The organism is Jeotgalibaca porci (assembly GCF_011299095.1).
In the GTDB taxonomy this organism is placed as follows: Bacteria; Bacillota; Bacilli; order Lactobacillales; family Aerococcaceae; genus Jeotgalibaca; species Jeotgalibaca porci.
This window is the reverse complement of the sequence record NZ_CP049889.1, coordinates 57672-173014: the sequence shown is the minus strand read 5'-3', so window position 1 is coordinate 173014 and position 115343 is coordinate 57672. Positions and strand designations below refer to the sequence as shown.

At 40.4% G+C, this 115343-nt stretch carries 112 protein-coding genes, 6 pseudogenes and 1 riboswitch (2 of these 119 cut by a window edge); of the genes and pseudogenes, 39 read left to right on the top strand and 79 right to left on the bottom strand.

Translation table 11 applies throughout. The features are described from left to right. The 9 genes from pflB to G7058_RS11955 form a co-directional block, all read left to right on the top strand. Window positions 1-317, top strand: the end of a protein-coding gene (gene pflB, locus G7058_RS01015) for a formate C-acetyltransferase (RefSeq protein WP_166061803.1). The gene continues 1912 nt to the left of window position 1, outside the view; the window shows 317 of its 2229 coding nt (coding positions 1913-2229); its start codon lies off the left edge, out of view; its stop codon occupies window positions 315-317. Window positions 318-425: 108 nt separating this feature from the next. Beyond that, entirely contained in the window at window positions 426-1187 is a 762-nt protein-coding gene (gene pflA, locus G7058_RS01010; RefSeq protein ID WP_166061802.1) for a pyruvate formate-lyase-activating protein, read from the top strand. A 95-nt stretch (window positions 1188-1282) separates the two neighbouring features. After that, complete coding sequence (locus tag G7058_RS01005; protein ID WP_166061801.1) at window positions 1283-2212, top strand: manganese-dependent inorganic pyrophosphatase; 930 nt, start codon at window positions 1283-1285, stop codon at window positions 2210-2212. Window positions 2213-2279: 67 nt separating this feature from the next. Beyond that, the gene (gene ybaK, locus G7058_RS01000; protein WP_166061800.1) at window positions 2280-2780 is read left to right on the top strand and encodes a Cys-tRNA(Pro) deacylase; all 501 of its coding nucleotides are present in this window, start codon (window positions 2280-2282) and stop codon (window positions 2778-2780) included. A gap of 79 nt (window positions 2781-2859) precedes the next feature. Then, window positions 2860-3678, top strand: a complete 819-nt coding sequence (locus tag G7058_RS00995) for a metallophosphoesterase (protein WP_166061799.1) — start codon at window positions 2860-2862, stop codon at window positions 3676-3678. A gap of 21 nt (window positions 3679-3699) precedes the next feature. Continuing rightward, complete coding sequence (locus G7058_RS00990; protein WP_166061798.1) at window positions 3700-4545, top strand: VOC family protein; 846 nt, start codon at window positions 3700-3702, stop codon at window positions 4543-4545. A gap of 140 nt (window positions 4546-4685) precedes the next feature. Then, the gene (locus G7058_RS00985) at window positions 4686-5627 is read left to right on the top strand and encodes a magnesium transporter CorA family protein (protein WP_166061797.1); all 942 of its coding nucleotides are present in this window, start codon (window positions 4686-4688) and stop codon (window positions 5625-5627) included. A gap of 187 nt (window positions 5628-5814) precedes the next feature. Further along, window positions 5815-6156: a hypothetical protein gene (locus G7058_RS00980; RefSeq protein ID WP_166061796.1), complete on the top strand. Its 342-nt coding sequence runs from the start codon at window positions 5815-5817 to the stop codon at window positions 6154-6156. 179 nt (window positions 6157-6335) lie between these two features. Continuing rightward, window positions 6336-6458: a hypothetical protein gene (locus G7058_RS11955; protein WP_264372320.1), complete on the top strand. Its 123-nt coding sequence runs from the start codon at window positions 6336-6338 to the stop codon at window positions 6456-6458. A gap of 193 nt (window positions 6459-6651) precedes the next feature. On the opposite strand, the gene G7058_RS00975 is transcribed toward G7058_RS11955, so the two are convergent. Then, window positions 6652-7278 carry a glycosyltransferase family 32 protein gene (locus G7058_RS00975; RefSeq protein WP_264372319.1) on the bottom strand — a complete coding sequence of 209 codons (627 nt, stop codon included), beginning with the start codon at window positions 7276-7278 and terminating at the stop codon, window positions 6652-6654. A 136-nt stretch (window positions 7279-7414) separates the two neighbouring features. Next, window positions 7415-7562: riboswitch (Lysine riboswitch) on the top strand. A 78-nt stretch (window positions 7563-7640) separates the two neighbouring features. Between G7058_RS00975 and G7058_RS12035 the strand changes: the two are divergent. Next, a pseudogene (locus tag G7058_RS12035) lies at window positions 7641-9253 on the top strand (ABC transporter permease subunit). Further along, window positions 9250-9996, top strand: coding sequence for an amino acid ABC transporter ATP-binding protein (locus tag G7058_RS00960; protein ID WP_166061793.1), 747 nt, complete (start codon window positions 9250-9252; stop codon window positions 9994-9996). Before G7058_RS12035 ends, G7058_RS00960 begins: the two are co-directional and overlap by 4 nt. 52 nt (window positions 9997-10048) lie before the next feature. On the opposite strand, the gene nth is transcribed toward G7058_RS00960, so the two are convergent. Continuing rightward, window positions 10049-10654, bottom strand: a complete 606-nt coding sequence (gene nth, locus G7058_RS00955) for an endonuclease III (RefSeq protein WP_166061792.1) — start codon at window positions 10652-10654, stop codon at window positions 10049-10051. 72 nt (window positions 10655-10726) lie between these two features. Here nth and G7058_RS00950 point away from each other — a divergent pair, with 72 nt between their 5' ends. From G7058_RS00950 to G7058_RS00920, 7 genes are all read left to right on the top strand, one after another. Continuing rightward, window positions 10727-11647 (top strand): DMT family transporter, encoded by a 921-nt coding sequence (locus tag G7058_RS00950; protein ID WP_166061791.1) that lies wholly within the window; start codon window positions 10727-10729, stop codon window positions 11645-11647. A 130-nt stretch (window positions 11648-11777) separates the two neighbouring features. Beyond that, window positions 11778-12605: an aldo/keto reductase gene (locus G7058_RS00945; protein WP_166061790.1), complete on the top strand. Its 828-nt coding sequence runs from the start codon at window positions 11778-11780 to the stop codon at window positions 12603-12605. Window positions 12606-12808: 203 nt separating this feature from the next. Beyond that, the gene (locus G7058_RS00940; RefSeq protein WP_166061789.1) at window positions 12809-13813 is read left to right on the top strand and encodes an ornithine cyclodeaminase family protein; all 1005 of its coding nucleotides are present in this window, start codon (window positions 12809-12811) and stop codon (window positions 13811-13813) included. A 54-nt stretch (window positions 13814-13867) separates the two neighbouring features. Then, window positions 13868-14833 (top strand): TIGR01212 family radical SAM protein, encoded by a 966-nt coding sequence (locus G7058_RS00935; protein ID WP_227004460.1) that lies wholly within the window; start codon window positions 13868-13870, stop codon window positions 14831-14833. An 81-nt stretch (window positions 14834-14914) separates the two neighbouring features. After that, window positions 14915-15973, top strand: coding sequence for a M42 family metallopeptidase (locus tag G7058_RS00930; protein ID WP_227004459.1), 1059 nt, complete (start codon window positions 14915-14917; stop codon window positions 15971-15973). Window positions 15974-16109: 136 nt separating this feature from the next. Continuing rightward, entirely contained in the window at window positions 16110-16655 is a 546-nt protein-coding gene (locus tag G7058_RS00925; protein WP_166061787.1) for a DUF2975 domain-containing protein, read from the top strand. Between the two features lie 11 nt (window positions 16656-16666). Next, window positions 16667-16879, top strand: a complete 213-nt coding sequence (locus tag G7058_RS00920; protein ID WP_166061786.1) for a helix-turn-helix domain-containing protein — start codon at window positions 16667-16669, stop codon at window positions 16877-16879. Between the two features lie 244 nt (window positions 16880-17123). On the opposite strand, the gene G7058_RS00915 is transcribed toward G7058_RS00920, so the two are convergent. Then, the gene (locus G7058_RS00915) at window positions 17124-17228 is read right to left on the bottom strand and encodes a putative holin-like toxin (protein WP_227004514.1); all 105 of its coding nucleotides are present in this window, start codon (window positions 17226-17228) and stop codon (window positions 17124-17126) included. Between the two features lie 573 nt (window positions 17229-17801). On the opposite strand from G7058_RS00915, the gene G7058_RS00910 reads away from it, so the two are divergent. From G7058_RS00910 to G7058_RS00890, 5 genes and pseudogenes are all read left to right on the top strand, one after another. Next, complete coding sequence (locus G7058_RS00910) at window positions 17802-18356, top strand: tyrosine-type recombinase/integrase (RefSeq protein ID WP_166061784.1); 555 nt, start codon at window positions 17802-17804, stop codon at window positions 18354-18356. A 137-nt stretch (window positions 18357-18493) separates the two neighbouring features. Beyond that, window positions 18494-20005 carry a glycoside hydrolase family 43 protein gene (locus G7058_RS00905; protein ID WP_166061783.1) on the top strand — a complete coding sequence of 504 codons (1512 nt, stop codon included), beginning with the start codon at window positions 18494-18496 and terminating at the stop codon, window positions 20003-20005. A gap of 122 nt (window positions 20006-20127) precedes the next feature. Further along, the gene (locus G7058_RS00900) at window positions 20128-21897 is read left to right on the top strand and encodes a family 43 glycosylhydrolase (protein WP_166061782.1); all 1770 of its coding nucleotides are present in this window, start codon (window positions 20128-20130) and stop codon (window positions 21895-21897) included. 131 nt (window positions 21898-22028) lie between these two features. Further along, window positions 22029-22430: pseudogene (locus tag G7058_RS00895) on the top strand (IS1595 family transposase); the annotation flags it as partial. Window positions 22431-22498: 68 nt separating this feature from the next. Then, on the top strand, window positions 22499-22984 hold the full coding sequence (locus G7058_RS00890) for a putative periplasmic lipoprotein (RefSeq protein ID WP_166061781.1): 486 nt from the start codon (window positions 22499-22501) through the stop codon (window positions 22982-22984). A 261-nt stretch (window positions 22985-23245) separates the two neighbouring features. Here the strand turns inward: G7058_RS00890 and coaBC are convergent, their stop codons facing one another. The 7 genes and pseudogenes from coaBC to trpX all read right to left on the bottom strand — a co-directional run bounded on the left by coaBC (window position 23246) and on the right by trpX (window position 28732). Beyond that, entirely contained in the window at window positions 23246-24448 is a 1203-nt protein-coding gene (gene coaBC, locus G7058_RS00885; RefSeq protein WP_166061780.1) for a bifunctional phosphopantothenoylcysteine decarboxylase/phosphopantothenate--cysteine ligase CoaBC, read from the bottom strand. Between the two features lie 31 nt (window positions 24449-24479). Next, window positions 24480-24668, bottom strand: a pseudogene (locus tag G7058_RS00880) (phosphate:AMP phosphotransferase); the annotation flags it as partial. Window positions 24669-24867: 199 nt separating this feature from the next. Further along, window positions 24868-25287, bottom strand: coding sequence for an OsmC family protein (locus G7058_RS00875; RefSeq protein ID WP_166061779.1), 420 nt, complete (start codon window positions 25285-25287; stop codon window positions 24868-24870). Next, entirely contained in the window at window positions 25280-25876 is a 597-nt protein-coding gene (locus G7058_RS00870) for a xanthine phosphoribosyltransferase (RefSeq protein ID WP_166061778.1), read from the bottom strand. The genes G7058_RS00875 and G7058_RS00870 overlap by 8 nt, the downstream gene beginning before the upstream one ends. Before the next feature lie 121 nt (window positions 25877-25997). Then, on the bottom strand, window positions 25998-26789 hold the full coding sequence (locus G7058_RS00865; protein ID WP_166061777.1) for an ABC transporter ATP-binding protein: 792 nt from the start codon (window positions 26787-26789) through the stop codon (window positions 25998-26000). Beyond that, a complete protein-coding gene (locus tag G7058_RS00860) occupies window positions 26789-27703 on the bottom strand; it encodes an ABC transporter permease (protein WP_166061775.1) in 915 nt (304 codons plus the stop codon). Before G7058_RS00860 ends, G7058_RS00865 begins: the two co-directional genes overlap by 1 nt. A 21-nt stretch (window positions 27704-27724) precedes the next feature. Continuing rightward, window positions 27725-28732, bottom strand: a complete 1008-nt coding sequence (trpX, locus tag G7058_RS00855; protein ID WP_166061774.1) for a tryptophan ABC transporter substrate-binding protein — start codon at window positions 28730-28732, stop codon at window positions 27725-27727. Between the two features lie 444 nt (window positions 28733-29176). Here trpX and G7058_RS00850 point away from each other — a divergent pair, with 444 nt between their 5' ends. Next, window positions 29177-30865: an NFACT RNA binding domain-containing protein gene (locus G7058_RS00850; protein WP_166061773.1), complete on the top strand. Its 1689-nt coding sequence runs from the start codon at window positions 29177-29179 to the stop codon at window positions 30863-30865. Window positions 30866-30911: 46 nt separating this feature from the next. Here G7058_RS00850 and pyrE read toward each other — a convergent pair whose 3' ends face one another. The 5 genes from pyrE to lspA all read right to left on the bottom strand — a co-directional run bounded on the left by pyrE (window position 30912) and on the right by lspA (window position 34332). Beyond that, on the bottom strand, window positions 30912-31541 hold the full coding sequence (pyrE, locus tag G7058_RS00845) for an orotate phosphoribosyltransferase (RefSeq protein WP_166061772.1): 630 nt from the start codon (window positions 31539-31541) through the stop codon (window positions 30912-30914). A 1-nt stretch (window position 31542) separates the two neighbouring features. Beyond that, complete coding sequence (gene pyrF / locus G7058_RS00840) at window positions 31543-32259, bottom strand: orotidine-5'-phosphate decarboxylase (protein ID WP_166061771.1); 717 nt, start codon at window positions 32257-32259, stop codon at window positions 31543-31545. A 12-nt stretch (window positions 32260-32271) separates the two neighbouring features. Then, the gene (gene pyrR, locus G7058_RS00835; RefSeq protein ID WP_166061770.1) at window positions 32272-32814 is read right to left on the bottom strand and encodes a bifunctional pyr operon transcriptional regulator/uracil phosphoribosyltransferase PyrR; all 543 of its coding nucleotides are present in this window, start codon (window positions 32812-32814) and stop codon (window positions 32272-32274) included. A gap of 154 nt (window positions 32815-32968) precedes the next feature. Beyond that, window positions 32969-33880 carry an RluA family pseudouridine synthase gene (locus tag G7058_RS00830; protein WP_166061769.1) on the bottom strand — a complete coding sequence of 304 codons (912 nt, stop codon included), beginning with the start codon at window positions 33878-33880 and terminating at the stop codon, window positions 32969-32971. Further along, the gene (lspA, locus tag G7058_RS00825; RefSeq protein WP_166061768.1) at window positions 33880-34332 is read right to left on the bottom strand and encodes a signal peptidase II; all 453 of its coding nucleotides are present in this window, start codon (window positions 34330-34332) and stop codon (window positions 33880-33882) included. Before lspA ends, G7058_RS00830 begins: the two co-directional genes overlap by 1 nt. A gap of 159 nt (window positions 34333-34491) precedes the next feature. Here lspA and G7058_RS00820 point away from each other — a divergent pair, with 159 nt between their 5' ends. The 5 genes from G7058_RS00820 (at window position 34492) to G7058_RS00800 (ending at window position 39262) form a co-directional block, all read left to right on the top strand. Beyond that, window positions 34492-35127 carry a YkyA family protein gene (locus tag G7058_RS00820; protein ID WP_166061767.1) on the top strand — a complete coding sequence of 212 codons (636 nt, stop codon included), beginning with the start codon at window positions 34492-34494 and terminating at the stop codon, window positions 35125-35127. A gap of 13 nt (window positions 35128-35140) precedes the next feature. Continuing rightward, complete coding sequence (locus tag G7058_RS00815; RefSeq protein ID WP_166061766.1) at window positions 35141-35974, top strand: polysaccharide deacetylase family protein; 834 nt, start codon at window positions 35141-35143, stop codon at window positions 35972-35974. A 7-nt stretch (window positions 35975-35981) separates the two neighbouring features. Next, entirely contained in the window at window positions 35982-37175 is a 1194-nt protein-coding gene (locus G7058_RS00810; RefSeq protein WP_166061765.1) for a putative glycoside hydrolase, read from the top strand. 808 nt (window positions 37176-37983) lie between these two features. After that, window positions 37984-38505, top strand: a complete 522-nt coding sequence (locus G7058_RS00805; RefSeq protein WP_166061764.1) for a hypothetical protein — start codon at window positions 37984-37986, stop codon at window positions 38503-38505. Then, entirely contained in the window at window positions 38465-39262 is a 798-nt protein-coding gene (locus tag G7058_RS00800) for a hypothetical protein (RefSeq protein ID WP_166061763.1), read from the top strand. Before G7058_RS00805 ends, G7058_RS00800 begins: the two co-directional genes overlap by 41 nt. A 319-nt stretch (window positions 39263-39581) precedes the next feature. Here G7058_RS00800 and G7058_RS12005 read toward each other — a convergent pair whose 3' ends face one another. The 7 genes from G7058_RS12005 to G7058_RS00765 all read right to left on the bottom strand — a co-directional run bounded on the left by G7058_RS12005 (window position 39582) and on the right by G7058_RS00765 (window position 44655). Continuing rightward, on the bottom strand, window positions 39582-39680 hold the full coding sequence (locus G7058_RS12005; protein ID WP_166061762.1) for a JAB domain-containing protein: 99 nt from the start codon (window positions 39678-39680) through the stop codon (window positions 39582-39584). 222 nt (window positions 39681-39902) lie between these two features. Beyond that, window positions 39903-40394, bottom strand: coding sequence for a trimethoprim-resistant dihydrofolate reductase DfrK (locus tag G7058_RS00790; RefSeq protein ID WP_031775848.1), 492 nt, complete (start codon window positions 40392-40394; stop codon window positions 39903-39905). A gap of 119 nt (window positions 40395-40513) precedes the next feature. Continuing rightward, complete coding sequence (locus G7058_RS00785) at window positions 40514-40891, bottom strand: DUF6262 family protein (protein ID WP_020977319.1); 378 nt, start codon at window positions 40889-40891, stop codon at window positions 40514-40516. 6 nt (window positions 40892-40897) lie between these two features. Further along, window positions 40898-42790 carry a site-specific integrase gene (locus G7058_RS00780; RefSeq protein WP_031775849.1) on the bottom strand — a complete coding sequence of 631 codons (1893 nt, stop codon included), beginning with the start codon at window positions 42788-42790 and terminating at the stop codon, window positions 40898-40900. Next, on the bottom strand, window positions 42787-43872 hold the full coding sequence (locus G7058_RS00775) for a tyrosine-type recombinase/integrase (RefSeq protein WP_031775850.1): 1086 nt from the start codon (window positions 43870-43872) through the stop codon (window positions 42787-42789). The genes G7058_RS00780 and G7058_RS00775 overlap by 4 nt, the downstream gene beginning before the upstream one ends. A gap of 119 nt (window positions 43873-43991) precedes the next feature. Next, complete coding sequence (locus G7058_RS00770) at window positions 43992-44342, bottom strand: JAB domain-containing protein (RefSeq protein ID WP_166061761.1); 351 nt, start codon at window positions 44340-44342, stop codon at window positions 43992-43994. Between the two features lie 106 nt (window positions 44343-44448). Next, the gene (locus tag G7058_RS00765; protein ID WP_166061760.1) at window positions 44449-44655 is read right to left on the bottom strand and encodes a hypothetical protein; all 207 of its coding nucleotides are present in this window, start codon (window positions 44653-44655) and stop codon (window positions 44449-44451) included. A 548-nt stretch (window positions 44656-45203) separates the two neighbouring features. On the opposite strand from G7058_RS00765, the gene G7058_RS00760 reads away from it, so the two are divergent. Further along, window positions 45204-45452 (top strand): hypothetical protein, encoded by a 249-nt coding sequence (locus G7058_RS00760; protein ID WP_166061759.1) that lies wholly within the window; start codon window positions 45204-45206, stop codon window positions 45450-45452. A 65-nt stretch (window positions 45453-45517) separates the two neighbouring features. Here the strand turns inward: G7058_RS00760 and G7058_RS00755 are convergent, their stop codons facing one another. Beyond that, window positions 45518-45772 (bottom strand): hypothetical protein, encoded by a 255-nt coding sequence (locus G7058_RS00755; RefSeq protein WP_166061758.1) that lies wholly within the window; start codon window positions 45770-45772, stop codon window positions 45518-45520. A 494-nt stretch (window positions 45773-46266) separates the two neighbouring features. Here G7058_RS00755 and G7058_RS00750 point away from each other — a divergent pair, with 494 nt between their 5' ends. Genes G7058_RS00750 through G7058_RS00740 form a run of 3 tightly spaced genes read left to right on the top strand, consistent with a single transcriptional unit; the run spans window position 46267 to window position 49903 of the window. Continuing rightward, a complete protein-coding gene (locus G7058_RS00750; protein ID WP_166061757.1) occupies window positions 46267-47781 on the top strand; it encodes a multicopper oxidase family protein in 1515 nt (504 codons plus the stop codon). 32 nt (window positions 47782-47813) lie between these two features. Further along, on the top strand, window positions 47814-48497 hold the full coding sequence (locus G7058_RS00745) for a response regulator transcription factor (protein ID WP_166063675.1): 684 nt from the start codon (window positions 47814-47816) through the stop codon (window positions 48495-48497). Further along, the gene (locus tag G7058_RS00740) at window positions 48494-49903 is read left to right on the top strand and encodes a sensor histidine kinase (protein WP_166061756.1); all 1410 of its coding nucleotides are present in this window, start codon (window positions 48494-48496) and stop codon (window positions 49901-49903) included. Before G7058_RS00745 ends, G7058_RS00740 begins: the two co-directional genes overlap by 4 nt. Before the next feature lie 88 nt (window positions 49904-49991). On the opposite strand, the gene G7058_RS00735 is transcribed toward G7058_RS00740, so the two are convergent. Genes G7058_RS00735 through G7058_RS00720 form a run of 4 tightly spaced genes read right to left on the bottom strand, consistent with a single transcriptional unit; the run spans window position 49992 to window position 52938 of the window. Beyond that, window positions 49992-50408, bottom strand: a complete 417-nt coding sequence (locus G7058_RS00735) for a NusG domain II-containing protein (RefSeq protein ID WP_227004458.1) — start codon at window positions 50406-50408, stop codon at window positions 49992-49994. 40 nt (window positions 50409-50448) lie between these two features. Beyond that, the gene (locus tag G7058_RS00730) at window positions 50449-50682 is read right to left on the bottom strand and encodes an SHOCT domain-containing protein (protein WP_076765105.1); all 234 of its coding nucleotides are present in this window, start codon (window positions 50680-50682) and stop codon (window positions 50449-50451) included. A 53-nt stretch (window positions 50683-50735) separates the two neighbouring features. Then, on the bottom strand, window positions 50736-51554 hold the full coding sequence (lgt, locus tag G7058_RS00725; RefSeq protein WP_405002865.1) for a prolipoprotein diacylglyceryl transferase: 819 nt from the start codon (window positions 51552-51554) through the stop codon (window positions 50736-50738). Window positions 51555-51612: 58 nt separating this feature from the next. After that, a complete protein-coding gene (locus tag G7058_RS00720; RefSeq protein WP_166061754.1) occupies window positions 51613-52938 on the bottom strand; it encodes a murein hydrolase activator EnvC family protein in 1326 nt (441 codons plus the stop codon). Between the two features lie 316 nt (window positions 52939-53254). Between G7058_RS00720 and G7058_RS00715 the strand changes: the two genes are divergently transcribed. Continuing rightward, on the top strand, window positions 53255-53461 hold the full coding sequence (locus G7058_RS00715; protein WP_076765099.1) for an adhesion protein: 207 nt from the start codon (window positions 53255-53257) through the stop codon (window positions 53459-53461). Between the two features lie 49 nt (window positions 53462-53510). Next, window positions 53511-54113: a TIGR01906 family membrane protein gene (locus G7058_RS00710; RefSeq protein WP_166063673.1), complete on the top strand. Its 603-nt coding sequence runs from the start codon at window positions 53511-53513 to the stop codon at window positions 54111-54113. Between the two features lie 174 nt (window positions 54114-54287). Here the strand turns inward: G7058_RS00710 and G7058_RS00705 are convergent, their stop codons facing one another. From G7058_RS00705 to G7058_RS00630, 17 genes and pseudogenes are all read right to left on the bottom strand, one after another. Continuing rightward, a complete protein-coding gene (locus tag G7058_RS00705) occupies window positions 54288-56369 on the bottom strand; it encodes a heavy metal translocating P-type ATPase (protein WP_405002864.1) in 2082 nt (693 codons plus the stop codon). Between the two features lie 166 nt (window positions 56370-56535). Beyond that, entirely contained in the window at window positions 56536-56739 is a 204-nt protein-coding gene (locus G7058_RS00700; protein ID WP_166061752.1) for a heavy-metal-associated domain-containing protein, read from the bottom strand. A gap of 76 nt (window positions 56740-56815) precedes the next feature. After that, the gene (locus tag G7058_RS00695; RefSeq protein WP_227004457.1) at window positions 56816-57079 is read right to left on the bottom strand and encodes a hypothetical protein; all 264 of its coding nucleotides are present in this window, start codon (window positions 57077-57079) and stop codon (window positions 56816-56818) included. Between the two features lie 24 nt (window positions 57080-57103). Further along, window positions 57104-59356, bottom strand: a pseudogene (locus G7058_RS00690) (heavy metal translocating P-type ATPase); the annotation flags it as partial. 15 nt (window positions 59357-59371) lie between these two features. Further along, a complete protein-coding gene (locus G7058_RS00685) occupies window positions 59372-59827 on the bottom strand; it encodes a CopY/TcrY family copper transport repressor (protein WP_166061750.1) in 456 nt (151 codons plus the stop codon). Between the two features lie 370 nt (window positions 59828-60197). Next, window positions 60198-60656, bottom strand: a complete 459-nt coding sequence (locus tag G7058_RS00680; protein WP_166061749.1) for a DUF305 domain-containing protein — start codon at window positions 60654-60656, stop codon at window positions 60198-60200. 726 nt (window positions 60657-61382) lie between these two features. Beyond that, entirely contained in the window at window positions 61383-62006 is a 624-nt protein-coding gene (locus tag G7058_RS00675; protein ID WP_166061748.1) for a reverse transcriptase domain-containing protein, read from the bottom strand. Between the two features lie 231 nt (window positions 62007-62237). After that, complete coding sequence (locus G7058_RS00670) at window positions 62238-63905, bottom strand: FAD-dependent oxidoreductase (protein ID WP_166061747.1); 1668 nt, start codon at window positions 63903-63905, stop codon at window positions 62238-62240. Window positions 63906-63940: 35 nt separating this feature from the next. Then, window positions 63941-65011 (bottom strand): ACR3 family arsenite efflux transporter, encoded by a 1071-nt coding sequence (gene arsB / locus G7058_RS00665; protein ID WP_166061746.1) that lies wholly within the window; start codon window positions 65009-65011, stop codon window positions 63941-63943. Window positions 65012-65044: 33 nt separating this feature from the next. Continuing rightward, window positions 65045-65383, bottom strand: a complete 339-nt coding sequence (locus G7058_RS00660; protein ID WP_071873854.1) for an ArsR/SmtB family transcription factor — start codon at window positions 65381-65383, stop codon at window positions 65045-65047. Window positions 65384-65397: 14 nt separating this feature from the next. Continuing rightward, window positions 65398-65739, bottom strand: coding sequence for an arsenite efflux transporter metallochaperone ArsD (gene arsD / locus G7058_RS00655; RefSeq protein ID WP_076768042.1), 342 nt, complete (start codon window positions 65737-65739; stop codon window positions 65398-65400). Window positions 65740-65764: 25 nt separating this feature from the next. Continuing rightward, window positions 65765-67504 (bottom strand): arsenical pump-driving ATPase, encoded by a 1740-nt coding sequence (gene arsA / locus G7058_RS00650; protein WP_166061745.1) that lies wholly within the window; start codon window positions 67502-67504, stop codon window positions 65765-65767. A 19-nt stretch (window positions 67505-67523) separates the two neighbouring features. After that, window positions 67524-67862, bottom strand: a complete 339-nt coding sequence (gene arsD / locus G7058_RS00645; protein WP_319593435.1) for an arsenite efflux transporter metallochaperone ArsD — start codon at window positions 67860-67862, stop codon at window positions 67524-67526. Window positions 67863-68112: 250 nt separating this feature from the next. Further along, complete coding sequence (locus tag G7058_RS00640) at window positions 68113-70317, bottom strand: heavy metal translocating P-type ATPase (protein WP_227004513.1); 2205 nt, start codon at window positions 70315-70317, stop codon at window positions 68113-68115. Between the two features lie 114 nt (window positions 70318-70431). Then, window positions 70432-70572, bottom strand: a pseudogene (locus tag G7058_RS12080) (cation transporter); the annotation flags it as partial. A gap of 40 nt (window positions 70573-70612) precedes the next feature. After that, a complete protein-coding gene (locus G7058_RS00635) occupies window positions 70613-71224 on the bottom strand; it encodes a CadD family cadmium resistance transporter (protein ID WP_166061742.1) in 612 nt (203 codons plus the stop codon). Between the two features lie 14 nt (window positions 71225-71238). Further along, entirely contained in the window at window positions 71239-71613 is a 375-nt protein-coding gene (locus tag G7058_RS00630) for an ArsR/SmtB family transcription factor (RefSeq protein WP_193567962.1), read from the bottom strand. Between the two features lie 249 nt (window positions 71614-71862). Between G7058_RS00630 and G7058_RS00625 the strand changes: the two genes are divergently transcribed. Then, window positions 71863-72102 carry a hypothetical protein gene (locus G7058_RS00625; RefSeq protein WP_166061741.1) on the top strand — a complete coding sequence of 80 codons (240 nt, stop codon included), beginning with the start codon at window positions 71863-71865 and terminating at the stop codon, window positions 72100-72102. 53 nt (window positions 72103-72155) lie between these two features. On the opposite strand, the gene G7058_RS00620 is transcribed toward G7058_RS00625, so the two are convergent. The 17 genes and pseudogenes from G7058_RS00620 to rpsB all read right to left on the bottom strand — a co-directional run bounded on the left by G7058_RS00620 (window position 72156) and on the right by rpsB (window position 95867). Then, window positions 72156-72389, bottom strand: a complete 234-nt coding sequence (locus G7058_RS00620; RefSeq protein ID WP_227004456.1) for a topoisomerase C-terminal repeat-containing protein — start codon at window positions 72387-72389, stop codon at window positions 72156-72158. 238 nt (window positions 72390-72627) lie between these two features. Then, on the bottom strand, window positions 72628-76407 hold the full coding sequence (addA, locus tag G7058_RS00615; protein WP_166061740.1) for a helicase-exonuclease AddAB subunit AddA: 3780 nt from the start codon (window positions 76405-76407) through the stop codon (window positions 72628-72630). Continuing rightward, window positions 76407-79982, bottom strand: coding sequence for a PD-(D/E)XK nuclease family protein (locus tag G7058_RS00610; protein WP_166061739.1), 3576 nt, complete (start codon window positions 79980-79982; stop codon window positions 76407-76409). The genes addA and G7058_RS00610 overlap by 1 nt, the downstream gene beginning before the upstream one ends. A gap of 117 nt (window positions 79983-80099) precedes the next feature. Further along, window positions 80100-80456: a 30S ribosome-binding factor RbfA gene (gene rbfA, locus G7058_RS00605; protein WP_166061738.1), complete on the bottom strand. Its 357-nt coding sequence runs from the start codon at window positions 80454-80456 to the stop codon at window positions 80100-80102. A gap of 26 nt (window positions 80457-80482) precedes the next feature. Then, window positions 80483-82720: a translation initiation factor IF-2 gene (gene infB / locus G7058_RS00600; RefSeq protein WP_166061737.1), complete on the bottom strand. Its 2238-nt coding sequence runs from the start codon at window positions 82718-82720 to the stop codon at window positions 80483-80485. Between the two features lie 13 nt (window positions 82721-82733). After that, on the bottom strand, window positions 82734-83051 hold the full coding sequence (locus G7058_RS00595; RefSeq protein ID WP_166061736.1) for a L7Ae/L30e/S12e/Gadd45 family ribosomal protein: 318 nt from the start codon (window positions 83049-83051) through the stop codon (window positions 82734-82736). Then, on the bottom strand, window positions 83051-83335 hold the full coding sequence (rnpM, locus tag G7058_RS00590; protein WP_166061735.1) for an RNase P modulator RnpM: 285 nt from the start codon (window positions 83333-83335) through the stop codon (window positions 83051-83053). Before rnpM ends, G7058_RS00595 begins: the two co-directional genes overlap by 1 nt. Window positions 83336-83348: 13 nt before the next feature. Continuing rightward, a complete protein-coding gene (nusA, locus tag G7058_RS00585; RefSeq protein ID WP_166061734.1) occupies window positions 83349-84590 on the bottom strand; it encodes a transcription termination factor NusA in 1242 nt (413 codons plus the stop codon). Between the two features lie 25 nt (window positions 84591-84615). Next, entirely contained in the window at window positions 84616-85089 is a 474-nt protein-coding gene (gene rimP, locus G7058_RS00580) for a ribosome maturation factor RimP (protein ID WP_166061733.1), read from the bottom strand. Between the two features lie 162 nt (window positions 85090-85251). Beyond that, window positions 85252-89543, bottom strand: a pseudogene (locus tag G7058_RS00575) (PolC-type DNA polymerase III). Window positions 89544-89653: 110 nt separating this feature from the next. Further along, window positions 89654-90928 carry an RIP metalloprotease RseP gene (rseP, locus tag G7058_RS00570; protein WP_166061732.1) on the bottom strand — a complete coding sequence of 425 codons (1275 nt, stop codon included), beginning with the start codon at window positions 90926-90928 and terminating at the stop codon, window positions 89654-89656. A gap of 30 nt (window positions 90929-90958) precedes the next feature. Then, window positions 90959-91750 (bottom strand): phosphatidate cytidylyltransferase, encoded by a 792-nt coding sequence (locus G7058_RS00565; RefSeq protein WP_166061731.1) that lies wholly within the window; start codon window positions 91748-91750, stop codon window positions 90959-90961. Between the two features lie 10 nt (window positions 91751-91760). Then, complete coding sequence (locus G7058_RS00560; RefSeq protein WP_166063670.1) at window positions 91761-92513, bottom strand: isoprenyl transferase; 753 nt, start codon at window positions 92511-92513, stop codon at window positions 91761-91763. Window positions 92514-92698: 185 nt separating this feature from the next. Then, a complete protein-coding gene (gene frr / locus G7058_RS00555) occupies window positions 92699-93253 on the bottom strand; it encodes a ribosome recycling factor (protein WP_166061730.1) in 555 nt (184 codons plus the stop codon). Between the two features lie 2 nt (window positions 93254-93255). Beyond that, window positions 93256-93981, bottom strand: a complete 726-nt coding sequence (gene pyrH, locus G7058_RS00550) for a UMP kinase (RefSeq protein WP_166061729.1) — start codon at window positions 93979-93981, stop codon at window positions 93256-93258. Between the two features lie 90 nt (window positions 93982-94071). Beyond that, on the bottom strand, window positions 94072-94950 hold the full coding sequence (gene tsf / locus G7058_RS00545) for a translation elongation factor Ts (RefSeq protein WP_166061728.1): 879 nt from the start codon (window positions 94948-94950) through the stop codon (window positions 94072-94074). Between the two features lie 140 nt (window positions 94951-95090). After that, complete coding sequence (gene rpsB / locus G7058_RS00540) at window positions 95091-95867, bottom strand: 30S ribosomal protein S2 (RefSeq protein WP_166061727.1); 777 nt, start codon at window positions 95865-95867, stop codon at window positions 95091-95093. A 275-nt stretch (window positions 95868-96142) separates the two neighbouring features. On the opposite strand from rpsB, the gene G7058_RS00535 reads away from it, so the two are divergent. Continuing rightward, the gene (locus tag G7058_RS00535) at window positions 96143-96763 is read left to right on the top strand and encodes a lysophospholipid acyltransferase family protein (RefSeq protein ID WP_166061726.1); all 621 of its coding nucleotides are present in this window, start codon (window positions 96143-96145) and stop codon (window positions 96761-96763) included. A 30-nt stretch (window positions 96764-96793) separates the two neighbouring features. Here G7058_RS00535 and adhP read toward each other — a convergent pair whose 3' ends face one another. Continuing rightward, entirely contained in the window at window positions 96794-97807 is a 1014-nt protein-coding gene (gene adhP / locus G7058_RS00530; protein WP_166061725.1) for an alcohol dehydrogenase AdhP, read from the bottom strand. 178 nt (window positions 97808-97985) lie between these two features. Continuing rightward, window positions 97986-98228, bottom strand: a complete 243-nt coding sequence (locus G7058_RS00525; RefSeq protein WP_166061724.1) for a YneF family protein — start codon at window positions 98226-98228, stop codon at window positions 97986-97988. Window positions 98229-98405: 177 nt separating this feature from the next. Here G7058_RS00525 and lexA point away from each other — a divergent pair, with 177 nt between their 5' ends. Then, the gene (gene lexA / locus G7058_RS00520; protein ID WP_166061723.1) at window positions 98406-99029 is read left to right on the top strand and encodes a transcriptional repressor LexA; all 624 of its coding nucleotides are present in this window, start codon (window positions 98406-98408) and stop codon (window positions 99027-99029) included. A 58-nt stretch (window positions 99030-99087) separates the two neighbouring features. Here the strand turns inward: lexA and G7058_RS00515 are convergent, their stop codons facing one another. The 14 genes from G7058_RS00515 to G7058_RS00450 all read right to left on the bottom strand — a co-directional run bounded on the left by G7058_RS00515 (window position 99088) and on the right by G7058_RS00450 (window position 112728). Then, on the bottom strand, window positions 99088-99600 hold the full coding sequence (locus G7058_RS00515) for an adenine phosphoribosyltransferase (protein ID WP_166061722.1): 513 nt from the start codon (window positions 99598-99600) through the stop codon (window positions 99088-99090). A gap of 26 nt (window positions 99601-99626) precedes the next feature. Further along, window positions 99627-101942, bottom strand: coding sequence for a single-stranded-DNA-specific exonuclease RecJ (gene recJ / locus G7058_RS00510; RefSeq protein ID WP_166061721.1), 2316 nt, complete (start codon window positions 101940-101942; stop codon window positions 99627-99629). 96 nt (window positions 101943-102038) lie between these two features. After that, window positions 102039-102440: a LapA family protein gene (locus tag G7058_RS00505; RefSeq protein ID WP_166061720.1), complete on the bottom strand. Its 402-nt coding sequence runs from the start codon at window positions 102438-102440 to the stop codon at window positions 102039-102041. Window positions 102441-102464: 24 nt separating this feature from the next. Beyond that, window positions 102465-103397, bottom strand: a complete 933-nt coding sequence (gene rnz / locus G7058_RS00500) for a ribonuclease Z (RefSeq protein WP_166061719.1) — start codon at window positions 103395-103397, stop codon at window positions 102465-102467. Between the two features lie 15 nt (window positions 103398-103412). Then, window positions 103413-104720 (bottom strand): GTPase ObgE, encoded by a 1308-nt coding sequence (gene obgE, locus G7058_RS00495; protein ID WP_166061718.1) that lies wholly within the window; start codon window positions 104718-104720, stop codon window positions 103413-103415. A gap of 255 nt (window positions 104721-104975) precedes the next feature. Next, the gene (glyS, locus tag G7058_RS00490; protein ID WP_166061717.1) at window positions 104976-107039 is read right to left on the bottom strand and encodes a glycine--tRNA ligase subunit beta; all 2064 of its coding nucleotides are present in this window, start codon (window positions 107037-107039) and stop codon (window positions 104976-104978) included. Then, window positions 107039-107953, bottom strand: a complete 915-nt coding sequence (gene glyQ / locus G7058_RS00485) for a glycine--tRNA ligase subunit alpha (protein WP_166061716.1) — start codon at window positions 107951-107953, stop codon at window positions 107039-107041. Before glyQ ends, glyS begins: the two co-directional genes overlap by 1 nt. A gap of 291 nt (window positions 107954-108244) precedes the next feature. Continuing rightward, window positions 108245-109048: a DNA repair protein RecO gene (gene recO, locus G7058_RS00480; RefSeq protein ID WP_166061715.1), complete on the bottom strand. Its 804-nt coding sequence runs from the start codon at window positions 109046-109048 to the stop codon at window positions 108245-108247. After that, window positions 109041-109952, bottom strand: a complete 912-nt coding sequence (gene era / locus G7058_RS00475; protein ID WP_166061714.1) for a GTPase Era — start codon at window positions 109950-109952, stop codon at window positions 109041-109043. Before era ends, recO begins: the two co-directional genes overlap by 8 nt. 11 nt (window positions 109953-109963) lie before the next feature. Then, the gene (locus G7058_RS00470) at window positions 109964-110380 is read right to left on the bottom strand and encodes a diacylglycerol kinase family protein (RefSeq protein WP_166061712.1); all 417 of its coding nucleotides are present in this window, start codon (window positions 110378-110380) and stop codon (window positions 109964-109966) included. Further along, window positions 110349-110834: an rRNA maturation RNase YbeY gene (gene ybeY / locus G7058_RS00465; protein ID WP_166063669.1), complete on the bottom strand. Its 486-nt coding sequence runs from the start codon at window positions 110832-110834 to the stop codon at window positions 110349-110351. The genes G7058_RS00470 and ybeY overlap by 32 nt, the downstream gene beginning before the upstream one ends. Then, a complete protein-coding gene (locus G7058_RS00460; protein ID WP_166061711.1) occupies window positions 110834-111814 on the bottom strand; it encodes a PhoH family protein in 981 nt (326 codons plus the stop codon). Before G7058_RS00460 ends, ybeY begins: the two co-directional genes overlap by 1 nt. Before the next feature lie 179 nt (window positions 111815-111993). After that, the gene (gene rpsU, locus G7058_RS00455) at window positions 111994-112167 is read right to left on the bottom strand and encodes a 30S ribosomal protein S21 (protein WP_010053707.1); all 174 of its coding nucleotides are present in this window, start codon (window positions 112165-112167) and stop codon (window positions 111994-111996) included. A 129-nt stretch (window positions 112168-112296) separates the two neighbouring features. Continuing rightward, window positions 112297-112728, bottom strand: coding sequence for a Fur family transcriptional regulator (locus G7058_RS00450; protein ID WP_166061710.1), 432 nt, complete (start codon window positions 112726-112728; stop codon window positions 112297-112299). Between the two features lie 84 nt (window positions 112729-112812). Here G7058_RS00450 and G7058_RS00445 point away from each other — a divergent pair, with 84 nt between their 5' ends. Next, a complete protein-coding gene (locus G7058_RS00445; RefSeq protein WP_166061709.1) occupies window positions 112813-113625 on the top strand; it encodes a pyruvate, water dikinase regulatory protein in 813 nt (270 codons plus the stop codon). Here G7058_RS00445 and G7058_RS00440 read toward each other — a convergent pair. Next, window positions 113622-114515 carry a deoxyribonuclease IV gene (locus G7058_RS00440; protein WP_166061708.1) on the bottom strand — a complete coding sequence of 298 codons (894 nt, stop codon included), beginning with the start codon at window positions 114513-114515 and terminating at the stop codon, window positions 113622-113624. The genes G7058_RS00445 and G7058_RS00440 overlap by 4 nt on opposite strands. Window positions 114516-114585: 70 nt before the next feature. Then, window positions 114586-115343: the final stretch of an aspartate--tRNA ligase gene (gene aspS, locus G7058_RS00435; RefSeq protein WP_166061707.1), read on the bottom strand. The gene runs 1009 nt beyond the window's last position; the window shows 758 of its 1767 coding nt (coding positions 1010-1767); the start codon falls outside the window, past its right edge — the gene reads right to left on this strand; it ends in the stop codon at window positions 114586-114588.

Here is a 115343-nt window from a genome sequence, read left to right as displayed (position 1 = left end):
CAGTAGCGAAGATTCCATACCGTTACTCATTAGATGGTATCTCAAACACATTCTCAATCGTACCAAAAGCTTTGGGACGTGAAGATGAAGTGCAAGAAGAAAACCTATCAAACATGTTAGACGGTTATGTACGTAAAGGTGGTCACCACTTGAACGTTAACGTATTCAACCGTGAAACACTTATGGATGCAATGGAGCACCCAGAGAACTACCCACAATTGACAATCCGTGTATCTGGATACGCAGTTAACTTTGTGAAATTGACGCGCGAACAACAAATGGATGTTATCAGCCGTACAATGCACGAAAGCATGTAATACTATTCGAATGCGGAGGCCCTGCCTCCGTTTTCGACCAAAGGGAATGAGACACGCTCTTTCCTTTTGGTCGGAAAATCACAAGAAATCGTGGAGGAGAAATGACTTATGACTAACCCAATGACAGGTTTTGTACACTCAACTGAGAGTTTTGGTTCCGTGGATGGACCTGGTATTCGTTTTATTGTATTTATGCAGGGGTGTCGTATGCGTTGCGAATTCTGTCATAACCCTGATACCTGGAATATTGGTGGCGGAAATGAAATGACAACAGACGAAGTTCTGGACATGGCTCTTCAATATCGCGAGTTCTGGGGAGAAAAGGGTGGGATTACCGTCAGCGGTGGTGAACCCTTACTTCAAATTGATTTTATTATTGAACTATTTACTAAAGCGAAAGCACTCGGTGTGAATACAGCCTTAGATACGTGTGGGCAACCTTTTACACGTGATGAGCCGTTTTTTGGAAGATTCGAAGCGTTAATGGAAGTAACTGATCTTATTCTGATGGATATTAAGCATATTGATGACCTTGGCCATAAGAAATTAACGATGTGGTCCAATAAGAGTATTTTGGAAATGACAGAATACTTATCTGAAATTGGAAAACCAGCTTGGATCCGTCACGTATTAGTACCGGAACGATCTGATTATGATGAATACCTAATCCGCCTGGGCGACTACATTGCAACCTTGAAGAATGTTCAAAAAGTCGAAATTCTGCCGTATCATAAGATGGGTGTCTACAAGTACGAAGCATTGGGAATTCCGTATAAATTAGAAGGTATCGAGTCGCCGACACACGAACGCGTTATGAATGCGCGTAAATTATTGCGCTGCGATGAATACAACGGTTATTTAAACGTTTAATCAGTGATAAAAAAGGAAAAAGGCGAAATTTCGTTGCCCTTTTCCTTTTTTTTTAATATCATACATACATATAGATAGATGAAAGAGGGTCAATTATGGAAAAATTATTAGTTTTTGGTCATCAAAATCCGGACACAGATGCGATTACATCTGCAATATCATTTGCTCACTACTTGAATGAAAGTGGCGTTGAAGCTGAGGCTGTTGCATTCGAAGGACCAAGTGAAGAAACAGCATTTGCTTTGAATCATTTTAACTGGGAAGCACCGCGTGTTGTAAATACGGTGTCGAATGAAGTTTCAGCAGTAGCGTTGGTAGACCATAACGAATTCCAACAAAGTGCAACGGATATTACAAACGTTGAGATTAAATACGTTATTGATCACCACCGTATCTCTAACTTCGAAACTGCGAACCCATTATACTACCGCAGTGAACCGGTTGGTTGTACTAACACGGTTATCTACAAAATGTATCAAGAAAAAGGAATCGAAATTCCAGCACAAATTGCTGGTTTGATGCTTTCTGCTATTATTTCTGATACTTTGTTATTCAAATCTCCTACCTGTACGCCGGAAGATGTTGCTGTAGCTAAAGAATTGGCTGCTATTGCAGATGTTGATGTGGCTGAGTATGGTATGGATATGTTGAAAGCTGGGACGAACCTTGATAGTAAATCAAGCGAAGAATTACTGGATTTGGATGCGAAGTCATTCCCAATGGGTGATAAGTCCGTCCGCATTGGTCAAGTAAATACAGTCGATATTCAAGATGTCCTAAAACGTCAAGAAGAGTTAGTAAGCTTAATGACAGCAGAAAATGCAGCAGAGAATTATGATTTATTTGTTTTGATGATTACGAACATCGTTGAGAGCGACTCAACGCTTCTTGTTGTTGGAAATGGCGCAGACAAAGCTGAGACAGCATTTAATGTTACGTTCGAAAATCAAACAGCATTCCTAGAAGGTGTTGTTTCACGTAAAAAACAAATCGTCCCACAATTAACTGAGGCATACACGAAATAATTAACTGACTAAATAGAGAATAAGGGAAACCTGATTCTCTATTTTTTTAGATTCCGGAGTGATGACAATGGCAAAAAAGAAGATCAACAAAACAAATGCCATGCGGATGGTAGAACAGGCTAAAATTCCGTATAAGATTCATGAATATGCATGGAGTGAAAATCATTTGGATGCAAAGAGCGCGGTCAAAAATGGCGAAGTCCCTCTCGAGAGAGTATTCAAAACCTTGGTAGTAGTAGGAAACGTAACCGGGCCGATTGTCGTATGTATTCCAGCGACCGCTGAAATTAACTTTAAGTTATTAGCAAACGCCAGTGGAAATAAGCGGACTGAATTACTGCCGTTGGAAGAATTAGAGAAAACGACGGGTTACATTCGTGGCGGCACTTCTCCAATTGGAATGAAAAAACAGTATCCAACTTTTCTGGCACAAGAGGCTCAAGCGTTAGAGACGGTTATTGTTTCTGCGGGTAGAAGAGGGCTGCAAGTCGAACTGAAACCAACCGATTTGCAAGCCTTAACTCAAGCTAAATTTATCGCTGTGACAATGAAATCACATTCTTTTTAAGAAGTATGAATAAAAGTATTCCAAATTCGAATTAATGTGATATACTATTATTTAGTAAGTGAAAGGAGAGACGTTTATTTTGAAATTCGGGGTATTATCCGATATCCACATTGACATAAATGAGCGTAAACTTGCTCCGGGCCAATCCTATGATTCGTTGTTGGCAGAATACCTGTATCATAACGAAATCGATGTCTTACTGCTTGCAGGGGACATTAGCTCTGATTACAGAGAGTCACTCGCCTTTCTTGATAAAATGAAGAATCATCGTGTTTCTAAGATTCTCTTTGTACCAGGAAATCATGATTATTGGTCCATTCGAAATAAAGAGACCGATACGAACAAAATCAATCTCTTATTCAATGAACGCGAGGAATCACTCGTCGCAAATCCTTTTATTGTGAATGATACGTATGCTGTCGTAGGTAATCCTGGCTGGTATGATTATGGTTTTGCAAGTAACAAGTATACAGAAGAGGAGTTTGAAGCTAAGAAACTCCGGGTAGGTGGTTGGAATGACCGCTTGTACGTTCATTGGGGAAAGTCTGATCGAGACGTTTCCCGGGAAATGTTGGCTCAGATAGAAAAGGATATGGAAAAAGTGGCCGATAAACGCGTCGTCTTAATGACACATGTCGTGACGCATCCACAATTTATTGTCCCTCTCCCACATCGTGTCTATGATTATTACAACGCATTTTTGGGAAGTCGCAGCTATATGACGCTGTACGACAAATACCCCATAACAAAAAGCGTAATGGGACACGTTCACTTTAGGAAAACACTAGTAGAAGATGCTATCACTTATTATTGTGCCTGTTTAGGAAATGGGCGTCATTGGTATACAGATGATCCGGTATCAGAACTAGCTTATACAATAGAAACATTTACACTATAAATTTTAGAGAGAAGGATTAGTATGACAGAAAAAGATTGGAAATTAGGCAAAGTAGTTCTAAACGTTAAAGATTTAGAAAAAATGAGTGAGTTCTACCAAAAAGTTATTGGTTTAACTGTTCTCGATTCACATTCAGAAAATGTAGTATTAGGAATCGAAGCAACAAAAACACCGTTGGTAGAGTTGGTTAAAGTGGATCCGCAAGGACAGAAAACATTGACAGCGGGTCTGTTCCACTTGGCACTTCTATTACCAACAAGACAAGATTTGGGAGAGTATTTATACTACTTGCTCCTAAATAAATTCCCTCTTGGTGGTGCAAGCGACCACGGTTACAGTGAAGCACTGTACTTTAACGACCCAGAAGGAAATGGAATTGAAATCTATGTCGATAAGCCAAAATCTGTTTGGGACCGTCGTGAAGATGGCCGTATCGAAGGTATTACCATTCAAATGGATGCAGAGGGTGTTCTAGGAACTGTTGAGAAGCCATTTGCGGGTATGCCAGTAGGAACAATCATGGGTCACGTCCACTTGACTGTCCATGATTTACAAGGAACAGAAGACTTCTATACAACGTTAATACCATTAGGATTAAAATCTGATTACTCAGGACAAGCGAAATTCTTTGCTTCAGGAGACTATCACCACCACCTAGGTTCAAATACATGGGCAGGTAAAGAATTACCAGCACCTATAGCGGGTCAGTTGGGTATGGCTTATTACGAATGGATAGTGCCAAGCGAAGCGGAACTGACTGCTTTAGTTGAGCGATTGGATGAAAAGAATTACCCATACACGCAAGAAAACGGCACTGTTATCGTAAAAGACAACAGCGGCATTGAAATGCGCGTAGTAGTTGGTTAGACTCTCACATTATGAAAGAAGCGCGGATATTACAGTCCCGCTTCTTTTTTTTGTTCGTTATCAAGGAAAGCTCTTTTGTCTGAAATCACTTGTATTTATGCTATACTCAATTCAAATGAACAGATGATAGGGTGAGTGTGATGAAGGGGTATACGATAGATGACAATCAGTTGTACCAGGAAACCACGGATTACCACAGAGCAGAGTGGTTACATTTTGAAAGTCCTTCTGAGGAAGAAATTAATTATTTAACCCATGAGTTAGGTATTCCAGTAGACTTTGTCACAGATGCATTTGATTACTATGAAGTCCCGCGCCAAGAGACAGTCGTAACGAAAACAGGTGAGAAGGTTTCCTTATTGTTGGTGTTGTATCCGCATACGAAATATAGGTTTGATGCCTATCGTGAGTACGAGACGCTTCCGCTTTCAATTATTTTTGTCGGTAAAAAAATGATTACGGTTTGCTCCAGTAATGTTCCATTTTTAGAAAAAGTCATTTCGAATGACTCAACCAAGCAGGGAACAAATCATATCTTTTTGGATTTATTATGGGAGTTGACGAATGCGTATCTCGACAAAATCGCTGATATTGATAGAACAATTGACGATATGGAACGGAACATTATTAATACAACCAAGAATGAAGCCTTTTACAAACTCATTGCGATTCACAAAAATTTAGTCTACTTTGAGACAGGTATTTTTGAAAATCATAAACTATTTAAGCGTATGCACGAAAAAGATATATTTGCGGAAGATGAAAGAGGGCGGGAATTTCTGCATGATATTCGCGTCATCTCCAACCAAGCATCGATAATGGTCAAAGAGTCGACCGAGATGATTGATCATTTAAGTGAAGTTTTCTCAAGCGTTATTTCGAATAATCTGAATAACATCATGAAATTTCTAACGTCATTCAGCATTGTCTTGACGATTCCTACCATTATTGGCTCATTCTGGGGAATGAACGTGGATTTGCCGATAGACAAGAGTCCTTGGGCGTTTCTGATTATGCTGGGGATTTCAGCTTTGATTAGTATTATTGTGTTTCTCTGGTTGAAACGGAAAGATTATATGTAAAAAAGAGACGTCAAGAATCGGTGGACATACAGGTAAATAAAAAATAGATTGTGTCATGTATGATAATTGTCATGCATGGCATTTTTTTGTTCGCCCAACATGGGGTTTTATAACTTTCAGAGGCAAGTTCGTGATAATCGGCACCTGGGAAGTAATGGCTAAAACTATAGAAAAAGGCCTCTAGCAAATGAATTGCGCTGTAAACAGTTTTACAATCAGTTGGTCGCCGGATTTCCCAGTTGAACTCGATGTAAATAGTTTTACAATCAGTTGGTCGTCGGATTTCCCAGTTGAACTCGATGTAAATAGTTTTACAATCAGTTGGTCGTCGGATTTCCCAGTTGAACTCGATGTAAATAGTTTTACAATCAGTTGGTCGTCGGATTTCCCAGTTGAACTCGATGTAAATAGTTTTACAATCAGTTGGTCGTCGGATTTCCCAGTTGAACTCGATGTAAATAGCTTTACAATCAGTTGGTCGGTAGTTTTCGCAGTCGAACTCGATGTAAATAGTTTTACAATCAGTTAGTCGCCGGTTTATCTGTCCCAACTGATTATAAATAATAGATTCCTCGGTATTACCCAGTGCTATGAAGTTAGCCGTTCAAACATGGCTGCATCCAAAATATCCTGCGTAACATTCCCCGTTGAAGAATAAGCGATTCCGAAGGCTCTGCAGCGTACAGCCTTAACCTTTGAAAAATAACAATGGCTGACGCCGAGGATTTATTTGCCTATACTTCTGACGAAGCTGTTGCGAAATACGCTACTTGGAATGCACACGAAACGATTCAAGATACAAAGGATTTTATCCAATTTGTTCTAAAGTGAGTAATGATTGGCGATTTTGGTTCTTCTGGGTGATTAGGGTTTGGTGAAGGAAATACCCTGTGCCACCATGAGAGAGTCATCTTTTTCGGTTGTATGTTTTCGATTCGAACGCATAAAAAAGCCCCTAAAGTAGTTTTACTTTTTCAAGTGTCTACTTTAGGGGAAGTATATAAACTGCTCTTGATGTCTCTTTTTATAACCAAGAACCTGAATAATGGTGAATGGCATAGGTCTCGTTGGTGTCATTAATTTCATGTGTCCAATAGCTTTTTGGAGAAAAATAAACCCGGGGATAAATCGTAAGGTTCATGACTTCTTGCAACTCATTATTCAGCTCCAAGCCTTTTTCCTGTAATATATCTGTTATACGGTCGACATTGGTTTCTTCATCCAATGACCCATCCGGATTCTTGAAATGCCGATTTTTATAATCAGAAAATAGTAGTTCAAATGTCGGGTGGTGCGGTTTGGCTGCGATTACGGCTGTTGAAATGGTAGTCTCAATCTCAAAGCCCATGAAGCCGTCTTGTTGCAGAAGTGGATCAAAGGATTTTAGTACTTCGACATCCGTGTCCATATAGATACCACCGTACTCTTTTAAGGCAAATAAACGAGCCACATCAGACACAAAAGCCCATTTCTCTTCCTCGTAAGCTTCTTTTACATAATCGCCCATTTCGTCAATATTAAAGGTTTCTTCATTCCAGACCATTATCTGGTAATCCGGACAATATTTTTTCCAAGTAGCCATCATTTTCTCTTCAGCTTCACCGAGTGGATTGCCACCAAACCAACAATAATGAATGATTTTAGGTATCATATTCATCCCTCCATGTCTCTCATTATAACGAATTCGCTTTATATTAACTAATAATAACAACTTTATGAGAATACCATGAAATAGTGAGTTGACAGTAATATTATTATGCGTTATAGTTACATCCATAACAAAAGTCAATATGAACTAGAGGCCGCGAAAACCATCAGTAGGAAACGAAAGGGGAATTCGCCGAAGTATCTTTTAGATACTGGGGTCATGCTGAATAAGCATGGCACTGTCAGAATATAATGCCCAATTATATTCATCGATGCGCTGTTCATGTTGGGGCAAAAGGACGGTAAACCGTGAGCCTTTTGCTCATGGTTTTTTTGTTTGTATTTTTTCAAGAGGAGCGGATAAAAATGAGAAAGAAATTCAAATTAGCAAGTTTATTATTTAGCGCAGCAGCGGTTTTGGCTGCATGTGGCTCTAAAGAGACAGATACAAATACTGCCGGTTCGGAAGATAATACTTTTGTAGTTGGCTTGGAAGCTGCTTATGCGCCTTTCAACTGGACACAACTGGACGACAGTCACGGTGCTGTTCCAATAGACGAATCGAGCGAGTTTGCAGGTGGTTATGATGTTCAAATCGCGAAAAAGATTGCAGAAGGTTTGGGCAAAGAGTTGGTCATTGTTAAAACGGAGTGGGATGGTTTAGTGCCTTCGCTACAATCTGACAAAATCGATGCGATTATCGCTGGCATGTCCCCCACTGAAGAAAGAAAGCAAACCATTGATTTCAGTATTCCTTACCTAGAATCCCAACTTGTAATGGTCGTCGCATCTGATGGCGATTATGCGGATGCAAAAACCTTGGCTGATTTTAGCGGCGCTAAAGTGACAGCGCAATTAAATACCTTTCACTATAATATGATTGACCAAATAAAAGACGTAAAAAAACAAACGGCAATGGAGAATTTCTCAGCTATCCGTGTTGCATTGCAATCCGGTGTGATTGACGGCTATGTCTCAGAAATGCCAGAAGCGATTAGTGCTTCAAATGCAAATGCAGATTTTACTTATATTGAATTTGAAGATGGCTTCGAAACAAATCCGGAAGACACAACAATCGCAATCGGCGTTCAAAAAGATAGTGATATCCTAGAAGATATTAATGAAATTCTGGAAGGGATATCTGCTGAAGAGCAACAAAAATTGATGGAAGAGGCAATTTTGACTCAGCCGTCAGCGCAATAACCAAGGAGTGAATTCGTTTGAGTAATTTATGGAGTATATTTTCAAATAATGCCCCCCTTTTTCTAAGAGGCGCCTGGGTAACCATTTATATATCAATTATCGGAACAATCATCGGATTGTTCATTGGGATGATTCTTGGGATTGTAAGAACCATCCCCAAACCGGAAAGAAAGTCACGCCGCATTCTATTGCGTTTCGCTCATTTTGTGACAACGTGCTACGTTGAATTGTTCAGAGGAACACCGATGATTGTGCAGGCGATGGTAATCTATTACGGTTCCGCTATTGCATTTGGCTTGGACTTGGATCGCACGGGGGCTGCTATTTTTATCGTATCGATTAATACCGGCGCGTATATGACAGAGATCGTCCGTGGCGGTATTTTGTCCATCGATAAAGGCCAATTTGAGGGGGCTGCTGCAATTGGTATGTCTCATTGGCAGACGATGCGAGTAGTTGTCATTCCGCAAGTGTGGCGCAATATTTTACCGGCAACGGGGAATGAATTCGTCATTAACATTAAAGACACCTCTGTATTGAACGTTATCTCGGTAACCGAGTTGTTTTTCCAAACAAAGACGGTTGCGGGAATCAACTTTGACTACTTCGGTCCTTATACGGTGGCGAGCATTATGTATTTGGTTATGACCTTAACAATCACTCGTGTCCTACGCGTTTTTGAGAAAAAACTGGCTGGTTCGGAGAATTATCAGCTTGTAGGCGGGAATCAAAATCAAGTTCAGACACCAACGCAAGGTAAGGAGGGACACAGATGAGTGAAGTTTTAGAAATACGTAACCTCAGCAAAAAATTTGGTGAACGTGAAGTATTAAAGGATATCAGCTTTAATGTTTCAAAAGGCCAAGTGATTTGTCTGATTGGCTCTTCCGGGTCCGGTAAATCAACCTTACTGCGTTGTTTGAATTTGCTTGAGAAACCAACGACGGGTGAAATTGATTATCGAGGTACAAGTATATTAAATCCGGGGATGAACCTATTTCAATACCGTTCCAAGGTTGGAATGGTTTTCCAGCAATTTAATCTCTTTAATAACTTGGATGTCCTGACAAACTGCACAACCGGTCAAATGAATGTCATGAAAACTGAGAAAGAGGAAGCCAAACAACGTGCTCTTTCTTTCCTAGAAGAAGTAGGTATGGCTGCTTACATCCATGCCCGTCCTTCTCAACTGTCAGGGGGACAAAAACAACGGGTCGCAATTGCGCGTGCCTTGGCAATGGAGCCGGATGTTTTATTATTTGACGAACCGACTTCCGCATTGGATCCAGAGATGGTAGGGGAAGTGCTTCGGGTTATGAAACAACTTGCGGACTCCGGATTAACAATGGTCGTTGTTACCCACGAAATGCAATTCGCCCGTGAAGTTGCCGACCATGTCATTTTTATGGACCAAGGTGTCATCGCTGAAGAAGGTGCACCGGAACAAATCTTTAATAATCCCAAAGAAGATAGGACAAAGGTTTTCTTAAGTCGTATTTTAGAAGATGGTCTCCAATAATAAAAAGTGCCACCCTCATCTACAAAGACGAGGGTGGCACTCTTTTTAAGCATTAATGTAAATATTCATCGCACTTCGGATTACGTGGCGAACATATATTACGACCGAAAAAGATGATGGAGTAATGCGCTTGGTTCCACAGTTCTTCTGGCAAAATACCAGTTACGATTTTCTCGATTTCCAATGGTGTTGCATTTTGCGGAACGATATTGTGATGCTTACAGACACGGCTGACATGTGTATCCACTGGAAAGGCTGGAATATTGAATCCAACGCTTAGCAGTACGTTTGCGGTCTTTCTGCCGACACCTGCCAGAGATTCAAGGTCCTTTCGATTGCTGGGCACTTCACTGTTAAAATCGCGCACAAGTTGGTTTGCACAGATGTACAGATGTTTAGCTTTGTTTCGATATAATCCAATCGACTTGATGTAGGGCTCAATCTCTTCGGGAGAAGACTCAGCAAACGCTAACGGTGTCGGAAAGCGTTCAAAAAGCGCCCCGGTAACTTTGTTGACGGCAATGTCGGTCGTTTGTGCACTCAACATAACAGCCACTAAAAGCTCGAAGGTATTTGAATATTTTAGTATCGTTTTTACATCGGGATAAATAGCAATAATTTGCTCCAATATATCACGAGATTTTTCCTTAGAATTCATCGAATTCCCCCTTGTAAAATTGTATAAATAATTATAACATAGAACAGGATTTTATAATTATGAGGTGAAAAATTGAATAATCGTATTAAAGGTATTTTATTGGCTGCTTTTGGAGGCAGCATGTGGGGCGTATCAGGTATTTTCGCTCAGTCACTATTTACTCATTATACCGTTTCTTCGGAATGGTTAGTTGGTATCCGTCTTTTATTTTCTGGTATATTAATCTTAGGTTACAGCTTTTTTGTTAATAAAGAAAACATTTTACTGCCATTTTATCAGCGGAAAACCGCTTTAAAGTTAGTTATCTTCTCCCTTTTTGGGATGATCGGCGTTCAATATTTCTTCTATAAAGGGATTGAGTTGGGTAATGCATCCACCGCTACCATCCTGCAATTCGCTGCCCCAATCTTTGTCTATGCCTATACGGTCTTAGCAGGAGAAAAGAAAGCAACGCTTAGAGAAATCGTCTTGGTCCTGTTTACTTTCTTCGGAGTGTTGTTAATTGTCACAAACGGCGATCTGAAGAGCATGAGTATTTCTCCGTTGGGATTAATCTTTGGTATTGCTTCTGCATTGGCTGTCGCATTCTATTCCATTCAGCCGCGTTCCTTGCTGGCGGAATTTGGTCCAACCGTTATTGTCGGTTGGGGAATGATACTGGGAAGCATCCCGTTTCAGTTTGTCGCACCAATTACAGAACCAGGCTTCCAATTGACGTGGCATAGTTTGATTCTATTGCTGTTAATTATTGTCTTTGGGACATCATTAAGTTTCATCTCTTACTTTGCAAGCTTGAGCTATATTACACCATCCCTGGCAAGTATTATGACGGCACTTGAACCTTTATTGGCAGCCGTATTGTCGGTGGTTGTTTTCAAACAAATTTTTGGCTTTTTCGAAATACTGGGCATTTTCATCGTCATGATTGCCGTTCTTCTCTTGGCATCTACCAAAGAGGAAGCATACGTGGAAATGGTCAACGAACAAATATAGGAATAACGGGCTGGGACACATTGTCTCAGTCTTTTTTTATTCAAAGATGGTTCGAGTTTCTTGCAGAACAGCCGATAACGTTTATAATAAAGATATAGCGTTTACATTTAAAAAGCGAAAGAGGGATTCTATGTCAATTCTACATGAAACATATCAATTAAATAACGGTGTCTCCATACCGAAGATTGCATTGGGGACTTGGCAAATAGCAACACCTGATGCTGTTCATCCGACTGAATTTGCCTTGAAAAATGGCTATATACATATCGATACAGCACATGGATATGGGAACGCAAAAGGTATCCGTGAAGGAATCAAAGCCAGCGGTGTAAAGCGAGAAGATATTTTCATCACTTCTAAAGTTCGGGGCGAGTCTAAGTCTTACCATGAGGCAATGGGAAATATTCATGATGATCTGGAAGACTTGAATACCGATTATATCGATTTAATGTTGATTCATTGTCCGACACCATGGCGCTTCTTTAATCACAAGCCGACACGTCCACACTTTTATAAAGAAAACGTTGCTGTCTGGCGTGCGATGATTGAGGCGAAAGAACAAGGTTTGCTTCGTGCAATCGGTGTTTCCAACTTTAATGTAGATGATTTGAAACAGTTGATTGAAGCTACTGGTGTTAAACCGGCCGTGAACCAAATTCGCTTTAGTATCGGTCATACACAACCGGAAATCGTCGCATTCTGTCAGGAAAACGATATTCTAATTGAAGCTTATTCTTCATTAGGCACAGGCCGTTTACTGGAGAATGAAGCTATTAAAAAGATTGCTGATAAATACGGCAAAACAGTTGCGCAAATTGCTTACCGCTACCCGATTCAAAAAGGAATGGTTGTTTTACCGAAATCTGTCCATGACAAATATATCTTAGAAAATGCGGACATTGATTTTGAAATCGATGCGGAAGATATGGCCTTTTTAGATAACTTAGAGGTGGAATAGGAAAGAGATTGTAGGAACCTTATCCAAACAATGCGTCGCCTTGCCTAATCAATATCCTGTATTTGGAATGGATGGCCCGATACAAACTTATTGGCATCTTTAAAGAAATTAAATTTCCAGTCAAAAGTAAGTCTTTCCTTTATGCTATTATGAAGGAAAGACTTATTTAAGTACTTATAAATGAATGAAAAAGGATGGATGATATGGCGAAATTACTAAATGAGAAAACAATCAAACAGCTGATTACAATGTCTGAGGCGAATAAAATTATTGACAAAACATTCCAAGGATTTGGTAACGAGACAGTCGTTAATCCACCAAAAGTTACCTTAGACTTAGGTGAAACAGGCGGCTATCCTTACCATGAAGGCTTTGTTAATGCGATGCCGGCGTATATCGGCGATTCAGACATTGCCGGATTGAAATGGGTAAGTGGCACAGCTGGCAAGCGGAAAGAAGCAGGGTTACCTTTTATTTCAGCACTTATTGTATTGATGGATCCTGCAATGGGAGAGTTTATCTCCGTCATGGAAGGCACACATATCAGTAACTTACGTACAGGGGCACAGACAGCCGTTTCTTTGAAATATTTAGGCTTTAAGGACGGTCTAAGTATAGGTTTATACGGCGCAGGGGAGCAGGCTCGTTTCCAGATTGAAGCAATTGCGGATTTGTTTGACATTAAAGAATTAAGAGTTTGGAATCACCGTGCTTCTACGGCTGAGAAGTTTGCGGAAGATATGGCGGAATATGTTAAAGGTGATATTATTGTCTGCCAACCGGATGAAGGCGAAAAAGCTGCGCAGGCCGATATTCTTATTACAGTTACTAATGCACAAGAACCTATTTTACTAAGAAAATGGGTGCAACCAGGCACGGTTGTCTTTCCAATGGGATCATTCCAAGAGATAGACGATGACATGATTCTATCAATGGACAAGCTTGTAGTGGACCACCCGTACCAAGCGCTTAATAGAGGGGCATTGAAACGCTTGAATAGTGAAGGGAAAGTAAGTGAAGACGATGTCTTTACTACTTTAGGCGAACTCGCTGTCGGTAAGAGTACGATGCCAGATTTCTCTGATGAATTGGTTATGTGTATTCCAATTGGGACCGGAGCAATGGATGTCGCTGTGGCGGAAGCAGTTTATCAAAAAGCAATCAGCAACCAAGCGGGCGATGAGTACGCATTTGTAGAGTACGAATAAATAGGCATTACCAACCTCTATTCTCTATGTTATAATTTTCACGAGGTGGGGAAATTGGATAGAGGAAACAAACGTTATCATACATGGAATTCACATTTAAAAGAACAGTTCGGAGAAAAAGTATTCAAGGTTGCCTTGGATGGTGGCTTTGATTGCCCCAATCGGGATGGAACAGTCGCTCACGGTGGCTGCACCTTTTGTACCGTTTCCGGTTCGGGAGACTTTGCACAAAGTCGCTTGGATCCACTGCCGATTCAAATGCGTAAAGGAATCGATAAGATGCATGAAAAATGGCCGCATACAACAAAGTATATCGCCTATTTTCAAAACTTTACCAATACCCATGCACCTGTTGAGATTCTTCGCCATCGGTATGAACAGGTAGTAAACGAAGAGGGCGTCGTTGGTATCATGATTGCGACGCGGCCGGACTGTTTGCCGGATGAAACGATTGAATACTTAGCAGAATTAAATGAACGGTATTATCTGTGGGTGGAATTAGGTCTGCAGACTGTTCATGAAGAGACAAGTCGGATGATTAACCGTGCACACGATTATCAAACGTATGTGGATGCTGTTGCCAAGTTAAGAAAGCATAGCATTCCAGTCTGTACGCATTTAATTAACGGCTTGCCGGGTGAAACGCACGAAATGATGATGGAAAGTGCGAAACGAATGATTTTGGATTCGGATATTCAAGGGGTAAAATTACACCTTCTCCACTTGATGAAGAACACCAAAATGATTCGGGACTATCACTATGGGCGTTTAGAATTCCTGGAAAAAGATGCCTATGTCAATCTTATTTGTGATCAGTTGGAAATTATCCCGAAAGATATTATTATCCACCGTTTAACCGGGGATGCCCCACGTGACACGCTAATTGGTCCGATGTGGAGCCTGAAAAAATGGGAAGTTTTGAATGCGATCGATGATGAGCTGGCACGACGCGACAGTTATCAAGGTATCTATGATATTCGTATAAGTGAAACAATGAAGAAAAAACAGATTTCTAACTGAGGTCTGTTTTTTAGTTTATCCCATTAGCTTCATTAGTGGTATAATTGCGATACTTGGTTTCGCTAATAAAGAAAGGAGTGTATGGGCGATTTGGCTGTCCATACAAAATATAATATGTTCAAAAAAGATGAAACGCTGGCATTTTTAACACAATTACTATCTATAAATAGCCCGACTGGTTATACGCAAAATGCGACTGCTTTTCTCCAAGAAACGCTGGAAGAAATCGGTTATGAGACTGTGAAAACACCAAAAGGAAACATAATGGTGTATGTAGATGGAAAGGACGCAAGCATAACGCGCGGCCTCAGTGCACACATTGATACATTAGGATTAATGGTTCGCTCGATTAACAGCGATGGGACGCTTGCTCTGACTAAGTTAGGTGGTCCTTTGACACCAACGTTGGATGGCGAGTACTGTGACGTCATTACACGTGATGGAAAGGTTTATACGGGAACGATTCTTTCAAATACGCCTTCCATTCACGTTTTTAAGGATGCTTCAACAAAAGAGCGTGATATCGACAATCTAGTCGTTAAGATTGATGAGCGCGTAAAAAATAAAGAAGACGTGAAAAAGCTGGGTATTCAAAACGGTGACATTATTGCCTACGATCCTAAAGTAGTTGTGACGGAATCAGGCTTTATCAAATCACGTTTCTTGGATGATAAAGCCTCCGTTTCTGTCTTAGTGAACATTTTAAGAACGTTAAAAGAAGAAAAGATTGAACCGGCGACAAATTTGGTCTTCATTTTTTCAACATACGAAGAAGTAGGTCATGGGGCAGCTTGGATTCCGGAAGAAATTACGGAATTATTGGCTGTTGATATGGGTTGTATCGGTCTGGATCTGGAGTGTACAGAATTTGATGTGTCGATTTGTGCGAAAGACTCATCAGGTCCGTATGATTATGCAATGACGACTCACTTGATTGAAATGGCAAAAGAACAAGATTTGAACTATGCCGTTGATATTTATCCGATGTACGGAAGCGACGCCTCTGCTGCACTTGGTGGTGGAGCAAATATTCGTGCCGCATTAATTGGGCCGGGTGTCGCAAGTAGCCATGGTATGGAGCGGACGCATATCGATGCCTTAGAAAATACGTATAAATTAATCAAAGCCTACATTCAATAACACTACTGAAAGACCATAGCATTTTATTTGCTTGGTCTTTTAATTCCGCTATAAATTATCGTAATTCGATAATTTATAGTTGATTTAGGATAAAAAAACTCTATAATAGAGTTAATCTATAATTGGAGTGAGGAAAATGAATCTATCGCGGTTTCGAAATTTTTGCAGAATAAACGCTTATGCATTACAGATTTTTTCTATCTTTATTTTCGTTGCGGTTGTCTATAGTGTGTATACGTATGTTTCTGGAACAACTACTCTCTCTTTTACATATAACAGCCCGGACATCACGCTCTTTTCTATGGGAGGCAGCAAGGGGGCGATAGGTATTACTGAAGCGGAACGGCAAATCGCTGCTTTTACGATGATTCCAATCACCCAAGCCGTTACAATTTTTGTTCTGCTCGCAGGCTCAGCTGCTTTCAAGTGGTTGGCAGATGGTAAACGCCCCTTTGATTTTAATTTCGTAAAGATAATCAAACGGATTAGTCTGACTCTGATGATTTCTGATATTATTCTTCCGCTTGTTCATTCTTTCGTATTAGGCGTGATTTCAGTTGATGGATATAATCTTAATTTCGGTTTTGGGTCAGGATTTATCATGGGAGTTATTTTATATGTCGTCTCTGAAATATTTAATTACGGGATTGAATTACAAAACTTGTCCGATGATGTCGTCTAAGGAGGGGTTTTATGCCGATAATTGTTCGATTGGATCGTGTCATGGCTGACCGAAAGATACTACTAAAGGATTTGGCAGATGAGGTTGGCATCACGAATGTGAATTTATCAAAATTAAAAAACGGAAAAGCAGTCGCTGTTCGCTTTTCGACTTTAGAAAATATTTGCCGTGCTTTGGATTGCCAACCAGGAGATATATTAGAATATTTTCCGGATGATAAATAAAAAAAGAGTGGCTTTCAAGAAACTTTTATTTTGAGAAAACTTTCGGCGTTCGATGAACGAGGGAATAAACTCGTTGATGGTATTTCGAAGCTAATGCCGATAAAATTGCGAACAATCTAAATATTTGGTATAATAAATAAGAAAAGAGAGCCCTGCGCTAACAGGACTCTCGGTGCAAGCCGTTTAAGACGGTGGCTTCGTTATAGTTTAAAAAATAACCGTGACTCGGCCAAAGTCTGTGCGGTTATTTTTTTTGGTTATTATTATGCTTGATAAGCGCCAGTATAAATGTCAGCAGTGTGACCACAAAGGTCCCAAAGCCAAGCATCAGCTGGATCGCTTCTTGCACTTCCAAAAAGGCATCTCCTTTCATCAGATTCAGCACCTAATCCCATAGGCACCACCTCCTTTGTTAAGATAGCCACCGCCATCAACTTCTCGCTTATTTATTATACCATTTCAATCCCAAAAACAATTGCTGTTGCATTTCGATTTTAAGCAATAATTATCGTCATTTAATAGAGGAGTTTTATATTGAAAAAGAGAGGGAAGTATTTTTTCATCTTCTAAATGATGCTCGAGAATTTTCTCGGGCTATTTTTTTGTGATTTTTCATGTTTTTTATAGTCAAAACGAAATAACGCATTTTAAGAACGTTTCGCGGGTGAATACTCATGATTAATTTTGAAATCGCCTTAAAACACGTTTTAATGAACAGGATACACAATTACAATTGTGTATCCTATTAAACGTTGCTATACCATAGGGTAAAGTGGTACACTAAAAGCACTGAAATTGTTAATTAGTTAACAAAAGCGTTTTCAACCATCCTTTTTACCTCTTTTAGAGGTATCTCATGCAAGAGGGACAGAAAGCTCATTAATTCACAAGTCAAAACTAAATAATGAAGGGATAGACAAAAGTGAATTTTACATATCCGATTAAACAAAAAAAGCAAATTAAAAAATTAATGGCAGTCTATCCGGCTGAATCCAAAAAACGCCTACTTCTGGAATTCGGTTTACGAACAGGATTACGGATTAGCGATATCCTCGATTTAAAAGTGAAGGATGTTCATAAACAAGATTTCGTTTGGGTTCAGGAAAAAAAGACAAAAAAGAAGAAGATGCTATATTTGCATCCCAAACTTCGGCAGTCAATAAAAGTGTATGTAAAAAGTGAGAATTTGAAACCATCAGACTATCTATTCTTTTCTGAAAAAAATCCCAAGCAGGCGATTCAACGGATGCAAGCGCATCGGATTATTTCCTATGCTGGTGACATGATCGGTGTGACCCCTTTAAGCGCTCACTCGTTACGTAAGACTTTTGGTTACTGGTCATATAAGCAGGGGGTGGATATCAGCCTACTGCAAACAATCTTTCAACACTCATCCCAGGCGGTAACCTTACGGTATATCGGAATTACGCAAGAAAGCATCAACAAAGTTTATGCAACCGTTGATATGGGATTCTAATAATAAAATATAAAACAGCCGTATTCCTTGCTACAATAGGGAATACGGCTGTTTTTATTATGAGAGGCAATTGACATTACTGAGTCACTATCCGATAATAGTTATAGTTCTACACAACGATGGAAAGAGGCAAATGAATGACTAAAGAGACAGTTAAGAATCCGATTATACCGCTTGACTATCCGGATCCCGATGTAATTAGAGTAGGGGATACGTATTACATGGTTTCTACGACAATGTATTTTATCCCAGGATGTGAGATTTTAAGATCTTATGATTTAGTGAATTGGGAGCATGCTTGTTATGTTTACGATCAGCTTGATAGTACGAAAGCGCAAAGATTAGAAGAGGGCGAAAATATTTATGGTAAAGGCATGTGGGCAGCGAGCTTACGTTACCATAAGGGCCAATTTTACGTAGTTTTCGCAGCGAATGACACGCAAAAAACATATCTTTACCGAACGGCATCGCTTGAAGAGAAATGGACAAAGACTGAAATTAAAGGCTTTTATCATGATTCGTCACTGTTTTTTGATGACGATGACAAAGTGTATATTGTATACGGAAATAGACAGATTTGGTTAACCGAACTTGAAGAAGATTTATCCGGACCCAAAGAAGGCGGGTTGCATCGTATCATCGTGTCGGAAGAGGGCAACCAACGCTTGGCGTATGAAGGTGCGCATTTCTATAAAATAAATGGCCATTATTATGTCTTTCTGATTCATTCGTTACCGCACGAATGGAAGCGCACACAAGCTTGTTTTATGTCTCATTCTTTAATGGGAACCTTTACCGGTGGTGATATCGTGAATGACGATATCGACTATCATAATCAAGGAGTTGCTCAAGGCGGGATTGTCGATACGCCGGAAGGGGAATGGTATGCGATTCTTTTTCAGGACCGAGGAGCAGTGGGAAGGGTTCCTGTGTTAGCGCCACTTTCTTGGAAGGATAAATACCCTGTTATCGGAGAGAACAAGAAGATACCGGCTAAATTTAGTGTTACCAGTACTAAGGAAAATTATATGTATACACCGTTATTTGGTAGTGATGACTTTAAGACTAAAACACCGCTCTTACATGGTCTGCAATCATTCTGGCAATTTAACCATGAACCGCATTTAGACGGTTACTCTGTCAATTATGAAGAAGGCTACATTGAAATAACTAACAAATCCGTTCAGCAGGAATTTACACAGGCTCATAATATGTTGACGCAACGCATGTTATTCCCGTCATCTGCCGCAGAAGTCACGGTGGATGCTTCAGCGCTCAAAGAAGGAGACATAGCCGGCATTGCAGCATTACAATACCAATATGCATTCATAGGCGTAACGCTGGAGAATAATGAATATTTTGTTGTTTACCAATCAGCCACCAAACAAGAGAGTGAGCGGGTCCTTTATAAGGAAATAAAAAAGATGCCAGTGATTGATCCGAGCCAGATTACTTTTAAAGTAGAAGCCAACTTTAAAGATCAAATCGACACGATCCGCTTCTTTTATGAGGATATCCAAATTGGCTCACCTCATCATGTAGCGTTTGACATTGAATACTTCACAGGTTGTAGATACGCCTTATTTAACTGGGCCACAAAAGAAATAAATGGTTCAGCTCGTTTTTCTCAATTTGATTATTTGCAATAATTTGATAGAAATCTATTCTCGAACGGAAATTGGTGCAAAGAACCTGCAACAGAATGGGTTTGAAAATTGGTGTGTGGACCACTAATCAAACTACTCGCAATTATTATATTTAGGAGGCTATTATGAGTTATCAATTATTGAATTATCAACGAGAAGCTAAAGAAACAGAGCTTTATGATACTCGGCTGGGATTGGCGATGCATTTAGCATTGGCAGATGAATCAGGAGTGTTTCAGCCATTAAATCAAAACTTTGGGGTCTTGTTTGCCAAAGCACATTCTTTACCAGATGGGTTTTTAGTAGCAAAAGCCCTTAAAAAAACTTGGATTTGTCAGGGAAAAGAGAAATTTTACATCATCGGGATTCGGGTAAATGCCGATGGAACGTTGGATGAAACCAGTGTGGGTAGCATTTTAGTTTTTGAAACGGAAAACTTTATTCAGTATCAAGAACTACCTTTGCTCCACCTAAGTGAAATGCCTCTGATGGATGTTCAATTGGCTTATACGGATGAAGGGTATCAAATCCGGTGGTTAGATAGCTGTGATCAGGCTTATCAAGTGACGACCCCAAGCTTAGATCATGTGGATGAGACTAAAAAGGTTGCCATTCAGTGGCAACCACTTTTGGAAGTAGCAACGGATATTGAAGGGGCAATTCCGAGGAATAGTTTGACCATTAGTGAGGAACAAGGAGACTATTTACAAAAAAAATTGATAACACCCTATAATATCGCTGTGGACTTACCGGATGAAGTCGTTGTTGAAAACATGGAAGAACTTACCACGATGAAAGCAACCTTGCGCTATAGTGATGGCTCGAGTCGCCAAGCCGGAATTGATTGGTTTGATTTACCAGCAAGTGCTACTGAAAAAGCTTTTGTAGCAAAGGGTCAAGTGCATCAGGAACATTTTTCTTTCCCGATTGCGACTTATCGCGCGGATCCTTGTATCGGCAAATGGCAAGGGGAATACTACTTTATTGCCACGAATGATTATGATGATAACCGTAGCCTCTATATCCGTAAAGCCAAGACGATTGCTGAGTTAGTTACTGCCCAAGAGATGAAGATTTTGGATAGCGAGATGTACCCTGAAATTGCCAATCTCTTGTGGGCACCAGAATTTCATATTATTAATGATCGTTTGTATATTTTCCACGGGGCAACACCAGGTCCTTTTGAAGAGGAACAATCCCACGTAATGGCTTTGAAAGAAGGCGGCAATCCCTTGGTGCTAGCTGATTGGCAGCGACCGCAAAAAGTCGTAAAAGCAGATGGATCGCCTTTGATTACAGGAGGCATCACTTTGGATATGACGGTGATTAAAGATAGTGGCCGAATCTATGCCGCTTGGTCGCAACGTCAGTTTTTCCCAGTGGACTTAGGTGCGTGGATTTATTTTGCGGAGCTCAATCCTGATCAACCGTGGCAATTATTGACAGAACCAGTAGTCTTAGCAAAACCAGATTATGGATGGGACAATAATCATACCTTTGTCGATGAAGGTCCCTATGCCTTGTATCGAGGAGAAGACATCTACTTAACCATTTCCGGCGCAGCTGTCGACAGTAGCTATTGTGTGGGGTATCTAAAAGCCAAAGTTGGCAGTGACTTGCTCAATCCAGCGGTCTGGGAAAAATCAAATTACCCATTGTTGACTTCTCTGAATGTTCCAGGAGAATTTGGACCTGGACACAATGCTTATGTAGAAGATGAAGAAGGCAATACCTGGAACACTTATCATGCACGTCCAGGTATCGATGCTCCCCGTTCTTCAGGTATCCGGCGGGTACATTTTGATGTAGATGGACAGCCAATTTTGGGAATGACGGAAGCAATGGATGTCAATCCTGAGTTATCTTTGGTGCAAGTAAAAGTAAAGGTAAAATAAAGCGTAAAAACAGCCTGTGAGACTAAATACTCACGGGCTGTTTTTTTGAATCACGGGTTGCAAAGGATCAATCAAAATCAGATTTTTAAAGGTTTTGTTGTTGAAATTGACGAGGAGTCAGCTCAAATTCCTTATGCACTGGCAGAATAACTCACAATGACCTTGAGAGCCTTTATGATGGTCATATAGATAATAATGCTATCATTTGTACTGATAGTCATAAATCATACATTCAATTCGCTAAAGACCTTAATTTAGACCATAAAATGATAAAGAGAGGTCGTCATAAAAACGGTATCTATCACATCAATCATATAAATAGTTTACATAGTAAGTTAAAGATTTGGATGTATAAATTTAAGGGTGTATCAAGTAAATTCTTGCTGAATTATATGTCTTGGTACAAGTGGCTTGAGACCTTCAATGATGAAAAGGATATTATTCGGACAAAAAATATGCTAATTCATAGTGTGATACCATTTGTGGACACCCAAATCAAGGGATACAAGGAACGAAAAACTGTATTTATATAAATTGTTAAAATTTGTTATATAAATGATTAGAAAAGTGTATAATGTTTTATATAAAAGGAGGTAATTTTATGAAAAAAATTGTAACACTGATAATAATAAGTACAATGATATTTACTTTAGTAGGCTGTCAAAGCAAATCAGAAGGTAAAGAGACTGTATCAAACGAGGTCTCGATAAAAAATAATGAGAATACTTTAAATGTTAAAATAATTGCTAATGGTGATTCTACCACATTTAGTGGAATGCCAATAAATCTAACATCTAAATTAACTGGTGAATACGATAAGGACATACAGTATCATTGGATATTAGAAAATAATGGACACGATAAACAGTTTGAAGGCTTTGTAGCTCCAGAAAGTGGTCCCCTAAAAGAAATTGTTAATTCAGGTGAACCAGTGGAACTTGGATTATTTGCAGAGGTTTCGTGGGTTGAAGGAACAGTGATAGAGTTTAAAGTTAAGTTGCAGGTAGAGGAAAAAGATTCATCTAATATAATTACAACTGATGAGATAACAATTGAAAATCGTGAAGGAATTTATAAGATAAAGTAAGTTAAATAAGGTAGTCTAACTCGACTACCTTATTTTTTAGAATAAAACAACAATTTAGTCTAACAGAGCCTAATTAATAAAACAAAAAAGAAGCTTGTATAATATTTAAAAGCTTTTTTTTTATTGTTTTATTAGTTTACATAATATATATTATACTAAGTTATGTAAAGGAAAGCTAAAGACTATCTCCTGTATAAATATACTAAAAAAACAGCCACTTTCGACGGATTTTCGAAATGGCTGTTTTCCTATATCAATATTTTACAATTTCATACTATATAACGCTTCAAGCAAAATATGCTTCGCAATGTTTTCTTTTGTGTCTGTCTCGATATGAATTGCTTCCTTATTAGGTTGAAAAATAATTACTTCATTTGTATCCTTGTTAAATCCTGCATGTTCCTTAGATACATCATTTGCTACGATCATGTCAGCATTTTTACGCTTCAACTTGTCTGTAGCATACTTTTCAACGTCATTTGTTTCAGCTGCAAATCCAATCAAGAACTGATGTGTTTTTTGTTGACCCATTGTTGCTAATATATCTGGGTTCTCCTCAAGCAAAATTTGGATATCTTGACTGGCTTTCTTCATTTTTTTATCAGCTTGGTTCTTTGGTCGATAATCCGATACAGCTGCTGCCATTATAATAATAGTTGCATCATCAAAGTCGCTCATAATTGCCGCCTGCATTTCACGTGCGCTGCTTACAGGTCTCACTGTAACGCCGAACGGATGTTCTAATTTAGACGCAGTCACTAAAATGACATCTGCCCCTAAGTCACGTGCTTGTTCAGCTAGTCTATGTCCCATCTTACCTGATGAATCATTGGTAATATAACGCACGGGATCAATTCGCTCGATTGTCCCACCTGCTGAAATAATCACTTTCTTGCCTTTAAGCGGTAAATCAGATGCTTTTTCTAGCAATAGCAAATGAGCTTTTTCGACAATCTTATCCGGTTCAGGCAGACGCCCTTTTCCTTCGTAACCTTCAGCAAGGAAGCCCGTATCAGGTTCCATCACTGTGTAACCAAAACTTTCTAGTTTCTCTAGGTTCAACTGTGTGGCAGGATTGGCAAGCATATTTGAGTTCATAGCCGGTACAATTAAACGTGGCGCGGTTGTTGCCATCAGTGTCGTTGAGACCATATCGTCCGCAATTCCATTCGCCATTTTACCGATAATATTGGCTGTTGCTGGTACAATAACTGCCAATTCCGTCCAATCTGCTAAGTGAATATGCGAGACATTCTCAGGTTCTTTCTCGTCAAAGGTATCTGTATAGACCTCATTACGCGATAATATCTGAAAAGTCAGTGGCTGAACGAACTCTGTCGCACTCTTTGTCATTGCTACACGCACAATCGCCCCTGCTTTAATAAATTTACGTACCAAATCAGCTGCTTTGTAAACAGCAATTCCTCCTGTAACAAAAACTGTCACATGTTTGTTCTCTAACACCCTATCTCCCCCATTGATTTTAGTGGGTATATTAATGAGATTCGTGCTTCTTCAGGAAGTTTTCAGTCTCATTAATAAACGTTTCTAGCACTTTAATCCATGCATATTCCTTCTGTGTCCCTTCGACAATTGTCCAAGGTGTCTCAGAAGTATTTGTCTTTATAATCATATCATTCATTGCGGTTTCGTTCTCATTAAATTTTTCATGATTTCGCCAATCTTCATCGGTTAACTTATAGTTTTTTTCAGGATCGTTTTGACGAGCATCAAAGCGTTTCTTTTACTCCTTTTTGTCAATCACAATCAGTAATTTCAACAACAAGTGCCTCTCTGGGAACGTATCAAAGAAACATTACCTCCATTGACCGAATGAAACTCTTTGCCTTATTTTATCACAGAGACGCAAAAAAATAATGCCGTTACGAATTGAACGGCATTACAGATAGTGATACATGTTGATAATCACCAATTATTTTAGATACGGGACATTTTCGGTGTGCGGATTTTAAGTATTTTTCAACTTGGTTTTCTTCGAAACCTTCGATGCCTGCGCGTGCAGCTAACTCGAAGTAAAAACCGCGTCCATCTGCCTCTCTTTTGAAAGAGACGTCAACTTCTACCCGGCTCTTTGCATCCAATCCTCTCCCCTTCAACAGGGCTTGAATGGTTGCGTTCAGGCAGGTTGACCACGCTAATCCAAACAGCTCCTCGGGGTTCGATCCTGGCCCATTTGAGAGCGGATCACTGATTAAGACGCGTAGGCCGTCAACGACGTACGCTTCCCCTTCTAAAGCTGCATCATTAACAACTTTAGTATGAAAGAGCGCATCTTTATTCATTGGCGTCCTCTTTCGTTTCATCGACAAACGTAACCGTCCTATCATCCAAACTGGCAACACGTGCCAACGATAGAATCGGAATACCGGATTCCTCTACAAAGCGACGCCCTTTCTGGAAAGACTTCTCGATAACGATACCCACACCAGCTATGGATGCTCCGGCACTCTTACAAATTGAAAAGAGGCCCGCTACAGCTTGACCATTCGCTAGAAAGTCATCAATAATCAAAACACGGTCATCAGAATTCAAAAAGTCTTTAGAAATTGAGATTTCGTTCGATGTTTGCTTCGTATACGAATAAACGCTCGTCGTATACATATTGTCTTGAAGCGTCAGACTTTTATTTTTACGTCCAAATACAACCGGAACACCTAATTTTAAACCTGCAAAAACAGCTGGTGCAATACCGGAAGTTTCAACTGTCAAAATCTTATTGATTCCATAATCCGCAAAAGCATCTGCGAATTCATCTCCTAGAGCTTTCATTAATTCAGGATCAATTTGGTGGTTTAAGAAACTGTCTACTTTTAAGACGCCGCCTTCCAAAATTGTTCCTTTTTCGCGAATAACATCTTCTAATAACTTCATACAGCAATTCTCCTTCGGGTTTGTTTGTATTATCTTAACATTAATATCAGGAAATAGGAACAACGTTTGCTATTTAAGTCTATAAAAAAGAAGATGGCTACTAAACCACCTTCTTCAAAGCTTATTGTAAGTCATTTATTGCTAAATTTTGAATCTCCGCAAATAATTGTTCGGTCGTCAATGCTTCTTTCTCGGCCGTATTGTAGTCCTTTACAATCTGACCATGGTGTAACACAAGCATCCGATTTCCATATTTAATAGCATCTTGAAGGTTATGGGTAATCATAATACTGGTTAAGCCCATTTCTTGTACCTTTTGATTTGTCAGTTCTAGTACCAACTGGGCAGTCTTTGGATCCAATGCAGCTGTATGCTCATCCAACAACAGAATATCGGGACGCTTTAACGTTGCCATCAGTAAGGCAATGGATTGTCTTTGTCCCCCTGATAAGAGACCAATGTCTGACGTCATCCGATTCTCCAAACCTAAACCTAGAGAAGCAAGCTGTTCTTTAAACACGTCTTTTTCTTCTTTAGTAGACCCGAATTTCAACGTTCTTTTTTGACCACGACGATAAGCCAAGGAAAGGTTCTCTTGTACGGACATTCGGGGAGCTGTTCCCATTTTAGGATCTTGGAATACGCGGCTAATGTATGGCGCACGCTTTTCTTCTTTTAGAAGCGTGATATCTTTGCCGTTAACCGTAATACTCCCTGCATCCGGAAAGAAATAACCCGAAATCGCATTTAGTAGAGTCGACTTACCGGCACCATTCCCACCAACCAAGGTTATGAATTCACCGCGCTTAACAGTCAAATTAATGTCTTTCAAAGCATGGATTTCATTAATGGATCCGGGATAAAATGTTTTGTTTACATTGTGAAGTTCTAAAATCGTTTCATTCACAGTCATTATGGTTTCACCTGCTTACTTACTGTTTTTGCCATTTTCTTACGGTATTTGCTGACATAGTACATATCTTTCATCTTTGGCAGTGCCAAGAATAGTGCCAACATGATTGCGGAAATAAGTTTAAAATCGTTTGGATTCAAATTCGCTTCTAAAACCAACACCATCACGAGACGGTAAATGACAGAACCGACAATCAAACATGCTAGGCGAATTTTTAATGAAACATGGGGGAATAATACTTCACCGATAATGATAGAGGCCAGACCAATAACAATTGCACCAATACCCATCTGGATATCCGCATACCCATTACTTTGCGCAATAACCGCTCCTGACAAAGCAATGACCCCGTTCGCCATCATTAAGCCGATTGTAGTCATCATATTGGTAGAGATACCCAACGAACGTGCCATGGCTTGATTATCTCCTGTGGCAATTAATGCCTGCCCAAATTCAGTCTTAAAGAAGATTGAATAGAGTGCAATGATAACAAGCACGAAAAGCGCACCAATCAAAATCGTATCCATATGTCGGGGTAAGTTCCAAGCCTTTACACCAGAAAAGATAGTGTCCAGCCCCAACAGGTTGACATTTGCCTTACCCATCACACGTAAGTTGATGGAGTAAAGACCTGTCATCGTCAAGATACCTGCCAAGAGACTGGAGATATTTAGCTTTGTAATGAGAAAGCCCGTGACAGCCCCTGCCAATGCTCCTGCGATTAATGCCAAGATAACAGCTAGAAAGGGATTCAGTCCCATTGTAATGGCGGTTACGCCGACTGCACCTCCAAGCGTAAAGGATCCTTCCGTTGACATATCAGCAACGTTTAGAACCCGATAACTGATAAATAAACCAAGTGCGAGTAGACTCCATATCAAGCCTTGGGCAATTGCAGAAATAATCATATTCATAATAGCTTCCTCTTTTCAATTCTATTCGATGATACGGGCGGACTCTAAAACATTTTCAGGAATGATAATGTTTAGTTTTTCTGCCTTATTTTTATTAATAATTAATTCCGTTTTTTCTGGGTATTGGATTGCATACGTGCTAGGGTCTGCACCTTCCAGAATGTCAGCTGTGACTGAACCGGTTTGTACACCGATGGTATATTGGTTCAAGCCAACTGTTGCAAGACCACCTTCTTCGACCATTGTATCAACAGAAGGAAAGACTGGAATCTGATAGGCATCTGTTGCTTCAATAAGCGATAAAGTACTGGTTGCAATAATATTATCAGTTGGAACCCAAATGGCATCCACTTCCTGCGCCAACGATTCGGCTACTTGCGGAATATCATTCGCACTGTTCACTGTTTTCGTCACGACTTTCAATCCCAGTGATGCTGCAATAGCTTCCGCTTCTTTTGCGGAACTTAGTGAGTTATCTTCACTGGATGAATACAAGAAGCCAATTGTTTTTAATTCCGGAACTAATTCCATTATCAAATCGAATTGTTCTGCTACTGGGATTTTGTCACTTACTCCTGTGACATTTCCACCCGGTGCATCCAGCGAAGCAACTAGATTAGCCGCCAATGGATCTGTGATTGCCCCCAAGATAATTGGAATGTCTTTCGTCGCATTCGCTAAAGCTTGGGCAGCAGGCGTTGCAATCCCAACGGTAATGTCTGCATCGTTACTGATAAAGCGTTCAGCGATTTGTTGCATGTTTGATTGGTCACCTTGGGCATTTTGCAAATCAATCGTCGCTGTTTTACCATCGACATAGCCTTCCTCTGCCAACTGATCAATAATGCCTTCTGTGATGGCATCCAAAGCCGGATGAGAGGCAAGCTGCATAATACCAATATAAGGTAAATCTGAATCATTTGAAGTAACGTGACTGCTTGCTTCTTGTTCGTTTGTTCCGCAGGCTCCCAATAGTAGAGCTGCAGCTGTTAGAAAAGTGAATTTAATGTTTGAATGAATGAATGACATGTGAATCCCTCCGAATATTCTTTTTTTGTATATAAATAAAGCTGCCATCTGAATGACATCAGGGGCAGCTTTGTATACAAAACCGCCACATAGACTTGAATTCCTTGGTCTACGTGGCGAATAAATGATATATTCCATAATAATCCACATAGATACATTCAGATGGCTCTGAGGTTGTATCTATGGACAATTAATACGTCGCAAAGAACAACCTACTCCATGTGGCTTTGCCAATAAAAATTCATAAAGTTTGTTGTGGTTGCTACTGACATAGTAATTGCTCCTTTTCTAAGTGAAATTTAATATACTCATACTAACCCTGCCTCATTCTTTTGTCAACAGGAAAATGAAAATAAAATGAGAACCTCTAAATTACTGCTTTTGGTCTTTTGGTACAGCTTATTCTCTATGATATAATAGGGAAGTTAGAGAGGAGGCATTTATATGTCTTATGATGGTATATATGCACACACGATCGTTGAAGAACTGAACAATACGATTTTAGGAGGACGTATTTCTAAAATTTATCAGCCATTTCAACATGAAATAGTTTTAACCATGCGCGCGAATCGCAAAAATCAGAAAATATTATTATCTGCACACCCTTCTTATGCTCGTATTCAAGCTACGGAGGAGCAGCTTTCCAATCCTGATAAGGCACCTAACTTCTGTATGTTCTTAAGAAAGAATATTGAAGGAGCGACAATCGAAGGGATTGAACAATTAGGCAATGACCGGATTGTTACGTTTAAGATTAGAAAATTTGATGACCTGGGAGATTTAAAGCACGTTTCCTTAATTGTCGAAATGATGGGACGCCATAGTAACATTTTTCTTGTTGATAACGAGACAAACAAGATTTTGGACTGCTTGAAGCATGTGCCGGCCTATCAAAATAGTTATCGGACCATCATGCCTGGAGCTGTCTACGTTCTACCCCCTCATCAAGACCGGCTGAATCCTTTCGAAGCAACACCTGCGGAGATGGATGCCATTCAAGCGACTTTTGAAGACGGACTGACGGCAAAGAATATTCAAAGTGCCTTTCAAGGGATTGGACGTGATACTGCTAAAGAAATAGCTAGTTTGTCTGAACCTACATTAGCTCATGGAATAAATCAGTTCCTTAACCAGGTTGCGACAGGTCACCCCACACTCTTTACGGATGAGACTGGGAAAGAGACCTTTGCACCTTATACCTTCGAAACAATGGTGGGCGAAGCAAAAACCTTTGCGAGCCCGAGTCTTTTATTAGATGCCTACTATATCGATAAAGCAACTAAAGACCGCATCAAGCAAGTTGCTTCGGATTTATTGGGTATCATTAAGAATGAACTGCACAAGAACGAACTGAAATTAGAAAAGCTCGAGAATACCTTAGTGAAAAGTGAAGAAGCAGATGCTTATCGGATTAAAGGTGAACTATTAACGGCTTACTTGTATCAAGTACCTAAAGCTGCTACTGAAGTAACCTTAAATAACTTCTATGCGGATGAAGAGCCAACAGTTATTCCACTTGATCCGTCACTTTCTGCGTCTCAAAATGCCCAAAAGTATTTTACTCGCTATCATAAATTGGTTAAATCAGTAAAATTTGTTCATGAGCAGATCGAAAAGACGAAAACTGAAAATGAATACCTGGAGTCGATTGAAACGCAAATCAATCTATCTGATCCGCAAGACTTAGAAGATATCCGGGATGAATTGAAAGATGCCGGTTATTTGAAAGCTAAGAAATCAAATAAAAAGCAGAAGAAAACGATCAGTAAACCCCATCATTTCAAATCAAGTGATGGCACTGATATCCGTGTTGGTAAGAACAACAAACAAAATGATGAGTTGACACTGAAGAAGGCGCGTAATAATCATTACTGGCTTCATGCCAAAGATATTCCTGGTTCTCATGTTATTGTGGAATCCAGTGAACCTTCAATAGAGACGCTCGAAGAAGCAGCAATTTTGGCAGCGTATTATTCGAAGTTTCAACACTCGGCCAATGTTCCGGTTGACTTTGTACCGGTTAAATATGTTAAAAAACCAAATGGTGCGAAACCCGGCTTTGTAATCTATACCGATCAACAAACCCTGTATGTCACACCAACGAAAGAACAAGTGGACGCTTTACGCGTTTAATAACAAAAAATCACCGTCTCGTAAAAGAGAACGGTGATTTTTTTTGTTATGCTTGCCAATTATGTGGATTGTTACTGAATTTAGTTAAAACTGTGCGTTCATCAGCTGTAATAGCATCCATCTCTTCTGCAACTTTTAGCAACGTACTGTAATTTGACAGCGTATGGATTTCGTAGCCACTATCCTTAAAGTTCTCAATGCCCTTTTGAAGTTCGTACGTAAAAATAGCTACACAACCTAAGACATCTGCCCCTTCACTTTCAGCAGCTTTCGCGGCTTCTATGACACTGCCACCTGTCGAAATCAGGTCTTCAATCAGAACAATCTTTTGTCCTGGTGTAATGCGGCCTTCAATCTTTTTCGCTTTTCCATGTTCTTTTGCCTTACTGCGAATATAAATCATTGGTAGATCCATTTTTTGAGCCACAAAAGCAGCATGCGGAATACCGGCTGTTGCCGTTCCGGCGATGACTTCCACATCCGGGTATTTCTCTTTGATTAAAGCTACCAATCCGTCAGTAATTTGTGTTCGAACGGCAGGTACACTAATCGTAATGCGGTTATCACAGTAAATCGGACTCTTGATGCCTGATGCCCATGTATAGGGCTCATTCGGACTTAAACTGACTGCTTCAATTTCAAGTAGGGATTCTGCGATGTTTTCAGCTGTATGCATATTATTCAGACACTCCGTTCCATTGGTTTTTAATTTCATGATAGGCTGCTATAGGGTCCGCTGCCTGTGTAATCGGACGTCCAACTACGATATAAGAAGATCCCAGTTGACGTGCTGATTGGGGCGTTGCCACCCGTTTTTGGTCACCGACTTCTGAGCCGGCTGGGCGAATACCCGGTGTGATACACAGAAAGGCTGAATCAGTGGCTGCTTTAATTTCCTTCGCTTCCAGTGCTGAACAAACGACACCATCCAGACCTGCCTGTTTGGTTAAAGAAGCATAATGCCGGACACTTTCCAATAAAGGAACCTGGATGAGTTGTTCGGTTTGCATCACCGCTTCAGTCGTTGAAGTCAACTGGGTAACAGCAATCAGTTTCGGTACCGTAGAGTGAGTGGGTGTGCCGTCATGGATACCCTCCAAAGCAGCCTGCATCATTTGCTTCCCACCTGCTGCATGTACATTAATCATGTCGATATCCAAAGCCGCTAAACCTTTCATCGCACGGTAGACGGTATTGGGAATATCGTGCAGTTTCAAATCCAAGAAAACCTCATGTCCCAATGATTTTATCCACTTAACTATTTCAGGTCCGTTTTGATAATAAAGCTCCATGCCCAGTTTGACATATAGCTGTTCACTATTGAAGTTTCTCAAAAAACGCAGTGTTTCTTCTGCCTCGGAGAAATCGAGGGCAATCATTGGTTTGTCAGTCATCTTAATCCCCCACTATCCTTTAATTAAGGTTACTTTTTCTTGTTCATCGACTTCTGTAATACGAACAGAAATTTGTTCGCTCGTTGAAGTCGGAATGTTTTTCCCTACATAATCAGCCTTAATCGGTAGTTCGCGATGTCCACGGTCGACCAATACAGCAACTGTAATCCGTTTAGGACGTCCGATATCCATAATGGCATCCATACCAGCACGAATCGTACGAGCGGTAAACAGAACATCATCCACTAATACCACATTCTTTCCTTCAATTGAGAATGGGATGTTGGTATTGTTTAAAACCGGCTCTTGCTCTTTTGTAAAATGTTGATCATCGCGGTAAAGCGTGATATCCAACTCACCAACTGGGACCTCGACATTCTCGAACTTCTTGATGTTTTGTGCAATCCGTTCCGCCAGATAAATCCCACGTGTACGGATTCCTACCAGTATCAAGTTTTCTGTTCCACCATTGCGTTCTAGAATTTCATGGGTCACACGCGTTAATGAACGTTGCATTGTAGCAGCATCCATAATAAGAATTTCTTCTTTTGCCATTATATTTCTCTCCTTTTTTCGAAAAAAATCCCTCATGCCAAAAAAGAGCATGAGGGGATCACCATTATAAACGATTCGTTCGTGATCCTTCGAGCCTCTCTGGACTGCGTTAAAGGTAATTTGTTTTGAATAATAATATGAAACAGGGCTAATGTCAAATGCTCTTGCGTAATTGTTCCAGGCGTTGTTCGAAGTATCCCGGTACTGGTGCCTCAAAGCGTACCCTTTCATCCGTGTCAGGATGGTTAAATCCTAATACACGTGCATGTAGGAACTGACCATTTTTATCGACGTCTTCGCCCGGTCCATACATCGGATCACCAACCAACGGGTGATTAATATAATCCATGTGCACACGAATCTGATGAGTCCGCCCTGTTTCCAGATTTAAGCTGAGAAACGTAAAGCCGTGGAATTGCTCTAAGCGATTAAAATGCGTCACTGCCGATTTGCCATCACGATCTACGGTCCGTTTCAAACGGTTTGAGTGCATGCGGCCGATTGGAGCATCGATGGTTCCTTCTTCGTGTTGGACTTCGCCATGAACGATTGCAACATACTCACGTTCAATCGTGTGGTTGAAGAATTGATCTGCCAAGTGTTGATGAGCTTTGTTTGTTTTAGCGATTACCAACAAACCGGATGTATCTTTGTCAATTCGGTGAACAATCCCTGGTCTGACAACATTCGTTCCGTCTGATAAGCCGTTTACATGGTAGAGCAAGCCGTTAACCAACGTTCCATGTAAATGACCTTTCGATGGATGCACGACCATGCCGGCCGCTTTATTGACAATTAAGATACTATCGTCCTCATAAACTATTTCAATCGCTATGTTTTCTGGTTCGATTGCAAGTGGTTCGACTTCTGGTTCACTGAACGAAATAATATCGCCCGGTTGTACTTTGTAATTGGCTTTCGTTGCCTTGTCATTAATTAAGACAGCATTGCTCTTAATCCAAGCTTGAATTTGTGAACGTGTGTATTCGGGATACGCTTCAGACAGAACCTTGTCTACACGACCACTTTCATTATTAACTTTTAATACGTGTGTTTCTTTTTCCATTATAGTTTTTCCTCTTTTTCAAAAAATAATACATGGATCAGCATCAATACCACACCAACAGTCAGGCAGACATCCGCCACATTGAAGATTGGGAAATTAATGAAGTCCAGGCGGAACATGTCAACGACATACCCATTTAACAAGCGATCGATAAAATTACCAATTGCTCCGGATAAAATTAAAGCAAAGCTGATACCAACTAATTTAGTCTTGTTTTTCTCTTGCTGGAACATATAGATTAAGTATCCGACTACTAAAAGTGTAACCAAGTAGAAGAAAACCATCTTACCTTGGAAAATTCCCCAGGCAGCCCCCTCATTTTGAATATAAAAAAGAGAAAAGAAGCCAGGAACGATTACTTTTTCCTGATAAAGTTCGAAATTTTGAACGATATTCCATTTCGTTATTTGATCAATGATGATTAATAATGCGGCTAATAAATAATAAATCATAGTGACTCCTCTTCAATAATTAATAGCTTGAACTACTGTCTATTGTAAACGATAAGCACCAAAACCTAAAGTAAATCTGTATTTAATCTGATATTTGTTGAAATATATCACAAAGATTGGCTATAATGGTTAAGATAATGCCAAAAAGGAGACGTTAATGTGATTAAAAGAAAGATATGGGTTTTACTAGCAACAAGTATAGTTTTAACGGGTTGCTCTGATGAGGCTGAAAAAGCCCAAACAGCTACGGATGAACTAGCCGTTTCCAAGGAAGCAGTTGTTGTATCGCTAAATGCCATTCAACAAAACGAAAGTGCGATGCAGAAACAATTCGACGAAGCTTTGGTTGCTGACGAGGAATTGGCAAACTTTAAAGATGGGACAGCCCCCCTCTTCGAGAACATTGCTACACGTAAAGAAGAAGTAGCGAAGGTTGAAGAAAACATTGAAGCAATGAAAGGACATATCCAAGATTTAACAGAATTGGATTACGAAGCGATTCCTTCTGAAGAGATTAATAATCTAACGCGTGTTGCGCAGTCCTTTATTTCATCCGTCGAAGCGTTTGTTCCCGCCTATGAGAACCAACTGCAAGAGGAAGAAAAAACTTTCACTTCTTTCGGTGCTGATGATGCGAACTTCAACACACTGTATGACGGTGTAAATGCACTGAACAGTATCAGCAATGATAATCTGAAAGTTCTAGAGCCAATTATTGATTTGTCAGTAGAATTTGAAACGCAAAAAGACGTTCTAACTACGACTTTGACAAAAGACAAAGACAAAGACAACTAGGAGGTCTGTTAAATTGAAAAAGACGCTATTAATTCTAAGCGCAAGTGCTTTTTTAGCTGCTTGCCAAGCGAATGAAACCCCAAAAAATGAAGAATCAAATGTTTCATCTGAGGCTGTATCTTCGAGCGAAGTGATTGAAACAGAATCTTCTTCTGAAACAGCAACGGTTGAAAGCACCATTGAGGCGGAAGTTGCTGCATATGAGTATCAGATTAATCCTGATATTTTTACAGTTGTTCCGCTTGCAGATGCTGACACAGAAGTTGTCTTATTGACGTTTGATGACTCACCACAGCCGCCCGATTCACAAACACTTGAAATTGCCCAAACAGTGAAAGAAAAAGGCGCCAATGCTATTTTCTTCGTAATGGGACAGTTCCTGGAATCTGAAGAATCACGTGCAATTATTAAAGAAGTTTCCGACATGGGCTTTGAGATTGGGAACCACTCCTACTCACATCCTGACTTGGCATCAATCAGTTATGAAGAACAACTAGAAGAAATCATAGCTACGAATGATGCAGTTGAAGAAATTACCGGCAAACGTCCGCGCTTCTTCCGTGCACCATACGGTTCGTATAACACAGATACCGTTGCTATTTCAGAATTAGAAAACATGACATTGATGAACTGGACATACGGCTATGACTGGGTGGACGGGTATATGGAAGAAACGGCTTTAGCGGATATCATGATTAATGCGCCTGAATTAGGCAGTGGTGGGAACTTATTGATGCATGACCGCCCTTGGACCGCCGCAGCAATTGGAACCATTATCGATGGTCTACGTGCTCAAGGCTATGAAATGGTCGATCCAAAATTAATCGAATCACCTGAGGAGGAATAACAGAAACATGAAGAAATTTGGAAATTATATTTTGACAGCTGGCCTTCTTCTTGGAATGCTCGCAGTTCCCGTTCAGGCTGAAGAAGTTTCAGAATCAACGGTATTAAAATTACGGGAACAGCCTTTCTTAACAGCTCCCGATATGGCTGTTATGCCGAAGAAATTCCTGTATGACAGTGGGATTGAAATTGCCTATCCTGAAGACGGTGTGAAAGGTATTTACCTGACTGAGAATACAGCCGCTAACCCAGAGCGCGTGGATGAGTTAATCGGCTATTTGAATAGTAACGACTTGAATGCGATGGTTATTGATATTAAAAACGACCATGGTCATGTTACAACGGACTTTAATTCAGATGATGCACATATCCAAAAGAATACAATGCCAGTCATTTCTGATATTAATGCCCTCATGAAGCGCTTCGAAGAAGAACAAGTTTATCCGATTGCGCGTATTGTAGCGTTCAAGGATAGTTTGTTAGCCCAAGAAGAACCGGGCATGTCTTTCCTTAACCCGGACGGCTCTATTTGGGAATATGGAAATGGCGAACTTTTCATCAACCCTTTTCTAAAAGAAACATGGGATTACGCGGTTAACGTTGGGATTGAAGCTGCGAAAGTGGGCTTCAAGGAAGTTCAATTTGACTATGTGCGCTTCCCAGAAGTTTTCTCTAATGACGATAACAGCCTGGTTTATGATATGGGCGAATTTGCTGATTTAGATTTAACACCGACTGAAAAACGTGTCAAAGCAATCAGTGATTTCGTTGCCTATGCACGTGAAAAGCTAATGCCTTATGGTGTAGAAGTCTCCGTTGATATCTTCGGATACGCGGCAACTGTTGCTGAAGCATCCGGAATTGGCCAAGACTTCTCGGCTATTTCCAATAATGTCGATGTTATTTCATCTATGATCTACCCAAGCCACTGGGGACCAGGAAACTTTGATTTATCCGCTCCGGACTTATATCCGTATGAGGTCGTAGATGAATATATGAAAGTAGAACTCCCACTCTTGGAATCATTAGAAAACATGCCAACAACACGCCCTTGGTTGCAAGATTTTACAGCATCCTACCTAGGCGCAGGCTATTACAAAGAATACGGACAAGCTGAAGTAATGGCTCAAGTCCAAGCATTGAAAGATCACGGCGTAACTGAATTCTTACTTTGGAATGCCGGGAATGTTTATAGCTATTAAGAATTTACGTTTATTCATACACGTTATATAAAGCCGATAAATTGGTACATATTCAAGTAGACATAACGAAGGTATTAAAAAGCTTTGGCACAAAAAACATCTCTTTAGGGGTCAGTCCCAAGAGATGTTTTTTTGTTTGTATCCATTTCCCACCCCGTGCACTCCGTAATCCAATCACATTCAAAATCTGTGAAATTTGCTGGAAGAGGAAATGCAAAATAAAGAAGCGTTCAGTGAAGAAATGCTAGGGAGCTTGTTTTTATCCATAACTAGCTTCCACAAGAGTTTATCTTTCCGTTGCCAAAGAAGCTATCAGGATATGACCGTGTGAATATAGAAGCCATCCTAAAAAAGGAGCTTGAACAGGTTATTCTTCAATCCCTACTAATAAAATATCCGGATGAGAATAAGGAGAAGCTCACAACCGTGGGCACTATTTTTAAGTTGGATGATTTACTGAGCTTCGCTTGATTGGGAACGGAATAGTAGCAAATCGCCCGAAGAATATTTAGAATTTACAAGTTCATCCTTTCAACAACTATTTAAAAATGAATTATCTTAGGATGGGGATCAAATAAATGGGCTGTCTCAAAACTCGATACCTAAATCGGAATTTGAGACAGCCCATTCTATTTCACCCTTCATAGCTATAACTCTTAGATTATTATTATAGAAAATAAAAAACTAAATCACAAATCCGACGTTTGAATTAGTGGTTTAATAAAATCGGATTTCCTTAAAGAATTTACGAACAATTTATGTTAAGATAACTATAATGAGCCAATAAAATCCGAAAGGAGTAGCTAAGATGAAGCATTCTAACAATGACTTTGTAGCAAATCAAGGTTGTGGGATATTCTTCTTTATGGTTCTTTTAATCCTTTTTCTCCTGAGCATTTCTATTTTCAAATTCACGCATGAAATTTTCCTTTACTATACCGAAAAGCAAGTACTTCTAATAAGCGAGTCTCCCGAAGAAACCTATCATATTGAAGTTTCAACAAAAGGTCCATCTACCACAATTATCATTGAAGAAAGGACTACTTCTTCGGAGCTTACTGCTGATATTCTTAAGGATGGTCGTGCAGATGTTCAATCTGATGATATTGAAATCCAATGGTTTAGTGATACTGTGGCTGAAATAAGAGTAGAAGGCAGGAGAGATACCTTTCATTATTTTCTGTTTGAGGCTAATGATGAGGAAATAAAGATAAAAAGATTACCTAACGACATCACGTTGAAAAATTTAAAATTAGATATTATACAATCCCTGAAAGCAGGTGTTAGTAATGAATCGTATTTTTGGAAGAATAACAGTCTTACTTACTAGTATGCTAATTCTTGTCGGATGCTCCCTTTCCGACTCATCTTCAAATAAAATCGAAATCATCGAGAACGCGGCAACAAAAAATACAGAACTCAATAGTGCACGTTTCGAAACGTCACTTTCCAGAGAGCATATGGGAGATCAGTATACAGAAACCTCTGAAGGAACGTTTATAAAACTGGCGGATGGTACGTATAATTGGTATGAAAAGAATTTCTTTAATGACGAACAATCCGTAGAGATGACTCAATTGGATGGCAAAGAATATGTGAAGGTGAATAATGGAGAAAACTCTGAGTCGCCGTGGGGAGAATCTGAGACACTTCAAACGTCTTTATCCGATGTTTTACGTTCGCTCTTTGGGATTAACCTTGTAGAAGCCGATGTTGATGAGGTGTCCGTCCACACAGAAACTGATAAGACTCGTTATACCATTACCACAACAACTAACTATCCCGAAAGAATAAAGAGTGAAACCTTACAAGCGTTACAAAAGAGACTAGAGGCACTTAAGCAGGAAAATACACAAAAAGAATTCATTCAAGGAATGGAAGCACAAATTCAATTGATAGAAGAAACACAGTATCTGGACAACATCTTGACCTATGAAATTGATAAAGAGGGATTTCTGACAGACTTCACTTATAAAGCAACTGTGTCTCAAAAAAATGGCGCGTATTTTAATTTTGTTACTAGTACGTCTATTACGGAATATAATTTGAGTGATACCAGTCACCTCCTTCCATCAATCGATGACTAACATTTTAAGTGTTTCAATTATAATTCGGATTGTGACACATTAAAAAATGGTTCTATGTCAAATCGTGTTGGTGAACCTTATGAGAAAGATATACGGATACTCTCTCAAATGGCGATAGAATGCCGATTCAATCTTTCTGGTTAAAGAAAAAATTCATTGCTGAACTAATAAAAGAATACTTATAGAAATGAATAGTATAATCTCTATTTTAATTCTTTTTTTAAAAGTAAGCATCACGGAAATACGCTTGTTTAGAGCGCATTTCTTCCATGCACTTAGAACAGAAGGACAGCTACTTTGCTGCCCTTCTATTTTTTAATTAGAGTAGACCGATTTCTTTGAAGGATAACCATTTTGTATCGGATACGATGAAATGGTCTAACAATTCGATTCCAAGCACGTTCGCTGCTTCCTTCATGCGTCGAGTAAAGTTAAGATCTGCTTCGGATGGGGTAGGATTTTATCAAGAGTAAATTACAAAAGAATCATTTAAATCAATACTTTCACTTTGAATACATGTATTTGAAGTGAAAGGTAATTATTTCAAAAATAGTAAAACCTGTATCTTAAATTACTTAATAGTAACATAAGATACAGGCTGATTTTTATTCATTGTTATTTAACTAAAGCACCCGTTAGTTCAATAAGCTTTTCGTTCATAAATATGAAAATAGTATGTATAAGGATTTTTTTCATCTGTTATTCCTTGTGTAACAGATACTTCGCTCCACTCTTCATAATTCACTTCTGGAAAGAATGTATCTCCTTCAAATTCGTAATGAATTTTTGTAATGTACATTTTCTCAACATATGGTAGAAACAAATTATAAATTTGTTCTCCCCCGAAAATGAAAATTTCCTCTTCGTTATTACATATCTCAAAAACATCTTCTATTGAATGGACAATTTCACAACCATTAAAGCTGAAACCCTTATCTCTTGTCAGAATAATATTTCTTCTTCCAGGTAATGCTCTTCCGATTGATTCAAGATTCTTCCTTCCTAATATAATTGGATATCCCTTTGTAGTATTTTTAACATACTCCCAATCCTTTGGGATTCTCCAAGGTATGTCATTCTCTTTACCTAATACCCTATTCTTATCCATCGCAGCAATTAAAGAAACTTTCATATATCACACAGCCTTTCTTAACTATTTTACCATTTAATTTCTTATTCCTTGTTAAGCTATCCTGCCCCGTTAGTTTAAGTGCATCCTTTCACAATCTGTCTACAGATTAATAATTAAAACTACTCTTTATTATACAGATCTCCATATAATTTTTGAATTTGGTTCTGTAATTTTTTATTTTCTTTTTCTAATTCCATAACTCTTCTTTTTAAGGTTTTAATAAGGATTTCCTCCGAACGAGAACTTTTCTTGGGTTTTGAGACTACATTTGATGTTATTTGACGCTCACGAAGGGATTCTATTCTTTGCCTAATATCGTGTTCCTTATAAAGCCATGATTTAGAAACATTAGCTTCCTTTGCTATTGAATTAAAATTAATAGCTTTACCTTCAATCGAAAATTTAGAAATCGCTTTGTCTACTTTTTCCCTTGTCTTTTGTGATTTCTGCTTCGCCAAACGTACAATTTCTGTTGTATTTCTAACTTGTTTATCCATTGATAATTACCCCGTCAAGCTTCCAATGATTTGTTCTAAACGCTCTTTAACACGGCTATTAGTCTCTATTTGTCTTTGCCATTGTTTATCCTTTGCTATGGTTAATAACTCTTCTGTACGCTCTAACTGTTCTTCGTGCTGTGGTAAGAATTGCTTACTGGTACAGAAGTGAGTGCAATCTAAGCATGCATTCGCATGTGGACAACCACCTGCTATTACTGGCAATCTACAATAACCATTTGGAAGCACTTGTGCATTTATATTTTTCTTGAACCATTGAAGCTCTACATCATCGACTTCACTATCATCATCTAGATTGAGCACATCTCCATTATTGGTAACCAGTTTTTCTTGAAATTTAGTAAATTCATTTTTTAGAGTTTCATCAAAGATATGAGCGTATCTGCTTGTCATTTCTGGGCTTTCATGTCCCAAAAATTTCTGCACAATATGCTGGGGCACCCCGTTGTTAATCATTCTTGTTCCTACTGTATGGCGAAAGGCATGGGCATGGAATCTATAAATCTCGCCTGATTTATCCACTATATTTTGCTCATAAGCTAATTTATTTAATTCGCCTCTAAATGTTTCTTGTTTTAATGGCGATCCATCTTTTCTTGGAAAGAGGTATTCACTATCTGGAAATTCCTCTGAAACTTTATCTTCCCGAACTTTAATAAGTAAAGCTACCTCTTTAGATATTGGAACTATATGCTCCTTTTTCATTTTCCATTGATAATACTTTAAAAAGTAATCTCCATCTTTGTCCTCTAATAGACAGCCTTTTTTCAAGGTGCACAATTCACTTATCCTCATTCCACATTCTTGAACAATCATAGTCATCGTAGCTATATATTCGGGTAATTTATCAAGATGACTGTTCAATTGCTCTAGAACGAATTCGTCTATAAAGCGAGGTTTTGCTCTTGGTATTTTCGGATAGTCCTCGGGATAAATTAATAATTTGGAAGGAACATCATCCCATTCTAGCCTATGAAGGGTACTAAATAGTCCTTCCAATATAGAGATCCTCCCAGTTATTGTACTAGGTTTTATCCCCATCATGTTTAGTTCACTTAAATATGCTTCAATTTCCACTCTCGTTAATTGGTGTACTCTCTGAACGTGTTTAAACTTTATGTCCAGAAAATTAAAGAACTCTTTAAGTTTTTGGGCAATATCACTTACATAGGAAAAGCTATCCATGTTCAATCTTAACTTACAATATCTTTTTACAAGCTGTTTAAAATATGTATTCCGAAACCCTTTAAAGTTAATTGTATATTCATATTGTGTTGGGTTAACCTTATCATCTGGCAAAGGTAAGTTTCGTCTATCCCAAACGTCTTTATCCCACTCCTCTCCATCAAAATAAAAATCCTCATAAAACTCAATAAATTGTTTTAGATTAGTAACATAGTAAGAATTAGCTTTTACAGGTGTTTTTTCTTGATTAGCAGTAATCTTATAATTAGTGGTGGTAATTCTAACACCCTGTTTTGTCAAATATGTTCTATACTCCGTCATTGCTTTATCAATAGGAACTTCAGTAATTGAAGTAATGCTGGGATACTTTAAATCTAAAAAATCCAACATTTTATTAATTACTGTTCCTTTTCTAATCCAGACAGTTTTTGCATTCCATATTCTATTGTTTAAATGGTAAAAATAAAAATATTTCAATTCTGTTCTTAACCACAGATTTTTAACACGTTCAAAACGAACCCAACGATTTCTTAAAGCAGGATTCTTACTTAATTCTATGGCAGAAGGATGTGGACATTTTCTTATATCCCAACTATTATTAGCCCAAAACCCTTGCATTTCTTCATTCATTACAGCTATTTTTTTGCTGATCTCACTCTGACTGATAATTTTCCTTTTACTAGAAGCATTCATTTCTTATGCTCCTTTCTCTCAAGGTATTTATTAAACTCATTTTTCATATCCTGATCTGAAAGATGAACATAGGTATTTAACGTTGTCTGAACATGTGCGTGACCTAATCTCTTTTGAACGAACGCAACATCCCATCCTTCCCTAATTAGCTGCGTTGCGTGAGTGTGGCGAAGCATATGCGATGTAAATTCTATTCCAGTCCTTTTAACTATTCTTCTAACTAGATCAAGAACACTTTGGTACTTTAGTGGTTTCCCAAAATAGCCTTCTTTTAAGGAAATAAAAACATAGTCATGCTCCAATTCCTCACTATACTCATATACCAAGTAATCTGTATAAAGTGACATCAGTTCTTTACTCACATGTATTGTTCTTTCCTTCCTTAATTTAATATAAGCTTCATTAACATTAACATCTCTAGGTGTTAAATGGATTTGATTGTCCCAAGTGGCAATATCTTCAAGCCTAAGCGATAACACTTCACCGATTCTTAAACCACCCTCATACATAAGCATTAAAATTAACTTATCTCTTTTCGTATGACAAGCGTCAATAATTTGCTTAACTTCCTCTGCTGTCAATGTTCTTATCTGTTTCTTTTTAACCCTTAACTTTAAGACATTCTTTTGGTATCTACCCTTATTAACATGATGTAAAAATCCTTTGAAGTTTCTTCCCTTTGCTTGTTTAAATACATCAATTGATTTAAATTCTCCTAATCTACTTAAATAATCAAGAAAACTCATAACGGCATTTAAAATTGTATTCACTGTCGTTTCTTCTCTTATGGCTTCTTTTGACTGAAGATCAATTACATTATTTGCTGTTGGATATCTCAACCAACCTACGAAGTCTGCTAACAACTCAAAGTTAATATCATTAAGAATAACGCCTCTCTGTTCCATGAACTCATACAGCAACTTTAAATGATAGCAGTATGCTTTAATGGTATTTGGAGACTTACCAGTGTTATCTAAGTATTTAATAAATTTCATTACTGGTTCAATTAGCTGGTATTCTTTATCTAGTAATAAATACAATGGATACGGCTTATTCTCCACTTCTATCCTTTGAACCCTCACACACTCCCCCCCTCTTTAAACACTTTAAGTACTACAAATTATAAACCTTGTTAAATTTTATTTAAAGTAAAATCTCCCTTTAACATCTCCTCCTAAACTACTTTAACTACTATTATTTATTATACTATGGTTAAGAGGTCTGAACTGGGGTGGTTATGATAAAGGATAATACGTGCGCCATTATTGAGAAGGGCACTTCTGAAAATTTCTCTGGGGTGGGCGACGCTCGTATTCAAGCTGCCGGTAAAAACCCGATGAATGGCATTGATTTGGTTTTTGGTATTCAGAATGAGGATAAGCACCACTTCTTGCGCTTCGTCCCCGATTTCATCGATACCTAGTCGTCCGGCCCTCTCTGTTGAGGTAATGCCTTCGGTATAGGCTATGGGTCTTTCCATCACGACCTGTTTCACTCGGACAATTTCCGTGATTGTTTCTTTTCTAGTTACCGTATTTATTTTTTCAGCCATCTTATATCCCTCTTTCTTGGTTTCATCCTTCTATCTATAGATACGCAAAAACTTAGGGGAATCTTTTTTTTATTATCCAAAACGGTCATTCAACTTTTAGTCGGTGTCACAGAACTTTCACAAATTCGTATGCTTCCAATCCTTTTATGTCACTTTGCATCTCATCAAGCGTTTGGGCTTCATAATATAAGGTATGGGGAAAGCGTCTATCGATATGCGTAACCCGGTACAGGTTCGGAATCAGGTAGTCCCCCTCTTCGGTATAAACTTGTATCAAGTCATTTACTGCTACTACTGCTTTTTGCTTATTCATATTTTTCCGCTCCTTTTTTTGTTTTGAGTCGCATAGGCGTGAGCTAAAAGCTGAATTTTTTCCGTTTTGTTGGCTAGCCAGTCATCATGAGGAACAAAAGGGAATCAAGAAAAAAGAGCCCCTTGCTGCTTCAGCAGGTAGGGACTCTTTAGACAAAAAGCTTATTTAGACTGACGTGAAAGACCATGAAAGAAAAGGAGAAAAAAAGTTTTTGCGGTTCTTGATTTTCTTTTCTGTTCTCGGATAAATCCGTGTGGGACCGAAGGGAAGGGCTCCCGCATGGAGATTGCCGCTAAGAACAGCCCGAAATGATAAAGCCCTGATCCGGCCCTTTCGGATCGTCCAGGGCGCTTGGCGACACAAAACGAAAAAATGACTTTCCTATAGATAGGCTTGCAAAGGTATCCGTGCCCTTTTACCCTTTATCTTTGAAATAATATTTTTAATTAAGTTATTATTTTTACTTGTTCGCTACCAAAATAAGAACGTATGTTCTATAATGGTGATAACAAATATTTCGCGCGAAGAAATAGAAAGAAGGGATTCCAATGCTCGCTTTAAGTAAACAAACGAACTTTCAAAAATCCCGCATGCGGACAACTGAAATCTACTATATTCTACATGAAGCCATTCAAACAAATAAAAAAGTTGCCATACAAATAGAAGCCGTCGATGGCAACGGCTCCTATCAGGAAGATATCATCGGATCTATTAAAAAATCCGACTCGCTGGGTATTTATATAAAGAACCAAAAAGTTCATTATGATGAGATACGAAATATCCAGTTTTACACTTAAAAATTGCTGCTTCGCACTGAACAGCTCCTTGAAAAAACGTCATAACGATAGTTGTATATTCTAGATTACCTTCTACGAATTGCAGCATTAGCAACCATCTTAGCGCCTGAAATCGTGCTCCTTCCACTACCGGTTGTGAACCACATGGATTTTGCTACACTTGGGCCTTTGATAATGACAAACCCCATCCCAATCAGACCAGCTATTTTCACCCAATTAAAATCATCAGACATGAGAATCTGCGTAAACAGTAGCATCGATAGGATTTTCAACAACAGGGTCACAATCTGACTCAAGAATTCCCGCCACCAAATGCCCATATAGTTGTGTTCATCATTAATAATCGTAATAGCCGCAAATACGCTGGCGAGTACTGTGTGGACGCTGTATATGTAAATGAGACGACTACAACTCTTAGGTCTTTACTAGACTGATTATGACTCTGTCACTTTTTCTTATTATGGACTTTCTTTAACCTATCTTACCCTTCCTTGTTTACAAAAATGTTTGGTATGAGCCTCATAATCACCCACAGTCCTAATCTTTGTGTTTAATTATACACATCTAGATAAAGAGATGACACCAATTTGAAATCATCCTTATATTAAAGAAAAGCAAAAGAAGCAGCCCTTATAACCCATTGGGAAGGCCCCCTTCCCAATGGGTTGAAAGAAGCTAATGAATGCCTCATCCACTCCATGGTGAAAATGTAAAATTAGGTAGGGACGCGAGGGAGGGTAGCTATTACCTCCATAAAACCTACACAATTGAAGGGTATAATAAACCCAATAAGAAAAAACAAGGAGGAAGCATTATGAGAAAGCAGACCGCAGTCACCCTTTTAGCGATTTCGATACTGTTACTCGCTGTCGTCTCTTTCGTTTTGGTCAGACAAATAGATACTGGTACATCCGGGCTATTTCCCAGCCAAAGTGGTAGAATGCCAGAAATGGGAATGAATCCGAACATGGGCATGGGCGGAGAAGTCACAACCGAGTTGGTCACCTCTACGGAAAAGGAGAAGGAACTCGCTCTTCCCCCTCTCCTGGAAGGAACCCTTTCTCCAGACGGCAGCATTTCCTACACGATCGTGGCGCAGGAAGGAAGCACGCAACTGAAAGAAGGCAACCCTACCCAAACGTATGGCTATAACGGCTCCCTATTAGGCCCCGTTATCCGCATCCGAAGCGGCCAAAAAGTTAATATCCAGACGGAAAACTCAATGGACGTGAGTACCTCCTTCCATTGGCATGGTTTGAAGGTTCCCTCCAACGTGGACGGCGGCCCCCACAATCCCATCGAACCAGGAGAAGCGGCTAATCTTCAGTTCACCGTAAACCAGGGGGCCTCCACGCTCTGGTTCCACCCGCATGCGGAGGGCATAGCGGGAGAACAAGTTTATGAAGGGCTGGCAGGTCTCATCTACATTGAAGACGAGAACTCGGATACTTTGCCCCTTCCCAAAGAGTACGGAATCAATGATTTCCCAGTAGTCATCCAAGACCGCTTCTTCGAGCGGGATAACCAACTGGACTATGCCAGAGCCTACAACCCTGACGGGACATACGGGGATACCTTGGTGGTGAATGGGACCATTAACTCTTATATTGAGGTTAAGAATGAAAAAGTCCGCCTGCGTCTCCTCAATGGCTCCAATGCTCGGAACTATCAATTCCGTTTGTCAGATAACAGTACCTTCTACCAAATCGCTTCGGATGGCGGCTTCCTGAATGAGCCTATCCCTATGGAGAACCTGCAACTGGTTCCGGGAGAACGTGCGGAAATTATTGTTGATTTAAGCAGCTACTCTACTGGAGAGAAAATCAAATTAATGGAAGAAAATGTTCCCGTCCTGGCTCTTACTATCACAGAGGAGACCACAGAAGAACCCACAGAAGAACCCTCTTCCCTGCCAACTACCTTAAATATCATTTCTAAAGGGGATGATACGGGTAACCCGGATAAAGTAATCACCTTCAGTGGTATGGGGCACATGGTGGCAATTGATGGGAAACGATTTGACATGGAGCGAGTGGATTTGCGGGCAAAGGTAGGAACCACAGAAGTGTGGGAAATCGACAATGCCCCCGACATGATGGGCGGCATGATTCATCCCTTCCATCTTCACGGTGTCCAATTCAAGGTACTGAGCCGGAACGGCAATCCCCCTCCTGCGAATGAACAGGGTTGGAAAGACACCATCGCACTTTATCCAGGCGATAGCGTCAGGATTGAAGTCACATTCCCAGAAAAGGGGATTTTTATGTACCATTGCCATATCCTAGAGCACGAAGACAATGGCATGATGGGTCAAGTTTTAGTAGAATGAAGATACCAACGAAATTGGAGGAGAAAGATTACGTGAAGATTTTAATTGTGGACGACGAAGCAAGCATTCTGGATATCGTGGAAGCCTATTTGAGTGCAAAAGGCTATCAAGTGTTTCGCGCTTTGAGCGGAAACGAGGCTTTAACAAAGGTTGATGTTGTCCAACCTGACTTGATTGTGTTGGATCTCATGCTGCCTGTTTTATCTGGCCTCGAAGTCTGTAAAAAAATAAGGGACTCCTCCACTGTACCGATTATCATGTTGACTGCGAAAACAGCCGAAAGAGATATCTTGGAAGGGTTAAGCCTGGGGGCTGATGACTACATCACAAAACCATTCAGCCCGAAAGAGCTGGTTGCTCGGGTCGAAACCGTTTTACGCCGTGTCCAACCAGAATACCGAGAAGAAAAGTGGTCTTTCGAAGAAGGTTTGCTGGTTATCTACCCGGATCGAAAACAAGTGTTCAAACAAGGTGAAGAAATCATTTTGACCCCGACCGAGTATGCTTTATTAGCCCTTCTGGCCTCACATCCAAAGCGCCTATTTTCACGGGAACAGCTGCTGGACGCTGTGAAAGGACTCGATTTTGATGGAACGGATCGGGTGATCGATACCCACATCAAAAATATCCGTCAAAAAATTGAGGACGACACGCGCAACCCCTACTTCATCTTAACCGCATATGGAACGGGGTATCGATTTGGTGGTCAAAAATGAAGCGAACCATTAAATGGCAACTCTTGCTCTCGTTTGTTTCTCTGTCCTTTATCTTAGTGGGGACCTTCAGCTGGATAACACTAAACTTAATGGAAAGCCACTTCGAAGACTATGTGCGCGAAAGGCAAGAATCAGAGTTAACAGCATACCAGACTGAGTTAGAAAACTTCTATCAGAAAACGGGTACTTGGGCAGATGCCCCTCCAACAATCCAAAATATTGGACGCGATGCTCTCCAGAAAGGCATCATCCTAAAAGTATATGACCACGCTGGCAACCAAGTATGGGGCCCCTCTCCCTCAGAGGAAGAAGAGTCAAAAAATAGGATTCAAACCCACCTCCTACATATGGAGCAGATAATGGGCGATATAGAGAGTGGCTACGTGCAGACAATCGTTCCCCTCGGTAGCGAAACAGACCCAATCGGTTCTCTCGAAGTGCAATCCGTTGGACCTTTCGCTTACACGGAACATGATGCGTTATTCCTTGCCGATATGAGGAACAACTTGATTTTTGTAGCGATTGGGTCCCTAATTATCTCCTTATTTTTCGCGTTATTGATTGCCAGAAAATTGAGTTCACCAATCGTCAGAATACAGAATTTTACGACGGAAATTGCGAAGGGGCACTACAGTCACCTGGCGATTGAGGAAACAGGGATTCAGGAAATTGACAGCCTCTTGGATTCCGTGGATGAATTGTCTGGGCAACTCCAACGCCAACAAGAGATTCGTAACCGCCTTTCCTCTGACATCGCACATGAAATCAGGACACCATTGACGACTTTGAAAGGCAATATTGAGGCCATGATTGACGGGGTCTGGGAAGTATCGGAAGAACGCCTCTACCACTGTTACGAGGAAGTTAACCGCATTGCCCGCCTGATTGGACAAATTGATCGGATCAATGAAATTGAAAGCCATGAAAGCCAGCTGCAGAAGTCATCCTTTGATTTGCTAGAACTTACGCAACAAGTTGCCGGCACCTTTCAAGCTTTGTTGATTGAGAAGGGCATTGAATGTGCCATTAACGGAGAAGCGGTTTTAATTTCTGCTGATCGAGATAAGATTCATCAAGTGGTAACTAATCTCTTGTACAATGCAATTAAATTTACCCCTTCCGGTGGCCACATTGATCTTCAGGTTTCCCAAATTAGTGGCGCAGCTTCCTTTAAGATAACCGATACCGGTCAAGGAATCCCTCCAAATGAAATCAATCAAGTTTTTGAAAGGTTCTATATGGCTGAACCCTCTAGGAACAGGAAACTGGGTGGCCAAGGGATTGGTTTATCGATTGTTAAAGGAATTGTGAACGCCCACCATGGGACCATCTCTGTCGAAAGCACATACGGAAAAGGAACGACTTTTGTTGTCAGTCTTCCGCTAGAAAGCCACATAAAAGCATAAAAGAGGCACTCCCATTATGGTGGAGTGCCTCTTTTTTCCCTATTTATTGGCAGTTTGATACATTTTGTTTGGCAAGGTTCTGCTTTTTTCACTGAGCCATCACATCTATGTCTGACTCTTCTGGATTTTCAGTTACAATTTCAATTAATAATCGGTGAGGTAGATTGAGACTCGTCTCCCCAGGAGATTGAATCCAATCTCTTCGCACCGCAATCTGGTACGGACTGTTGTCTTCCTTATTTCGAATCCGTTCGCCGTCTATCTCGACAATATTGTATTTACCGGGTGCAGGATAGTAGGTAATGAGTCTGTGTTCCTCATTTCCTGTCAGCAGGAAACGATCCACCTCTTCGCCATTAATCGAGATAACCGCGTAAACATTGTTATTATCCTTATTCGTCTGTTGGACTGCAAAGATAACCGTCGGTAAAAAAGACAAAACAATAAGGAGGAAGACAATAACAACATCAAAGGGTTTTACCATTTTTATGTACTTCGTTATCATTATTTTTCCTCCTTTTTTCATTTATCTTCTCGTCAGCAGTTTACTCCAAGTGCTTTTTACGCTTCAGGTATTCCTCTTCTGTCAGGTTTCCTTTGGCAAACTCTTTTTGCAGGACCTCCAAAGGCGTTTCTTTTTCAACCGTCCGATTCCCCTTATCGGAAACAAGTTTAATGAAGAGATACACCACAATAATCACTAGGATGATCCAAAATATTCCCATAAACATCATGGACCCCATTCCGCCCCGTGTCAAGCTGTTCCAACATTCCATCATGATAAAAACGCTCCTCTCTATATTTTAGACGTGGCCCATGTGATTTAGTGTTCTTACTTCAGCTTCCATCCTTTTAGATAGTAGGCTTTTGGCGGATAATCCCTTCTACGGTAAATCCAAATGGCGATGGCGCCAACGAACAAGAGGAGGGACAACCCTTGGGACACCCTTAAAAAATCACCCATCCATAAACTGTCGGTGCGCATACCTTCGATAAAGAAGCGCCCCACCGAATACCAAATAACATAGCTGAGGGCCACTTCGCCTCGTCGCAACAAGTTTTTCCGATTCCTCAACATGATAATGATGGCAAAGCCTAAGAGGCTCCACAAGGACTCGTACAGGAATGTCGGATGGTAGTAGGTGCCATTAATTTGCATTTGATCAATAATAAACTTTGGCAGGTAAAGGTTCTCCAAAAAGGTGCGGGTCACTGCTTCCCCATGGGCCTCCTGGTTGATAAAGTTCCCCCATCGGCCAATGGACTGCGCCAACAGAACATAGGGCGCCAGTATATCGAGCATCAATGAAAAAGGGATCCCTTTTTTCTTCGTGAACCAGTACACGGCCAGCCCCCCTGCAATCAAACCGCCATAAATGGCGATGCCGCCTTTCCAGATAGCAATAATATCGGCCGGATTTTGGATATAATATTGCCACTCGAATAGAAGATAATAGATACGGGCTCCCACAAGACCTGTGGGAATGGCCCATATCATCATATCGATAATTGCATCTTCTTCCAGTCCCCGGTTCTTGCCTTCTCTAGAAGCCAAGTTAATGCCCAGCAACATCGCTGCACCGATGATCACCCCATACCAATAAACGGTAAATGGACCAAATGATAGAGCGACACGACTTATTGTTCCCATGAATGTCAGTCCCATTTTTTTCTCCTTGTTTCCACTATTTTTTTTATGAACCTACTTTTTATAATCCCAAATAAGGAGCCGGATCTACACGTGTCCCATTCTCATATACCTCAAAATGAAGGTGGACGCCGGTCGACTCTCCCGTTGTGCCCATTATCCCTAGCTCCTGGCCTTGAAGGATGTCCTGACCAGGTGCGACTTTAAGACTTCCTGCCTCCATGTGAGCATAGAGGGTTTCAATGCCGTTTCCATGATCTAATTTGACATAGTATCCCCATTGACTGTGATAGCCAGCCACTAAAACCGTTCCCTTTTTAGCCGTTACAATGGGTCCGGATCCTGCGAAATCAATCCCGCCATGTAACTTCCATTCCCCGGTTATGGGGTGGAGCCTATAGCCAAAGGAATCTGATATAAATCCATTACTAGGAGCAACAAATCCAGCCCCATTGACGATCGTCTCTTCAGGCGGATTGGAAGGCGTCGGATCGGCCGAGGTATATTCCAGCGGAACACTCTCTTCAAAGAAACTTTCAGGAACCATTTCTCCCGCCATCTTTTCAGCTTTCTCTTGTTCCGCTCTTTGTTTGTTTGCCTCCTCATCCGCAATGCGGCGTTGTTCTTCCTTCATGTCATCGGATAAGTTGCTCACCGAATGAATGATAGCTTGCTGCTGCTGCACGATTTCTTCCTTTTCGGCTTCCGTTAGTTCATACTCTTGTGCAATCTGTTCGATTTGGTTTTCCAACTCTCCCTTCTGGGTCACGAGGTTGGTTCTTGCCACTTCCACATTCGCACTCAGTAATTCCAGCTCTTGCTTCACGTCTTCCGCCTCTGCTTTTTTCTCTTGTAGGATCATTTGATCATTTTTTTGTTCTGTCATGATGTCCCTGTTGTGGCCCATGATACGATTGATGACGCTCACGTTCCCTACCATTTCTGCTAAACTATCGGAATTAAAGACTGCCTTTAGAACGAGATTTGAGTTGCCATTTGTTTGAACGGATCGTGCTTGGATTTGGAGTTTTTCTCTCCTAATCGCAATCCGTTCCTCCAGGGTAGCTATTTCCTTGTCCAGCCCCTTTATTTTTTCCGCAGCATTTTTCAGTTGTATTTGTTGCTCTGCCATTTGTAAGGTGAGCGCATCAATTTTTTCTTGAAGTGCGATGGTCTCTGTTCGCAACTGCTCCTTCCTTGCTTCTAAACCATCCAACTTTACTTGTTGGCTGGTGCTTTCTCCATCTAATTCCTGCAGTTGCTTCTCAAGCTGCTCTTTCTCTTGTGTCAGGTCTTCAATACTTCGTGCATTTACATCCATAGGAAGGATGAGCAAACTCGATAAGAGTGGGATACTTATAAATTTGACAAGCTGCTTTCTGTCCATGTGTCCTCCTAGTTTCAGGCTGGGTGGCGAATGTTAACGAATGTTGCCTGTTATTTCAATCATTATACCGTTACAACTATATGAGATAGGAACCTCCTTTCTTATTTTTATCGACTATACCAATGAATTATGTAGATTTTATGGAGTTGCCCCATCTCCATAAAATCTACATAATTTTTTATTACTCTTATCTAGAGGATGAAAAATAGTCTTTGTTCTCACTCATTTGGTTTGATTTTTGCTTGTTTCAGGGTTTGCCATTCACAATCTATTTCGTTTGTAGCATTGGCATAAAAATAAAAGAGGAGTGTTGAAGATGGAATCAATTATATTTGTGGTACTGATGGTGGTTGGACACATGCTCATGATGTTTCTCATGCCTGGTATGCATGGCGGTCATAACCATAAAGGACATGACCATACCGGCGACGCGGAGGATAAAAAGCGTCTGGAAGATGAAATCCAGCAATTAAGGGAAGAGCTGAGTGACACGAAAGCCCGATTAAACCAAAGCGAATGGTAAGGGGGCTGCTGTTTTGAGGCAAAAAATATTCTCCATAACTGGATTCATCATGATTTCGCTTTTCATCCTTTCCCTTTCCATCGCCGTCACCATCAACTTTACGCCGCTCTATTCGTTTGACATCGATTATTTGGAAATAACGGAAACGCTTAAAATGCCAAAGGAACAGATTTCAACAAATTACCGCATCCTCCTGAATTACCTGAATATGCCTTGGATAGCAGAACTTAACATGCCGGATTTTCCCAGTTCAGCGCGTGGGCTATTCCACTTTGTTGAAGTAAAAAAACTCTTTGCCTTAGATTACCTAATCCTATTGTTTTCCGGCGTAGGCACGTTTGGATTTGTGCGGTATCTGAATAGGAGACAACAATCTTGGCAGCTCCTGCTCTACTTCCGCCGGGGAACCCTTATTCCCCTTGCTATCCTTTTGGCTCTCCTGGTTAGCTTCGACACGCTGTTCGTGCTTTTTCATCAAGTTTTCTTTAACAATGACGCCTGGCTTTTCAATCCTGCTACGGATCCCATCATCTTAGCCTTACCGGCCGAGTTCTTTATGCACAGCTTCCTCTTGGCCTTTGGATTAATCGAGGTCTTCCTAATCCTGGGGTACTTCACTACTAAATATCGAATCTCTGCCCCAAGCCGTTGATTAAAAAGGTTATGGTTCATAAGAAAAACAGGGCTCTCCATCGAAAGCATGGGAGCCCTGTTTTTATCGAAAATTTATCGATCTATGATTTTCCTTATACAGCATACTGGCTGGTCTGACCCGATTCTGGAAGGGGGTCAAACCAGCCAGTGCTTTTTTCGTTCCTGCTTCGTTTTATTTAGGGTCTAATTTCAAAAGCATGGCATTGATCGCAACAATAACGGTCGATAAGGACATGAGGACGGCGCCGAAGGCCGGGCCCAAGGTAATTCCGATCGGAGCGAGGAGCCCAGCAGCGATTGGAATCGCGATAAAATTGTAGCCTGCTCCCCATACCAAGTTTTGTTTCATTTTACGTGTCGTCTTGTTTGCTAACTCGATAAAGGATTCAATGTCTCCTGGATCAGACTGAGTAAGAATAACATCCGCAGAATCCAAAGCTACTTGCGTTCCCGCCCCTATTGCAACCCCTACGTCTGCCAGCGCTAGAGAAGGTGCATCATTAACGCCGTCACCAACCATGATGACTGTTTTACCTTGATTTTTCATTGATTCTACCAAGTTATATTTATCTTCTGGCGATTGATTGGCTTTGTATTGAATACCTAAAATTTCTGCAACTCCTTGTGCAGCTTCCTCGTTATCACCAGTAGCCATGAGTGGTTCAATTCCGTATTTTTTCAGCACCTCGATCAAGTTTCTGCTGGTTTCTTTCAGTTCATCTCCCAATGCGACAGCGCCGATTGCTTCATTATTTTCTACAAGGATACTTAAAGTAGCGCCTTTCGGAATATCCATACGCAATGCTTTTCCGTATGCCTTTTGGCTGATTAATTGATAGTGGTGGCCGTTCGCCTCCCCTTCTATTCCTGCTCCCGAAACGATTTCAATGGAGTCAAAGGAAACTGACTTAATGCCTTTCGCTTCAGCGTGGTTCACAATCGATTGGGCAATCGGGTGACTGGAGCCCGCCTCTATACCCGCCAACAAGCCTGTAATTTCTTCTTCAGAATATTTATCACTCAAAACAGTGACGTCCAACACTTTAAATTCACCAGTTGTTAAAGTACCTGTTTTATCCAATACCATAACATCCGCTTTAGTAGTTAATTCCAAAGCTTCTCTATTTTTAACCAGTAATCCTCGGCTTGCACCCAAACTAGTACTACGTGATACTACCAAGGGAATAGCAAGACCCAAAGCGTGTGGGCAGGCAATAACTAACGTAGTCACCGTAAAGATAACGGCTGTAGGCAGATCCGCAATGATCGTCCAGATTAGTAGGGCGATTAAAGCTACTACAACCGCAATGTAGAACAACCAGCCAGCTACTTTGTGAGCCGCATTCTCTGCTCGAGAAGGTTGGCTTTGTGCTTGGCTAATTAATGATTGTACTTGTGAGATAAAGGACTTATCCCCTGTTTCTGTTACTTCTACATATAGGACACCACTACCATTTGTTGATCCGCCAATGACTTGATCTTTAACATTCTTTTCGATTGGCTTAGATTCACCTGTTAAAAGAGCCTCATTGACACGGGATTCTCCGCGAATAATGATACCATCAGCTGGTACATTTTCCCCTGCTTGAACACGGATAACATCTCCAACTTGAAGGTCAGACACAGGACGAGTTTCAATCGAATCATCTTCTAATACAACATGAGCGTCTTTTGGCAATAATTCTGCTAGAGCTTTTTGCGCATCCCCTGCTTCACCCAATGCCTTCATTTCAATCCAGTGTCCTAATAACATGATTAAAAGTAACGTTGCAAACTCAAAGAAGAAGTCCATGACATGTTCTCCGGTCACATAGCGAGCGGCCACTGCGTAAACACTATAGGCATAAGAAACCGTTATTCCCAAAGTAATCAAGGACATCATGCCTGGAGCTTTTGAATTAAACTCATCTTTCGCACCCATGTAGAATGGTTTTCCGCCATAAATGTATAGAATTGTTGCCAATACAGCTGCTACAACGTCTGCATAAGGAAAGATAATTTGGAAAGGCAACTGAATATCCATCAAAGGAGTAATGAGTAAGATTGCAATTCCTAATGGGAGTGACTTCAAGAAAATCTCTTTAAAGCTACCGTGATGGTGGTGGGCATGCCCTCCCATTGCGCCATGATCCATTTCACTGTGATCCATCTGACTATGATCCATCTTGCTGTGATCCATCTTGCTGTGATCCATCTGACTATGGTCCATCGCACTATGGTCCATCTTGCTGTGATCCATCTTGCTATGGTTCATTTTATTGTCCGCGGTATGTTTATGCGACGAATGATTACTGTGTTTATTTCCCATATACGCTCCTCCTAAATCTCTAAAAAAAACCTCACTTTTTCTTCTTGATATAAAAATGTGAGGTCCGTCTTATGAATATACGTGTGACATTCGCACTAATTATAGTTTGTTTCTATTTCACTAACGAATATTTCGTATCGGCTAGCGCAGCGACTAATCTATTTTCTAAGATTTCGGATTGGCTTTCAATCGTGACTTTTTTATTAGCCAAATCGATTTTTACAGATTCTACTCCCTCAATTTCCGCAAATCTATCTTGCACCGTGTTCGCACAACCTTCACATTTCATACCTTCAATCAATACTTCTTTTTTCATCATTCATTCTCCTTTTTCTTTTAATTTTTTTATCTTCTTCAAATCGAAGAAGGTCAAAAATAAATCCAATAAACAATTAACCGGCCGGAAAGTCAAAGTGGATTTCTCTACAACAGTGACAGTGAGCCGCTTCAATGATTCCCTTTAACAACAGAGGCACGTCCATCAGCGAAGAAAGGAAACTTTTTCGCGTGACATTCTTACTTATATGGACGAAAATCATTTTTTTGTGTATTCCGCTAAATATTTTTTCAACGGTCGATTTGGCCATAAACTTCTCTTCTATTGCTTCGGCGCACTTAACACAACCAATCCCTTCAATAATCAACCCTGGTCTCATCTTTGTCATCCTTTAACATTTGTTTCACTTAACAGCCGAAGGTTTAAATCGTTTCAAGCGTAAGGCGTTTAGTAACACAGACACCGAACTGAAACTCATTGCGACTGCCGCAAACATCGGGCTCATCAGCGGGCCGTCGAAAATATACAAGAGACCCATTGCAACTGGAATACCTACAAGGTTGTAAGCAAAAGCCCAGAACAAGTTTTGTTTAATGTTTCGTAGCGTTGTATGACTTAAATCAATCGCAGTCAATACAGCCGTTAAATCGTTACGCATTAGGACAATATCAGCTGATTCTATCGCCACGTCCGTACCTGACCCAACTGCAATTCCGATATCTGCTTGAGCTAATGCGGGTGCATCGTTAATGCCGTCTCCAACCATCGCTACCTTCTTGCCTGCCTCTTGTAGTTTTTTGACTTCCTCTGCTTTATCTTCAGGTAATACTTCACTTAATACACTGTCTATACCCACTTGCTTAGCAATCGCTTTGGCTGTACGTTTGTTATCTCCAGTAATCATGATTACTTCAACACCGCGTCTTCTAAGTTCTTTAACAGCCTTCATACTATTTTCCTTGAGTGTATCAGCTACTGCGATAATTCCAGCTAGTTCTCCATCAACAGAGAGATACATCGGTGTTTTTCCTTCGTCTGCTAAACGATCGGATTCTTTTTCCATGCTTGATAAATCAATCTTTTGTTCTATCATCAGTTTACGGTTTCCAATGTACATATCTTTGCCCTCAATTTCAACTCGAATCCCGTGTCCAGGAATCGCTTCAAAATGATCTGGTTTAGCTAATGTCATGTTCTCTTCTTTTGATTTCTGTACGATGGCTTCGCCTAATGGGTGTTCAGAACCTGTTTCACCGGAAGCTGCATAATATAAAAGATTTTCTTTAGTAATAAGAGGAGTTACCAAAATATCCGTCACGATAGGTTTACCTTCTGTCAGTGTCCCTGTTTTATCAAATACAATCGTGTCTAAATTATGAGTGGTTTCTAACGCCTCACCACTTTTTATCAAGACACCATGTTCTGCCCCTTTTCCGGTTCCAACCATAATACTTGTTGGAGTCGCCAAACCTAAGGCACATGGACAAGCAATGACAAGGGTTGTTATGATAACGGATAAAGCAAATATTCCAGATTGACCTGCAATTAACCAAGCAATCCCTGCTAAAACGGCTAATGCTATAACAATCGGTACGAAATATCCGGTAATGATATCGGCCATTCGAGCAATGGGTGCTTTAGACCCTTGAGCATCTTCTACTAATTTTATGATTTGAGATAGAGTTGTATCACTTCCCACTCGAGTCGCGCGGTAATCAATGGAACCATTTTTATTGATACTAGCCCCAATAACCTCGTCTCCACTTTTCTTTTCCACGGGGATACTTTCTCCTGTCAGCATTGATTCATCGACTGAAGTGCGTCCCTCAACAACAACACCATCTACAGGCATACTTTCTCCCGGACGAACTCGAATAACATCTCCTAAAGCGACTTCGTCCACAGTAATCTCTTGTTCCACACCATTACGTATTACTCGAGCTGTTTTAGGAGCCATGTTAACTAATTTTTCAATAGCTGAGGACATTTGCCCCTTTGAGCGTTCTTCTAAAAATAGCCCTAATGTATGGAGCGCCAAGATAACTCCAGTTACTTCATAATAAAGTAAATCGGAAAAGTTGCCGTAACCCATGCCTGTCCCAATTGTCGCAGCAAGGCTGTAAACAAATGCAGACGCCGTACCAAGCGCAATCAGGGAATCCATATTTGGGTGACCTTTAAATAAAGTTTTAAATCCCTTCTGGAAATATTCCCAGCTTACTACCATTATCGGCAAAGTCAGAATAAGTTGTAAAAGAGAAAAATTAAATGCATTTATCATTGGGTCAACGATATTTGGTAGAGGCATACCTACCATTGGACCCATGGATATAATTAATACAGGGATTGTAAATATAATGGATATCCCAAAACGATTTAAAAGTTGCTTCATTCTTTTTTCTTTTTTCTCACGCTTCTCTGCTCGTGAATGATCTTGAGTATCCGTAGTCTCTAATACGGCTGCATAACCACTATTGGATACAGCGCCAGTCACATCTGCTACAGAAATTTCTGACGGGTTATAAGAAACTTGCAATTTTTCTGTCGCTAAATTAACGGAAGCTTTTTCTACACCCGACAACTTTCCGACGGCTTTTTCAACTGTCTGTGCACAAGATGCACAGGTCATACCTTCTATGGCAAATGATTTATTCTCCAATTTTTTCGCTCCTTATTCTCCATGATGATGTAAATGGCAATCGCATTGCCCTTCTGCACACTGACAATCAACTTCTTCTACTGCGAAAGCTTTTTTCATCTCTAATATTTCTTCTAGCCGTTGGATATCATCGAAACTTAAAGTATGATCCTTAATGATACTCTCTATTACATTCCCGACATTCTTCTGACAAATACGATCGAAAATATCGTTTGTAAAACTTCTTACCGCTTCTTTCTCTTCGATATTTGCCGAATAAATATATTTTCTACCTTCTTGCTCTGTATTCAGTGCGCCTTTTTCCACGAGTCGACCTAAGAGCGTTTTGGTTGTCGCTTGTTTCCAGTCCATTTTTTCTTTCAATATGGAGATGACTTCTTTACTAGTCACTCGACCATTCGCCCAGACTACACGCATAACTTCCCATTCAGCATCTGTGATATGAGGGTTAACTACTATTGTACTCATTCTCTTTCCCTCCTTATTGTTTACATGAGTAAACGTAAATGTTTGAGACAAGTTTACTATTGTAAACAATTCTTGTCAAGTCTTTTTTAAATAAATGTAACCAGCTATTATTGCCTTTGTTTTCCTATCTTTACCCAATACTAATTATAAGGTTACCATTGATTTACTTTTATTGATTTTAGAATTCCTTATTTTTAAAATTATATTTTCTAAATATGATGAACACTATTGAGTAATTTAATTGTTTATCGTATTTAGGAAATCAAGAATTGAGAAAAAGCGGAAAAATAGAAAAAAACCTATACACACGGAAGTTATCATAGACTTCTTGTGTATAGGGATCTTTTTACTTCTTAAATTGATTGAATGTTTATTCTTCTCCGTTTTCTTCTATATCTTCAATTAATTGTTCCATCTCAGCAATTTCTTCTTCTTGGGCTTGGATAATTTCTTCGCTTAATTTCTGCACCCGTGAATCTGTGAGATTGGCATTTTCACTCGTCATAATAGCGGTAGAATGGTGTGGAATCATAGCTCTCATCCAAGCAGTATCATCTACGCCAACTTGGTTTTGAATAAGCCCAAACGATCCCACCACGAGTAAAACCGAAAGTCCCATTATGACGGTATTTAATTTTTTGTTGTCGTACATTTTCCACATAAAACCCATCATAATTATTGCCATGATAGCCCCCATTAGAATAGCCATATAAACACGGGTTTGACTCAAGTAAATATGTGCAAATTCATTAACATTCACAAACATTAGAAAGTACATCACAACAGTAGAAGTTAAAATCATTAATCCGAAACGTATATATTTATTCACAGTTAAACTTCCTTTCTTAGTAATTTTTTATTATTAAAAAATTTTAAAATCGACAAGTATTTTAATGTACCAATCGTGATTATTGAACTAATTCCTCTTCAACAAACCATTTATGATAAAGAGCGACCCCCTCCCATCTGTTGGCTGATAATCCACCATATAAATATTCGTTGTTGCAGTTTAACTTCAATTGACTCAGCAATTTATCTCCTCCAATAATAAGTTTCATCTACAGATGTAGATATAGATTATGTTCTTAGTTTATGGTTGTCTATCTACATTGTCAAACATTTCGATTTTTTATTAATTACAAGTAAAGACTTATGTCTGTTTACCATTTTTTCAATAGTTGAGAAGCGGTTCTACAATAAAGAAGTAGACCGTCCTAGAAATTAAAAACAGAGTAACTATTCGTTAGATCGTCTTTAAATCGTTTATTAATCTCACTAAGTTTTATTTTAATTGTTTTAGAGGGCTTCTTTTACAAGTTCAGTCAAGCCCATAATCTTGTGAAAAATACTATGGATTTATTCCTCTGGAAACAATGGTGGACTGGTCTAAGAAAGAAGTGAAACTGCATAGAATTGCGCTCAAAAAAATGTGGCACACTTACGGAGAAGGAACCATTAAAAGATAAAAACGTGACATGGAGAGCCTGAATGAGATGGACAATGCCAATCCATCATTCATCAGCTCGACGATGTACTGCCAGAATTATGGGAATCTTTAAGAGAGACGGATAAAGAACAGTTCTTGACCAAGTATGGACGGAAATGGGAAAAATTCAGGAGTCCGGTACCAAAGCAGACCGGACTTCAAAAAGTTCCAGATAATTCTTAATATCACTTTGTCATGAATATAGTATTCGAGATTATTTCTTAAAATCTGATGATTGATAGTGTCGAAATAATTCTTCAAATCACAATCTACCACCACTCGATAGCCTTCTTCATAGTAGCCAATCACGTGCTCGATTGCTTGATGCGCGTTCCGGCCTTTACGGAAGCCATAACTGTATTCCGAGAAATGTGGGTCAATAATCGGGTCAATGACCTGTAAAATCGCTTGTTGGACAACACGATCCCTGACAGTCGGTATTCCTAAACGACGGACACCGCCGTTTGCTTTGGGTATTTCTACCCGTTTAACCGGCTGCGGTTGATAGGTACTGTCCTTCAATTTCCGGACAATCGCTGACCCGTAGGTCTGCATGTGTTCTTCCAATTCATCGACGGTCATACCATCGACACTGGGAACCCCTTTGTTCTTTCGAACCTTTTCAATGGCTCTTTCCATGTTGTATTTATCGACTACTCGGTCGATAAGTGAGATATCATTTTGTCTGTTCATATCTGTGTTACGCCCCTACGCACTCCTACATATGTTTTGCTTCCAAGGTAACTTCTGATCCGATTTCCAACGGTTCTACCTGATCTTTAGCTTCGGTAATTTCTTCTTGAATGACCCATCTATGATTATCTATAACTTCTCCTCCATTTTACGAAGAATATCCAGCAATATTTGGGTCTATTCCAATGAAAACTAATGAAAAAAGAGCTGTGCAATCCAAGTCCATTTGTCCTATTTTATAGCTTCCAACATAGCTACGTAACTCTGGTAGTTCTTGTTTCCGCCAGATAGGTTGTAGACTTCCTTGAAGCCATGATTAATCAAAACGTTTTGGGCCGCATTCCCGGTCACGCCTTTATTACAGTAAGTGACGGTCGGTACTTCCTTGTCTAATTCTTCCGCACGGATTCTTAGTTCCCCTAGCGGGATATGGACGGCACCCTTCACATGAGATTTTTCATAATCTTTTTTCGAACGGGTGTCGATGATTTGGATTGCCTCGCCTTTTTCTTGAGTGGCTAATATCTTAGTCGGCGTCATCAATGGGTTACGCTTGATAGCATTGTCCAATGCCATCCCGGTGTAAAGAACGGGATCTTTGGTGGTTGCGAACGGTGGTGCGTAAGCCAAATCTAAGTGGAAGAGATCTTCCGCTTTGGCGCCGAACGTAATGGCGGTGGCAATCACGTCAACCCGCTTATCGACACCAGCCTTGCCGATGACTTGCGCGCCTAGGACGCGGCCCGTCTTGCGGTCTGCCAAAGCTTTGATGGTCAATTCCTGTCCGCCCAAATATTCAGCGTGATCAGGTTTCAAGTTATACAGTGTTTCGTATTCATAGCCTTCCTGAATCGCCTCTTTTTCGGTCAAACCGGTTTGGCCGACATGCAAGTCAAAGAGACGGAAAATGCCGGTGCCGAGTACGCCCCGATGCTCCAAATTGCCACCGGTGATAACATCCCCAGCGATCCGGCCCATTTTATTGGCCGTCGAGCCCAATGGACGGTAAATCGGTTTGCCGGTAATGACGCTGAAGCTTTCGGCCACATCGCCGACCGCATACACATCCGGCACATTGGTCTGCATTTTTTTATTCACGGCAATAGCGCCTGTAGGGCCAATCTCCACGCCCATTTGTTTGGCCAACTCAGTATTGGGACGAACGCCAACCGAGAGGAAGACGACATCAGCTTCAAGGGTTTCGCCCTTGGTGGTGGTCACACTCTTAACTGAATTTTTACCGTCAATGGTCTTCACGGTATCACTCAAAAGGAGACGAACACCATGAGCACGCAAGTGTTCCTCGACGCGGAATGCCATATCGGCATCCATTGGCGGCATCACTTGGTCCTGCATTTCCACCAAGGTTACGTCCATCCCTTTATGTACCAATTGCTCGGTCATTTCCAAGCCGATAAAACCAGAACCAACTACGACAGCTTTCTTCGGTTGCTTCAGGGAAAGGTAAGCAGTGATGTCGCGGTTATCCTGAATGTTCCGCACCTGGAAGACATTATCGTATTCATTTTGGTTGAAGGGCGGTGGTGTGAATGGGGACGCACCAGTGGCAATCACCAATACATCATAGTGGTCCTCTTTCGTTTCCCCTGTTACGACATTCAACACTTCCAACGTTTTCGTTTCATGATTGGCTTTGGTTACCTTGTGTTCAGTAAAAATATCAACATTATAACGCTTTTTGAACCAAGCAGCATTCCGGGGAGTCAGTTGGTCAATGCTTTCGACTTCTCCACCGATTTGATAAGGAATCCCGCAAACAGAATAAGAAATATCTTTCCCTTGGTCATACACAACAATTTCAGCTTCCTCGGTATTTCTTCTAGCTTTTGCCGCTACGGACGTGCCGGCTGCAACGGAACCAATAATGACTATTTTCATGTTGTCTGCCTCTTTTCCATCGTTTTATTCTTTATTTAGTATTCATACCCGTCAAACCAATGTTTTGTTTTATTTGAAAATTTGACTAACAACAACATCATTGGCACTTCAATTAGAACACCAACAACGGTCACAAGGGTTGCGCCTGAATCTAGTCCGAACATTGAAATCGATACCGCTACCGCTAGTTCAAAGAAATTACTAGTGCCCACCATAGCTGCTGGGGCTGCAATATTGTATGGCAAGCGACAGGCTTTGGAGCCCCCGTACCCTATAACATAAATCAAAATATTTTGAATAATTAAAGGAACTGCAATAAGTAAAATGTGGAGAGGATTCTCAATAATGGGTTGTCCTTGAGTTGTAAAAATAATAATTAATGTTAAAATCAAGCCCAAATTTGTATAACCATCAAATTTTCCAATAAAAGTATTTTCGAAATACTCTTTTCCTTTTTTATTTACTACTACGTTACGTGTAAAAATAGCCGCTACTAATGGCGCAACTATGAATAATACCAATGATAAAACTAACGTTTCCATTGGAACATCAATGTCTGTGACACCTAGTAACAACGAAACGATTGGAACATATAGTAATAGGATTAAAATATCATTTACCGAAACCTGGACCAGGGTATAGGCTGGATCACCATTTGTAAGTTTACTCCAAACAAATACCATTGCTGTACAGGGCGCTGCTCCTAGTAAAACAGCACCCGCTATATATTCTCCAGCTAACTCTGAACTAACCCACTGATTAAATACAACATAGAAAAAAAATGCGGCAATAGCGAACATCGTAAAAGGCTTAATTGCATAATTAATGAAGCTAGTCAACGCAATACCTTTAGGTTTCTTTAAAGCGCCTACTACACTAAAAAAATCTATTTTTAAAAACATTGGAAATATCATAATCCAAAGTAAAATGGAAGTTGGTATGGAGACGTTATAAAATGTCATTCCCTCTAAAGCTATTGGAACACCGGGTAAAAAATAGCCAATCAATATCCCGGCAATCATACTTAATCCTACCCACAACGATAAATATTTCTCCCAAATACCTATAGCTAGTTTATTATGTTTCTTTTCTGAATTCGTCGTCATAATTATCTCCTTTTAAATGAGGTTAGATCGATATTATTGTAGAACGCCAAGGTTTGTCTTATCGGTCTTATTTCCTTCTTTGATACAAATACAATCCGCGGCATGTGTCAGCAAGTGAACCGTTTCCTGAATGTACTGCTTTGCTGTTTCTTCGTTAAGGGAATAATGATGCCAGGTCCCCTTTTTTTCTGAAGTCACCATTCCTGCTTCAGTCAGTACCTTGATATGGTGGGATAGGGTTGGCTGCGTAAAATCAAAGTGTTCTAAAATATCACAGGCACACATTTCCCCACATGAGAGCATGTCTAATATTTTGACACGTTTTGGTTCAGATAGGGCTTTGGCAATCTTTGCATACGATTCGTATGTCATTTTCAGTCTCCTTTCTACTTTACGGTAGAGGCCGTTGTTTTTTCTAAGGATACACCTAACCAATCAGCAATCTCCTGGTTAGTTGGATAATCTCCGACTTTCACTATGGTATCGTTATTCAAAACAGTCACTGGCAAACCGTCTATTCCTTTTTCCTGAAGCACTTGCTGAACGGCTTCATTGCGAATAAAAGAATTTGGATTTGCACTTAGATTGTAACGGACCATTTGCTTTCCTTCTACTTTCCGAACGTGTTGCATGACAGCAGTGATGCGAATCAAGTTTTCATCCACAGAAGGGCCGCATACACCGGTGCTGCAACACAATGCTGGTTCATAAATCGCTAATTTCTCCATTTTTTTTATTTCCTTTCATAAAAGACTATAGTATGGTCGCCAAAGCTTCCCCTTTGAGTTCTACCGAACTCCACTCCACAACCGCAAAGTGGTTGTTTGATACTTCAGCTACTTTTTGGATCCATTTTTGTTCGTTTTGAGCCCGGGCTAGCAGCAATTCATTGGTGGTTCCGGTTGATAACATGCTGTTATTTACCACCCACCACGTATGCGCAATGTTTGCTCGGTCTAAGTCTTCCTTTAATCGAAGCGATTCGTATACTGGCGTATTTTCAGGCAGTGTGACCATCACCACTTCCGTTTGCTGTGGGTCTTGCAACACTGGCAACAACTGGCGTACCGATTCCGGCACCTCTCCTGAAGTCCGTTCCACTTCTTTGGCGTAACTTTGGGATGAATCCAACAGCAATAAGGTATGTCCCGTAGGTGCGGTGTCAATGACGACCACATCGGCGTCAACAGTTGCTACAATGTCAGCGAAACGTCTGAAAACGGCTATTTCCTGAGTACATGGGGAGCGCAAATCTTCTTCCACGTAGGCCAAGTCTTCTGGTGACATCGTTTGGCGGGCCTTCGTCAGCACTTCTTCTTGATAATCGGCTAGTTCTTGCTTTTCGTCAATTCGGCTCATTTTGATCGCGTCCGATTCTTGAATGATATAGCCCAAGTGGGCAGCAGGATCGGTTGTGGCCAAGTGGACTTTCTTGCCTTTTTCCGCCAGTCCAAGGGCGATGGTAGCGGCAATCGTTGTTTTTCCAACCCCGCCTTTGCCCATCGTGAAGACCACACGTTTATTTGTACGCACCAAATCATCGACAACCTGTCTGAGGGCCGGGTAAGTTTCGTTTTGCAGGCTTGTAGGAGCGGTAATGACTTGTTCTTCTTTTAAGAGCGAACGCAGGTTTTCAAGGCCAGTCACGTTAAAGGAACGCAAAGGAATCTGTGTAGCTGGAAGTTGCTTCAAGCTGGCGGGCATATTGCTTAAGGCTTCTTGCTGCTCGTCTGCAAACTTTTGCGAAACGGCATCGGTTGGCTTTTCCAACACGCCATTGACGATGAGTCGTTGGTTAAGAACACCCAATTCTTTTAGCTCATTAGAAGCGCGTTCCGCCTCCATAATCGGCCCTTCTTGTGGCCGAGTGACTAAAAGCAAGGTTGTTTTTGTTTTATCGGCTAGCGTTTTGACCGCCCGTTCGTAGCTCTCCTTCTGATCACCTAAACCGGAAAGTTGTCCCATGCAAGATACACCAGTGGTGTTCTCATCTAGAAAGTTATTCCATGCAGACGGTAACTGCAGCATCCGCAACGTGTGGCCTGTTGGTGCGGTATCAAAGAGAATGAAATCAAATTTCTGTTCGACTTCAGGGTTGGTCAAAAAGCCAGCAAACTCGTTAAAGGAGGCAATTTCCACGGTACAAGAGCCCATGAGTTGCTCCTCCATATTGGCAATGGCAGATTCCGGCAACATTCCCCGATAAGGGCCAACGACGGACTCCATGTATTCCTGAGCTGCTGTAATGGGATCAAAATTGGCCACATGCAACCCTGGTACTTCTTCGATTACCGTTCCTTTATTGGTCAGTTCCCGGCCAAACACATCTTGTAAGTTACTGGCAGGGTCTGTACTGACTAGCATCACGCGCTTGCCACTGTCAGCCAGTGCGACCGCTGTCGCGCAGGCGGTTGAAGTCTTTCCAACCCCGCCCTTCCCCGTAAAGAATAAGTATTTTGTTAAGTCACTTACTATTGGTGAATAATGTTCCATCTATCATCGTTCCTTCCTTTTAACAGCAGTCGGAGTCAGCTCCGCCGCAACAGCTACCGTCAGCTGATCCTGCCATGACGAATTGAATTCCCATGAATGTCGAAATCTCATCTAAAGTAGGATAAGCGCCTTTTTTCTTTACTTCCCCATTCACCAATGTGATCGGCAACGCATCGGCCAATTCTTCTTGCAAAATGGTTGTCACGGTTGCATTATTAACAAATTCTTGCGGGCTGCTCGACAGGTTGTACCGAATTGCCTCGTAGCCTTCAACTGTATTCAGGGCTTGAATAGCGGACGTCATCACCAATAGGTCTTCTTTCACGGAAGGCCCGCACACCCCGGTGTTACAACACATGGCCGGCTCAAATAATTCCAGTTTATTCATCATATTATCTCCTTTTTACTATCTACTTCTATACATAGAAAGTCATCTATGTATAATATAGAAGTTTATCTATCTTGTGTCAATACATTGAATAGTAAAACTATATGAAAGCTTGGAGGAATCTTTTTAAGTACACTTGACCTGGATACCTGCCTAAAAAAAGGCTGGAGAGAATGAAAAGGGAACTTCTCTTATCACAAGAAGTTCCCTTTTACTAATTCTATTTATTGAGGATTCGCATGGCATTGATGACGGCAATCACGGTGACCCCCACATCCGCAAAGACCGCTTCCCACATCGAAGCCACCCCAAAAGCACCCAGAATGAGGAACAAGCCTTTCACCCCAAGGGCGAAGAAGATGTTTTGCCAAACAATGCGACGGGTATCCTTGGCCACCTGCATGGCCGTCCCAATCTTGGAGGGTTTGTCGTCCATGATCACCACGTCAGCGGCCTCAATGGCTGCGTCGGACCCCAGGCCACCCATGGCGAAGCCGATATCAGAGCGGGCCAGGACCGGGGTATCGTTGATTCCATCCCCGACGAAGGCGACTTTCTCCTTCTTCCCTTTTCGCACGAGGATCTCCTCGAATTTCGTCACCTTGTCTTGCGGCAACAGTTCGCTGTAGACCTCTGAGATTCCCAGTTTCTTGGCTACTGCCTCACCTACAGACTGGGCGTCACCAGTGAGCATGATGATGTGTTCGATTCCCAGCTTCTTCATGGTGGCGATAGCGGCTGCGGCGTCTTCCTTGATGGCGTCCGCAATCAGGAGGGAACCGGCGTACTCACCTTCCACAGCCAGGTACACAATGGTTCCGATTTCAGATACTTCTTCGAAGTTCACCGCGAATTTTTCCATCAGACGGGCATTTCCCGCCAACACTTCTTTGCCGTCAATGGTCGCTTGGATTCCGTGTCCGGAGATTTCGTTATAGGCAGTGATTCGTTCTTCCTGGATTGCTTGGCCATATCTTTCCTTGATAGAATCGGCAATCGGGTGGCTGGAATGGGCCTCGGCATGGGCTGCCACTTCAATCAAATCTTCTGGACTGACCCCCAGCTTGGGCTCAATCGCGGTAATCTCGAACTTCCCTTTTGTCAAGGTACCGGTCTTGTCCATCACCACGTACTTCAAGTCGTTCAGGGCTTCCAAGTAGTTGCTGCCCTTCACGAGGATCCCTTTTCTTGAAGAAGCGCCAATTCCGCCGAAAAAACCGACGGGAATGGAGACGACCAGGGCACAGGGGCAGGAAATAACCAAGAAGATCGCTGCCCGGTAGATCCATTCATCGAACGTCGCTCCCGGGAGTACCAAGGGTGGCACAACCGCCAACAGGAGTGCGGCGACCACGACGACGGGCGTATAGTAGCGCGCAAATTTGGTGATAAACTGCTCGGTCGGCGCCTTCCGGCCGCTGGCGTTCTCGACCAAGTCCAAAATCTTCTTAACGGTGGATTCCGCAAAGGGCTTCTCCACCACTACTTTCAGCACCCCATTGCGGTTGATAAAACCACTCAGGACGGAGTCACCCGGGTTCACGCTCCGCGGAACCGATTCCCCGGTCAAAGCGGACGTATCCATCGCGGAGGTTCCCTCCACGATTTTCCCGTCCAACGGTACTTTCTCACCCGGGCGAACCAGAATGATATCACCCACCTGGATGGATTCCGGTGCGACCTTCACAATCCCGTTTCCCGTATCCAGGTTCGCGTAATCGGGACGGATATCCATCAGGTCCGCAATCGAGCGGCGGGACTTCGAAAGGGCGACATCCTGGAACACTTCCCCTACCTGATAGAAGAGCATGACCGCGACGGCCTCCGGATATTCCTGTACATAGAAGGCAGCCAGCGTCGCAATTGTCATCAGGAAGTTCTCGTCAAAGACTTGTCCGCGGAATATGTTCCGGACTGCACGCCAGACGACATCATAGCCGGAAATCAGGTAGGCAATAACGAACAGGATAACGGGAAGAACTCCTGGAAGTGGCAGGAATATTCCGGCCAGCATAAGGGAGAAGCCGAGTACCAAGCGAATGACGGCTGTCCTCAGTTCATTTTCTTCCCCGTCTTCCCTATTATCCCGCTCTACCGCTTCAGCAGCTGCTGATTCCGACTCGGCTGTCTTCGTGCTCATTGCAATCAATGTACCGTCGGCCTTGTTCTTCAGGACCACATCTGGCTCCAACGTGTTCACTTTCTGTTTCACTTGGGAGAGGATTTGGTCTTTCTTCTCATTCGTCACCTCAAAGCTCAAGGTCTGCGTCATGAAGTTCACATTGCTGTTGGCCACACCTGCTACCTGAGCCACGCCTCTTTCGACCTTGCTCGCACAGTTGGCGCAGTCGATCCCGTCGAGGATCCATTCGTAGTGTTTTTCGTCCTCTTTTGGCTGGGTAGCCTTGCTGGCTTCAGTATCCAGCTTGAGTAGGCGGCCGTCGGCCTTGTTTTTCAGGATCACGTCGGGCTCCAGCTTATTCACTTTCTGTTTCACTTGGGAGAGGATTTGGTCTTCCCTTTCCCCAGTCACCTCGAAGCTCAAGGTTTGGGTCATGTAGTTCACGTTGCTGTTGGCCACACCTGCCACCTTCGCAACGCCTCTTTCTACTTTATTAGCACAATTAGCGCAATCGATCCCATCGAGGATCCATTCGTGTTGTTTCTTGTTCTCGTCCATTGCGTCTCTCCTTATTGAATATTAGTTTGAATGGCTTTCTCTATAATCCCAACAGGGTTTGAATGGTGCCATTTTCCATCATAATGTAAATTCCTAATCCAATAAAAACCAGCGAGACTATCACCCGCTGATACTTCTCGATTGTTTCTGATATCAAGGTAATTTTTGATAATCTGTAACTGATATAGCAAAGGATCGCCACAGAGATGGCGAAAACAATTAACGCTACACCAATTTCAATTCCAGTTAGTGATGTAAAGTAAGGGATATAAATACCTAGATTGTCACCACCGGAAGCCACGGTAATCAGGGCTACCGTCCAAAATAATCGGTTTCCCCCTCCTGCTTCCATTTTTTCAAGCACTTCCTCTTCATCTTCATCCTGCTCTCCCTTGAAAGCAATCCGAATTCCTAAGTACAGTGGAATCAATCCCAACAAACCAATAATCCAGTCTTCAGGAATGAGGTTCAAAACATAAGCTGCAAATAAACTGAACGCAACGAGCATTCCCGTTCCCAGGTATTGTCCCCCAATGATTCCATTCATCTTCCCCTTCGTGCTGCTTTGAGAGAAGATAATCATGAGGATCAGGAGATAATCAATACTGGTAGAAACATAAACCGCAAGGGCAGATATAATTGTTTGTAACATAGGTGCGCTCCCATCTAAGATATAAGTTGCAAGTCTTCTCCCACTCTTAAGACCGAGCGAATAAAAGTCACTATTTCTTCGTTGGCCAGCGAATAGTAAACCATCTTCCCTTCTTGATACGATACTGTGACACCGTTTTTCTTCAAGAAGCGCAAGTGGTGAGAAGTTGACGCCATACTGGCATTAATGATTGCGGCTAAATCGCATACGCACATCTCTTTATAAGTAGCGAGTGCATATAAAATCTTTATCCTTGAAGAATCCCCTAGACACTTGCTCAATACTAATAAATCCGCAAAATCTTTATCTTTCAGTTCCGTTTGAACCTGGTCAACTTTTTCTGCATGAATAATCGTCGTTTTACAAACGTCCAAATCTATATTTTTCATCTTTACACCCCTTTCATTCAAATGTTCGTTTGAATTAAGTGTAGCACATTCTCTCTTGTTTTTCTATATTATTGGAGTCGCATTTACGCATTAATTCAGATTTTCTTCTAAAAATTACGACCCTTCTATTGTAAATCTTCTAAAGTTCAAAGTATGAAATCATAGTAGTTATTAATTTTTTGGAAAAAGTTTTTGATATTTATCGGCTAGTATTCCTTACAACCACAGAAAGAAAAACAATTCAGTCAATTGCCACACCGTGGACTTCATCAAAAAAACCGCATGCGGACAACTGAAATCTACTATATTCTGCATGAAGCCATTCAAACACATAGAGAAGTTGCCATACAAATAGAAGCCGTCGATGGCGACGGCTTCTATCAGGAAGATATCATCGGATCGATTAAAAAATCCGACTCGCTGGGTGTTTATATAAAGAACCAAAACGTTCACTATGATGAGATACGAAATATCGAGTTTTATACTTAAAAGCTGCTTCTATTGATTGAATAGCGTTTTATTCAAGCGAATACCAGGAGGGTTTATTTCGGATTGGGAAAATCAAAGGCTAATTTATTATTAACCAACTTCAATTTGGCGTTGAAAGGCGTGCCTTTTTTACTCTTAAATCCTTTTATGAGGCTGGTTTCTTGTTTGAGCAACAAATCCTTTATATTCTTCTTCGTGAAGGTCTTCCCACTCCATTTTTTAGGCAGTGTAAAGGTACACCCCTCACGGTAACCCGTGCAACCATAGAATTTCCCTTTATCTAGCACATTCTTCTGGCATTGCGGACACACACCTATGACTGTGTCTGTCTCGCTTTTTTCAACGTAACAAAAAGAGGCTTTAAATCGGCCTCTTTTTGCATTATTTTGATGGAATTATTCTATGTATTGAAGTAATGATAGAGGAGGTATTATTTAGCTATTCCATCCCTTATAAGTAATATTCCATCTATCAAAAAAATTACATGTTTCGAGAACTAATACCGCTAACCCGATACTAACTTTTTTACTCAATAATGACATTCTCCTGCGTATTTAGCAAACACAGGTAAGTCTCTGTCACTTTTTTATTCTTGATTTGCTCTAATGCTTCGCGGTAGACAATCATTTGGCCGCGGTATTTGTTAATAATTTTATCGACTTGGTTGCCGACATAGTCGGTTTTAAAGTCGAACAGGATAATATGATCCTCAAACTCGATGAAGCCATCGATAATACCGTGGATGAGTAAGTTATCGTCCGAATCCTTGGAAATATATTCAAACAGGTTTCCTGCCTTCATTAGCATCGTAAATGGAACTTCACGTGAGACCAAGTCTGCCTTTTCCTGAATTAATTTACCTAATTCGGTCGCAAAGAAACCACTAATAACTGTAGCGTCAATTCGCTTAACGACGTTCTCCTCAATCGCTCCGTTCGCAACTAACTGAAGAATCATTTCCTCAATCGTTGCATCGGTAATTTCACGTTTTAAGTCCACTTGTTGCATCACATAATGGACCGCTGTCCCTACTTCTGCACTCGTTGGCTGTCTTACTTCTTGTAAGAAGGCGGGCCGGGGGAAATCTGGTTCAACATAACGCCCTGTCCGTGTTTTTCCTTCTAGCGTTAACTGTAGGAGCTGTGCGTTATCAGGGTCTTCGAACAACCGCTTGATTTCTGAAACTGACTGATAGCTCGTTGTGGCGGTCGCTGCTTCATGCGGATATGTTGTTTCCATTAGTTTTTTAGCAAGTTTGTAATCATTCGTAATAGCTTGGCTGGATTCTAAATCAGCCAGTACTTTGATAGTACCATCCACATCCTGCTCTTCTTCGACATCCACCGTGAGAATGTTTCCTAAAATGTCGGCGTCGCTGTGAAAGCTGACTGTAAAGGCTACCGGATCAACAGCTAGTTCCCCTCTATACTCTTTTGACAGCGAATCAGGGTTGATACTGTGATGACGGTAGAGAGCCAAGCCTACCCATTTCATCATGTTATTCGCGTGGAGACGTAAGTGGTTTGGCATAACAATTTCAGAACTATCATCCACCGCTGACCATTCTTGCCACATCTTTTCTTCGGTGTCATAGGTCCCTACTAAATAAAGCTTTTGTTCGGCTCGCGTCAACGCGACATAGAGCTTTCGCATTTCTTCAGCCAACAGATTTCTTTCTTTTTCATTAGCGAGAGCCACACGTGGTAATGACGTGTATTGCAGACGATTCGTAACATCAAAATAATCTGTTCCAATTCCATACTTTTCTGAGAAAACATACTTTCCTTGAATGTCCTTTTTATTAAAGCGTTTGGACATATCCATTACGAACACAATCGGAAATTCCAACCCTTTACTGGCATGAATCGTCATAATGCGAACCGCATCTTCGTCTTCGCTAAACGTCGTGGGTTCCGCTAAATCTTGATCACGGTCTTGGATGCGCTCGATGAAACGAATGAACTGAAATAGTCCTTTGAAGTTTGTCGCTTCAAATTTTTGTGCACGCTCGTAAAAAGCATGTAAGTTAGCTACTCTTTGCTTACCTGAAGACATCCCTCCGACATAATCCAAGAAATGAGTATCATTATAAATTTGCCAAATTAAATTCACGAGGTTCTCCTGCTTCGCAAAATTGCGCCAATGCGTGAGTAAGGAGTTGAAACGTGTGAGCTTCTCTAATGTCTCCTGTTCTTCGTGATTCGGATTTTTCTGTTCAGTCACTAGATAAGACATCACAGCATCATAATACGGCTTATTTGGCTCCTTCAAGCGAATAGATGCAAGCTGGCGTTCGTTCATCCCTACTATCGGCGAACGCAGTACAGCGGCCAATGGGATATCCTGACGCGGGTTATCAATAATCTTCAAAACAGATAAAATCGTCGCAATTTCTGTTCGTTGGAAAAAGCTTTGTGAATCACTCAAGATTACTGGAATACCGTATTCTTTGAACGTTTCTAAAATGAGTAAGTTATTCTTTTTAGTAGGTGTCAATAGAACGATATCTTTGTACGTAATGAGACGTGAGGCTTTTGTCTCTTTATCGTACATTTTGCCTTTTTCATCCATGAGGTTCCGAATCTTTTGAGCAACCATGGTAATTTCCCCTGTTGCTTTGTCATCGATTTCCATGATAGTTTCCGGATCGGCTTGCATCGTTAAGTCAGAGTCGTTCTTGGAATCAGACTCCCCTTCGCCTTTCAAATAAATCATGACTTCAGTCTGACAGCTTGTAGTCGCGGGAAAATTCTTATTCCCTAGTTTTAATTCAGCCAGACTGTCATAAGCCATTTGTCCGACTTGCACGTCCATCAACTGGCGGAAGATAAAGTTGGTAAAATCTATGACATCACTGCGGGAACGAAAATTCTCCGCCAAAATAATACGTTTACCGGCGATATCTTGTCCAAAGTCTTGGTATTTCCGTAAGAATAAACCCGGATCAGCGAGACGGAAAGCATAAATGGATTGCTTCACATCCCCCACCATAAAGAGGTTTTCAGTAGCGGGATGATGACGTGTCACGCCATAGAGAATACTTTCTTGCAGCTGATTCACATCCTGATACTCATCAATCAAGACTTCCTCGAATTTTTCTTGAAAGTAGCGACTTGCCTCGCTAGCTTCACGTTTACCATCAATCAGCGGCATCAGAATTTCTAAGGTTAAATGCTCTAAGTCGTTGAAGTCCAACGTATTGCCAGCTAATTTTTTCTCCCAATATGCTTTAGTAAACAGTTTGGTTACACGTGCCATTTCATCAACATAAGGCTTTGTTTCCGAAATGATTGTTTCGTGTTCCGCTTTTGAACGGACAAATAGATTATCACGCAATTGTAGCGTTGCTTTTTTATATTTGTCACGGATATCTTTCATTCGAATAATCGTTTCTTTGTACTCTTCATTTTTCTTAGTTGCACCACGCCAGGTCTTGAAAGTCAGCGTACTGATTTTTTCAAAAGCAACTTGATAGTCATTTTGTCTGATGGCCTCGTATACAGACTCGATGTTATTCTTTTCAGCTTCAAGTAACTCCCTTTGAACGCTTGTTCCTTCTGCTTCGCCACCTAGATGAATCGCTTGGGAACAATCATATAAAATACCCATTAGCTCTTCTTCAATTTGCGGTTTTAACAATGTCTGGAATAGCTTACTTTGTTCAAGCCCGTCTGCGACATCGTACAACTGTCCCATGTTATCCAGCCATAAAGCCGGATCAGGGTTTGCTCGGGAGAAGTTATAGAGTGAGAATACCAAGTCTTTAATACCATCATCGTTCCGATCACCGGAATAGGCTTTGGCCAATCGGCGGAAGTCGGTTCCAAGATCAGCATATAGTTCCTCTTTTAAATCTTCCCAGACATCCTCTTTTAGCATCTCGACTTCAATCGTATCGGCCATAATGCGAAACACCGGATCTACATCAATTAGATAGAAAAAGCGTTGAATCACTTTCAAACAGAAAGCATGAATGGTACTAATATTTGCTTGTGGCAGTAACGTCGTTTGACGTAGTAAGTGGCGGTATTGATCATCGTCCACTGCTTGATTAATTGCTTTTTGAATCGCAACAGCTATCCGTTCTTTCATTTCAACGGCGGCTGATTCTGTAAAGGTAACAACGAGGAGTTCATCAACGTTGACGCCGTTCTTAATTTTTTCAATAATGCGTTGAACTAATACTGTCGTTTTACCTGAACCTGCAGAAGCAGCAACAAGTAAATTATCGCCGGTTTGGTAAATTGCTTGCCACTGTTCATCAGTAAAGCGGTCATTTGCTGTTTTTGGCGGTATCATGGCCATTATGTCGTCTCCTCCTCTTCATCTTCAGGTAGAATCAGTTCGTCACGCAGACGTTGTAAAACTGTTTCTTTCGTTAACTTTTCAATGCGACGGTATCTATTTTCTTTTAAGGTCCCATCAAATTGTGAAATAGCACGGTACGGTCCTTGAACGGTCGGAATAAATAACTTGTCTTTAACCGGGTTCATTTGGAGTTCACCGGACAGGATATTCTCACCTGCTTCAACAATGCGACGGCGGTTATTAAGAATCAACAAATCCAATTCATCAGGAGCGACTAAATCGGCTATTTTGCCGAATTGTCCATCTCTCTTGTACTTGAATGGTAATACTAAAGAACTTTCTCCGGCTTCTACGTTTGGATCCATTTGTTCTGTGATTTCTTTGTCAGCAACCAGGAGGCCTTTTAGCTTACTATTAGCCAATAAAGCTTCTGTCAGTTCCTCTTCGTTTGGTTTGTTTAGTACTTTTAAGAAAGGATTTTGGACATGTAAATAAAACGCGCCTGCTGGGTTTGCGTCGGCTTGCACTAACTGTGTCGCATTAATCATTGCGACGTCTAGATAGGTAATCATTTGCATGGCCAATCCATAATATGCTTCCGAGAAATCGAAGCTATGCTTACTTGATTTGTAGTCCAGAATCGAGAGAAATTGCTTATCCGCTGTCGCGATGCGATCAATCCGGTCTATTTTACCGCGGATATTGATGGAGCGTCCGCCTTTTAAGGGGAATTGAATCCCTTGGAGCATCTTCTCGCCGCTGGAAACGCCGAAAACCGCTTCAGTCTGAATGTTTTCAATTGTTGTTTGTTTTCTTTGCTTACTGATAACAGTTGACATCCGTTGAATCGTGTCGGATAACTGCTCGCGAACAAATAACATGCGATTCGAACTGGACAAGATTTCATACTTATAAGAACCAAATAATTTCTCTAATATATTTGTTGTCAGTTGCGCGATTTCTTTTTCATTTAGCGCTTCTGCTCCGCGTATTTCTTTGACGACGTATTCGAGTGCTTCATGATAGAATTCACCGGTACCGGCATTATTCAGTTCGTATTTTTGGCGTTCTTTTAATTTCAGTCCATACTTCAGGAAATGACTGTAAGAATCCAAATAGTAGCTTTCTAACTGAGAAACAGACAGGTACAAATTCTTCCCATATAATGCTTCCGCAATTTCAGGTGTCAGTTGTGCCGGAATATTCTTATGCTTCAGACTGCTAAAGACATAAGTCATGTGCGCGTTCACACTTGGATCTTTATACAAATAAGACAAGATATAGCGCCACAATAAAGGCATTTTAGTTTTACTTCCGAACTGCTCTCTTAAGAGTTGCACCAATTGGCCGATATTTTGGCCTTTGGTCCCAACAAAGTTAATCGGGTGGTGTGCCTCCGTCACATTCGCGGCACGATGTTGAATCGGTACCGCCATTTCTGAGGCAATGCGTGCCACATACGGCGATAACTTGGAAATACGCTTGTTACCGTCAATACTTAACGGATAGGTAACGTACAACCGATCTGTTCCTGCCAAGAAAGCTTGATAAGCAATGTAGGGTTCCCGTGAAGTCGATTCTGAAATAGATAAATTCAAGTGCTTGTTTACTTGATCGCCCAAATTAACTTGGATTAATTCGCGTTCTTCTTCAGTCAGTAGCGATTTATTTTCGTACGCACGCGGTAAGTTATCCTGCGTCGCACCGATGATAAAGACAATTTTATTCGGTTGGAACCGCGCCCCTTCGATACTCGAAAAAATCACTTCGTCAAGTGTTGGCGGCACGATACTGTAGGTGGCATTTTCGAACCCGGTCATCAAAATATCATGGAACATTTCCTCGTTAAATGGCAAGTCACCCAGTGTCTCAACATATTCATCTAGAATTGTATTAAACATTTGCCACAGCTGTTCCTGTTGGCGCGCCTTTTCCAGATTATCGGATTCAATAGCTTCATCTCGCCAACGAATAAGTTGCTTGTCTACACCTTGCTCCACTAAAAAGGAATACAGTAATGTCGCTGCTTCCCTTCCCGTCTTGACAGTAGCTACTTTTTTATAGAGGGGTAATAAAGCGCCTTGTAAGAAATACTTAATTTCATTTGCATCTTTAAATGGATCAACTGTATCGACGGTTACTCTTCCTTCGTCCTCTTCAAAAACGTGGGCTTTCCAGTCGTCTTTGCCGAACCAGGCATTCCCTTCAAAACCATACGCCAACAAAATATTTTCTGTTTTATCAACGGTGTCTCTGAATACTGTAACCGATTCTTCTGTGTTCTGGGGCAGAAGCAGCTCAGTCCGTAACAAACGCATGATATCAGAATAGCGCCAATAGTTCATTCGGATACGGAATAACGTATCAATGAAATCGGTAAACGGGTGATGCCGCATCTCTTCAGCTTTGTCGTAGAATACTGGTAACTCGGCACGATTAAATAAAGGCTTTAGAATTGTCTCATAATCTTCTACTCTTCGCGCCAAAATAATAAAGTCTTTGTAACGATAACCTTCGTTTTTAACAAGCTGATTGATTTTATTACCAATATGGAATATCTCTGTCTGCATGTTATCACACGACCACACCTCAATCGTTTTCTCCATCTGGCTCCCGGTTGGTACTTCAAAGCGATTATTTCTCGCTCCAGATGTCGTCGCAACCCAATAGCGGTCTAATTCCACCATATTTGTATGGTAGCCATCATCAGTAGCTGTGACAATTTTATCGATTGCTATTTTCACGTTATTTCTTCGTGCGAATTGATATAACTCATGATATGTTCTACCGGCAATATAAAATAGTTGGTGCATTTCAGGTGGTGCATCGGGATAACCTTTATCTAAATCCATAACAATGCTAACCTTTTCGGCCTTTTCTAAAAAGGCCCCGATCAGTTCTTTCTCACGTGCTGAGAAATGATAATAGCCATCAATGTAAATATACGTATCCGTCAAATCATTCTGGTAGATTTCTTTAATCATTTCTTCTTGGATTGTTTCGGGTCGAATGTAATTATTCTTATCCATCTCTTTAATAAAAATCTGATACAAAAGCGTCAACTCTGAAATTTTGGTCTTTTGATCAAAGAACTTAACCGAGGTATCCTTACTTTCCAGGGTCTGTTGTAAATCTTCGGCACTGATATTGCCTGAAGAAAATTCTTTGAATAATGTAATTAGCTGCTCAATAAATCCTTTTTTATCAACTTCTTTACGAAATAGAATGAGTTCTTCGCGATTGTCTAAAAGTATCTTCCGCAGAAGCATCGCCATTCCCGCATCACTCAGTTGCTTATGCTGATAGATTTGCTTATCTTTCAAGAAGTACCAAGCCAACCGGCTAAAACTGAATACTTGCAGATTAATCGAACCCATGAAAGTCTGATTTGGATTTTTTTCTCGCTGCCATAAGTCGTTTAGTATGGTTGTTTCACCTTCGAATTTGGCATGTTCGGGAACAATAATAAAAAACTTGGCATTTGGCTTTTGTTCCATTGTATTTTTGATATCTGTAATATAAGCGTCTCGTTTATTTGCAGTTTGGGGACCAATTATAAATTGTAGACTCACATATACCAACCTCCTTCATCTCGTTGTCTCTATCTTATATTTTAGCATATCCGGCACGAAAAAAATGGTTCACACAATCCCAGTTGGGACGATGTGAACCATTTGATATTTAGATGTTTAGTCTAGTTCTTCTTCTTTCATTTTCCGGATTAATTCTTCGATACGGTTACCGTAATCGATTGATTCATCACGTTTGAAAATGATTTCAGGTGTGCGGTATACGGATAAGCGTGAGCCCAATTCTTTACGAACAATCCCTGTCGCTTTTTCCAAACCTTGTTGCACTTTTTGACGTTCACTGGCTAAATCACTTAATGTACTGTAGTACAACGTTGCAATTTGTAAATCTCCAGTAACTTCTGCGTCCGTTAATGTAACATCTTGGACACGTGGGTCTTTAACATTTTTATTTAAAATGTCATTCACTTCGCGAAGAATTTCTTGTTTAATTCTTCCAGCTCTGTAGTTAGCCATGTTTATTCACTCCTATACAAAACGGATTATTTTCTAACGATTTCAACCATTTCATATGCTTCAATCACATCGTCAACGCGGATATCATTATAGTTTTCAACCATCAAACCACATTCAAAACCGTTCTTAACTTCACGAACGTCATCTTTGAAGCGTTTCAAGCTTGCCAATTCGCCATCGTAGATAACAATGTTATCACGAATAACGCGGACTTGACTGCTACGTTTGATGACTCCGTCAATAACGAATCCACCACCGATTGTACCAACTTTAGAAACTGTAAATGTTTCACGGATTTGAACTTGTCCTGTGATTTTTTCTTCGTACTCAGGGTCAAGCATCCCTTTCATCGCTGTTTCGATTTCGTCGATTGCGTTATAGATAATACGGTGTAGACGAATATCTACGTTTTCTTGATCTGCTTGTACTTGAGCTTGCGGTGTTGCACGTACGTTGAAACCAATCATGATCGCATTACTTGCTGCTGCAAGTGTAACGTCACTTTCGTTAATCGCACCTACTGCTGAGTGGATGATACGAACGCGTACGCCTTCCACTTCAATTTTTTGTAGACTTCCTGCCAAAGCTTCAACAGAACCTTGTACGTCACCTTTGATGATAACAGCAACTTCTTTCAAGTCGCCCTCGCTCAAGCTTGAGAACAAGTTATCAATTGTAACGCGGTTTTGTTTCGAACGTGACTCTTGTTGTGCACGTGATGCTCTTTCTTCACCAACAGAACGAGCTGTTTTTTCGTCTTCGAATACAGCAAACAAATCACCAGCTTGTGGTGCTTCGTTTAATCCCGTAATTTCAACAGGTGTAGATGGTGTCGCAACTTTAACACGACGTCCTTGATCGTTCAGCATAACCCGAACACGACCGAATGTGTTTCCGACTACGATTGGATCACCGATTTTCAGTGTTCCTTGTTGGACAAGAAGCGTTGAAATAGGACCTTTCGATTTGTCAAGACGTGCTTCAATTACACTACCAACAGCCAAACGATTAGGGTTTGCTTTCAGTTCTTGAACTTCAGAAACCAACACAATCATTTCCAACAATTCTTCGATACCCTCACCAAATTTAGCAGAGATATTAACAAAAATAGTTTCGCCGCCCCAAGCTTCAGGGATTAGCCCGTATTCAGTTAATTCTTGCATAACACGTTCAGGATTCGCAGTTGGTTTGTCAATTTTGTTCACTGCAACAATAATTGGAACATCCGCTGCTTTCGCATGGTTGATTGCTTCAACTGTTTGAGGCATTACCCCGTCATCAGCTGCAACAACAATAATTGTAATATCAGTAATGTCTGCCCCACGTGCACGCATTGTCGTAAACGCCGCGTGACCAGGAGTATCCAAGAATGTAATTGGCTTGCCGTCTACTTGAACTTGGTATGCACCAATATGTTGCGTAATACCGCCCGCTTCACTCAAGCTTACTTTTGTATTGCGTAAGGAATCCAGCAATGTTGTTTTACCATGGTCAACGTGTCCCATGATTGTTACAACTGGTGGACGTGTTACTGATTCTTCTTCATCACTTTCACTCTCAAAATGCACTAACAAGTCTGAGATATCAACTTCTACTTTTTCTTCTGAGTCGATTCCGTAATCGGTTGCGATTAGTTCAAGCGTTTCAGAGTCAAGTGGTTGGTTTTGTGTTGCAACAATTCCCATCATAAACAATTTTTTGATGATTTCTGCTGGCTCACGGTGAAGTTTCTTAGCAACATCCTGAATGTTCATACCTTCTGTATAAACAAATACTTCTGGTAATTCACGGAATTTTCTTTGTGGAACCGGTGCTTTTGGCGTACGGTTCTTATTACGGTTGTTACGGTTACCGCGTTTGTTAAAGCCGCCTTTGTTGTTACCTTTGTATCCGCCACCTTGTGTTCTGTTTTGGCCTTGCCCTTGTGGACCACGGTTAGCAGCTGGCTTACTTGCTGAACGATTTGTGTTCGTCGTTGAAGTCGTTGCTTCTCCAGCAGTCTTCTTAGCTGGCGCTTGAGAAGTCGTTGGACGGTTCGTTTGTTTTGGTTTTGGAGTACCTTGCCCTTGAGCAGGTTTAGTCGTTTTATTCCCTTGCGCTCCATTGTTATTATTCATTGCTTTATTCATCTTATTAATATCCTCATCTCCCATTATTGACATATGGCTTTGAAAGTTAATTCCAACATCTTTCGCTTTTTGCATAAGTTCTTTACTAGAAACATTATGCTCTTTCGCAAATTCGTAGACTTTTTTCGTCCCCACTGTCCTCACCTACCTATTCCATATTATTCGTTCCTTTCAATTTAAGATAACTTTTTGCAAAACCTTTATCAGTAAAGGCACAAATCGAACGGCTTTTTCCGATTGCTGCACTAATATCATCAGCAGTAAATGCAATATCTAGCGGAACATTATAATACTTACACTTGTTGGTTAGCTTTTCTCTTGTATTGTCACTCGCATCGCTCGCAACAACAACAAGTTTTGCTTCATTTCTTTGAATGGCTTTAACTGTTAATTCTTCGCCGGTGATTAATCTTCCGGCTCTAACAGCCATACCTAGCAAATTTAATTGCTTATCTTGTGGCGTCATTATAATAAACTCCTAGCTTTCTGGTGAGCCACATAATCGTAAAGTTCTTTGTAAAAAGATTCTTCTACGACCATATCGAATTGTTTGTCAAACGCACGATTTTTCTGTGCCTTTTCAACCAATTCAGGTTCCATTGAGACATATGCCCCGCGACCATTTTTCTTACCAGTCGGATCAATTGCAAGTTCTCCTTCTGGTGTCTTAACAATGCGCAACATTTCTTTCTTCGGTTTCATTTCGTTGGAAACAATACAACGACGCATAGGTATTTTTTTCTTCTTCACCAGTTGTCACCTCTTATTGTTCAGATTCTTCCAACAATTCACTGTAGTCTTGTTCAGGATCAAGTTCAACTTCAGAAATCAATTCCTCAACTTCATCTGCATCCAAAATGTTTTCTCCGATTTCGTCCATTTCTAGAATTTGTTCAGCTTCTGTCGCTTCTTCAAGTTCCTCGATGAATTCTTCCGTTTCTTCCACAGCCAAGTCAGAAGCGATTAACATACGGTGGTAATCTGTTTCTGATTTAATATCAATCTTGAAACCTGTTAATTTAGCAGCTAAACGTGCATTTTGACCTTTTTTACCAATTGCTAATGACAATTGATAGTCAGGAACAACAACCGTACAGCTATTGTTTTCAGGATGGAAATCAACTTGAATCACTTGTGCAGGGTTCAAAGCATTTCCAATATAAGTTGCAGGATCTTCATTCCACTCAACAATATCCATATTTTCTCCGCGTAGTTCGTTAACAATTGCTTGTACACGTTGACCACGAGGACCAACACACGTTCCAACTGGATCAATGTTTTCGTCGCGTGAGCGTACAGCAACTTTCGAACGGTCGCCTGCTTCTCTGGCAATCGAAACGATTTCGACAACACCATCATAAATTTCAGGTATTTCTTGTTCGAATAAACGTTTCAATAGATCCGGATGGCTTCTACTTACATAGACTTGCGGGCCTTTTGAAGTGTTCTCAACTTTCGTCACATACACTTTGATACGGTCATGTGCTTCGTATACTTCACCAGGAATTTGCTCTTGCTTCGCTAAAACTGCTTCAATCTTTCCAAGGTTTACGTAGATATAACGTGAATCTTGACGTTCAACGACACCGTTTAAGATATCATTTTCGTATGCAATGAACTCATCATAGATGATACTGCGTTCAGCTTCACGGATACGTTGCATAATAACTTGTTTTGCTGTTTGTGCAGCAATACGACCGAAGTCTTTTGGTGTTACTTCAAAACGGATCTTGTCATCTAGTTCATAAGCTTTATTGATTGCTAGAGCTTCTTCAAGGCTTACTTCCAGAGTTGAGTCGAATACCATTTCAACAACTTCTTTTACGGAATAGACATGAATATCGCCTGTTTTTGTATCAAAAAGAACTTCAACGTTTTGCGCTTGACCGTAGTTACGCTTATAAGCAGATACAAGGGCAGCTTCCAAAGCACTTGTAACAATTTCTTTGGAAATACCTTTTTCTTTTTCTAAAATATCAAGAGCAGTCAGCATCTCTTTGTTCATTCTTTTACTCACTCCTTGCTAGTCTTTAAAATTTAATCGCCAAGCGCGCTTTAGCTACTTTATCGCGAGGAATGGCAATTACTTTTTTACGTGTTTTAATCATAAATTCTAATTCGACGGTATCATCCGAAACGGATAGTAACGTACCTTCATGGAATTTTTCGCCTTCAATGGCTTGATAATAAGACAGATGGACGTAACTACCAATCGCCTTCAAATAATCTTCTTCTGTTTTCAAAGGGCGCTCGGCTCCCGGTGAGGATACTTCCAAGAAATAGGCTTGCGGAATTGGATCAGTCTCCAATTCATCCATTTTTTCACTCAACTGTTCACTTACCCAAGCACATTCTTCTATGTCAATTCCGCCTGGTTTGTCAATGTATACACGTAAAAACCAATTTTTGCCTTCTTTCAAAAATTCAATGTCTACTAGTTCGAAATTCTGACTGTCAACGATTGGTGAGACTACTTCTTTTACAATATCAATTACTCGGCTCACAAAAACCCTCCCTTTAATATGTACATATCTACCTAAATTCTGGTCATATGCGTTAAAAAGAGCGAGCGTTGCCGCTCACTCCCTCCAAAGTTTATTTCTTTAATAATCATACACCAAAAACATCAAATTTGCAACAAATCCGCTGTTTATAAGGCTTATTAATTAAAAATCGAAAAGGGACAATTGGTTTTCATCGGGCAGGCCTTCTAAAACACCATTCTCATCCATGTATTCGATAATCGTTTTTGAAACTTTTCCGCGTGTCGCTAAATCTTCTTTAGACAAGAAAGGTTGCTCTTCACGGGCAATCACAATTTGCTTCGCAACGTTTTCGCCGAGTCCATTTATAGCTCTAAACGGTGCGAGCAAGCTATTCTCTTCAATGATGAAGTCTTTTGCATCTGACTTATAAATGTCGACCATTTTAAATTCGTAGCCCCGTTCAACCATTTCATTGGCAATTTCTAGAACCGTTAGTAAGTTCTTTTCTTTAACCGATGCATCCAAGCCTTTATCCATAATTTCTTTCATTTGAACTTTGATTGCTTCTTTCCCTTGTGACATCGCCACCAGATCGAAATCATAGGCACGAACAGAGAAGTAAGCAGCGTAGTAAAGAAGTGGATCATGGACTTTGAAATAAGCAACGCGCAATGCCATTAAGACATAAGCTGCCGCATGGGCTTTCGGGAACATATACTTAATCTTCAGACAGGATTGAATATACCATTCAGGAATTTTCTTCTCACGCATTTCTGCTTGCCAGTCATCCGGTATCCCTTTCCCTTTACGTACACTTTCCATAATGTTAAATGCCAAGCCATCTTCAAGACCATGATAGATTAAGTAAACCATAATATCATCACGACAGCCGATAACGTCAGCCAGTGGAATATCATTCTCACGGATTAAAACTTCGGCATTCCCCAAGTACACATCGGTCCCATGTGAAAGACCGGAAATTTGTAATAATTCCGCAAATGTATTCGGCTTCGTTTGTTCTAACATTTGACGTACGAACCGGGTACCGAATTCCGGCACTCCCAATGTCCCCGTCTTACTAAAAATTTGCTCGGGTTTAACACCCAGAACTTCCGTGCCACTGAATATCTTCATAACTTCCGGGTCATTTGGTGGAATCGTAACGGGATCAATGCCGGATAAGTCTTGAAGCATCCGAATCATCGTCGGATCATCGTGACCCAGAATATCTAGTTTCAAAACGTTGTCGTGAATAGAATGGAAGTCAAAGTGCGTTGTTTTCCATTCTGACGACTGATCATCTGCCGGGAACTGGATCGGAGTAAAATCATACACATCCATATAGTCGGGAATAACAATAATCCCCCCGGATGCTGGCCGGTTGTCCGTTTAACGCCGGTACATCCTTTTGCCAAGCGATCAATTTCTGCAGAGGAATAGTTTTTACCGTGATCACGTTCATAGCCCTTCACATAACCAAAGGCCGTCTTATCCGCCACTGTACCGATTGTTCCAGCCCGGAAAACATAGTCTTCCCCGAATAAAACTTTCGTATAAGCATGGGCTTTTGCTTGATATTCGCCTGAGAAGTTCAAGTCGATATCGGGAACTTTATCTCCATAGAAACCTAGGAACGTCTCAAACGGGATATCCTGACCATCTTTATCAAGGTTTGTTCCACACTCTGGACAAGCCTTATCTTCCAAGTCATAACCAGAACCGATTGAACCATCTTGAATAAAGTGACTGTAATGGCAGTTTCGACAACGGTAATGCGGCGGTAATGGGTTTACTTCCGTAATCCCTGTCATCGTCGCTACAAAACTGGATCCAACTGATCCCCTTGACCCTACTAAGTAACCATCTTGATTACTTTTCAGTACTAACTTTTGAGAGATAAGATAGATAACGGCAAAACCATTACCAATAATACTTTTCAACTCTTTTTCTAGCCTTTTCTCTACGATTTCTGGTAACTCTTCACCATATAGGCGTTTTGCTTCGTCATAGGATAACTTCGTTATTTCATCATTTGCGCCCTCGATATTTGGCGTATACAGTTCACTCTTAATCGGTGTCGTTTCTTCTATGGCGTCTGCTAACAGATTTGGATTAGTGACGACAATTTGTTTCGCAACATCTGCACCCAAGAAATTGAAATCTTGCAACATTTCATCTGTTGTTCGGAAATGCGCTTCGGGAAGATGGAGCTGTTTACCTTGATTTATCTTTAATGAACCCAACAGAATCTCTCGGTAAATTGCATCTTCTCTGTTTAAATAATGGGTATTACCTGTAGCTACTACTGGTTTATCCAGTTCGTTTCCAATTTCGACTATTTCCTGAATAATTTCTTCTAGATCTGCTTCTGTTTTGACGAGTTCTCTGTCAATCAGCGGTTTGTAGATTCCTTTTGGCATTACTTCAATGTAGTCATAGAATTTTGCGCGCTCGGTTGCTTCTTCTTTCCCCTTTTGCATCATGGCTTCGAATATTTCTCCGCTGCTACAGGCTGATCCTATGAGTAAATTTTCTCGGGACTCAATCAGTAAACTGCGGGGAATACGAGCATTTCGGTAGAAATAATTTACATTGGATGCACTGATTAGCTTAAAGAGATCTTTTAATCCGGCTTGGTTTTTCGCTAAGATTGTCGCATGAAAGGGACGTGCTTGTTTGTAGGAATCGCCACGGCCGACACCATTATTTAATTCGTCATGATATAAAATATTGTGGTCTTCTTTTGCTTCTTTTAAGAATATCCAACATAAATGACCCGTAGTCTCCGCATCGAATACAGCGCGGTGATGCTGTTCCAAACTAACATTGTATCTTTTCGCCAATGTATTTAGACGGTGGGATTTTAGTTGTGGATGCAAGAAGCGTGATAATTCCAACGTATCAATTACCGGATTATGTGCTTCCGGTAATCCTACGTGTTCGTAAGCTTTATTAATGAAGCCCATATCAAAAGAAGCATTATGGGCGACTAATATTGCGTCCTCACAAAACTCTTTAAATTTGGGAATAACCGCTGCCTCTGAAGGTGCGTCTTTCAACATATTGTCCGTAATACCGGTTAAATTAATAATCAATTGGGACAAAGGTACGCCAGGGTTAATAAACGCTTCAAAGGTATCAATGACATTTCCTTTGTACATTTTAACTGCGGCCAATTCAATGATTTTGTCATAGACCGCTGATAAGCCGGTAGTTTCCACGTCGAAGACAACATAAGTATCCTCGGCTAACTCACGACGGCTGGGGTTATAAGCGACTGGTACGCCGTCATCCACGATATTTGCTTCAATTCCGTACAAAATCTTCACGCCATGCTTTTTACCAGCAGCATGGGCATCCGGAAAGGCTTGGGCCCCGGCATGGTCAGTAATCGCAATCGCTTTATGCCCCCACTTCGCTGCTTGGGCCACATAATCGGTGACAGAATTGATAGCATCCATTTGACTCATATTGGAGTGCAAATGTAATTCCACTCTCTTTTCATCTTCGGGTGCACGGTCTTTTCGTTCTGCCATTTGAACTTCATTGACGTCACGCGCATTCAGAACAAGATCACGCATAAAGGTGTCTTCTTGAACATTTCCCCGGACTTTCACCCATTTACCTTTTTTGATGCGTTCAAAAGCCATTTCATCTTGTTCATTGTTGGAGAACATTTTGACACTAAAAGATGATGTGTAGTCGGTTACTTTGAAAATTAACAGTTTTCTACCAGAGCGTAATTCACGCACTTCGCTGTCGAAAATATTCCCTTGAACAACAACAGACCGTTCTTCTTCCGTAATGGTAATCATCTGTCTAATTTCTTCTTTCTCCGGGATACGATTACCCAACTGGATAGCGCCATCGCCCCCACCGTTTTCAGCACGTTTTGATTGCTGTGCTTCTTGGTTAGCGAGTGTCTTCTCTGCTTGTTTAATTAATATATCTTCTTGTTCTTGCTTGCGCTCCAAATAAGCTTGGTGCATCTTGTCAGACGCTTCTTTATTAATCTCTAGTTGAACTCGGAATTCTGGAAAACCCAGGATACTAAAATTTTGCTGAATAATACCTAAATAATTATCTTTTAAATGATTCTTAGTTATTTCATTTGCTAAATTTAATGTGACAATGCCGTTCGCAATTTTTGGTGCACTTTTACGCAGAATGTCCGTGACAACAGGAGACGAAATATTACTTCTCTCAACAGCAGTTTGCCAATAATCGGAAATTTTCTCATCTGTTAATTTCGGCTGTATGGTTTTAATTCGCAAATCAACTTCAGCTACATGATTAAAAGATACTTTCAAACGGTTTAGGACGTCCTGAAAAACTTGAAATGGGAGAATGTCATTGAAATTCAAGACAAACACCCATTGTTTCGCTTTTTTATAGACCAAAACTTGTTCGACTTCTCCATCGACGAAATACTCTTGATACTGTGGTTCGTGATGAAGGTTTATTTGCTCCATTAAGGTTTGAAACAATTCTTTCTTATTCACTCTTTAACCTACTTTCTATCATAAACCAAGAAAAATCCAAAGAATTCTAAAATGAAGTCTTTGAATTTCTCAGTTGTTTATTAACCTAAAAAGAAACGTTGAATATCATTCCAAGTAATTAAGACCATCAAGATAAGTAATAAGACAACGCCTACTACCGTAATGATGCCTTCTTTTTCGGGTTCCAATGGTTTGCCACGAATCCCTTCAATCAGGTTTAATATCAACTTCCCGCCGTCTAGGGCAGGTATTGGGAACAGGTTCACTGTTCCTAAGTTGACACTTAAATAACCTAGGAAACTAATGATACTCATAAAACCATAACTGGCAACTTCTTCAGTCGCTGCATAAATCGCTAGCGGGCCGCCAAAAGCATTGATATCAAAGCCACGTGTGAACATTGAGAGAACCAAGCCGAATATCGACGTAATAATCGTCCACGTCTGGATGAAGCCAGCCATCAACTTCCCTTTGAGAGATGAGTCAAATGCTTGGTAGACCCCAATTTGTCCGTATTCCACGCCCTCTTCACTCACAACTTTTCTTGGTGTAACAGTCATATCCTCAGATGATTCTTGGTCTTCTGATTGAACAGTAAAGGTAAGGTTTTTTTCTGGATTTTGTTGAATAATTGTAATCAGTTCACTCCAACTGCCTACTTTCTCACCCTCAATAGCAAGAATCTCATCGCCTTTGGATAAACCTGCTGCTTGAGCGGGCCCACCTTGCTCGATTTCACCCAGAACACTGTCATTGACCGACACTCCACCTTGCACAAAAGCAAGAATTGTAAAAATAATAACACCGAGAATAAAGTTATTCATTGGACCAGCAAAATTGGTCATCATACGTTCGCCAAGCGGTGCTGATTGGAATTGAACATCCAGGGGAGCGACTTGCACCTGTGTGCCGTCTGCCTCTGTGATTAATGCCTCACGGTCAACATAGTACCGGACGAGACCAGTACGCCCTGCGATATTTCCTTCCAAGTACATTGCTTCATCCAAATCATAAGCGACTAACTCCATTGGTATACCTTCCAATTGGTCTTTATCACTCAAGTCAATATTTGTAATCATCTCATTCTCATCCACTAAAATTTTGACTAACATTCCTGCTCTCAGTTCGGTTTCGTCGTCGCCGTATCCGGCCATACGAACGTAGCCACCCAGAGGAAGCAACCGGACCGTATAAGTCGTACCATTTTTACGAGTGGAAAAAACTTTTGGACCCATGCCAATTGCAAACTCACGAACAAGAATACCTGCTTTCTTAGCGAAATAGAAATGACCAAACTCATGAATAATCACTAAGATACTAAATATAATTAAAAAAATCAGAATTGTTTGTAACAAAGAAAGCACATCCTCTTCTATCTGAGCGTATTAAACGAAAAGTAAAACAATTTGGAATAACGGCATAACGAAAAGCGTGCTGTCAAACCGATCCAAAATCCCTCCATGACCTGGCAAAATCTTACCAGAATCCTTAACGCCAAAATAACGTTTATAAGCGGACTCAGTCAAATCACCTAATTGTCCAATGATAGATGACAGAACAATTAATAGGATGGCAACAGGGATCGAAAGGTTAAACGGATTATAGAATTGCAAGTAAATGATTCCAACAACAACGGCAGTTAAAATGCCTCCAATTGCCCCTTCAATCGATTTGTTCGGGCTAATGATTGGTGCCAATTTATTCTTACCGAAACGCATACCAGTCAGATAGGCGCCGACATCCGTAGCCCAGATAATTGTCATGACAAACATAACCATCCAGAAACCTAATTCTGCAGTTTGATAAAAAAAGTGGAAACCTGTTCCAATATACAAAGATGCCAACAAAAGCACACCTGCATCATCAAAAGTAAAGGTATTATTTGAAAGAACCGTCATGACCAACAGTGACATCGCATAAATAAAGTAAATATGCCAAATTCCCAATCCTGGCAATAGCGTCGTCAGGTAATGGTCCGGTAAAATAATTAAAATCGTAATGAATGATGTGAAAAGACCGATTAAACTAAAGAAAGGAATTTTTTTCATCATAAATATTTCAGACATAGCCACTAACCCCAGAGCAATTGTCCCCATTAATAAAGGTAGTGAACCGTACCAAACAATAGGTATAAAAACTAATAATGCTAATAATGCAGTTATGAATCTTGTTTTCATTTATCCAACCTCACAATCCGCCATAGCGACGATGACGTTTCTGATAATCGGCTACAGCTTTTTCTAATGATTCCGCACTGAAATCAGGCCAAAATTCATCAGTGAAGTAAAGTTCACTGTATGCAATTTGCCAGAGAAGAAAATTACTAATTCTTAATTCGCCACTTGTGCGGATTAGTAATTCTGGATCACGCATCTCTCCCAAATCTCCAGTAAATAAAGCATTAGAAATATATTCTTCTGTCACTTCATCCACTGAAAGCTCGTCATTGGAAATTTTTTCAGCTACTGCCTTCACAACTTGTGTGATTTCTTGACGTGAACCATAATTTAATGCGAAATTTAATACCATACCCGTATTATTTTTTGTTTGGTCGACAGCATCCATGACTTTTTCTTTGGTATGTTTCGGAAGCTGATCTTCCCATCCAATGACGTTGACACGGATATTATTGGCCTTGAGCTCAGGCATAAAGACATCAAAGAAATCAATGGGTAAATTCATCAAAAAGGAGACTTCCTCTTCTGGTCGTTTCCAATTCTCTGTCGAGAATGCATATAGTGTTAAAACTTTTACACCCAAGCTATCGGCATGTAAAGCAATTTTTTTTACTGTGTTCATTCCCTCTTTGTGCCCGTATATACGCGGCATCATTCTTTTTTTCGCCCAGCGTCCATTACCATCCATGATAATAGCGATATGAGAAGGAATTATTCCATTTTTATCCAGCTGGTAGGATTTTTTTTTATCGAAAAGAGCCATTATTATACCTACTTTCACCTAGTTAACTCATTTCATTTTAGCAGACAATCGCATGTTTACCAACTGGTAATAGCTTATTTGTTTGTTAAATTATATGGCTTTTTGCCTTTTAATAGGAATGCAAGAGCAGCTATTCGCAAACATAAAAGGGCCGGGAAATAACTCCCAGCCCCTCTAGCTAATGATTACTTATCTAACAATTCAGTTTCTTTTTTGGCTGCAATTTCATCGATTCTCTTAGTACTTGCATCTGTCAACTCTTGAACTTTTTTCTCGTTAACGTGCAACTCGTCTTCAGAAATATCGCCACTCTTCTCAGCTTTCTTCAAAGCATCCATAGCGTCACGACGAATATTACGGACAGCGACTTTAGCGTTTTCGCTATTTTTACCTACAAGTTTAGCTAAGTCTTTTCTTCTTTCTTCTGTCAAAGCTGGGATTACTAAACGAATTAAAGTACCGTCGTTTGTTGGACTGATACCTAAATCACTTTGGTAAATGGCACGTTCAATATCACCCAAGCTTGATTTATCGTAAGGTGTGATTGTAAGCATTCTTGCTTCTGGAATATTGATTGAAGCAAGCTGATTTACAGGTGTTAAAGCACCGTAATATTCAACTTCAATACGATCCAATAAACTTGCGTTTGCTACGCCTGCACGAATTGAACCTAGCTCACGTTCTAATGATGCTTCAGCCTTTTTCATACGGTCAGTTGCATTATTTAAAATATCTTTCATAACTATTTATTCCCCCTAACAGTTGTTCCAATCTCATCTCCCATTATAACACGAAGAATGTTACCAGGTACATTCATATTAAAGACAACTAAAGGAATATCATTATCCATGCTTAATGAACTAGCAGTTGAATCCATCACTTGTAGTCCTTTTGAAATGACATCCAAATGTGTTAATTCAGTAAACTTAACAGCATTTGCATCTTTTTTCGGATCAGCTGAGTAAACACCATCTACATTATTCTTAGCCATTAAGATTACGTCTGCACCAATTTCTGCTGCACGTAGAGCTGCTGTTGTGTCTGTAGAGAAGTACGGATTACCAGTACCACCAGCGAAAATTACGACGCGGCCTTTTTCTAAATGACGCATTGCTTTTCTACGGATATATGGTTCAGCTACTTGTCTCATTTCAATTGAAGTTTGTACACGGGTTGGTACACCTTCATTTTCAAGAACATCTTGCAATGCCAATGAGTTCATTACGGTAGCCAACATTCCCATATAATCAGCTTGAGCGCGTTCCATTCCCATTTCAGCGCCTGTCGTTCCACGCCAAATGTTTCCGCCGCCAACAATAATTGCGATTTCGATACCAAGTTTATGAATATCCTTGATTTCTTTCACCATTTCTTTAATGACTGGTGGATTGATCCCAAAACCAGCTACTCCAGCCAAAGCTTCCCCGCTTAGTTTTAAAATGACGCGTTTATATTTTGGTTGACCCATGATAATTTAATCCTCCATTGTATAGTTGCAAACTTTTATCAGTATAGTGAGAAAGCCTGAGACATTTGCCCCAGGCTACTCTTAAGCTTATTATTTTTTAATTTGGCTCATTACTTCTTCAGCGAAGTTTTCTTGACGTTTTTCTAGACCTTCGCCTACTTCAAAACGTACGAATGACAATACAGAACCTTTTTTAGCTTCAGCGAATTTCGCTACAGTCATATCAGGATCTTTAACAAATGGTTGGTCATTCAATGAGATTTCTGCTAAGAATTTGTTCAAACGTCCAACGATCATTTTTTCAACGATGTTTGCGGGTTTGCCTTCATTCAAAGCTTGTTCTGTAAGAACTTTTTTCTCATGTTCTACAACTTCAGCAGGAACTTGTTCACGAGAAACATATTTAGGGTTGATTGCAGCTACGTGCATAGCAATATCTTTAGCTGTTTCTTCGTCAGCACCTTCAAGAACAGTCAATACAGCAATACGTCCACCTTGGTGTAGGTAAGCTCCGAAAGATTGAGAATCAGTTTTCTCAACGATTTCGAAACGACGTAGAGAAATTTTTTCTCCGATTTTAGTTGTTGCTGTTTGGATTGTTTCGTTCAATGTTCCTTCTTCAGTTGGCAATGCCAAAGCAGCTTCCATGTCAGCTGGTTTATTAGCAGCCAATAAGTCTGTAACTGATTTAACTAAACCTTGGAATTGGTCGTTTTTAGCAACGAAGTCTGTCTCAGCGTTGATTTCTACAACAACAGCAGTGTTGCCGTCAACAGAAACGTTAGCTAGTCCTTCAGCAGCAATACGGTCAGCTTTTTTAGCTGCCTTTGCCATTCCGTTTTCACGTAGGTAATCTACTGCTGCTTCCATGTCGCCTTCTACAGCTACAAGTGCGCGTTTAGCGTCCATCATACCAACGCCAGTCATATCACGTAATTCTTTAACTAATTTTGCTGAAATTTGTGCCATTATAAAAATCCTCCTGTTGTATATGTATTCATATAAAAAGCTGCCTCAAAAATAGAGAGATGCTGGCTTTTGCTGCAATATCTTTCTTATTTATGAGACAGCCATTTGATTCATCATGTTAAACCATTAAAAGTTCAGTCTTAAGCGTTGTCGCCTTCAACAACTTCAACGATTTCTTCTAATGAAGTTGCTTCGTCTGTCTTAGAAGCAAAAGCTTCTTCAACTTCTTGGTCTGCACCTTGGTTTCCTTCGATGAAAGCATCAGCCATTTTAGCAGTAATCAATTTAACCGCACGAATTGCATCGTCGTTAGATGGGATTACAACATCAATTTCGTCTGGATCACAGTTAGTATCAACCATAGCAACGATAGGAATGTTTAGTTTGTGAGCTTCTTGAACAGCGATTCTTTCTTTTCTTGGGTCAACGATGAACATTACATCTGGAATTCTTGGCATATCTTTAATTCCGCCTAAGAATTTTTCTAGACGTTCTTGTTCTTTAACTAAGATACCAACTTCTTTTTTAGGAAGTAGTTCGAAAGTACCGTCTTCAGACATTCTTTCGATATCTTTCAAACGTTTGATACGTTTTTGGATTGTATCCCAGTTAGTCAAAGTTCCACCTAACCAACGGTGGTTAACGAAGTATTGACCAGAACGGATAGCTTCATCTTTGATTGAATCTTGAGCTTGTTTTTTAGTACCTACGAATAGAGCTACTCCGCCGTCTTCAGCGATATCGCGCATGTAGTTATATGCGTTGTCTACCAATTTCACTGTCTTTTGTAGATCAATGATGTAGATACCGTTTCTTTCTGTAAAGATATATTGTTTCATTTTTGGGTTCCAACGACGTGTCTGGTGACCGAAGTGAACACCTGCTTCAAGCAATTGTTTCATTGAGATAACTGCCATGATTTATTCCTCCATATTGGTTTTATTTTTTCCTCCCATAGCATCAACTATAAAAGAGACTCCCTGAGGAGCACCCACTCTCATATCAACTATGGTGTGAAATTTAGTGCTTAAGCACCGTAATCAATTATACTAGGTCTCAAAAAAAATGCAAGTATTTTTTCAGAAACTTTTTTCTTTGCTGCAAGCTGACAAAAAATGATTTCTGCAATCTTGAAAAAACAATAAATATACCGCATACTAGACATTATTAATTCACTTGGAGGTATTCCAGTATGTTCTATAATTTCGTCATTCGTTTTGTTCATTTTTTATTACTTATACTCAATGGTCGTATCCACGCCCAAAATAAAGAAAAACTGCCTGAAGGTACAACCTATGTGTTGGCTGCACCCCATCGCAGTTGGTTGGACCCTGTTTTTATTGCGATTGCGGCTTACCCGCATAGATATACAACTATGGCTAAAAAAGAATTATTCGATAACAAATTTGTTAATTTTCTTTTGAGAAAAATGAATGCATTCCCTGTTGACCGTGCGAATCCGGGTCCAAGTGCAATTAAGCACCCTGTTTCCGTTCTGAAGGAAGGAAATTTGAACTTCTTTATCTTTTCTACGGGTACACGTTATGATGCTGCTGTAAAAGGTGGCACTACAACAATCGCCCGGATGGCTAAAGTTCCGATTGTACCAGTTGTTTTCCAAGGACCTTTTACATTCAAGGACTTATTGAAGCGTCAAAAAGCAGTTGTTCGTTTTGGAGATATCATTCAAATTCCAGAAGGCAGAATGCCACGAGAAAAAATGGCCGAGATTGATTTAGAGCTCGAGCAATCATTTGCGCGTCTTGATAAAGAAATAAATCCTGATTTCGTACATGAATTCAAAAAGAAGTGACCGCTATGGTCACTTCTTTTTGATATTCTCTTATGTATTTTTCAAGTCAATAACCATCCGGCCTTTGATTTTACCCTCTTCCATCTCTGTAAAGATATCATTGATATCTTCCATGGATCTCATTTCGAATTTTGGAACAACTTTCCCTTCAGCTGCAAATTGGAAAGATTCTTTCAAGTCTTGGCGTGTTCCTACTAAACTACCAATTACTTGAATGCCGTCCAGAACTAAACGCGGAATACTTAAATCCATGGATTCTACAGGCAAACCAACTGCTACAATCGTTCCGCCCGCTCTTACAGCATCAACAGCTGCATTAAAGGCTGCCTTGCCAACTGCTGTAACGACCGCTACATGTGCCCCACCCACTTTTTCTTGGGCGACTTTCGCTAAATCTTCGTTTAACGGATTAATACAAATATCTGCACCCATCTCTTTGGCGAAATCCAATTGCGCTTCGTTAATATCTACGGCAATAACTTTTAAATTAAAAACATTCTTGGCATATTGAAGGGCTAAGTTACCCAGTCCACCCATTCCGGAAATAATGATCCAATCCCCAGCCTGTGTATTAGAAACTTTAATCGCCTTGTAGGTTGTAACGCCTGCACACGTAATACTACTTGCTGCAGCAGAGGATAAATTGTCCGGTACTTTAACAGCGTAGTCTGCAGTCACAATACATTGTTCGGACATCCCGCCATCAACGCTGTAACCTGAGTTTTTAGCACTGCGACACAGTGTTTCTCTACCAGTTACGCAATATTCACAATGGCCACATCCTTCGAAGAACCAGGCAACACTCGCTCTGTCCCCGGGTTTTAAAGATGTTACTCCTTCAGCTACCTCTTTTACAACACCAATTCCTTCGTGGCCCAATACCCGACCCGTTACATCCCCAAAGTCTGCATTTTTAACATGCATATCAGTATGACAAACACCACAGCATTCCATATCTAGAAGTGCTTCACCACTCCGAAGCTCTCTCAAATCCTTTTCAATTACCTTTGCTTCTCGATTTTCCGTAGCAACAATAGCTTTCATCACATTACCTCCGTTTTTAGTTTGTTAAATAAATCACAAAATGAAACAAAAAAATAAAATGAATCATTTCTATGTTTCTACCCTACAAAACGTAATCCTTTACATCAAGGGTTTTATCTGAAATCAGGAAACAAAAAAAGAATGTGAGTCATGTAACATGACCCGCATTCTAAAAAGTTTATTTCTTAGTTTTTTTATTAGATGCTTTAGATTGTGCTTTCATTGATGCCATGATTTGCTTCACTTTACGTTCAGATGGTTTTTGTCCCATTTGCATCATCATGCCACGCAGCATATCTTCAGAAATCGGTGGGTTTTCTTGGAAATAGTTCATCATGTAACGACGAGCTAAGAAAAAGCCGCCAACTGCGCCTAGAAGGATTCCTATTATAACAATAAATATCCAAGCTCCAGTAGTCATTTAATCTCCTCCTTCTTTAAGAAACTGTTCATTATATTATATTACAAGAATTTGACAGAAAAAGAAATAGAAACTCACGTTTAATAAATAATTTTCAACAAAACCGAACGTTTGTTTGATTTCGATTTATTGCTATGCTACAATAAATGTAAATAAATTCACGGAGATGATGCGGTTATGGCTGGAAATAAGGATACACGCCAAATGCAAGTTTTAAATTATATATATACGCAAGTTCAAGAAAAAGGCTATCCACCTACTGTTCGGGAAATCGGAAACGCTGTGGACCTTTCATCTACTTCTACTGTTCACGGTCATTTATCGCGCTTGGAAAAAGCTGGACTCATTTATCGTGACCCGACTAAACCACGTGCTATTGAAGTGACAGACATGGGCCTCAGCAAATTAGGAATTAAAAGCGACCAAATGCCACTCCTCGGGGTTGTAACGGCAGGAGAACCTATTTTAGCTGTTGAGGAAGCAACCGACTTCTTCCCTATTCCACCAAACTTCAAGAATATATCTGATGATTTATTCATGCTGACCATCAGAGGAGAAAGCATGATTAACGTAGGGATTTTAAATAATGACTCTGTTATTGTCAAAAAACAAAGCAGTGCACAAAATGGCGAAATTGTTATTGCTATAACAGATGAAGATGAAGCCACTTGTAAACGATTCTTTAAAGAAAAAAATCATATTCGTTTACAGCCCGAGAATGATACGATGGATCCCATTATACTTGATAACGTAAGAATATTAGGTAAGGTAATCGGGTTATACAGAAGTCATATTCAATAACAAAATTAAAAGCAAGAATTCCAGTCTATAAAACTGGGATTCTTGCTTTTTTTAGTGATTAATATTCCATCAATGTTTTAATTGTGTATTTCTCAATCTTGTCACGGCCTTTAAGGTCCATTAATTCAATTAAGAATGCTAGTCCAACAACTTCTCCGCCTAGCTTTTCAATTAATTCAACTGTTGCGAGCGTTGTTCCACCTGTAGCTAACAAATCATCACAGATAAGAACTTTTTCGCCTGGTTTTACTGCGTCAGAGTGCAATTGAAGCGTTGCTTCTCCGTACTCTAAACCGTAATCAACTTCAACTGTTTCGCGTGGAAGTTTACCCTTTTTACGCGCCATAGCGAAGCCACAGCCTAGGCCAACAGCAACTGGACAACCAACCATAAATCCACGTGCTTCAGGTCCAACAACTTTATCAACGCCTAAATCTTTTGCAAACTCGACGATTTCATTTACTGCAAAGCGATACGCGTCCCCATCTTGCATAAGTGGTGAGATGTCGCGGAAGATAATTCCTTTTTCGGGAAAATCTACTACGTCAGTAATATAATCTTTCAAATTCATCATATTTCCTCCTGTATGGAAACTATTTATTTTTTTAACCAGTTTGATAAATCAGCGAATGAACTATAGATGAACATTCTTTCTGATTGCAATTTTTTATAACGTTTCTTATAGACAGCTGTCTCTGTCAGAACCTGCTTTGGTGGATTCGGAACTGGATTAAGAACGCCGTAGTCAATTGTAACAAATTTTGCCTCTAAAAACACCTGAATCACAAAAATCAGTATATTCTTATCTATTTTTAAGAAAGTTGCCAGGTCATTAATTTTTTCTCTGACTGGTATATCTTTTTTAGAATAGAGATATTTGTAAGTACGGGCAAAAACATCTTTGGTTGGCATCCCTTGTGCTTGAATCAAGTCAATCGGATATGCATATACAAAGTAATTATCAAAAGGATGACGAGCAAGGAACTGACTTAAAATATCTAAATTAGTTGGACAATCTAAAATGACAAGATTTACCAAATCAGAAGAGAAAGCAGGGATTTCCTCCTCGCTCTCAAGTAAGACTGCAACTGATTGAGGCGGTAATTCTTCACTCGCCTTATCAAAGAACTTCTGATTGAAAAAGAGATAAACGCTATTCGTATGCTTTAAAGATTCAGGATCAAACTTAGATTGCCGACGATCGAAATACTGTGCTGTATCGACTTTGACATCTTTTAATTGCAGTTGTGGCTTCGAAATATCACGCCATGTATTAATACTCAACTCACCTACGGCAGATACAGCATTTTGATTATCCAAATGAGCTGCTAAATGACCTTTATTAAAGCCGATAACATCTAACGAATCATTTTCCGATTGGAATATTAACTTCAAATGTTTCAAATCGGCACCGATTTTTTTGACATTTGTCGCGGGGACATCCTCAAAACCAAAGATTGGTTTAGGATTGTCTGTTCCAAAGGGGCGTAATAATTCGATTTCCTTTAATAAATCGATGTTAACGTCACTTAGTGTCAATATTTCATCAATCTGAATCAAATCGCCTTTCACTATCTCATCATGCAAAGGTGCTGCATACTCATTCATTGCCGTAAGTAATTGCGGAATATTTTCCGTATTCACGCTCATCCCGGCAGCCATGGTGTGTCCACCAAACTTCAGAAGATAGTCTGAGCAACTTGAGAGTGCTTCGAAGAGATGGAAAGAGCCAATGCTCCGTCCTGACCCTTTCGCAATCCCGGTTTCCGGATTGGAGTGTAATAAAATAGTCGGACGCCCGGTTTCTTCGACGATACGGCTGGCAACAATTCCCAGTACTCCTTCATGCCAAGAATCATCATTTAAAATAATGATATCTGGCAACTCTTCCCACTGTTTCACTTTATTGATAGCAGATTCGAAAATAGACGACACGATTTCTTGTCTTTTGCTATTTGTCTGTTGGATATTTTCAACAATTTCTGCCAATTCTTCTTCATCGAATGACAATAATAGATGCACACCTGGTGAGGCGTTATGCAGACGCCCTAGCGCATTTAAGCGCGGGCCAATCACAAAGCCAATCGTCTCCTCACTAATTGCGTCAAGGGATACTGATGCCTTTTCAAGCAATAAGTGCAGACCCATTCGTTCGGTATTTTTTAACGCTTCAATCCCATGTTGTACAATCCACCTGTTTTCATCTGTCAAGCTAACGAGGTCACTGACGGTCCCAATTGCTGCAACATCCAAAAATTCATACGGTGTTCTTTCAAAAAGCGCAGCTGCTACTTTTAGCGCCACTCCCGCTCCAGATAAATCACCAAATGGGTAAGCACCTTCCGGATGACGCGGGTGAATAATACAATACGCTTCTGGGAGTACTTCCGGTAATTCATGATGGTCCGTAACGATGACATCCGTACCCAATTTCATGGCAAGATCAATCGCCTCGTGACCACTGACTCCGTTATCACACGTAATGATTAACTCAGCGCCCTCTTCAATCAACTGCTTAAAAACAGTACTATTTGGTCCGTAACCATCCTTAAAACGATTAGGCAGATAGAATGACACATTTCCGCCTAGTATTTCAATGGCTTCAACTAAAATAGTTGTACTTGTAATACCATCTGCATCGTAATCACCATACACGACGATACTTTCACCGTTTTCAATTGCACGGGTAATACGCTTAACCGCAACAGCCATGTCATGCATTAAATGCGGGTCATGAAACACTTCATCTGTTGGCTGAATAAAATGTGCTACTTGTTCTTTTGTTTCGAGTCCTCTTTGGATACATAATAATAGAAAAGCATCACTGTATGAAGTGTTCTTTTTAAGAGCAACCAATGATTCATCCTGGAAAGATTTTTCTTTTAACTGCCAATTTAATCGTGCATTTAACAAATTAATAACTCCTTTTTTTCAAGCATCAATAGAAACACGCCGACGACAAACATGCGTAGGCGTGTACAAGGCTATTTGAGAAGCTTACTTATTGAATTAAATATCGTGATTTAAATCGGTATAAGTGTTCGAACTTTTTTCAGCTTCATATTGCTGGATTAACGCATCTTTCTTTGCGATTGTAGCTTCCAGCTCTTGAATTTGAGTGTGATAATCTTGGCCGGCGCGTTTAACAGCTTCTTCTGTTTCAATCGCTTGATTATCGACTTTTTTACGCAATGATTTTAATTCTTTCTTATGTCTTAGAGCTGATGATGTTGAAACCATCAGTGTCAGAATCGAGCCCAAAAGCAATGAGATACCCATTACAATAATTAATGGCGCACTAATTTCTCCAAATCCATAACTGATAGGAACTGACTCCCCATTCAAAATAGCAAACGAAATAATTAACACAACAATCGTAATACCGATTACCAAACGCCATTCATTTTTCATGAAAATCCCTTCCCATCACATAAATTAGACTTTTAACAACTTAATATCGAACTCGTCATAATCACTCACCAGTTTTGTCTTATTAAAAACGGTGCGTGCATCTACTTCCAGTTGCTTTTGATCTTTACTTAGATAACGCGAACTAATATGCGTCAAATACAACTGCCCTACTCCTGCCTGTTGGGCAACCTTTGCTGCATCCATACAGGTGGAATGGTAATAGTCTCGGGCAATCTTTTGGCTCTCCTTATCAAACGTTGATTCGTGAACCAGTACATCCGCATCTTTAGCAAGTTCAATACTTTTTGGAGTAAAACGCGTATCACCTAAAATAGTGACGGTTCGCCCTGGGCTGGCCTGACCGATGTAATCTTTCCCATTAATAGTCCGCCCGTCTTCAAGTGTGACGGTCTCGCCATTTTTCAACTTGCCATACAAAGGTCCTGCTGGTACTCTATCAGCTTTTAATTTTTCAACCAAAAGTTCGCCTGGATAATCCGCTTCTTCAATCCGAAAACCAAATGACGGAATACCATGCACAAGCTTCCCAGCTGTTACCTTGAAATGTTCGTCCTCGAAAATAACGCCTTCGTTTTCAATTTCATGGAAAAAAATCGGGTAACGGAGATGTGATTGAGAGACACGCAAACTCGTCAAGACATAGTCTTTAATCCCTTTTGGTCCGTAAACGGTCAACGGGGAGTCTCCTCCTTGAAAAGCACGACTGCTCAAAAATCCCGGCAATCCAAAAATATGATCTCCATGAAGATGGGTTACAAATATTTTTGTTACTTTTCGAGGTTTCAAAGACGTCTTAAGAATTCTCTGTTGTGTACCTTCTCCGCAATCAAATAGCCATATTTCGTTAATTTCATCTAATAGCTTTAATGCAATACTACTCAAGTTTCTAATCGTTGAAGGGACGCCAGCACCAGTCCCCAAAAATTGTATTTTCACACCCGACACTCATTTCTAATCGACAAATTCAAATTCATATTCCAAGATACGGACAATGTCTCCGTCAACTGCGCCACGAGAACGTAGTAATTCATCGATTCCCATACCACGTAATTGACGCGCAAAACGCATCACGCTCTCATCGTGATCGAAGTTTGTCATCTTGAATAGTTTTTCAAGTTTCTCGCCACCTAGTACCCATGTAGTATCCGGGTCTCTCGTCACGATAATTTCATCTGCTTCGTTATCCAGTTTGTAAAGTACAGAACTTTCCAATTCTTCCTCATCAAATAATGGGAATGATTCAGTTGTCTCAACTAGTTCAGCTGTTTGGTTCAACAAAGCTTCTAGTCCTTTATTTTGGTATGCTGAGATTTCGAAAATGCTTGGTGCTTCTTCTTCACCGAATTTTTCTACTAGTTGCTTCTTGAATGCAACGAGATTTTCTTCCGCTCCCGGCACATCCATTTTGTTAGCAACAATAATTGTCGGTCTATCCAACAAACGTAATTGATAGCTTTCCAATTCGTTATTGATTGTTTCGTAATCTTCAAAAGGATCTCGGTCTTCAGTTGCGCCCATGTCGATAACATGAAGAATAACACGTGTCCGTTCAATATGGCGTAGGAACTGAATACCTAAGCCGACACCTTGCGATGCGCCTTCGATTAATCCTGGTAAGTCTGCCATAGCGAATTGAATACCATTAGGCGCTTGTACCATTCCTAAGTTTGGAACCAATGTTGTAAAGTGGTACGCGCCAATTTTAGGTTTTGCTGATGAAACAACTGATAGAATTGTTGATTTTCCAACTGACGGGAAACCTACAAGACCCACATCTGCGATAACTTTTAATTCTAAATCCAAGACAAGCTCTTCGCCCGGTTCACCGTTTTCTGCGATTGCAGGAGCCGGATTACTGTGCGTTGCGAACTTAATATTTCCACGTCCGCCACGTCCACCTTTAGCGACTACCAATTGTTGTCCTAATTCAGTTAAATCACCTAAAATTAATTGCGTTTCTGCATTACGTACGATTGTGCCTGGTGGTACCTTAACAATGGTATCTTTTGCAGACTTCCCGTACATTCCCTTACTCATACCTTTTTCTCCCGGTGTTCCCCGGAAATGACGATTGTAGCGGAAATCCAGTAGTGTACGCAGACCACCGTCTACTTCAAAAATAATACTCCCACCATGTCCACCATCGCCTCCAGCTGGCCCGCCATCTGGAACATATTTCTCACGTTTGTACGCTACCATTCCGTCTCCGCCTTTACCGGCGATTACGTTAACTTGCGCATGATCTAAAAACATTGACATAAGCATGTCCTCACATTTCTTATTCTATTTATTTAATATGTATAAAAATTCCTTGTCTCATACCTAATTTAACATAATACCACAAATTCATAAAGAATATTCATCTATTCCTAGTAAACCAGATTTATGAGAGCGTTGTTTATCTCCCCATAACAAAAGGCAACCCGGAATTATTAACTCAAATAAGCTTATAGATGTAGTCCACACAGCTCAATCGGTTAAAAAGTCCGGGTCGTCTTACAAAATGGGGCCTTATTATTTCGTAATAAGTTTACGTACATCAGCTACTTGCAGTATATGTTGACTGATTCTTGCTAAAGTAGCGAGACGGTTTTGTTTTACCGTAGCGTTGTCTACCATAACCATGTTTTCCTCGAAGTAAGCTGTGATATAAGGTGTTAAATCACGCAATGCTTGATAAGCTTCCTCAATTGTTGCTTGGTTCCATATCGTTGCCAGGTGGTTACCTTGAACGTATAGGTTTTTCTCGCTTGCCGTTTCAAGTAATTCGCTAGCGACAGTATAAGGTGCAACCTCTTTATGAGAGATATTAACCACCCGTGCCAATGCTTCAACTACCATTTTGTAGTCTTCATCTGCTTGGTGTGCAGCAAGTGCTTGTGCATAGTGAATACTCATTAAGATATCATCATTTTCGGCATGTAAGATAGCTTCTTGTATATCATGCGAAATATGATAGCTTTGTAATTTCTGAAGCACGCGACTCTTAGTGAATGACGTGATTGCTTCGACAAGCCCTTCAATTTGAGCAGCATCTTTAAGACCGTAGATATTCTCCAGTGCTACTTCTAATAGCTCTTTAAAGGAGAATGACCAGTTATTTGCTTCGATAATTTGAACAATTCCAATTGTTTGACGACGCAATGCATACGGATCATTTGATCCCGTTGGAATCATACCTTGTTTAAAGAAACTAATAACGCTATCTAACTTGTCAGCAACCGCTAAGACTGAACCGACGACTGATTGTGGAACGTCACCTTCGCTTGATAGTGGTAAGTAATGCTCACGAATCGCAGCTGCAACTTCTGGCTTTTCTCCAGCCATCAATGCATATTTTTCTCCCATCACACCTTGTAGTTCTGGGAATTCAGAAACCATATTACTTACTAAATCAAATTTGTAGATGCTGGCAGCGCGTTGAAGATTTTCTTTTTGCTCTGTTCCCATCTCAATCATTTCTGCCAGATAGCTACTTAGCTGTGCGGTATTGGCCATTTTCTCTGCCAACGAACCGATCTTAGCATGGAAAGAAACTGATGCTAATTTTTCTACAGATGAAGCGATACTCGTACGTTTATCTTCTTCATAGAAGAACAAACCATCTTCCAAACGAGCTGTTAATACTTTTTGATTCCCTAATACAACATTTTGCAGATGATTGGCGTCTCCATTACGCACTCCAATAAAATGAGGAAGCAGTTTTCCACTCTTATCAGTTGCTTCAAAATAGCGTTGGTGCGCCTTCATGGAAGTGATCAATACTTCTTCTGGTAGATCTAGGTATCTTGCATCGTATTCTCCAGCAAAAGCTGTTGGGTATTCGACTAATGAAACGACTTCTTCCAACAAAGTGTTGTCTTGTGGAATAATCCAGTTATTAGCTGCTTCTAGCGCAGAAAATTGCTTGATTATCATTTCTTTACGTTCTTCTAAGTCGGCAATAACAAATTGCTCTTTTAGAGTGCTTGCATAGTCATCAGCGTGAACAATGGTAGCAGCCTCACCCAAGAAACGATGTCCTTGCGATAGATTACCAGATTCAACTCCTAAGAATGAACACGGAACCACTTGATCTCCCATCATCACGACAAACCAATGTACCGGACGAATAAATTCAAACGCTGAGGCTCCCCAGTGCATCGTTACAGGGAAGTTCATTTCTTTAATTACATCAGGAATAGATTTGATTACTTCGATTGCTTTAATTCCCTTGATTTCTTTCTTCGCGTAGACATATTCAACATCTTTAATTGTTTCAAAATACAACACATCAGTTGAAACACCTTGACCGCGTGCAAATCCTTGTGCAGCCTTCGTCCAATTACCATCCGCATCCTGTGCAATTTTCTTTGCAGGACCTTTAGCATTTTCAACAATATCTTCTTGCTGATCCGCTACATCTTTAATCTGAACCGCAAGACGTCTTGGAGTAGCAAATGTATGTACATCTCCAAAATGAATGCGATTCTCAGTTAAATAACGCGTAATACGTTCTGTTAGTTGCTCGCTGCTTGCGCGTACAAAACGTGCGGGTAATTCTTCTAAACCAATTTCAATTAATAATGTTTCAGTCATTATGCTTCCTCCTTCAACAAACGCTCGCGTTCAGCTTCGTCAAGAAGCGGGAATCCCAGTTCTTTTCTCTTTTCAACAAAAGCGACAGCTAATTTACGTGCCATATTACGGATACGTGCTAAGAAGCCGGCTCTATCCGTTGCGGAAACCATGCCACGTGCATCCATTAAGTTAAACGTATGTGAACATTTCAATACATAGTCATAAGCGGGATGAACCAAACCATTCTCAATCTGTTTTAATGCTTCTTCATTGTAAACTTCAAAAAGGTTCGCCAATAACTCTGGATTACTTTCTTCGAACGAGTATTTTGAATGTTCATACTCTGGTTGATAGAAAATCTCTCCGTATTTTACGCCTTCAGTCCAGTCTAAATCGTAAACACTATCCACATTTTGGATATAAGAAGCCAAACGTTCAATTCCGTAAGTCAATTCACTCGTTACAGGGTAGCAGTCTAAACCGCCAACTTGTTGGAAATATGTAAACTGGGTTATTTCCATTCCGTCCAACCATACTTCCCAACCTAATCCAGCACAGCCAAGAGAAGGGTTCTCCCAGTTATCTTCTACGAAACGAATATCATGCTCCAATGGATTGATGCCTAGTGCTTCCAAGCTTTTTAAGTAAAGCTCTTGAATATTGCTTGGTGAAGGTTTCATTACTACTTGGAATTGATGATGTTGGTATAGACGATTTGGGTTTTCACCGTAACGACCATCGGCAGGACGACGTGATGGCTCTACGTACGCCGCATTCCATGGTTCAGGTCCAATCGCACGTAAAAATGTATAGGGACTCATTGTACCTGCACCTTTTTCAGTATCATATGCGTTTAATAGTAAACATCCTTGGTCTGCCCAATAACTTTGAAGAATTTGTATCATTTTTTGAACAGTTACTTTTTCTTTCATGTCATCTCTCCTCTTCTCGTTTGCATGCAGATAGGCATAAAAAAATCGTCCCTATGCTGCACGATTGCAACATAGGGACGAGTCTCAAACTCGCGGTTCCACCCTATTTCTGGTATAACCAGCTCTTCTTTCGTTGAACTCAGATGTGCCTTTCCTTATCGCGCTTCATCACTTGGCTCTCACTGTCCCAAATTCGCTTTAAGATGTTACTGCAACAGTACTTTCATCGTCATCGTTCCTATTCATCTATCATTTATAGTAAACACTCTTAAATTCAATGTCAAGGATATTTTATTCATCGCTTTCCTTTTTTTTGACGAGTGTTTCTTCTAATATTTTTTCCCATTCGTACATCTGATCGATATAAGACTTACTTTTGAGTCGGATTCCGACATACTCATCGTAAAGAAAGTCAATAAATTCTCTAATTGCTTTTTTGTTCTCAGCTTTAATCGTGATATCCTTCACCTGATGCGGCTTGATTTTTAAGAAAAGGCGCGCAAAATAGATAGCTGCTGGATTTATATGCAACCGATTAGGGTCTTCATGAAAATGGTGGCTGCAGAGCACACCTGAAAAGCGTGCGGAATAATCAAATGGTTCCACTTGACTCCCACAAACACGGCAAGACGCTAAATCGGGATGCACACCAAAGTAATGCAACATGTTCATCTCAAAGATATTAACAATGATTTCTGCATCCTGGCCCTCTTCCATCGCTTCCAAACTATCCAATAAGAGTGTAAATAGCTCACGATTGATAACTCTGTCTTCAATCGCTGCATCACTGAGGTTGGAAATGTAAGTAGCGTAGGCATTCAAATAGATATCTTCATGTATCTTCCGAAAGTTCCGGCTGTCTTTGTAGTCCCGCAAGAAAGAAAGGCCATCCGCTTGAACCGTTCCTTCAAAGGTTGAATAGGTAAAAGGTAATAAGGCAGACTTCAGGCTGTGATTCGCTTTGAATAAATTTCGAATAAAAAACATGCGTTTGCCATGTTCCAAAGTAAACAGCTTGACAAGCGCATCTTTCTCTTTATGTTTCCTAAGCGAAATAACAATCGCTTCGAACGTTTTACTTTGCTCTTTACTCATAGTCTTTCTGACGGTAACCATAATCTTGGAGGTGCGTTGGTCTGTCACGCCAATCACGTTGCACTTTCACCCAAAGCTCCAGGAATATTTTGTCGCCCAACATCACTTCGATGTCTCGACGCGCACGTGTACCGATTTCTTTCAGCATTTTTCCGCCTTTACCAATGATAATACCTTTTTGGCTGGGACGATCGACAACAATCGTTGCATACACATGTACTTTATTATCTTCATTTTTTTGCATGGAATCCACGACTACTGCTACAGAATGTGGAATTTCATCACGCGTTAATTGGAGTACTTTTTCTCTGATAAATTCAGAAACTACAAAATATTCCGGGTGATCGGTAACTTGATCTTCTGGATAGTATTGCGGTCCTTCCGGTAAGTAGCCTTGAATAGTATTCAACAATGCTTGTACATTATTACCATTTTTTGCCGATACAGGAACAACCTCGTCGAATTCGTAATCATTCGTGTAGTCCGTAATAATCTTGAGTAAGGCTTCTGGATGAATCTTATCAATCTTGTTAATGATTAAGAATTTTGGCGTTTTGATATTTGCAATTCGTTCCATGATAAAATTATCGCCGCCACCGCGTGCTTCTTCTGCGTTCACCATGAAGAGAACAATATCAACTTGATTAAAGGTGCTGTATGCACTCTTTAGCATAAAATCGTTCAAGCGATGTTTCGGCTTGTGAATACCTGGTGTATCTATAAACACCATTTGCGCGGATTCTGTTGTAACGACACCTTGAATTTTATTACGTGTCGTTTGTGGTGTATCACTCATGATTGCCACTTTTTGTCCGACTATTTGATTAAGTAACGTGGATTTCCCAACGTTCGGTCTCCCAATAATGGAGATGAAACCCGATTTGAATGGTTCTTTTTTGCTCATCTAGCTGCCCCCTAAAATACTAATTTAATTAATTTTGGTAAAAATATGATGGCTGCTATTACAACTGTAAAGCATGCGGTAACTAAAACAGCACCTGCCGCAATATCTTTCGCTTTTTTTGCCAGTGGATGATATTCGTAATTCGTAACCATATCAACGACTGTTTCAATTATAGTGTTTAAAAACTCCATTATAATGACTAAAAACACACAGAGTACCAACACAATCCACTCGATATTGCTGACTCGGAATAAAAAGCCTGCAACAATTGGAAGCATACCAAAAGCAACATGATTTCGCATGTTTCTTTCTTCCTGCCATATCGTTTTTACACCATCCCAGGCATGTCCGAATGATTTACGGAATTGTGTGTTTTTCCAAATATTTTGTTTTCGTTTATGATTCTTCTCTTTTAAGTCCATATGCATCCAAAATCTCTTTCTGCAGACCAAACATTTCTTTTTCATCTTCAGGCTCCATGTGGTCGTACCCATTCAAATGGAGGAACCCGTGTAAAGCTAGGAAGCCCAACTCTCTTTCAAAACTATGTTGAAAACTTTCTGCTTGTTCTGCGGTTTTATCAACAGAAATGATTATATCACCTAAATTATGCGGGAAGTCTTCCCCGAGTGAGGCAAAGTTGATGGGAAGGTCATCATCAGTTTCATCGTTCATTGCAAAACTGATTACATCGGTCGGTTGATCCTTGTCCCGGTACTCCCGATTAATCTCTTGAATGCGGTTATTGTCAACGAAAGTAATCGAAAGCTCAGAGTTATCTGGTAGTTCTAAAAATGTTGAAGCAAATGCTACCACATCATGCACAAGTTTTTGATGTTCTTCTTTAACCGTATTCGTTTCATCAAACATATCTATTTCAATCATTCTTCAACCTTCTCTTTCTGGTCATAGGCATTAATAATCCGTGCTACCACTGGATGACGCACAACATCTTGTGCATCAAAAGATACAAAAGCGATTTCGGATATACCTTTTAGTTTATTCTCCGCATCGATTAAGCCAGATTTCACGCCACGCGGCAAGTCAATTTGCGTTTTATCGCCATTGACAATCATTTTCGAGCCAAACCCTAATCGCGTTAAGAACATCTTCATCTGTGCTACGGTTGTATTTTGTGCCTCATCTAAAATGACAAAGGCATCATCCAACGTTCTTCCCCGCATGTACGCGAGAGGTGCAATCTCAATTACGCCACGCTCCATTAAGCGTGTTGTATGCTCAACGCCATAAATCGCATACAGCGCATCATAAACGGGTCTTAAGTAAGGGTCTACTTTTTCTTTTAAGTCGCCTGGCAAGAAGCCTAAGTTCTCCCCCGCTTCTACCGCTGGTCTCGTCAAAATAATTTTTTGTACCTGACCTTTTTTCAAAGCTTGAACAGCCATTACTACTGCCAAGAACGTTTTTCCGGTCCCGGCAGGTCCAATTCCGAAAACAATGTCATTCTTCTTCACGGCTTCATAATAAACCTTTTGACCAACATTTTTGGCACGAATAACCTTCCCGGTATATGTTTTACTGATTTCTTCTTCATAAAGATTCGAGAAGAAGTCCGAATTACCCCGATTAGCCATTTGTATCGCCGTAACAATATCGCTCTGGGAGATTGCAATCCCCCGATTAATTAATGCTACTAATTGTAAGATTAAAGATTTTGCTGTAGGTGCTGTTTCTTCAGTACCTTTAATTTCAATTTTAGAGCCGCGTGTATTAATGATAATATCTAAAGCGTCTTCTAATAGTAAAATATTTTTATCTTGAGATCCCAAGAGTTGAGGTAGAGCTGCCACCTCTTCTATTTCAAGTTCTAACGTTACTGGATATTGGTCATTTTCAGTCAAATACGTTACACTCCTCTACCGCGTTTTCTCTACATTTAACTATATTATATCATAAAGTACCGGATACTTTTAAGCTTAAGACTGACGTTAATCGGAAAATAAGAGTGTACACGTGAATAAGGATAAAAGAAAAAGACTGGGACATATGTCCCAGCCTCCTCTATCGAAAAAAACGGCTATTAGAATTTACGTTTTCTAGCTGCCTCAGATTTTTTCTTACGTTTTACACTTGGTTTTTCATAAAATTCCCGTTTACGTGCTTCTTGAAGAGTACCTGTCTTGGAAACAGTACGTTTAAAGCGACGAAGAGCATCGTCAAGAGATTCGTTTTTACGAACAACTGTTTTTGACATTAAAAATTCCCTCCCTCCGAGCGTTAAAAGTAACCGTCCCATTATTATTTAAATATAATTAAATCATAATGAAATTGTTCTTTCGATATTATACCACAGGTCTAACCATTTGCAATATTTATTCTGAAATTAATTCTGGTTACTTACACATTTGTCACAGATACCAAAAATTTCGAAGCGGTGCGAGTTCAATTGACAGTTAGAAAGCTGTTGTTCAAAGAAATCCATCGGACACATTTCCAGTTGAATACTCTTACCACACTGTTCACAGATGAAATGATGGTGATGATGGCCCTCATGCAAGCAGGACATTCTGAATAACTGCTCGTTGTTTAGCTCGGTCGTTTCTAAAATTCCTATATCCGCAAATGCATAGAGGTTCCGGTAAATCGTATCGAAACTAATATTAGGGTATGCGACATCCATCGCTTCGTGAATTGATTTAGCAGAAAGATAACGATCTTCACCCGCGAATAAACGGATAATATCTTCTCGTTTTTGCGTATGCTTCAAACCACTTTTTTTCAACTTTTTTAGCGACTCTTCAAGGACCGAATGCATAGAATCCCCCCTTTCACTGTTATTTAATGTGCGATTATAGTATATTAAACTAGAAGATGAATAATCAGAAAATGAGGTATAACAATGAACCCAGAGCCAATTCACTTTTATGTCATATCCGATTCAGTGGGCGAAACGGCGCGCAAAGTGCTGCAGGCAGTACTGACGCAATTTCCTACTGTCGAAGCAGTGCTACACCCTTACCCCTTTGTTCGAAATTCTGAAGATTTACAAGCGATATTGAATGAGGCCAAGCAATCCAATGGCGTAATCATCCATACATTGGTACTTGACGATTTAAGCAAACAAACAGCATTGTTTTGCGAACAAGAGAATATAAAGTGTCACGATATTTTGAAAGAACTCGTAGCAGATGTCAGAGATTTAACAAAAGAAGAACCGACCAAACGCGCCGGTGCCGTTCATCAATTAGATGACGAATACTTCAAACGTATCAGTGCGATTGAATTCGCGGTTAAATACGATGATGGTAAAGATCCGAAAGGTCTGGCAGAGGCAGACTTGGTCCTTTTAGGCATTTCGCGTACTTCTAAAACGCCTCTTTCCATGTTCTTAGCAAATAAGAACGTTAAAGTCGCTAACTTACCAATCCTACCAGAAGCCAATATACCGGATCAACTGTGGGAAGTAAATCCCAAGAAAATAGTCGGATTAACCAACGATATCGATACACTGACGAATTTCCGTCGTGAACGAATGCTTTCATATGGCCTTCCTGCAGAAACAGTATACACGAATTCGGAGCGAATCCAACAAGAAATTGATTTTGCAATGGACCTGTATCAAAAAATTGGCTGTTCTGTCATAAATGTCGCACAGCGTTCAATTGAAGAAACGGCCGAAATCATTTTACAAAATATTTTGGCAAATAATTAAGAATTAAGAATATCTTCCAATAAATTCGGATTGAACGCTTGTTTCTTGAACATATCTAATTCAAATTTATAAGGTGCTTTTTTATTTTTCTTGTCCTCCCCTACAAACGGCGTTTCCAAAATCTTTGGTAAATCTGCCAGCTGTGGGTGGTGGACAATTTTATTTAAGGCGTCAAATCCGATATAACCATGCCCAATATTGGCATGGCGGTCTTTATGAGCGCCCCTTTCATTCTTTGAATCATTGACATGAATCACTTTTAGACGATCTAAACCGATAATGCGATCAAATTCTTCAAGAACCCCATCAAAATCTTCCCGAACATTATAACCGGCATCATGAATATGACATGTATCTAGCGTTACAGATAATTTATCATTATGTGTCACCCCATCAAAGATCGCTGCCAATTCTTCAAAGCTGCGGCCTATTTCCGTTCCTTTACCAGCCATTGTTTCTAATGCTATTTGTGCAGTTTGATTGGCTTCAAGGACTTCATTCAGACCTTTAATAATATGCGCAATTCCTTTTTCCGAACCAGCTCCGACATGAGAACCGGGGTGCATGGTTATTTGCTTTGCACCCAGAGCTTGGGCACGAACAATTTCTTCACGTAAAAAGCCGACAGCAAATTCATAGTGATCCGGTTTTTCTGTATTTCCTAAGTTGATGATGTATGGCGCGTGAACGATGAGTTCAACTAACCCATTTTCTGCCATAAACGCCATTCCATCAGGAATATTCATTTCATCAATACTTTTTCTTCTTGTATTTTGTGGTGCTCCTGTGTAAATCATAAAAGTAGATGAGCCGTAAGAGAAGGCTTCTTCAGCTGATCCCAACAACATTTTTTTACCACTCATTGAAACATGTGAACCGATTTTTAACATATTAAATTCCTCCAATAAATTAGGGCTCTATATTACGATTGTAACATAGAGCCCTTTATTCATTTAATTTTTAGTCTTCGACGGTCAAACGGAGACTTAGTTCTTTCAGTTGACGATCGCTGACTTCAGATGGTGCATTTGTCATCGGATCGAATGCTTTACCATTTTTAGGGAAGGCAATGACTTCACGGATGTTTGTTTCACCTGCAAGAATCATTACTAAGCGGTCCAATCCTAGTGCTAATCCACCGTGTGGCGGGAAGCCATGATCGAAGGCGCCCAGCAAGAATCCAAATTGTTGTTCTGCTTCTTCAGGCGTAAATCCAAGTGCTTCGAACATTTTCTCTTGCATCTCACGTGTGTTGATACGTAATGATCCGCCGCCGATTTCGTAACCATTCAAAACAATGTCGTATGCTTGTGCACGTACTTGTTCTGGATGTTCTTCCATTAATTGGACATCTTCTTCTTTTGGACGTGTAAATGGATGGTGAAGCGCAACATAGCGTTTTTCATCTTCATCGTATTCCAGTAGTGGCCAATCAACAACCCATAGGAAATCAAGTTTTGACTCGTCAATCATTTTAAACTCACGCCCAAATTTCAAACGTAGTTCTCCTAGTGATTGTGCAACAACTTCTTTCTTGTCTGCTACGAACATTAATAAGTCACCTGGTTCAGCGCTCATCGCAGCAACCAACGTTTCGGAATCTTCTGCAAAGAATTTCGCAACAGGGCCATTCAAGCCTTCTTCAGTTACTTTAACCCATGCAAGACCTTTAGCTCCGTATTGTTTGATGTAGTCAGTTAAGCCATCCATATCTTTAC

Excerpts from the sequence above, each read along its gene's own strand:
- G7058_RS01005 (WP_166061801.1), top strand. The coding sequence starts at position 1,283 with ATGGAAAAATTATTAGTTTTTGGTCATCAAAATCCGGACACAGATGCG.
- G7058_RS00735 (WP_227004458.1), bottom strand. The coding sequence starts at position 50,408 with ATGATAACGAAGTACATAAAAATGGTAAAACCCTTTGATGTTGTTATT.
- G7058_RS00740 (WP_166061756.1), top strand. The coding sequence starts at position 48,494 with ATGAAGCGAACCATTAAATGGCAACTCTTGCTCTCGTTTGTTTCTCTG.
- G7058_RS00765 (WP_166061760.1), bottom strand. The coding sequence starts at position 44,655 with ATGAATAAGCAAAAAGCAGTAGTAGCAGTAAATGACTTGATACAAGTT.
- G7058_RS00525 (WP_166061724.1), bottom strand. The coding sequence starts at position 98,228 with ATGACTACTGGAGCTTGGATATTTATTGTTATAATAGGAATCCTTCTA.
- G7058_RS00865 (WP_166061777.1), bottom strand. The coding sequence starts at position 26,789 with ATGACTGTGAATGAAACGATTTTAGAACTTCACAATGTAAACAAAACA.
- G7058_RS00980 (WP_166061796.1), top strand. The coding sequence starts at position 5,815 with ATGAATTGCGCTGTAAACAGTTTTACAATCAGTTGGTCGCCGGATTTC.
- G7058_RS00905 (WP_166061783.1), top strand. The coding sequence starts at position 18,494 with ATGACTAAAGAGACAGTTAAGAATCCGATTATACCGCTTGACTATCCG.
- lexA (WP_166061723.1), top strand. The coding sequence starts at position 98,406 with ATGGCTGGAAATAAGGATACACGCCAAATGCAAGTTTTAAATTATATA.
- G7058_RS00920 (WP_166061786.1), top strand. The coding sequence starts at position 16,667 with ATGCCGATAATTGTTCGATTGGATCGTGTCATGGCTGACCGAAAGATA.
- G7058_RS00440 (WP_166061708.1), bottom strand. The coding sequence starts at position 114,515 with ATGTTAAAAATCGGTTCACATGTTTCAATGAGTGGTAAAAAAATGTTG.
- G7058_RS00515 (WP_166061722.1), bottom strand. The coding sequence starts at position 99,600 with ATGAATTTGAAAGATTATATTACTGACGTAGTAGATTTTCCCGAAAAA.
- G7058_RS00730 (WP_076765105.1), bottom strand. The coding sequence starts at position 50,682 with ATGATGGAATGTTGGAACAGCTTGACACGGGGCGGAATGGGGTCCATG.
- G7058_RS00635 (WP_166061742.1), bottom strand. The coding sequence starts at position 71,224 with ATGTTACAAACAATTATATCTGCCCTTGCGGTTTATGTTTCTACCAGT.
- era (WP_166061714.1), bottom strand. The coding sequence starts at position 109,952 with ATGAGCAAAAAAGAACCATTCAAATCGGGTTTCATCTCCATTATTGGG.
- G7058_RS00720 (WP_166061754.1), bottom strand. The coding sequence starts at position 52,938 with ATGGACAGAAAGCAGCTTGTCAAATTTATAAGTATCCCACTCTTATCG.
- G7058_RS00985 (WP_166061797.1), top strand. The coding sequence starts at position 4,686 with ATGAAGGGGTATACGATAGATGACAATCAGTTGTACCAGGAAACCACG.
- G7058_RS00940 (WP_166061789.1), top strand. The coding sequence starts at position 12,809 with ATGGCGAAATTACTAAATGAGAAAACAATCAAACAGCTGATTACAATG.
- G7058_RS00710 (WP_166063673.1), top strand. The coding sequence starts at position 53,511 with ATGATTTCGCTTTTCATCCTTTCCCTTTCCATCGCCGTCACCATCAAC.
- arsD (WP_319593435.1), bottom strand. The coding sequence starts at position 67,862 with ATGTGTTGTAACACCGGGGTGTGCGGGCCTTCCGTGAAAGAAGACCTA.
- G7058_RS00900 (WP_166061782.1), top strand. The coding sequence starts at position 20,128 with ATGAGTTATCAATTATTGAATTATCAACGAGAAGCTAAAGAAACAGAG.
- rpsU (WP_010053707.1), bottom strand. The coding sequence starts at position 112,167 with ATGTCAAAAACAGTTGTTCGTAAAAACGAATCTCTTGACGATGCTCTT.
- G7058_RS00770 (WP_166061761.1), bottom strand. The coding sequence starts at position 44,342 with ATGGCTGAAAAAATAAATACGGTAACTAGAAAAGAAACAATCACGGAA.
- G7058_RS00560 (WP_166063670.1), bottom strand. The coding sequence starts at position 92,513 with ATGGCTCTTTTCGATAAAAAAAAATCCTACCAGCTGGATAAAAATGGA.
- G7058_RS00760 (WP_166061759.1), top strand. The coding sequence starts at position 45,204 with ATGCTCGCTTTAAGTAAACAAACGAACTTTCAAAAATCCCGCATGCGG.
- pyrR (WP_166061770.1), bottom strand. The coding sequence starts at position 32,814 with ATGGCAAAAGAAGAAATTCTTATTATGGATGCTGCTACAATGCAACGT.
- G7058_RS00535 (WP_166061726.1), top strand. The coding sequence starts at position 96,143 with ATGTTCTATAATTTCGTCATTCGTTTTGTTCATTTTTTATTACTTATA.
- G7058_RS00675 (WP_166061748.1), bottom strand. The coding sequence starts at position 62,006 with ATGAACAGACAAAATGATATCTCACTTATCGACCGAGTAGTCGATAAA.
- tsf (WP_166061728.1), bottom strand. The coding sequence starts at position 94,950 with ATGGCACAAATTTCAGCAAAATTAGTTAAAGAATTACGTGATATGACT.
- G7058_RS00595 (WP_166061736.1), bottom strand. The coding sequence starts at position 83,051 with ATGACGCCACAAGATAAGCAATTAAATTTGCTAGGTATGGCTGTTAGA.
- G7058_RS00785 (WP_020977319.1), bottom strand. The coding sequence starts at position 40,891 with ATGGATAAACAAGTTAGAAATACAACAGAAATTGTACGTTTGGCGAAG.
- G7058_RS00505 (WP_166061720.1), bottom strand. The coding sequence starts at position 102,440 with ATGAAAAATGAATGGCGTTTGGTAATCGGTATTACGATTGTTGTGTTA.
- arsB (WP_166061746.1), bottom strand. The coding sequence starts at position 65,011 with ATGACGACGAATTCAGAAAAGAAACATAATAAACTAGCTATAGGTATT.
- addA (WP_166061740.1), bottom strand. The coding sequence starts at position 76,407 with ATGGCCATGATACCGCCAAAAACAGCAAATGACCGCTTTACTGATGAA.
- G7058_RS00445 (WP_166061709.1), top strand. The coding sequence starts at position 112,813 with ATGAACCCAGAGCCAATTCACTTTTATGTCATATCCGATTCAGTGGGC.
- lspA (WP_166061768.1), bottom strand. The coding sequence starts at position 34,332 with ATGATTTATTATTTATTAGCCGCATTATTAATCATCATTGATCAAATA.
- G7058_RS00850 (WP_166061773.1), top strand. The coding sequence starts at position 29,177 with ATGTCTTATGATGGTATATATGCACACACGATCGTTGAAGAACTGAAC.
- G7058_RS00695 (WP_227004457.1), bottom strand. The coding sequence starts at position 57,079 with ATGAGACCAGGGTTGATTATTGAAGGGATTGGTTGTGTTAAGTGCGCC.
- G7058_RS00960 (WP_166061793.1), top strand. The coding sequence starts at position 9,250 with ATGAGTGAAGTTTTAGAAATACGTAACCTCAGCAAAAAATTTGGTGAA.
- arsD (WP_076768042.1), bottom strand. The coding sequence starts at position 65,739 with ATGGAGAAATTAGCGATTTATGAACCAGCATTGTGTTGCAGCACCGGT.
- G7058_RS11955 (WP_264372320.1), top strand. The coding sequence starts at position 6,336 with ATGGCTGACGCCGAGGATTTATTTGCCTATACTTCTGACGAAGCTGTT.
- G7058_RS00685 (WP_166061750.1), bottom strand. The coding sequence starts at position 59,827 with ATGAGTACAATAGTAGTTAACCCTCATATCACAGATGCTGAATGGGAA.
- G7058_RS00875 (WP_166061779.1), bottom strand. The coding sequence starts at position 25,287 with ATGAATAAAGATGCGCTCTTTCATACTAAAGTTGTTAATGATGCAGCT.
- G7058_RS00450 (WP_166061710.1), bottom strand. The coding sequence starts at position 112,728 with ATGCATTCGGTCCTTGAAGAGTCGCTAAAAAAGTTGAAAAAAAGTGGT.
- G7058_RS00755 (WP_166061758.1), bottom strand. The coding sequence starts at position 45,772 with ATGGGCATTTGGTGGCGGGAATTCTTGAGTCAGATTGTGACCCTGTTG.
- rpsB (WP_166061727.1), bottom strand. The coding sequence starts at position 95,867 with ATGGCAGTTATCTCAATGAAACAATTGCTTGAAGCAGGTGTTCACTTC.
- G7058_RS00805 (WP_166061764.1), top strand. The coding sequence starts at position 37,984 with ATGAAGCATTCTAACAATGACTTTGTAGCAAATCAAGGTTGTGGGATA.
- G7058_RS00870 (WP_166061778.1), bottom strand. The coding sequence starts at position 25,876 with ATGAAGTTATTAGAAGATGTTATTCGCGAAAAAGGAACAATTTTGGAA.
- glyQ (WP_166061716.1), bottom strand. The coding sequence starts at position 107,953 with ATGAAAGAAAAAGTAACTGTTCAAAAAATGATACAAATTCTTCAAAGT.
- G7058_RS00945 (WP_166061790.1), top strand. The coding sequence starts at position 11,778 with ATGTCAATTCTACATGAAACATATCAATTAAATAACGGTGTCTCCATA.
- G7058_RS00715 (WP_076765099.1), top strand. The coding sequence starts at position 53,255 with ATGGAATCAATTATATTTGTGGTACTGATGGTGGTTGGACACATGCTC.
- pyrH (WP_166061729.1), bottom strand. The coding sequence starts at position 93,981 with ATGGGTCAACCAAAATATAAACGCGTCATTTTAAAACTAAGCGGGGAA.
- G7058_RS00790 (WP_031775848.1), bottom strand. The coding sequence starts at position 40,394 with ATGAAAGTTTCTTTAATTGCTGCGATGGATAAGAATAGGGTATTAGGT.
- G7058_RS00890 (WP_166061781.1), top strand. The coding sequence starts at position 22,499 with ATGAAAAAAATTGTAACACTGATAATAATAAGTACAATGATATTTACT.
- pyrF (WP_166061771.1), bottom strand. The coding sequence starts at position 32,259 with ATGACTGACAAACCAATGATTGCCCTCGATTTCTCCGAGGCAGAAGAA.
- G7058_RS12005 (WP_166061762.1), bottom strand. The coding sequence starts at position 39,680 with ATGAAGGAAGCAGCGAACGTGCTTGGAATCGAATTGTTAGACCATTTC.
- G7058_RS00705 (WP_405002864.1), bottom strand. The coding sequence starts at position 56,369 with ATGAACCATAGCAAGATGGATCACAGCAAGATGGACCATAGTGCGATG.
- pflA (WP_166061802.1), top strand. The coding sequence starts at position 426 with ATGACTAACCCAATGACAGGTTTTGTACACTCAACTGAGAGTTTTGGT.
- ybaK (WP_166061800.1), top strand. The coding sequence starts at position 2,280 with ATGGCAAAAAAGAAGATCAACAAAACAAATGCCATGCGGATGGTAGAA.
- G7058_RS00630 (WP_193567962.1), bottom strand. The coding sequence starts at position 71,613 with ATGAAAAATATAGATTTGGACGTTTGTAAAACGACGATTATTCATGCA.
- obgE (WP_166061718.1), bottom strand. The coding sequence starts at position 104,720 with ATGTCAATGTTTTTAGATCATGCGCAAGTTAACGTAATCGCCGGTAAA.
- G7058_RS00800 (WP_166061763.1), top strand. The coding sequence starts at position 38,465 with ATGAATCGTATTTTTGGAAGAATAACAGTCTTACTTACTAGTATGCTA.
- adhP (WP_166061725.1), bottom strand. The coding sequence starts at position 97,807 with ATGAAAGCTATTGTTGCTACGGAAAATCGAGAAGCAAAGGTAATTGAA.
- frr (WP_166061730.1), bottom strand. The coding sequence starts at position 93,253 with ATGAAAGATATTTTAAATAATGCAACTGACCGTATGAAAAAGGCTGAA.
- G7058_RS00750 (WP_166061757.1), top strand. The coding sequence starts at position 46,267 with ATGAGAAAGCAGACCGCAGTCACCCTTTTAGCGATTTCGATACTGTTA.
- G7058_RS00810 (WP_166061765.1), top strand. The coding sequence starts at position 35,982 with ATGAAGAAATTTGGAAATTATATTTTGACAGCTGGCCTTCTTCTTGGA.
- G7058_RS00975 (WP_264372319.1), bottom strand. The coding sequence starts at position 7,278 with ATGATACCTAAAATCATTCATTATTGTTGGTTTGGTGGCAATCCACTC.
- G7058_RS00990 (WP_166061798.1), top strand. The coding sequence starts at position 3,700 with ATGACAGAAAAAGATTGGAAATTAGGCAAAGTAGTTCTAAACGTTAAA.
- G7058_RS00670 (WP_166061747.1), bottom strand. The coding sequence starts at position 63,905 with ATGAAAATAGTCATTATTGGTTCCGTTGCAGCCGGCACGTCCGTAGCG.
- glyS (WP_166061717.1), bottom strand. The coding sequence starts at position 107,039 with ATGACTGAAACATTATTAATTGAAATTGGTTTAGAAGAATTACCCGCA.
- G7058_RS00860 (WP_166061775.1), bottom strand. The coding sequence starts at position 27,703 with ATGAATATGATTATTTCTGCAATTGCCCAAGGCTTGATATGGAGTCTA.
- arsA (WP_166061745.1), bottom strand. The coding sequence starts at position 67,504 with ATGGAACATTATTCACCAATAGTAAGTGACTTAACAAAATACTTATTC.
- trpX (WP_166061774.1), bottom strand. The coding sequence starts at position 28,732 with ATGTCATTCATTCATTCAAACATTAAATTCACTTTTCTAACAGCTGCA.
- nusA (WP_166061734.1), bottom strand. The coding sequence starts at position 84,590 with ATGAACAAAGAGATGCTGACTGCTCTTGATATTTTAGAAAAAGAAAAA.
- nth (WP_166061792.1), bottom strand. The coding sequence starts at position 10,654 with ATGAATTCTAAGGAAAAATCTCGTGATATATTGGAGCAAATTATTGCT.
- G7058_RS00830 (WP_166061769.1), bottom strand. The coding sequence starts at position 33,880 with ATGGAAAAAGAAACACACGTATTAAAAGTTAATAATGAAAGTGGTCGT.
- pyrE (WP_166061772.1), bottom strand. The coding sequence starts at position 31,541 with ATGCATACAGCTGAAAACATCGCAGAATCCCTACTTGAAATTGAAGCA.
- G7058_RS00470 (WP_166061712.1), bottom strand. The coding sequence starts at position 110,380 with ATGCATATGGACTTAAAAGAGAAGAATCATAAACGAAAACAAAATATT.
- G7058_RS00565 (WP_166061731.1), bottom strand. The coding sequence starts at position 91,750 with ATGAAAACAAGATTCATAACTGCATTATTAGCATTATTAGTTTTTATA.
- lgt (WP_405002865.1), bottom strand. The coding sequence starts at position 51,554 with ATGGGAACAATAAGTCGTGTCGCTCTATCATTTGGTCCATTTACCGTT.
- G7058_RS00780 (WP_031775849.1), bottom strand. The coding sequence starts at position 42,790 with ATGAATGCTTCTAGTAAAAGGAAAATTATCAGTCAGAGTGAGATCAGC.
- G7058_RS00930 (WP_227004459.1), top strand. The coding sequence starts at position 14,915 with ATGGGCGATTTGGCTGTCCATACAAAATATAATATGTTCAAAAAAGAT.
- G7058_RS00925 (WP_166061787.1), top strand. The coding sequence starts at position 16,110 with ATGAATCTATCGCGGTTTCGAAATTTTTGCAGAATAAACGCTTATGCA.
- recO (WP_166061715.1), bottom strand. The coding sequence starts at position 109,048 with ATGAGTAAAGAGCAAAGTAAAACGTTCGAAGCGATTGTTATTTCGCTT.
- G7058_RS00700 (WP_166061752.1), bottom strand. The coding sequence starts at position 56,739 with ATGAAAAAAGAAGTATTGATTGAAGGTATGAAATGTGAAGGTTGTGCG.
- rbfA (WP_166061738.1), bottom strand. The coding sequence starts at position 80,456 with ATGGCTAACTACAGAGCTGGAAGAATTAAACAAGAAATTCTTCGCGAA.
- G7058_RS00660 (WP_071873854.1), bottom strand. The coding sequence starts at position 65,383 with ATGACATACGAATCGTATGCAAAGATTGCCAAAGCCCTATCTGAACCA.